Annotated in this window: 109 protein-coding genes, 1 tRNA gene and 2 pseudogenes (1 of these 112 running past the window's edge); 20 read left to right on the forward strand and 92 right to left on the reverse strand. The window is 63.2% G+C overall.

The window, feature by feature from the left end:
- Nucleotides 1–30: 30 nt before the first annotated feature.
- A complete protein-coding gene (locus Q0D31_RS02290) occupies nucleotides 31–2,046 on the reverse strand; it encodes an acetyl/propionyl/methylcrotonyl-CoA carboxylase subunit alpha (RefSeq protein WP_291844154.1) in 2,016 nt (671 codons plus the stop codon).
- 152 nt (nucleotides 2,047–2,198) lie between these two features.
- Nucleotides 2,199–2,408, reverse strand: a complete 210-nt coding sequence (locus Q0D31_RS02295) for a hypothetical protein (RefSeq protein ID WP_291844156.1) — start codon at nucleotides 2,406–2,408, stop codon at nucleotides 2,199–2,201.
- Nucleotides 2,409–2,626: 218 nt separating this feature from the next.
- Between Q0D31_RS02295 and Q0D31_RS02300 the strand changes: the two genes are divergently transcribed.
- Both Q0D31_RS02300 and Q0D31_RS02305 read left to right on the forward strand, forming a co-directional pair.
- Nucleotides 2,627–3,367: a thermonuclease family protein gene (locus Q0D31_RS02300; RefSeq protein ID WP_291846652.1), complete on the forward strand. Its 741-nt coding sequence runs from the start codon at nucleotides 2,627–2,629 to the stop codon at nucleotides 3,365–3,367.
- 55 nt (nucleotides 3,368–3,422) lie between these two features.
- The gene (locus tag Q0D31_RS02305) at nucleotides 3,423–5,870 is read left to right on the forward strand and encodes a PAS domain S-box protein (protein ID WP_291844158.1); all 2,448 of its coding nucleotides are present in this window, start codon (nucleotides 3,423–3,425) and stop codon (nucleotides 5,868–5,870) included.
- 59 nt (nucleotides 5,871–5,929) lie between these two features.
- Here the strand turns inward: Q0D31_RS02305 and Q0D31_RS02310 are convergent, their stop codons facing one another.
- From Q0D31_RS02310 to Q0D31_RS02325, 4 genes are all read right to left on the reverse strand, one after another.
- A complete protein-coding gene (locus Q0D31_RS02310; protein ID WP_291844160.1) occupies nucleotides 5,930–6,463 on the reverse strand; it encodes a hypothetical protein in 534 nt (177 codons plus the stop codon).
- Between the two features lie 161 nt (nucleotides 6,464–6,624).
- Nucleotides 6,625–6,882 (reverse strand): SemiSWEET family transporter, encoded by a 258-nt coding sequence (locus tag Q0D31_RS02315; RefSeq protein ID WP_291844162.1) that lies wholly within the window; start codon nucleotides 6,880–6,882, stop codon nucleotides 6,625–6,627.
- Between the two features lie 241 nt (nucleotides 6,883–7,123).
- Nucleotides 7,124–7,327, reverse strand: a complete 204-nt coding sequence (locus Q0D31_RS02320) for a hypothetical protein (RefSeq protein WP_291844164.1) — start codon at nucleotides 7,325–7,327, stop codon at nucleotides 7,124–7,126.
- Nucleotides 7,328–8,596: 1,269 nt separating this feature from the next.
- The gene (locus Q0D31_RS02325) at nucleotides 8,597–9,202 is read right to left on the reverse strand and encodes a hypothetical protein (protein ID WP_291844166.1); all 606 of its coding nucleotides are present in this window, start codon (nucleotides 9,200–9,202) and stop codon (nucleotides 8,597–8,599) included.
- Between the two features lie 375 nt (nucleotides 9,203–9,577).
- Between Q0D31_RS02325 and Q0D31_RS02330 the strand changes: the two genes are divergently transcribed.
- On the forward strand, nucleotides 9,578–10,237 hold the full coding sequence (locus tag Q0D31_RS02330; protein ID WP_291844168.1) for a peroxiredoxin: 660 nt from the start codon (nucleotides 9,578–9,580) through the stop codon (nucleotides 10,235–10,237).
- Nucleotides 10,238–10,392: 155 nt separating this feature from the next.
- On the opposite strand, the gene Q0D31_RS02335 is transcribed toward Q0D31_RS02330, so the two are convergent.
- Nucleotides 10,393–10,794, reverse strand: a complete 402-nt coding sequence (locus Q0D31_RS02335; RefSeq protein ID WP_291844170.1) for a DUF2177 family protein — start codon at nucleotides 10,792–10,794, stop codon at nucleotides 10,393–10,395.
- Between the two features lie 108 nt (nucleotides 10,795–10,902).
- On the reverse strand, nucleotides 10,903–12,639 hold the full coding sequence (locus Q0D31_RS02340) for a methyl-accepting chemotaxis protein (RefSeq protein ID WP_291844173.1): 1,737 nt from the start codon (nucleotides 12,637–12,639) through the stop codon (nucleotides 10,903–10,905).
- A 106-nt stretch (nucleotides 12,640–12,745) separates the two neighbouring features.
- Here Q0D31_RS02340 and Q0D31_RS02345 point away from each other — a divergent pair, with 106 nt between their 5' ends.
- A complete protein-coding gene (locus Q0D31_RS02345) occupies nucleotides 12,746–14,218 on the forward strand; it encodes a deoxyribodipyrimidine photo-lyase (protein WP_291844176.1) in 1,473 nt (490 codons plus the stop codon).
- A gap of 77 nt (nucleotides 14,219–14,295) precedes the next feature.
- Here the strand turns inward: Q0D31_RS02345 and Q0D31_RS02350 are convergent, their stop codons facing one another.
- Together Q0D31_RS02350 and Q0D31_RS02355 are read right to left on the reverse strand one after the other, a co-directional pair.
- Nucleotides 14,296–14,925 carry an N-acetyltransferase gene (locus Q0D31_RS02350; protein ID WP_291844179.1) on the reverse strand — a complete coding sequence of 210 codons (630 nt, stop codon included), beginning with the start codon at nucleotides 14,923–14,925 and terminating at the stop codon, nucleotides 14,296–14,298.
- Between the two features lie 12 nt (nucleotides 14,926–14,937).
- Entirely contained in the window at nucleotides 14,938–15,822 is an 885-nt protein-coding gene (locus tag Q0D31_RS02355) for a DMT family transporter (RefSeq protein WP_291844189.1), read from the reverse strand.
- Between the two features lie 141 nt (nucleotides 15,823–15,963).
- On the opposite strand from Q0D31_RS02355, the gene Q0D31_RS02360 reads away from it, so the two are divergent.
- The 3 genes from Q0D31_RS02360 to Q0D31_RS02370 all read left to right on the forward strand — a co-directional run bounded on the left by Q0D31_RS02360 (nucleotide 15,964) and on the right by Q0D31_RS02370 (nucleotide 17,693).
- Nucleotides 15,964–17,091, forward strand: a complete 1,128-nt coding sequence (locus Q0D31_RS02360; RefSeq protein ID WP_291844200.1) for an S-(hydroxymethyl)glutathione dehydrogenase/class III alcohol dehydrogenase — start codon at nucleotides 15,964–15,966, stop codon at nucleotides 17,089–17,091.
- Between the two features lie 115 nt (nucleotides 17,092–17,206).
- Nucleotides 17,207–17,464, forward strand: coding sequence for a hypothetical protein (locus tag Q0D31_RS02365; protein WP_291844212.1), 258 nt, complete (start codon nucleotides 17,207–17,209; stop codon nucleotides 17,462–17,464).
- A gap of 152 nt (nucleotides 17,465–17,616) precedes the next feature.
- Nucleotides 17,617–17,693: transfer RNA gene (locus Q0D31_RS02370), tRNA-Arg, on the forward strand.
- A gap of 16 nt (nucleotides 17,694–17,709) precedes the next feature.
- Here Q0D31_RS02370 and Q0D31_RS02375 read toward each other — a convergent pair.
- Both Q0D31_RS02375 and Q0D31_RS02380 read right to left on the reverse strand, forming a co-directional pair.
- Nucleotides 17,710–18,024 (reverse strand): c-type cytochrome, encoded by a 315-nt coding sequence (locus tag Q0D31_RS02375; RefSeq protein ID WP_291844227.1) that lies wholly within the window; start codon nucleotides 18,022–18,024, stop codon nucleotides 17,710–17,712.
- 161 nt (nucleotides 18,025–18,185) lie between these two features.
- Nucleotides 18,186–19,460, reverse strand: coding sequence for a PQQ-dependent sugar dehydrogenase (locus Q0D31_RS02380; RefSeq protein WP_291844230.1), 1,275 nt, complete (start codon nucleotides 19,458–19,460; stop codon nucleotides 18,186–18,188).
- A gap of 206 nt (nucleotides 19,461–19,666) precedes the next feature.
- Between Q0D31_RS02380 and Q0D31_RS02385 the strand changes: the two are divergent.
- Nucleotides 19,667–20,296: pseudogene (locus tag Q0D31_RS02385) on the forward strand (methyl-accepting chemotaxis protein); the annotation flags it as partial.
- 365 nt (nucleotides 20,297–20,661) lie between these two features.
- Nucleotides 20,662–21,045: a hypothetical protein gene (locus Q0D31_RS02390; protein ID WP_291844233.1), complete on the forward strand. Its 384-nt coding sequence runs from the start codon at nucleotides 20,662–20,664 to the stop codon at nucleotides 21,043–21,045.
- Nucleotides 21,046–21,056: 11 nt separating this feature from the next.
- Here the strand turns inward: Q0D31_RS02390 and Q0D31_RS02395 are convergent, their stop codons facing one another.
- Nucleotides 21,057–21,476, reverse strand: a complete 420-nt coding sequence (locus Q0D31_RS02395) for a hypothetical protein (protein WP_291844236.1) — start codon at nucleotides 21,474–21,476, stop codon at nucleotides 21,057–21,059.
- 222 nt (nucleotides 21,477–21,698) lie between these two features.
- On the opposite strand from Q0D31_RS02395, the gene Q0D31_RS02400 reads away from it, so the two are divergent.
- Both Q0D31_RS02400 and Q0D31_RS02405 read left to right on the forward strand, forming a co-directional pair.
- Complete coding sequence (locus Q0D31_RS02400) at nucleotides 21,699–22,082, forward strand: VOC family protein (RefSeq protein WP_291844239.1); 384 nt, start codon at nucleotides 21,699–21,701, stop codon at nucleotides 22,080–22,082.
- Between the two features lie 172 nt (nucleotides 22,083–22,254).
- A complete protein-coding gene (locus Q0D31_RS02405; RefSeq protein WP_291844242.1) occupies nucleotides 22,255–22,605 on the forward strand; it encodes a GrlR family regulatory protein in 351 nt (116 codons plus the stop codon).
- A gap of 23 nt (nucleotides 22,606–22,628) precedes the next feature.
- Here the strand turns inward: Q0D31_RS02405 and Q0D31_RS02410 are convergent, their stop codons facing one another.
- The 7 genes and pseudogenes from Q0D31_RS02410 to Q0D31_RS02440 form a co-directional block, all read right to left on the reverse strand.
- Nucleotides 22,629–22,982 carry a cupin domain-containing protein gene (locus Q0D31_RS02410; protein ID WP_291844245.1) on the reverse strand — a complete coding sequence of 118 codons (354 nt, stop codon included), beginning with the start codon at nucleotides 22,980–22,982 and terminating at the stop codon, nucleotides 22,629–22,631.
- A gap of 9 nt (nucleotides 22,983–22,991) precedes the next feature.
- Complete coding sequence (locus tag Q0D31_RS02415; RefSeq protein WP_291844247.1) at nucleotides 22,992–25,673, reverse strand: PAS domain S-box protein; 2,682 nt, start codon at nucleotides 25,671–25,673, stop codon at nucleotides 22,992–22,994.
- Between the two features lie 172 nt (nucleotides 25,674–25,845).
- A pseudogene (locus tag Q0D31_RS02420) lies at nucleotides 25,846–26,066 on the reverse strand (NUDIX hydrolase); the annotation flags it as partial.
- Nucleotides 26,067–26,134: 68 nt separating this feature from the next.
- Nucleotides 26,135–27,484, reverse strand: a complete 1,350-nt coding sequence (locus Q0D31_RS02425; RefSeq protein WP_291844249.1) for an HlyD family type I secretion periplasmic adaptor subunit — start codon at nucleotides 27,482–27,484, stop codon at nucleotides 26,135–26,137.
- 39 nt (nucleotides 27,485–27,523) lie between these two features.
- Complete coding sequence (locus Q0D31_RS02430) at nucleotides 27,524–29,851, reverse strand: type I secretion system permease/ATPase (protein WP_291844251.1); 2,328 nt, start codon at nucleotides 29,849–29,851, stop codon at nucleotides 27,524–27,526.
- A 26-nt stretch (nucleotides 29,852–29,877) separates the two neighbouring features.
- Nucleotides 29,878–31,806, reverse strand: coding sequence for a hypothetical protein (locus tag Q0D31_RS02435; protein ID WP_291844253.1), 1,929 nt, complete (start codon nucleotides 31,804–31,806; stop codon nucleotides 29,878–29,880).
- Nucleotides 31,807–32,035: 229 nt separating this feature from the next.
- Nucleotides 32,036–34,000, reverse strand: coding sequence for a hypothetical protein (locus Q0D31_RS02440; protein ID WP_291844255.1), 1,965 nt, complete (start codon nucleotides 33,998–34,000; stop codon nucleotides 32,036–32,038).
- A 738-nt stretch (nucleotides 34,001–34,738) separates the two neighbouring features.
- Here Q0D31_RS02440 and Q0D31_RS02445 point away from each other — a divergent pair.
- Nucleotides 34,739–35,302: a hypothetical protein gene (locus Q0D31_RS02445; RefSeq protein ID WP_291844257.1), complete on the forward strand. Its 564-nt coding sequence runs from the start codon at nucleotides 34,739–34,741 to the stop codon at nucleotides 35,300–35,302.
- A gap of 27 nt (nucleotides 35,303–35,329) precedes the next feature.
- Here Q0D31_RS02445 and Q0D31_RS02450 read toward each other — a convergent pair whose 3' ends face one another.
- From Q0D31_RS02450 to Q0D31_RS02495, 10 genes are all read right to left on the reverse strand, one after another.
- Nucleotides 35,330–36,088 (reverse strand): response regulator transcription factor, encoded by a 759-nt coding sequence (locus tag Q0D31_RS02450; RefSeq protein WP_291844259.1) that lies wholly within the window; start codon nucleotides 36,086–36,088, stop codon nucleotides 35,330–35,332.
- A gap of 372 nt (nucleotides 36,089–36,460) precedes the next feature.
- The gene (locus Q0D31_RS02455) at nucleotides 36,461–37,261 is read right to left on the reverse strand and encodes an NUDIX hydrolase (protein WP_291844261.1); all 801 of its coding nucleotides are present in this window, start codon (nucleotides 37,259–37,261) and stop codon (nucleotides 36,461–36,463) included.
- A 148-nt stretch (nucleotides 37,262–37,409) separates the two neighbouring features.
- Entirely contained in the window at nucleotides 37,410–38,366 is a 957-nt protein-coding gene (locus tag Q0D31_RS02460) for a dihydrodipicolinate synthase family protein (RefSeq protein ID WP_291844263.1), read from the reverse strand.
- A 126-nt stretch (nucleotides 38,367–38,492) separates the two neighbouring features.
- On the reverse strand, nucleotides 38,493–39,371 hold the full coding sequence (locus tag Q0D31_RS02465) for an SDR family oxidoreductase (protein WP_291844265.1): 879 nt from the start codon (nucleotides 39,369–39,371) through the stop codon (nucleotides 38,493–38,495).
- Between the two features lie 120 nt (nucleotides 39,372–39,491).
- Nucleotides 39,492–40,352, reverse strand: a complete 861-nt coding sequence (locus Q0D31_RS02470) for a MaoC/PaaZ C-terminal domain-containing protein (protein WP_291844267.1) — start codon at nucleotides 40,350–40,352, stop codon at nucleotides 39,492–39,494.
- A gap of 138 nt (nucleotides 40,353–40,490) precedes the next feature.
- The gene (locus tag Q0D31_RS02475) at nucleotides 40,491–40,880 is read right to left on the reverse strand and encodes an OB-fold domain-containing protein (RefSeq protein ID WP_291844269.1); all 390 of its coding nucleotides are present in this window, start codon (nucleotides 40,878–40,880) and stop codon (nucleotides 40,491–40,493) included.
- The gene (locus Q0D31_RS02480; protein WP_291844273.1) at nucleotides 40,880–42,028 is read right to left on the reverse strand and encodes a thiolase domain-containing protein; all 1,149 of its coding nucleotides are present in this window, start codon (nucleotides 42,026–42,028) and stop codon (nucleotides 40,880–40,882) included. Before Q0D31_RS02480 ends, Q0D31_RS02475 begins: the two co-directional genes overlap by 1 nt.
- A gap of 149 nt (nucleotides 42,029–42,177) precedes the next feature.
- The gene (locus tag Q0D31_RS02485; protein WP_291844276.1) at nucleotides 42,178–42,513 is read right to left on the reverse strand and encodes a GcrA family cell cycle regulator; all 336 of its coding nucleotides are present in this window, start codon (nucleotides 42,511–42,513) and stop codon (nucleotides 42,178–42,180) included.
- 146 nt (nucleotides 42,514–42,659) lie between these two features.
- Nucleotides 42,660–43,766 (reverse strand): alpha/beta fold hydrolase, encoded by a 1,107-nt coding sequence (locus tag Q0D31_RS02490; protein WP_291844278.1) that lies wholly within the window; start codon nucleotides 43,764–43,766, stop codon nucleotides 42,660–42,662.
- 184 nt (nucleotides 43,767–43,950) lie between these two features.
- A complete protein-coding gene (locus Q0D31_RS02495) occupies nucleotides 43,951–47,442 on the reverse strand; it encodes an indolepyruvate ferredoxin oxidoreductase family protein (RefSeq protein ID WP_291844280.1) in 3,492 nt (1,163 codons plus the stop codon).
- A gap of 324 nt (nucleotides 47,443–47,766) precedes the next feature.
- On the opposite strand from Q0D31_RS02495, the gene Q0D31_RS02500 reads away from it, so the two are divergent.
- Nucleotides 47,767–48,603 carry a cytochrome c gene (locus Q0D31_RS02500; protein WP_366518489.1) on the forward strand — a complete coding sequence of 279 codons (837 nt, stop codon included), beginning with the start codon at nucleotides 47,767–47,769 and terminating at the stop codon, nucleotides 48,601–48,603.
- Nucleotides 48,604–48,720: 117 nt separating this feature from the next.
- On the opposite strand, the gene Q0D31_RS02505 is transcribed toward Q0D31_RS02500, so the two are convergent.
- Complete coding sequence (locus Q0D31_RS02505) at nucleotides 48,721–49,362, reverse strand: trimeric intracellular cation channel family protein (RefSeq protein WP_291846673.1); 642 nt, start codon at nucleotides 49,360–49,362, stop codon at nucleotides 48,721–48,723.
- 130 nt (nucleotides 49,363–49,492) lie between these two features.
- On the opposite strand from Q0D31_RS02505, the gene Q0D31_RS02510 reads away from it, so the two are divergent.
- Entirely contained in the window at nucleotides 49,493–49,888 is a 396-nt protein-coding gene (locus tag Q0D31_RS02510) for a hypothetical protein (protein WP_291844283.1), read from the forward strand.
- Between the two features lie 74 nt (nucleotides 49,889–49,962).
- Here the strand turns inward: Q0D31_RS02510 and Q0D31_RS02515 are convergent, their stop codons facing one another.
- The gene (locus Q0D31_RS02515; protein WP_291844285.1) at nucleotides 49,963–50,778 is read right to left on the reverse strand and encodes an isocitrate lyase/phosphoenolpyruvate mutase family protein; all 816 of its coding nucleotides are present in this window, start codon (nucleotides 50,776–50,778) and stop codon (nucleotides 49,963–49,965) included.
- 68 nt (nucleotides 50,779–50,846) lie between these two features.
- On the reverse strand, nucleotides 50,847–51,155 hold the full coding sequence (locus Q0D31_RS02520; protein WP_291844287.1) for an NIPSNAP family protein: 309 nt from the start codon (nucleotides 51,153–51,155) through the stop codon (nucleotides 50,847–50,849).
- A 211-nt stretch (nucleotides 51,156–51,366) separates the two neighbouring features.
- On the opposite strand from Q0D31_RS02520, the gene Q0D31_RS02525 reads away from it, so the two are divergent.
- Nucleotides 51,367–52,080, forward strand: a complete 714-nt coding sequence (locus Q0D31_RS02525) for a winged helix-turn-helix domain-containing protein (RefSeq protein ID WP_291844289.1) — start codon at nucleotides 51,367–51,369, stop codon at nucleotides 52,078–52,080.
- Nucleotides 52,081–52,539: 459 nt separating this feature from the next.
- On the opposite strand, the gene Q0D31_RS02530 is transcribed toward Q0D31_RS02525, so the two are convergent.
- Entirely contained in the window at nucleotides 52,540–52,902 is a 363-nt protein-coding gene (locus Q0D31_RS02530; protein WP_291844291.1) for a twin-arginine translocation signal domain-containing protein, read from the reverse strand.
- A gap of 109 nt (nucleotides 52,903–53,011) precedes the next feature.
- Complete coding sequence (locus Q0D31_RS02535) at nucleotides 53,012–53,329, reverse strand: hypothetical protein (RefSeq protein WP_291844293.1); 318 nt, start codon at nucleotides 53,327–53,329, stop codon at nucleotides 53,012–53,014.
- 173 nt (nucleotides 53,330–53,502) lie between these two features.
- Between Q0D31_RS02535 and Q0D31_RS02540 the strand changes: the two genes are divergently transcribed.
- A complete protein-coding gene (locus Q0D31_RS02540; RefSeq protein WP_291846682.1) occupies nucleotides 53,503–54,696 on the forward strand; it encodes a glycerophosphodiester phosphodiesterase family protein in 1,194 nt (397 codons plus the stop codon).
- A gap of 24 nt (nucleotides 54,697–54,720) precedes the next feature.
- On the opposite strand, the gene ftsZ is transcribed toward Q0D31_RS02540, so the two are convergent.
- The 13 genes from ftsZ to Q0D31_RS02605 form a co-directional block, all read right to left on the reverse strand.
- A complete protein-coding gene (ftsZ, locus tag Q0D31_RS02545) occupies nucleotides 54,721–55,935 on the reverse strand; it encodes a cell division protein FtsZ (protein ID WP_291844295.1) in 1,215 nt (404 codons plus the stop codon).
- A gap of 48 nt (nucleotides 55,936–55,983) precedes the next feature.
- Nucleotides 55,984–56,472: a hypothetical protein gene (locus Q0D31_RS02550; protein ID WP_291844297.1), complete on the reverse strand. Its 489-nt coding sequence runs from the start codon at nucleotides 56,470–56,472 to the stop codon at nucleotides 55,984–55,986.
- A 198-nt stretch (nucleotides 56,473–56,670) separates the two neighbouring features.
- Nucleotides 56,671–57,018, reverse strand: a complete 348-nt coding sequence (locus tag Q0D31_RS02555) for a hypothetical protein (protein ID WP_291844299.1) — start codon at nucleotides 57,016–57,018, stop codon at nucleotides 56,671–56,673.
- Nucleotides 57,019–57,165: 147 nt separating this feature from the next.
- Complete coding sequence (locus Q0D31_RS02560) at nucleotides 57,166–58,128, reverse strand: dihydrodipicolinate synthase family protein (RefSeq protein ID WP_291844301.1); 963 nt, start codon at nucleotides 58,126–58,128, stop codon at nucleotides 57,166–57,168.
- 56 nt (nucleotides 58,129–58,184) lie between these two features.
- On the reverse strand, nucleotides 58,185–59,717 hold the full coding sequence (locus tag Q0D31_RS02565) for an acyl-CoA carboxylase subunit beta (protein WP_291844303.1): 1,533 nt from the start codon (nucleotides 59,715–59,717) through the stop codon (nucleotides 58,185–58,187).
- A gap of 155 nt (nucleotides 59,718–59,872) precedes the next feature.
- Nucleotides 59,873–60,691: a penicillin-binding transpeptidase domain-containing protein gene (locus tag Q0D31_RS02570; protein ID WP_291844305.1), complete on the reverse strand. Its 819-nt coding sequence runs from the start codon at nucleotides 60,689–60,691 to the stop codon at nucleotides 59,873–59,875.
- A gap of 83 nt (nucleotides 60,692–60,774) precedes the next feature.
- Nucleotides 60,775–61,041 (reverse strand): EscU/YscU/HrcU family type III secretion system export apparatus switch protein, encoded by a 267-nt coding sequence (locus tag Q0D31_RS02575; RefSeq protein WP_291844307.1) that lies wholly within the window; start codon nucleotides 61,039–61,041, stop codon nucleotides 60,775–60,777.
- Entirely contained in the window at nucleotides 61,038–62,603 is a 1,566-nt protein-coding gene (locus tag Q0D31_RS02580; RefSeq protein ID WP_291844310.1) for a flagellar hook-length control protein FliK, read from the reverse strand. Before Q0D31_RS02580 ends, Q0D31_RS02575 begins: the two co-directional genes overlap by 4 nt.
- Nucleotides 62,604–62,673: 70 nt before the next feature.
- Nucleotides 62,674–63,447, reverse strand: a complete 774-nt coding sequence (locus Q0D31_RS02585; protein ID WP_291844312.1) for an ATP12 family protein — start codon at nucleotides 63,445–63,447, stop codon at nucleotides 62,674–62,676.
- A gap of 30 nt (nucleotides 63,448–63,477) precedes the next feature.
- Nucleotides 63,478–64,674 carry an RluA family pseudouridine synthase gene (locus Q0D31_RS02590; protein ID WP_291844314.1) on the reverse strand — a complete coding sequence of 399 codons (1,197 nt, stop codon included), beginning with the start codon at nucleotides 64,672–64,674 and terminating at the stop codon, nucleotides 63,478–63,480.
- 149 nt (nucleotides 64,675–64,823) lie between these two features.
- A complete protein-coding gene (locus Q0D31_RS02595) occupies nucleotides 64,824–65,540 on the reverse strand; it encodes a tetratricopeptide repeat protein (RefSeq protein ID WP_291844316.1) in 717 nt (238 codons plus the stop codon).
- Complete coding sequence (locus Q0D31_RS02600) at nucleotides 65,537–66,880, reverse strand: replication-associated recombination protein A (protein WP_291844318.1); 1,344 nt, start codon at nucleotides 66,878–66,880, stop codon at nucleotides 65,537–65,539. Before Q0D31_RS02600 ends, Q0D31_RS02595 begins: the two co-directional genes overlap by 4 nt.
- Nucleotides 66,877–68,271, reverse strand: coding sequence for a DegQ family serine endoprotease (locus Q0D31_RS02605; protein ID WP_291844319.1), 1,395 nt, complete (start codon nucleotides 68,269–68,271; stop codon nucleotides 66,877–66,879). The genes Q0D31_RS02600 and Q0D31_RS02605 overlap by 4 nt, the downstream gene beginning before the upstream one ends.
- A 180-nt stretch (nucleotides 68,272–68,451) precedes the next feature.
- Between Q0D31_RS02605 and Q0D31_RS02610 the strand changes: the two genes are divergently transcribed.
- On the forward strand, nucleotides 68,452–69,465 hold the full coding sequence (locus Q0D31_RS02610) for a zinc-binding alcohol dehydrogenase family protein (protein ID WP_291844321.1): 1,014 nt from the start codon (nucleotides 68,452–68,454) through the stop codon (nucleotides 69,463–69,465).
- A 188-nt stretch (nucleotides 69,466–69,653) separates the two neighbouring features.
- Nucleotides 69,654–70,079: a hypothetical protein gene (locus Q0D31_RS02615; protein ID WP_291844323.1), complete on the forward strand. Its 426-nt coding sequence runs from the start codon at nucleotides 69,654–69,656 to the stop codon at nucleotides 70,077–70,079.
- A gap of 199 nt (nucleotides 70,080–70,278) precedes the next feature.
- Here Q0D31_RS02615 and rplQ read toward each other — a convergent pair whose 3' ends face one another.
- From rplQ to Q0D31_RS02775, 32 genes are all read right to left on the reverse strand, one after another.
- Nucleotides 70,279–70,695 carry a 50S ribosomal protein L17 gene (gene rplQ / locus Q0D31_RS02620; protein ID WP_291844326.1) on the reverse strand — a complete coding sequence of 139 codons (417 nt, stop codon included), beginning with the start codon at nucleotides 70,693–70,695 and terminating at the stop codon, nucleotides 70,279–70,281.
- Between the two features lie 188 nt (nucleotides 70,696–70,883).
- Complete coding sequence (locus Q0D31_RS02625; RefSeq protein WP_291846690.1) at nucleotides 70,884–71,936, reverse strand: DNA-directed RNA polymerase subunit alpha; 1,053 nt, start codon at nucleotides 71,934–71,936, stop codon at nucleotides 70,884–70,886.
- A gap of 101 nt (nucleotides 71,937–72,037) precedes the next feature.
- Complete coding sequence (rpsK, locus tag Q0D31_RS02630; protein WP_007603045.1) at nucleotides 72,038–72,427, reverse strand: 30S ribosomal protein S11; 390 nt, start codon at nucleotides 72,425–72,427, stop codon at nucleotides 72,038–72,040.
- A 124-nt stretch (nucleotides 72,428–72,551) separates the two neighbouring features.
- Nucleotides 72,552–72,920, reverse strand: a complete 369-nt coding sequence (rpsM, locus tag Q0D31_RS02635) for a 30S ribosomal protein S13 (protein WP_291844334.1) — start codon at nucleotides 72,918–72,920, stop codon at nucleotides 72,552–72,554.
- 183 nt (nucleotides 72,921–73,103) lie between these two features.
- Complete coding sequence (locus Q0D31_RS02640; protein ID WP_291844338.1) at nucleotides 73,104–73,961, reverse strand: adenylate kinase; 858 nt, start codon at nucleotides 73,959–73,961, stop codon at nucleotides 73,104–73,106.
- 73 nt (nucleotides 73,962–74,034) lie between these two features.
- Complete coding sequence (secY, locus tag Q0D31_RS02645) at nucleotides 74,035–75,366, reverse strand: preprotein translocase subunit SecY (RefSeq protein WP_291844341.1); 1,332 nt, start codon at nucleotides 75,364–75,366, stop codon at nucleotides 74,035–74,037.
- Between the two features lie 146 nt (nucleotides 75,367–75,512).
- Entirely contained in the window at nucleotides 75,513–76,001 is a 489-nt protein-coding gene (rplO, locus tag Q0D31_RS02650; protein ID WP_291844344.1) for a 50S ribosomal protein L15, read from the reverse strand.
- Nucleotides 76,002–76,076: 75 nt separating this feature from the next.
- The gene (gene rpmD / locus Q0D31_RS02655; RefSeq protein WP_291844346.1) at nucleotides 76,077–76,271 is read right to left on the reverse strand and encodes a 50S ribosomal protein L30; all 195 of its coding nucleotides are present in this window, start codon (nucleotides 76,269–76,271) and stop codon (nucleotides 76,077–76,079) included.
- Nucleotides 76,272–76,307: 36 nt separating this feature from the next.
- Nucleotides 76,308–76,883, reverse strand: a complete 576-nt coding sequence (gene rpsE, locus Q0D31_RS02660; protein ID WP_028349043.1) for a 30S ribosomal protein S5 — start codon at nucleotides 76,881–76,883, stop codon at nucleotides 76,308–76,310.
- A gap of 60 nt (nucleotides 76,884–76,943) precedes the next feature.
- A complete protein-coding gene (rplR, locus tag Q0D31_RS02665; protein ID WP_291844351.1) occupies nucleotides 76,944–77,303 on the reverse strand; it encodes a 50S ribosomal protein L18 in 360 nt (119 codons plus the stop codon).
- An 11-nt stretch (nucleotides 77,304–77,314) separates the two neighbouring features.
- Nucleotides 77,315–77,848 carry a 50S ribosomal protein L6 gene (gene rplF / locus Q0D31_RS02670; protein WP_291844353.1) on the reverse strand — a complete coding sequence of 178 codons (534 nt, stop codon included), beginning with the start codon at nucleotides 77,846–77,848 and terminating at the stop codon, nucleotides 77,315–77,317.
- Between the two features lie 16 nt (nucleotides 77,849–77,864).
- Nucleotides 77,865–78,263 (reverse strand): 30S ribosomal protein S8, encoded by a 399-nt coding sequence (rpsH, locus tag Q0D31_RS02675; protein ID WP_291844355.1) that lies wholly within the window; start codon nucleotides 78,261–78,263, stop codon nucleotides 77,865–77,867.
- 13 nt (nucleotides 78,264–78,276) lie between these two features.
- Nucleotides 78,277–78,582 (reverse strand): 30S ribosomal protein S14, encoded by a 306-nt coding sequence (gene rpsN, locus Q0D31_RS02680; protein WP_291844357.1) that lies wholly within the window; start codon nucleotides 78,580–78,582, stop codon nucleotides 78,277–78,279.
- 44 nt (nucleotides 78,583–78,626) lie between these two features.
- Nucleotides 78,627–79,184 (reverse strand): 50S ribosomal protein L5, encoded by a 558-nt coding sequence (gene rplE, locus Q0D31_RS02685; RefSeq protein WP_291844359.1) that lies wholly within the window; start codon nucleotides 79,182–79,184, stop codon nucleotides 78,627–78,629.
- Complete coding sequence (gene rplX, locus Q0D31_RS02690; RefSeq protein ID WP_291844362.1) at nucleotides 79,177–79,491, reverse strand: 50S ribosomal protein L24; 315 nt, start codon at nucleotides 79,489–79,491, stop codon at nucleotides 79,177–79,179. The genes rplE and rplX overlap by 8 nt, the downstream gene beginning before the upstream one ends.
- Nucleotides 79,491–79,859, reverse strand: a complete 369-nt coding sequence (gene rplN / locus Q0D31_RS02695) for a 50S ribosomal protein L14 (protein WP_291844364.1) — start codon at nucleotides 79,857–79,859, stop codon at nucleotides 79,491–79,493. The genes rplX and rplN overlap by 1 nt, the downstream gene beginning before the upstream one ends.
- 84 nt (nucleotides 79,860–79,943) lie before the next feature.
- Nucleotides 79,944–80,192 carry a 30S ribosomal protein S17 gene (gene rpsQ / locus Q0D31_RS02700; protein WP_291844366.1) on the reverse strand — a complete coding sequence of 83 codons (249 nt, stop codon included), beginning with the start codon at nucleotides 80,190–80,192 and terminating at the stop codon, nucleotides 79,944–79,946.
- A 10-nt stretch (nucleotides 80,193–80,202) separates the two neighbouring features.
- A complete protein-coding gene (gene rpmC, locus Q0D31_RS02705; RefSeq protein ID WP_074276044.1) occupies nucleotides 80,203–80,409 on the reverse strand; it encodes a 50S ribosomal protein L29 in 207 nt (68 codons plus the stop codon).
- Between the two features lie 5 nt (nucleotides 80,410–80,414).
- The gene (gene rplP, locus Q0D31_RS02710) at nucleotides 80,415–80,828 is read right to left on the reverse strand and encodes a 50S ribosomal protein L16 (protein WP_025588649.1); all 414 of its coding nucleotides are present in this window, start codon (nucleotides 80,826–80,828) and stop codon (nucleotides 80,415–80,417) included.
- A gap of 30 nt (nucleotides 80,829–80,858) precedes the next feature.
- A complete protein-coding gene (gene rpsC, locus Q0D31_RS02715) occupies nucleotides 80,859–81,557 on the reverse strand; it encodes a 30S ribosomal protein S3 (protein WP_291557319.1) in 699 nt (232 codons plus the stop codon).
- Nucleotides 81,558–81,573: 16 nt separating this feature from the next.
- Nucleotides 81,574–81,960: a 50S ribosomal protein L22 gene (gene rplV, locus Q0D31_RS02720; protein ID WP_291844373.1), complete on the reverse strand. Its 387-nt coding sequence runs from the start codon at nucleotides 81,958–81,960 to the stop codon at nucleotides 81,574–81,576.
- A 10-nt stretch (nucleotides 81,961–81,970) separates the two neighbouring features.
- On the reverse strand, nucleotides 81,971–82,249 hold the full coding sequence (rpsS, locus tag Q0D31_RS02725) for a 30S ribosomal protein S19 (RefSeq protein ID WP_212225211.1): 279 nt from the start codon (nucleotides 82,247–82,249) through the stop codon (nucleotides 81,971–81,973).
- A 12-nt stretch (nucleotides 82,250–82,261) separates the two neighbouring features.
- A complete protein-coding gene (gene rplB, locus Q0D31_RS02730; protein WP_291844380.1) occupies nucleotides 82,262–83,095 on the reverse strand; it encodes a 50S ribosomal protein L2 in 834 nt (277 codons plus the stop codon).
- Between the two features lie 12 nt (nucleotides 83,096–83,107).
- A complete protein-coding gene (locus Q0D31_RS02735; protein WP_291844383.1) occupies nucleotides 83,108–83,407 on the reverse strand; it encodes a 50S ribosomal protein L23 in 300 nt (99 codons plus the stop codon).
- Nucleotides 83,404–84,024, reverse strand: a complete 621-nt coding sequence (gene rplD / locus Q0D31_RS02740; protein WP_291844386.1) for a 50S ribosomal protein L4 — start codon at nucleotides 84,022–84,024, stop codon at nucleotides 83,404–83,406. The genes Q0D31_RS02735 and rplD overlap by 4 nt, the downstream gene beginning before the upstream one ends.
- Nucleotide 84,025: 1 nt before the next feature.
- A complete protein-coding gene (rplC, locus tag Q0D31_RS02745) occupies nucleotides 84,026–84,745 on the reverse strand; it encodes a 50S ribosomal protein L3 (RefSeq protein WP_291844388.1) in 720 nt (239 codons plus the stop codon).
- 51 nt (nucleotides 84,746–84,796) lie between these two features.
- A complete protein-coding gene (rpsJ, locus tag Q0D31_RS02750) occupies nucleotides 84,797–85,105 on the reverse strand; it encodes a 30S ribosomal protein S10 (protein ID WP_002712302.1) in 309 nt (102 codons plus the stop codon).
- 85 nt (nucleotides 85,106–85,190) lie between these two features.
- Nucleotides 85,191–86,381 carry an elongation factor Tu gene (gene tuf, locus Q0D31_RS02755; RefSeq protein WP_291844390.1) on the reverse strand — a complete coding sequence of 397 codons (1,191 nt, stop codon included), beginning with the start codon at nucleotides 86,379–86,381 and terminating at the stop codon, nucleotides 85,191–85,193.
- A gap of 39 nt (nucleotides 86,382–86,420) precedes the next feature.
- The gene (gene fusA, locus Q0D31_RS02760) at nucleotides 86,421–88,493 is read right to left on the reverse strand and encodes an elongation factor G (RefSeq protein ID WP_291844392.1); all 2,073 of its coding nucleotides are present in this window, start codon (nucleotides 88,491–88,493) and stop codon (nucleotides 86,421–86,423) included.
- A 29-nt stretch (nucleotides 88,494–88,522) separates the two neighbouring features.
- A complete protein-coding gene (rpsG, locus tag Q0D31_RS02765) occupies nucleotides 88,523–88,993 on the reverse strand; it encodes a 30S ribosomal protein S7 (RefSeq protein WP_108518073.1) in 471 nt (156 codons plus the stop codon).
- Nucleotides 88,994–89,008: 15 nt separating this feature from the next.
- Entirely contained in the window at nucleotides 89,009–89,380 is a 372-nt protein-coding gene (rpsL, locus tag Q0D31_RS02770; RefSeq protein ID WP_057849132.1) for a 30S ribosomal protein S12, read from the reverse strand.
- Nucleotides 89,381–90,055: 675 nt separating this feature from the next.
- Complete coding sequence (locus tag Q0D31_RS02775) at nucleotides 90,056–91,192, reverse strand: GNAT family N-acetyltransferase (RefSeq protein WP_291844398.1); 1,137 nt, start codon at nucleotides 91,190–91,192, stop codon at nucleotides 90,056–90,058.
- Nucleotides 91,193–91,355: 163 nt separating this feature from the next.
- Between Q0D31_RS02775 and Q0D31_RS02780 the strand changes: the two genes are divergently transcribed.
- Nucleotides 91,356–92,546: an NAD(P)/FAD-dependent oxidoreductase gene (locus Q0D31_RS02780; RefSeq protein ID WP_291844400.1), complete on the forward strand. Its 1,191-nt coding sequence runs from the start codon at nucleotides 91,356–91,358 to the stop codon at nucleotides 92,544–92,546.
- Between the two features lie 12 nt (nucleotides 92,547–92,558).
- Here the strand turns inward: Q0D31_RS02780 and Q0D31_RS02785 are convergent, their stop codons facing one another.
- From Q0D31_RS02785 to secE, 11 genes are all read right to left on the reverse strand, one after another.
- Complete coding sequence (locus Q0D31_RS02785; protein WP_291844403.1) at nucleotides 92,559–94,556, reverse strand: ABC transporter ATP-binding protein; 1,998 nt, start codon at nucleotides 94,554–94,556, stop codon at nucleotides 92,559–92,561.
- A gap of 133 nt (nucleotides 94,557–94,689) precedes the next feature.
- Nucleotides 94,690–96,744, reverse strand: coding sequence for an FAD-dependent oxidoreductase (locus tag Q0D31_RS02790; RefSeq protein ID WP_291844406.1), 2,055 nt, complete (start codon nucleotides 96,742–96,744; stop codon nucleotides 94,690–94,692).
- A gap of 181 nt (nucleotides 96,745–96,925) precedes the next feature.
- Nucleotides 96,926–101,128, reverse strand: coding sequence for a DNA-directed RNA polymerase subunit beta' (gene rpoC / locus Q0D31_RS02795; RefSeq protein ID WP_291844409.1), 4,203 nt, complete (start codon nucleotides 101,126–101,128; stop codon nucleotides 96,926–96,928).
- Nucleotides 101,129–101,281: 153 nt separating this feature from the next.
- On the reverse strand, nucleotides 101,282–105,400 hold the full coding sequence (rpoB, locus tag Q0D31_RS02800) for a DNA-directed RNA polymerase subunit beta (protein ID WP_291844412.1): 4,119 nt from the start codon (nucleotides 105,398–105,400) through the stop codon (nucleotides 101,282–101,284).
- Nucleotides 105,401–105,766: 366 nt separating this feature from the next.
- Nucleotides 105,767–106,144 (reverse strand): 50S ribosomal protein L7/L12, encoded by a 378-nt coding sequence (gene rplL / locus Q0D31_RS02805; RefSeq protein WP_291844417.1) that lies wholly within the window; start codon nucleotides 106,142–106,144, stop codon nucleotides 105,767–105,769.
- A 51-nt stretch (nucleotides 106,145–106,195) separates the two neighbouring features.
- Complete coding sequence (rplJ, locus tag Q0D31_RS02810) at nucleotides 106,196–106,714, reverse strand: 50S ribosomal protein L10 (RefSeq protein WP_291844421.1); 519 nt, start codon at nucleotides 106,712–106,714, stop codon at nucleotides 106,196–106,198.
- 717 nt (nucleotides 106,715–107,431) lie between these two features.
- A complete protein-coding gene (locus Q0D31_RS02815) occupies nucleotides 107,432–108,385 on the reverse strand; it encodes a 2-hydroxyacid dehydrogenase (RefSeq protein WP_291844423.1) in 954 nt (317 codons plus the stop codon).
- A gap of 112 nt (nucleotides 108,386–108,497) precedes the next feature.
- Nucleotides 108,498–109,190 (reverse strand): 50S ribosomal protein L1, encoded by a 693-nt coding sequence (gene rplA / locus Q0D31_RS02820; RefSeq protein WP_291844427.1) that lies wholly within the window; start codon nucleotides 109,188–109,190, stop codon nucleotides 108,498–108,500.
- 4 nt (nucleotides 109,191–109,194) lie between these two features.
- Complete coding sequence (gene rplK / locus Q0D31_RS02825) at nucleotides 109,195–109,623, reverse strand: 50S ribosomal protein L11 (protein ID WP_291844430.1); 429 nt, start codon at nucleotides 109,621–109,623, stop codon at nucleotides 109,195–109,197.
- Nucleotides 109,624–109,848: 225 nt separating this feature from the next.
- Nucleotides 109,849–110,379: a transcription termination/antitermination protein NusG gene (nusG, locus tag Q0D31_RS02830; RefSeq protein WP_291846713.1), complete on the reverse strand. Its 531-nt coding sequence runs from the start codon at nucleotides 110,377–110,379 to the stop codon at nucleotides 109,849–109,851.
- Between the two features lie 20 nt (nucleotides 110,380–110,399).
- The gene (gene secE / locus Q0D31_RS02835; RefSeq protein WP_291844433.1) at nucleotides 110,400–110,591 is read right to left on the reverse strand and encodes a preprotein translocase subunit SecE; all 192 of its coding nucleotides are present in this window, start codon (nucleotides 110,589–110,591) and stop codon (nucleotides 110,400–110,402) included.
- Between the two features lie 377 nt (nucleotides 110,592–110,968).
- On the opposite strand from secE, the gene Q0D31_RS02840 reads away from it, so the two are divergent.
- On the forward strand, nucleotides 110,969–111,154 hold the full coding sequence (locus Q0D31_RS02840) for a hypothetical protein (RefSeq protein ID WP_291844436.1): 186 nt from the start codon (nucleotides 110,969–110,971) through the stop codon (nucleotides 111,152–111,154).
- A gap of 57 nt (nucleotides 111,155–111,211) precedes the next feature.
- On the opposite strand, the gene Q0D31_RS02845 is transcribed toward Q0D31_RS02840, so the two are convergent.
- On the reverse strand, nucleotides 111,212–111,803 hold the 3' portion of the coding sequence (locus Q0D31_RS02845; RefSeq protein WP_291844439.1) for a hypothetical protein. Its footprint extends 146 nt past the window's final position; the window shows 592 of its 738 coding nt (coding positions 147–738); its start codon lies off the right edge, out of view; its stop codon occupies nucleotides 111,212–111,214.

Raw genomic sequence — 111,803 nt, forward strand, 5'->3', positions numbered from 1 at the left:
GATGCTACCCACCATCCCGGAATGACAGCGTTACGCAAACTCCAGGATCAGCGCGTCCACGGCGAGCGTCGCCCCGGCCGCGGCGTGGATCTTCTTCACGGTGCCGTCGCGCTCGGCGCGCAGCACGTTCTGCATCTTCATCGCCTCCACCACCGCCAGCGTCTCGCCGGATTTGACCTCCTGTCCCTCGCTCACGGCGATCGACACCACAAGGCCGGGCATCGGGCACAACAGCTTCTTGCCGGTGTCGGCCGCCGAGGTCACCGGCATCAGCCGCGCCGCCGCCGCCTCGCTTTCGGTGAAGACGTTGACCGGCACCTCATAACCCTGGTGCGCCAGGCGGATGCCGTTGGGGATCGCGCGCACCTGCATCGCCACCGGATGGCCGTCGATGGCGCCCTGCCAGACCGGCTCGCCCGGCTTCCAGTTCGAGACCAGATTGTGCGGATTGCCCGGCAGCCCATCGGCGCCGATGAAGCGCACGGCGATGCCGTCGGCCTCGCGCGCCACGTCGAGCGCGATCTCCGCGCGATCAAGCCACACCGCGCGGCGGCGCTCGCGCTGCACCAGCCGGCCGTTCATCTGTCCCGAGATCTGCCGCTTGCGCTCGCCCAGCACGTGGTCGATCGCGGCCGCCACCGCGGCCAGCCGCCGCGCGATCTCGCCTTCCGGCGGGCGCGCGAAAAACCCCTTCGGGAATTCCTCGGCGATGAAGCCGGTGGAAAGCCTGCCCTCGCGCCAGCGCGGATGGCTCATCAGCGCCGACAGGAACGGAATGTTGTGCCTGATACCGTCGATGTAAAACGCATCGAGGGCGGTTGATTGCGCCTCAATGGCGGCGGCCCGCGACGGCGCGTGGGTCACGAGCTTGGCGATCATCGGATCGTAGTGGATCGATATCTCGCCGCCCTCCTGCACGCCGGTGTCGTTGCGGACGGTGATGCCGTCATGGCTGGCCTCGGCGGGCGGGCGGTACTTCACCAGCCGGCCGATCGACGGCAGGAAGTTGCGGTAGGGATCCTCGGCATAGACGCGCGATTCCACCGCCCAGCCGGTCAGCGTCACGTCCTTCTGCGCCAGCTTGAGCTTCTCGCCGGCGGCGACCCGGATCATCTGCTCGACGAGGTCGATGCCGGTGACGAGTTCGGTAACGGGGTGTTCGACCTGCAGGCGGGTGTTCATTTCCAGGAAGAAGAAGCTCTTGTCCTGGCCGGCGACAAACTCGACGGTGCCGGCGGAATCGTAGTTGACGGCTTTCGCCAGCGCGACCGCCTGCTCGCCCATCTTGCGGCGGGTGGTCTCGTCAAGCAGCGGCGATGGCGCTTCCTCGATCACCTTCTGGTTTCGCCGCTGGATCGAGCATTCGCGCTCGCCGAGATAGATCACATTGCCATGCTTGTCGCCGAGCACCTGGATTTCGATGTGCCGGGGATCGACGATGAATTTCTCGATGAAGACGCGGTCGTCGCCGAACGAGGATTTGGCCTCGGCGGTGGCGAGGTTGAAGCCTTCGGCGACCTCGGCCTTCGAATGCGCGATCCGCATGCCCTTGCCGCCGCCGCCGGCGGAGGCCTTGATCATCACGGGGTAGCCGATCTGGTCGGCGATCGTGACCGCGTGCCTTTCGTCCTCGATGACGCCGAGATGTCCCGGCACCGTCGAGACCTTGGCTTTCGCGGCGGCCTTCTTGGATTCGATCTTGTCGCCCATCGCGGCGATGGCGCCGGGATTGGGGCCGATGAAGACGATGCCGACCTTCTCGAGCGCGCGCGGGAAAGCCTCGCGTTCCGACAGGAAGCCATAGCCGGGATGCACGGCTTCGGCCCCGCTCTCGCGGCAGGCCGCCACGATCTTGTCGATCGACAAATAGCTCTCGCTTGCCGCCGGCGGCCCGATCAGCACGGCGTCATCGGCCATTTCGACGTGCAGCGCGTCGCGGTCGGCCTCGGAATACACCGCTACCGTTTCAATTCCCATCCGGCGCGCAGTCTTGATGACCCGGCAGGCGATCTCGCCGCGATTTGCGATCAGAATTCTTTTGAACATGTTTTTTTTGCTTGCGCCTTGGGCTGTATCCTTGGGCAGGATCCTCACCCGCAATGTGACATGCGGGAACACCGGTAACAAACCCGTCGTACAGCAAAAATCGATGGAGGCAACCGGCTCGCATCGGCGGCCGCCGCCGGCCCCCCGGCCATTCAGCCGGAATAGGCGTTGAACCGGCCTCGCGCATAGGCGTGCGACACCGCCTTCATCAGTTCCCCGACCTCGGCTTCCAGATATTCGTTGGCCACCAGGAGGGCGCGGATTGTCGCCCGCGAATCGCCGCCACAGGCGGAAATGGCGTCGTCGATCGCGGCTTCCAGTTCGTCACTCGCGGCAGGCCTCGGGGTCGGAGCGCAGGTCATCACGTTTTCCAGATCGCATTGATGATTTATGTTCTCTTTTTGTTCGGGTGAAGTCAATGCATTGTTACGCCGAACGAAAAGTCACACAGGCAATTTCTCCGCTGCACCTTCCTCGCCGGTCAGCCGGCGGCGTCTTGGTTTGATCATGCGGAACTGCCATAGAAGTTGCGGCGGCGCGGAATGGATCTGACGTGAAACAATTTCAGTCTCGGTGCCTGCTGGTCGTGGCGCTGCTTTCGATCGTTGCGGCGAGCCAGGGCTGGGCCGCCGCGGGCACCGTCCGCAGCGGCGGCGCAATCCAGCTTGGCAGTGTCACCTACCGGCTCGACGGCGTCGACGTCCCGCCGATCGACCAGCTCTGCATCAACGAACACGCCGATGTCTGGACCTGCGGCATCGAGGCGCGCGATCAACTGGCGAAGATGATCGCCGGCAAGCAGGTGCGCTGCGACGATCTCGGCGCTGATCCCGCCTACCGTAAACGGCGCATCGGCGTGTGCCGGGTCGAGGGCGAAACCACGAGTCTCGGCCAGTTGCTCATCGGCATGGGATTCGCCCTGAATGCCGTGACGTCCGCCGCGCGCTTCAAGACGGACGAAGCCCGCGCCAGGGAAGCGCGCCAGGGAATGTGGAAAGGCTGCTTTGTCGCGCCGCGCGAGTTCCGCATCGGACGCACGGACGGCGTCCTGCTCGGCGCGGCCTGCAGCCCTGAACGCGACCGCGAAATTCGCAAGGCCTTGTTTCCCGAACATGCGGCGATGCCGCCAGGTTGCAACATCAAGGGCAAGTACGCCGTCCGCGCCCGCGTCACCGGGAACCGCGGCATTTATCATTTGCAAGCGTGCCGTTCTTACCCCGGCTTGACCGAGCCGGATCGATGGTTCTGCTCGGAGGAGGACGCTCAGGCGGACGGGTTCCGCCGCGCGTATAATTGCCGCGCGAATAGCAAGGGAAAATGAGACTGGCGAAGCTCGCGTGTCCTGTGAGAAACTTCGGCAAAGGTTGCCGGTACGCATGACTTCCAATAGTTCAAGCCTCGAGTCCGAAACCGCCGCCGAAGGATTGCGGGAACACCTGCAGGAAATTGCGCGCGAGCGCGATCGCGCCTATCGCGCCCTGGCCGAGCGCGAGGCCGAGTTGGCGCGGATCCAGCGCATCGGTCGGGTCGGCGGCGTCGAGGTCGACTTCCGCGAGGGCTTCAAGAACCGCCGCTCGCCGGAATATCTCATCATCCACGGCCTGCCGCCGGAAGCAGCCAACGAATCCCACGAAGCCTGGGTCAACCGGATCCACCCCGACGACCGCGAGCCCACGGTTAAACGGTTCCTGGACGCCCTTGCCGGGCGCGACGAAGATTATTCGGCGACCTATCGCATCGTGCGGCCGAACGACGGCCAGACGCGCTGGATTGACGTCGTCGCCAAGATCGAGCGCGACGCCGACGGACGGGCGCTTCGCCTGGTGGGCGCCCATATCGACGCCACCGACCGCATGCTGGCGCAGGAAAAACTGCGCGAAAGCGAGGAGCGCTTCCGCGCCATCGCCGACAGCGCGCCGATACCGATCTGGGTCACCCGTCTCGATCGCACCCGCTCGTTCGCCAACCGCGCCTATCTGGACTTCCTGGGGCTGCCGTTCGACCAGGCCGTCATGTTCGACTGGCGCAAGCGGGTACACCCGGACGACCTGCAGCGCATCCTGAAGGAGCAGGTCGCAGGCGAATCCTCCCTGAAGCCGTTCGTGCTGGAGGCCCGCTACGCGCGCGCTGACGGACAATGGCGATGGCTGCGTTCGGAATCCCAGCCGCGCTTTGATCCGACCGGCAAGCACATCGGCTTCATCGGCGTCGCGCTCGACGTCACCGCCGCCAAGCAGGCGGAAGTCGATCTGCGTCGGCTGAACGAGAGCCTCGAATTGCGGATCAGGGAACGAACGGCGCAACTGGAATCCAGCGAGGCGCAGATGCGCGCCATTTTCGAGACCAGCCATCAGTACCAGGCGCTGCTGGGCCGGGATGGCGACCTGCTGTACGCGAACAGGACCTCGCTGGCCGGAATCCGCAGCGAGGCCCATGAGGTGGTGGGCATGCGGTTCTGGCAAACGCCGTGGTTTTCCGGAACCGTAGGCATGCACGACGCGGTGCGCGACGCCTTCGCCGCCGTGATGCGGGGTGAGGAATTCCAGAGTGAGATGCTGCTGAATCTGCCGATCGGCGCCCGTCATTTCGACTTCACGATGCGCCCGCTGCGCGACCAGCACGGCGCCATCATCGGCGCGGTGCCCGAGGCGGTCGACATCACCGCGCGCCGCCACGGCGAGGAAGCGCTGCGTCAGTCGCAGAAGATGGAAGCGGTCGGACAATTGACCGGCGGGGTCGCCCACGACTTCAACAATCTGCTCACCATCATTCGTTCCGCGACCGATTTCCTGCGCCGCCGTGACTTGCCCGAAGAGCGACGCCGGCGCTACGTCGATGCGATCTCCGAGACCGTGGACCGTGCTTCCACCTTGACCGGTCAATTGCTGGCGTTTGCGCGCAGGCAGCCGCTGAAACCGCAGGTTTTCAATGTCGGCGCCCAGGTGGAAACCGTGGCGCAGTTGATGCGCCCGCTGGTCGGCGACCGGATCAGGATCGACGTCGAGATCGCCGACACCGACTGTTTTGCGATTGCCGATATCGCCCAATTCGAAACCGCCCTGATGAACCTCGCCGTCAACGGCCGCGATGCCATGGGCGGCCAGGGTAAGCTGGCCCTGCGCGTCAGGAAGGTGACGGCGATTCCCCCGCTTCGCGCCCAGCCCGCCCGCAGCGGCGACTTCGTCGCCGTCGACATGGCCGACACCGGCGTCGGCATCGCGCCGGAGTTGCGTGAAACCATCTTCGAGCCGTTCTTCACCACCAAGGAAGTCGGCAAGGGAACCGGCCTTGGCCTGAGCCAGGCCTTCGGCTTCGCCAAGCAGTCCGGGGGCGATATCGAGGTCGCCAGCGCGCCCGGACAGGGCGCGGCCTTCACGATCTACCTGCCACAGGCCACCAGGCCGCCGGAGGCAACTAGCGTGGCCGTGACCGGTCCCGAACCGGCCGCGCGGGGCCGCGGCTACCGCGTCCTGGTGGTCGAGGACAATGACGACGTCGGGCGGTTCTCCACCGAGCTGCTGGAAGACCTCGGATACACGGTCCGACGTGTGAGCAGCGCCGACGCCGCGCTCGCCATCCTTGCCGAGGACGGTTTTGCCGCCGACCTCGTGTTTACCGACGTCATCATGCCCGGCATGAACGGCGTCGAACTGGCCGGTATCCTCCGGCAGCGCTATCCCGGTCTGGCGGTGGTGCTGACCAGCGGCTACAGCGACGCGCTGGCGGAAAGCGCTGACCGCGGTTTTGAGCTGATCCAGAAGCCTTATTCGGTGGAATTGCTGTCGCGGGTTCTCAGGAAAGCGATTTCCAGGGCGCGCCCATAGGCCGATGGCGGCCCTCCGGGCCTCAGCGGAGCGGAATAGCAGGCGTAACAGCGACGAGATCAGGCGGTGGCGGCTTCCGCCATTTCATCTTCCTTCAGACTGCACTCGATCAACCCGCCGTCGACGGCGAAGGTCGAGAACGGCGATTGCTCCTTCGCAGTCTGTAGCGCGGCGAAAAACTGGGAATCGCCGGGGCTTTTCAGGAAGAAGCGGATGTGGCTCGCCAACATCGTGTCCCTGGACAGCCAGACAATACCGGAGAACAGCGCCACCATGGTCCGGGCATATTGGCCGACATCCGCAAGCCCCAGCTCGTAGATTGGCGATACCACGACAAACCGCGCGCGCAGGATCGGCGCGGGGTATTTGCTCATCATCAGCCGGCTGACCTGGCAGGCGGCGTGAACCCGCTCGCCGTCGGAGAGGCAGTACAGGCTGGGGTTATCGCCCTCCTTGGCGAGGCTGTCGTAAACCGAAAGGCATCCGGCCGAAAACGTGGAGAAGTCTTCGCCGACGCTTTCGGCGTCTTTCTTCCACTGGCCCTTGATGGTCCGCCACGACCGGTCCGGATCTTTCATTGGCAGGAGGCGCATGGCTGACCGGCGTCGATAAAGGAAGTGACCGCGGTCATTCTAGGCCGCGCGGCCTAACCATTTGTTTACGCCGATATCGGCGTGCCGGGTATTTGTACGGGCACCCCGCAAATTCTACCACTCCGTGCGAGATTCTGCGTTACTATCAATGGTTTGCAACACTAGCCGGCACGCAGTTTGCGGTAGAGCACGAAACCGGTGAGAGCGGCTCCGACCAGATTGGACGCCACGATGATCCAGTCCGCCTTGAAGACGCCATACGTAACCCACAGCGAAAGACCGATCGTCAGCGCCATCAGCGTGCGCAGTGAAAGGTCATCTGTCGGTTGACCGGCCCAGACCTTCTTGACCTGCGGAACGTAGGAAAGCGAACTCAGGAAGGCCGCGGTTGCGCCAATGAAGGTTTCGACGGGTGGCATGGCTTGGAGGGTCCGGCTAAGGCCCGGGTGACGTCCCCGGTGGTGGAATTCGAAGGGGAAGACGCTGCAAGAACTTTATCGTTCCTGAACGGGGAACCAGTTCGCAAAGCCGATGTTGATCAAGCCTCGGCGTTCCTCCCCGCGACGTCGAACTGAAGCCCCGCCGCGTATCCCGACCGGGATTGGCGGGGTTCTTTTTTGTTTGTGTGACTCAAAACCTTGTGGCTTCGCGAGCGCCGGTTCAACGCGCCTCGGGCTTCTGTCCGGGGGGATCGCCGCCCTGGTCCACTCGGCTGACCTGCTGGGCGCGCGCCTTGTCGCGCGGCTGCTCCTGACCCAGCGCGTCACGGACGATGCCCTGGTCATTGGCCGGCTTTGCTGCGTCGGGCTTTTCCGCCGGTGCGCCCTGCCCTTGTGCGGCGGATTTTTCGTCAGTCTGCTTCACCTGGAAACTCCTGTCACCAGACAACGGCGTCAGGCGAAAAGGTTTCCCTTTGCTGGGAAGCCGTGCCGGCCGTGAGCGCCTTGCGCATCAGTTGCATACCTCGCGCTGGCCGCTGCTGATTCCCCCTATCGTCCCGCCCATCACGATTCTGCACCCTTTTTGCACCGGTCTGCAGCCTCCCTGCCCGCAGATGATTTGTCCCGATGTCTGCGGCTGTTCAGGCGCAGTCGCTGCCTTTGCACGCTCTGACTTGTCACGCTTCGGCTCGTCCTGCCTCGCCGCCGCTGCCGCCGCTTGTCGGGCAAATCACTTCCACAGGCTGCTTCGCTGATCTGGCAACGGCGAAGCGAGGCAACAGGGTGCGACTCGTTGGCGCGACGGGCGACTCAGCAAACCCTGTCCAGCCCGTCGCGAAAAGATATTTGACTTTTCTGATAATCCGAAATACCCTATAAACCGCGGGTCTCTTCCCGACAAGAGGGGCGATCGCGCGTCGTCACGAACGTGGGAAGAGATGCGGTGGACGCAGGCAGCGCCGGCGCGCAAGGGGTTGCAGGGCGGATTTTCCGTGAGCGACTCGCGAGCGCGCGATACGAACGGCGATGGCTTGCGTACGGCAAAAGCGTGTGGTCCTGGCAACCCGTGGCTGGTGTCAAGCTGGCGGAGATTGCGAAAGCCCGACCGGGCTTTTCGCAATCGTCAATTCGCCGGCGATGGAGGCAAGACGAATTCGTCTCCAGGGAGAGCGCGCCATAAGCCGTCAACCCATTGCGCAGGGAATGCCGGCGTGCCCCGGCTGTACCTGTATGCTCGTGTGCGCCCTTTTTCGCATTATTGCACACGAGACCGCGGGTGCAGCAAGCACCCGGCATTCCCTGCTCCCTCTTTGGGGGGAGACGAAGTTCAACCACAGCAAACCTCGGGCGCAACACGCCGCGAGAACGCGAACGCATACTCAGTCGTCGTCACCCGCGAAGGCGGGTGATCCAGTATTCCAGAGGCAGTCGTGATTGAACCGATAAGCCGCGGCGTACTGGATACCCCGCCTGCGCGGGGTATGACGATCCGATATGCGGCGATTGCTTTGACGATCCGCGGAGTGGCGATTGCTCCGCGCCTGTCATCGGGCGCGCATTCGCGCGACCCGGTGGCTCAGCGCAAGCCTCGTAGGATGGGTGGAGCGCAGCGATACCCATCATGACCGCCACAAGCGATGATGGTATCGCTGCGCTCCACCCATCCTGCAAAAAGAACGATCGCCGGATGAACCTACATCATCCCCATATCAAGCACGCCCGGCAGCTGCGCCAGGGGCAAGGCGGCGACGCCGAGCAGCATGGCGACTAGCGTCGCCAGCCGATGGTTGCCGCGGCGCTTGCCGCGCATCTGGCCGGCGATCCATTCCAGGACCTGGGCATCGATGTGGGCAGCCCTGGCCGGGGCCCAGCTCTCGATGTCGGTGTCGGGCGACAGCGCCACCGTGCGCGGCGGCACCGGCAAACCGGACTCGGCGGCCGCATGATGGGCGACCGCCTTGGCCAAGAGGTCATCGAAGCGGCCATCGTCGCTGCGCTCGGCCGCAGCGTCGTTGATTTCGAACAGCGCCTCGATCTCGGCGCGGCTGACCGACTGATGCTCGACCGCGCTGGCGGTGAGGATGCGCGCGCACCAGGCGGCGTCATCGGCGTCGAGCGCGCGGGAAAAGTGGATGCGCCCGCGCGTGGTGGGGCCCTCGCCTGTGATCACGCCATCGCGGACAATGGTGAGCGCGTGAGCGGCTGTGTTGCGGCAGGATGGTTGGGGAATGTCAGGTGTTTCGACAGGCTTGATTTCAGCAGGCTTGACTTCAACAGGCTTGGCAGTGGCGGCAGACATCGTTGCACTTCTCAATTCTTCATTTCAGGGTCCAGCATTTCCATGCCGGGGATGAACGACCGGTTAACGAATCGACATTCGCCTTTCGGCACTCTCATATCGTTGCCGATCAGCCGCAGTCACTTCCATCCACGCAGCGGCGGCAAAACGGCCGCGGTTGATGCAGGCCATAAGCGGCCAAATCGGGGCAGGCTGCCGGCCTCTCGCCGATGCGATTTTTTCGTCACGAGGACGCAGATTGCAACAAGTGTCCTGAGTTCCATTCTTTCGGAGAATGATTTCACCTTTTTGTTGAACAGGTTTCCTCAATCCCGACCTGACCATATATTCGCTCTCACGAATTCCTCTGTATCCAGAACAAGATGAGAAAGTATCATGACGCTCCAGATTGGCGCCCTCGCCCCTGACTTCGAGGCCGAAACCACCGAGGGAAGAATCAAGTTCCACGACTGGATCGGCAACAGCTGGGCGATGTTGTTTTCGCATCCGAAGGATTTCACGCCGGTGTGCACCACCGAGCTCGGCGCTCTCGCAAAGTTGAAGCTGGAATTCGACAAGCGCGGCGTCAAGCTGATCGGGCTGAGCGTCGATCCCGTCGACAAGCACGCGAAATGGTCGGAGGACATCAGGGAGACGCAGGGCGCGGCGCCGAACTATCCGATGATCGGCGACACCGATTTCAACGTGTCGAAACTGTATGACATGCTGCCGGCGTCCACCTCAGGCGATCCGGCCGCGCGTACCGCCGCCGACAACATGACCGTGCGCAACGTCTTCATCATCGGGCCGGACAAGAAGATCAAGCTGGTGCTGGTCTATCCGATGACGACGGGACGCAACTTCCAGGAGATACTGCGCGTGATCGATTCGCTGCAGATGACGGCCAAGCACCGCGTCGCGACGCCGGCCGACTGGAAACAGGGCGAGGACGTCATCATCGCGGGTTCGGTCAGCGACGACGAGGCCAGGACGATCTATCCGGCCGGCTGGAAGGCGCCGAAGCCGTATCTGAGGATCGTGCCGCAGCCGAAGTGACGGCTGCGATTACGAAGCGATCGAAGCCGTCATCCCGGAATGGTCCGAAGGACCATATCGCAGATGCGCGATTGCGCATCGGGGGATCTCGAGATTCTCGGGTGCGCAATTGCGCACCATAGTTCGATGCTGCGCATCGCCCCGGAATGACAGCCTCAGCCCCTCGGCACCAGCCAGTTCGCCAGCAGCAATCCGGCGGTCGACGACACCGCAGTCACGAACGAGCCCCAGGCGATGTCGACGACGACCACCGCCCAGCTCCAGTTCTTCAGCATCGCCATCGAGGTGAGCTCGAAGGTCGAATAGCAGAAGAAGCCGAACAGCGCGCCATAGAGCAGCGTCGACTGCCAGCTGGCGCCTGCCCCGCCGCTGACGAAAACCAGGATACCGGAGACATAGATCAGATAGAACAGCACTGCCGGCAACAGCCTGATGTCGCCCAGCATGCTCCCGACCTGCGAGAAGAAGAAGTCCTTGGCAAGGACGCCGAGGAACAGAAAATCGATCGGAATCAGAACGAGCAGCGTCAGCACGTAGAGCACGGCGTATCGGTTCACAGTGTCCTCCAAGGCCGCATGCCAGGGGCGATCATGCGCAATACCGAGGAAGATACGAACCGACGGGCCCCCGGTTTCACCGGGAGCCTCGGTGCCGTCACCGCGCGATCAGGCCGCGCGGACGCGGTGGAGGAACTTGTCGACCTCGGCCTTCAGGTGCAGGCTCTCGCTCGACAGGTTCTGGGCGGATTCGAACATCCGGTTCGATGTCTTGCCGGTCTCCTCGGCGCCCTGCGCCGCGTCGCGGATGGTAACGGCGACGTCAGCCGTTCCGCTCGCAGCCGCCCGGACGCTCTCGGCGATGTTCTGGGTCGCGCCGCGCTGCTGCTCGACCGCCGCCGAAATCGAGGTTGCGATATCGCTGATCCGTTCGATGGTCTGGCCGATCGCCTTGATCGCGCTGACCGACTCCCGGGTCGCAGACTGCATGTTGCCGATCTGGCTGGAGATCTCCTCGGTCGCCTTCGCGGTCTGGCCGGCGAGGCTCTTGACCTCCTGCGCCACCACGGCAAAACCGCGGCCCGCTTCCCCGGCCCGCGCTGCCTCGATGGTGGCGTTCAGCGCCAGAAGATTGGTCTGCTCCGCGATCGAGGTGATGAGCTTCACCACGTCGCCGATCCGCGCGCCGGCTTCCGACAAGTCGTTGATGCGCTGGTCGGTGGCGGTGGCCTGCTTGACCGCGTCGGCCGCGATTCCGTTCGATTCCTGGACCCGGCGGGTGATTTCCACGATCGAGTTGGAAAGCTCGTCGCACGCGGTCGCCGCGGTGCGGACGTGTTCGGACGCGGTCTCCGAAGCGCCGGCCGACTTCCCCGACAGGCCGGCGGTGGCGCGTGCGGCTTCGGTCAGCTGTCGCGCCACGCGTTCGAATTCCCCGGATGCGTTCAGCACTTTTTCGATGATGCCGCCAACGCCGGTCTGGAACTCGTCGACGAACCCGCGCAGCTCCGATTTGCGCTGCTCGGCGGCGGCCGCAGCGGCGGCGGTCTGCTCGTCGCGCATCCGGCGGCGTTCGATCGAGTTGCTCTTGAACACAGCGATGGTCCGCGCGATCTCGCCGATCTCGTCCTTTCGGTCATGATAATCGATCGCCACGTCGGTGTTGCCGTCGGCGATTGCCGTAAGCGACGCCGTGACCGAGCCCAGCGGCTTGGTCACGCGGCGCACGATCAGCATGGTGAGAACCATGACCAGCAGCGCGGCGACGCCGGCCGCGATGGCCATATTCCAGATCGCCTGCGACAGCATCGCCTCGAACTGCGCGATCGGAATTCCGACATAGAGCAGGCCGATCACTTTTCCGGCCGGATTCAGGATGGGATAGTAAGCCGTCATGAACGACCTGCCGAACAGCGTCGCCGGCCCCTTGTAGGGCTCGCCGCGGCGCACGAAGGGCTGAGCGGGATGGTCGGCGGCGAGCTGGGTGCCGACCGCGCGGTCGCCGTTCTCCTTTTTGACGTTGGTGGTGCGGCGGATGTACTGGTTGCTGGCCTCGTCATGAACGAACAGGGTCGCGTTGCCGCCGGCATAACCGACCGCGCGATCGACGATCGCGTGGTCCTTGAACTCCGGCATGCGCGGGATTTCAGCGCGGACGACCTGGCCATCCTTCACGACGATCTTGGCATCGCCGTGGGTCTCGGCAAACGCCAGGCCCAGCGTGCGCAGATTGCCCTCGATGTCATGCAGCGCCCTGGCGCCGAACTCCGTGGTCAGCGACCAGTGTGCCGCTCCCACCACCAGCGCGGTATTTACTCCGATCAGGAATATGGCGCAGAAAACAGCCTTGGTCCCGAGCTTAAGCTGCAGCGCAGGTACAAACTTTCCGATGGACAACGTAGCCATAGCGGCGAATCCCCCCAAGAAGCGCGCTCAATCTGACATTCGTTGATTACAAACGGATTAATTTCACAACCCTAGGTTCGAACCGATCGATGGAGACCGTTTGCGCATGACCGCCAGCCGCCCCGCCATCGTCTGGTACCGCGATGACCTCCGCCTGTCCGACCACCCCGCCCTGCACGCGGCGTCCAAGGCCGGCGGGCCGGTTATCTGTCTCTACGTGCTCGACGAAGGTAGCCGGGCGACCTGGGCGGCGGGAGCCCGACCGCCTGGGGGCGCGGCCCGCTGGTGGCTGGCGCAGTCGCTGCGCGCCTTGCAGGCAAGCTTGCGCGCGCGCGGCGCGTCGCTGGTGTTACGAAACGGCGCTGCCACCGAAATCATCCCCACGCTGGCCCGCGAAACAGGCGCCGGCGCGGTGTTCTGGAACGAAATCGCCCAGGCGCCGCACCGGGCGATCGAGGATCAGATCGCTGCGTCGCTCGGCGAGATCGGCGTGATCGCACACGGGTTTCCTGGCGATCTCCTCGCGACCCCGAACCAGATCCGCAGCAAGGAGACCCGGGGCTTGCGGGTGTTCACGCCGTTCTGGCGGCGGGTGCAGGCGCTCGGCGATCCGCCGCAGCCGCTACCGGCGCCGAGGACGCTGACCGGCGCTGCGACCCTGGCAAGCGATCTGCTCGAAAGCTGGGGCCTTGAACCGGCGAGGCCGGACTGGGCCGGCGGCTTGCGCCAAACCTGGCGGCCGGGCGAGGCGTCGGCGCAGGCCCGCCTCAAGGCGTTCCTGGCTGAAGGCATCTTCGGCTATTCCGGCGATCGCGACCGGCCCGACCGCGACGGCACCTCGCGGCTTTCCCCGCACCTTCGCTTCGGCGAAATCAGCCCGCGACAGGTCTGGCACGCCGCGCGCTTTGCCGCGGCCGAGCGCCCTCGCCTGTCGGCCGACATCGACAAATTCCTCAGCGAACTCGGCTGGCGCGAGTTCTGCCGGCATCTGCTGTTCGACGTCCCTGACCTTGCCACGCGCAACCTGCAGCCGGCCTTTGACGATTTTCCCTGGAAGGACGATGCCAGGGCATTGCAGGCCTGGCAGCGCGGCCGGACCGGCTACCCGATCGTCGATGCCGGGATGCGGCAACTCTGGCACACCGGCGTGATGCACAACCGGGTGCGGATGGTGGTGGCCTCGTTCCTGGTCAAGCATCTGCTGATCGACTGGCGCTGCGGCGAGCAATGGTTCTGGGATACGCTGGTCGACGCCGATCCCGGCAGCAACCCCGCGAACTGGCAGTGGGTGGCCGGCTCGGGCGCAGACGCAGCACCCTACTTCCGCGTCTTCAATCCGATCCTGCAGGGCAAGAAGTTCGATCCCGACGGCGCCTATGTCAGGCTCTGGGTGCCGGAGTTGCAGCGACTGCCCGATCAACTGATCCACCAGCCATGGACGGCATCCCCACTCGAGCTCGCAAGCGCGGGCGTTCGACTCGGCGCGACCTATCCACACCCGATCGTCGATCACAAGGCGGGACGCGAACGCGCGCTCGCGGCCTACGCGACCATCCGCGGCAAGGGATCGGACGCATGAGCGCAACCGCCAATCCCCGGATTTGCAATGCCCGGCCGGCAGGTTCGAAACGGACAGGAACGCGAGCGCATCGCAGGTCAGTCAACCGGACGCCGGAGATCTATTTCCATGACAAAGTTTTCGTAGGCCTGGTCGGCGATCACGAACGGCGTCGTACCGATCTTGCGGAAGCCATGACGCAGATAGAAATCGATCGCCCGGCTGTTTGCGGCTTCGACCGTCAGCCACGCGCTCCCGGCTCCCGTGCCCGTTCGGCAATGATCCAGGGCGCGCCGCAGCAGCGCCGCGCCCCGACCGCTCGACTGGTGCCTGGGCTGAACGTACAGAGTCGTGATTTCGAGCGGCGAGCAGCCCGCCAGCTTGGGCGTGGAGGTCGAACACACCGTCACGAAACCATCAATTCCCACCCGGTTTTGCGATACAAAGATCGCCCAATCGGGATCGCCGATGGCGCTTCGAAACTTCTGCGCCGTGAACTCGGACAGGACGTAGTCCGCGAACACAGGACTAACGCCCTCGCGGACATAGGTGTTGAGCCAGACTTCGATGCTCACCGCAACCAGGCCCGCCGCGTCACCTTCTTCAGCCTTCCTGATCATGCCCACTCGCATCGTTTTGAAACAGGCCTCGCCATCGGCGCGGAGAGCTACGATGGCAGGCCAGGTCCGGCAACCGCGCAAAGGGTCGCAATCGACCCGGCGGTCCATCAGCGCGTCGGGCTAGCCCCTCGCCGACGAGCCACGGTTGACCAGCAGCACGGCCGCGGCGCAGGCGACCATGCCTGTTATCGCGATCGCGTCGAGTCGCTCGTCGAACAGGACGTAGGCCATCAGTGCGGTCACCGCCGGCACCAGATAGAACAGGCTTGCCACGGAAGTGGCGGCCGAGCGGCGGATCAGCCAATACAGCAGCCCGATCGACCCGATCGACAGCACCACCGCAAGCCAGGCCAGCGCCAGCACGAATTCGGCGGTCCAGCGCACCACATTGGTTTCGAACAACCAGGCGCCGAGGGCAAACAAGATCGCAACGGCAATGAATTGCACGAGATTGCCGGCGCGCCAGTCGATCGCGTTGCAGTATCGCCGCTGATAAAGCGTGCCGAGCGTGATGCTCACCAGCGATACGCCCGATGCCATCCATCCCCACCCCGCCTCGCCGCTCATCGGCCGGTCGTGCAGGATCAGCACCACGCCGGCGAGCCCGATCGACAATCCGGTCCACTGGATCGGCGTCACGCGCTCGCCGAGCCAGCGGCTCGCGATCGTCGAGGTCAGGATCGGCTGCAGGCCCGGAATCAGGGCGGAGAGTCCCGCCGGAATCGAATGCGCAATCGCAATCGCGGTGCCACCGAGATAGAACCCATGCACCAGAATGCCGGCAACCGCGCTGTGCATGACGCCCACGCGATCCGGCCAGCGTGGCCGCACCGCCAGGACGATAATCGCCATCAGCGCCACCACGCACACCATGCGGATCGCGAGGTAGGTAAGCGGCTCGGCGCCGCTGAGCACGTATTTGGTGCCGATGAAACCGGTGCTCCAGAGCACCACGAAAATCGCCGGGGCCGCGCGCGCGGCAATTTTTTCGAGGTCGCTGGTCATTGCCGCCCCTGTTGCCCGATCATATGCTATGCGGCAACAACCGATCGCGCGGGGTGACCTGCGCGATTTGACATATCGAAGACCCGACCGACGACCCCTTGGGTTGGAACTGCAGCCCTGGATTTGCAATGAGGAAATACCATGGACGTTCGCGCCGCCGTCGCCGTCGCTGCCGGCAAGCCGCTGGAAGTCACCACCGTTCAGCTCGAGGGGCCGCGTGAGGGCGAAGTGCTGGTCGAGATCAAGGCGACCGGCGTTTGCCACACCGACGAGTTCACCTTGTCGGGCGCTGATCCAGAGGGTTTGTTTCCGGCCATCCTGGGCCACGAAGGTGCAGGCATCGTGGTCGATGTCGGCAAGGGCGTCACCAGCGTCAGCAAGGGCGATCACGTCATTCCGCTGTACACGCCGGAATGCCGGCAGTGCCCGTCCTGCCTGTCGCGCAAGACCAATCTCTGCACCGCGATCCGCGCCACGCAGGGCCAGGGCCTGATGCCGGACGGCACCTCGCGTTTCTCGATCGGCGGCAAGCCGGTTCACCACTATATGGGGACCTCGACGTTTGCGAATTACACGGTGCTGCCGGAGATCGCGGTCGCGAAGATCCGGAACGACGCGCCGTTCGACAAGGTCTGCTACATCGGTTGCGGGGTGACGACGGGGATCGGCGCGGTCATCAACACCGCGAAGGTCGAGCAAGGCGCAAAGGCGATCGTGTTCGGCCTCGGCGGCATCGGCCTCAACGTGTTGCAGGGCCTGCGGCTGGCCGGCGCCGACATGATCGTCGGCGTCGACATCAACAACGACCGCAAGGCGTGGGGCGAGCGCTTCGGCATGACGCATTTTGTCAATCCGAAGGAACTCGGCAAGGATCTGGTTCCCCACCTCGTCGACATGACGAAGTCGGGCGCGGACCAGATCGGCGGCGCCGACTACACGTTCGACTGCACCGGCAACGTCACGGTGATGCGGCAGGCGCTGGAAGCCTGTCATCGCGGCTGGGGCCAGTCGATCGTCATCGGCGTGGCGCCGGCGGGCGCTGAAATCTCGACGCGGCCGTTCCAACTGGTGACCGGCCGGGTCTGGAAGGGCACCGCCTTTGGCGGCGCCAGGGGCCGCACCGACGTGCCGAAAATCGTCGACTGGTACATGCAGGGCAAGATCCAGATCGACCCGATGATCACGCATGTGATGCCGCTGGCCGAGATCAACAACGCCTTCGAACTGATGAAGCGCGGTGAGTCGATCCGGGGCGTGGTGACGTTCTAGCTTGCATGGATGCCGCTGATCGGCTTTCCGCAACTTTTCTGCCGTGTGCTCTGGAATGAGACCCCAATCCGGCCAGAAAAGCGTTTAGTATGGTGGAAATCATCGGAGAATCGACATGACCAAATCCAGGTTTCTCGCCGCCTTCGCCCTGCTGTCCGCCGCGGTTCTCGCCCCGACCCTCGCGGACGCCCGCCATGATCGGCATCACCGCCAGAACTGGGGGCTGCCCTACCATATCAGCTTCCTGCACAATTACGGCCCCGGCCCACAACCCGGCACCTTCGCCTATTATGATGGCCCGTCCACCAACCACTGCCGCCAGAGCGCCGCCGCCTACATCGGCCAGGACCGTCGCCGGCACCCCTGTTACTAGAGCATGATCCGGAAAAGTGTGCAGCGGTTTTCCGAAAAGATCATGCTCAAACAAATAGCTAAAGCGGGATGACGATTCGAAGAAAAGTCACCCCGCTTTAAGCCGCCGCGGCTGGCCCTCTCAGGCCAAGTCTGATAATCGAGCCCTTGCACGCGCTCGTAGCTCAGCTGGATAGAGCATCGGATTTCGATTCCGAGGGCCGGGAGTTCGAATCTCTCCGAGCGCGCCAGATTTCCAACCACCCGCTATTGGTGGGACAATATCCACTTCACGAGTACTTCGGCCTCCTCTGGCGCAACGCCCGCTTGAGGAGGCATGGGCATCTGGCCCCAGCTGCCGCTGCCGCCCTTCACGATCTTTTCGCTCAAGACCTTGATCGCCGACTCATCCTTGCCATAGCGCTCCGCCATGGCCGTGTAGGACGGACCAATCATCTTCCGTTCGACAGAGTGGCAGGCGACGCAGTTCTTGCTCTTGGCCAGTTCGGCGCTTGCGAAAGCGGCCGACGAGGTCAGAAGCGCGGCGAACAAGCCTAGGGCGAAATGGCGAAAGTCAAGCATGGAGCAGGATTCCTATCGTGCGCGGGCCGACGCTTATCGGCTCGCTATGACCGACTTCGAAAGCCGTAGCGAATGCCGATCGCGTATCTCGACGGGCGCGGTCGGGTCGCGCCCGCAGACGGGAAGGTCAGCCGCGGCTGTGACGCGGCGGCTGATCCGGCTCACATCGGCTTGAGCTGGTAGATGTCGCCCTGGTCGGTGGCGACGTACATGCTGCCGTCCGGCGCCTGCACGACGGAGCGGAAGCGCCCGGCCGGCATCGGCAGCGAAACGGTGGTGCGCGTGGCCGACGAGCCGTCAGGCGTGATGTTGAGCACGTCGAGACGGTTGCCGACCGGCGTTCCGTGGATGCCGATACCCATGAATGTCACGACCATCCGGCCGTTCCAGTCCTTCCACTGCGGGCCGCTCAGGAACGCGCAAGAAGACATGCCCTGCGAAAGCATATCGTTGTTCCAGGCCGGCTTCATGGCGTTGGGATAGGTCTTGGTGTCCGTCATCGGCATGAAGGCCGACCGCTCCTTCGGATCCATCGCGCCCATCTGGTTCGGCGAATATCCACAATACCCGTCGGGGCAGTCGCCTCGCCCGCCAACGTTCGGGCGCGGATCCCACCCGGCGTTGCCGCCGGCCGTGAGCGCCGTCACCTCGTCGCTATGCCAGGGACCATTCTCCGCCGTGTAGGGCTGGTTGGTGCCGGGGCGGAAGCAGATGCCTTGCGGGTTGCGGTGTCCGTAGGTGAAGACGCGCGCATCGAAACCCTGCGGCGGATTGTTACCGGGCGCGGCCTTGCCGTCCCGATCGATGCGCAGCACCTTGCCGCCCATGCGGGTCGGGCTCTGCGGCACCTCGCCGTTATGGGTGTCGCCTGTCGTCACATACAGGAAGCCGTCCGCGGGACCGAAGCGGAGGCGCCCGCCATTATGCGCGCCGGGATCGCCGAACGGATGGTTACTGGCCGCCGGCTTGTAGGCGATGTCGGTGACGATATCCTGCCGGTTCGAGACCTTGGTCAGATCTGGACTGACCGCCAGCCGCAGCACCCGATTGGTTCCTGGCGCGGTCATGTTCGACGCCGAAAACACGTAGATATAGCGGTTGGTGGCGAAGTCTGGGTCGATCGCCACACCACTCATCCCGGCCTGGCCGCTGCAGAAGAGGTCGGATGCGGTGTCGGGATAACCCTTGGAATCCTTTATCCCGAGCAGGGCGTTGACCTTCCCGGACGGTAGCCGGACCGACAGTCCGCGGCACTTCTCGGTGAAGAACATCGTGCCGTCAGGGAGGAAGGCCATGTCCCACGTCAGGTCTCGTCCGGACATCACGGCGGTGCTGGCGAGTCCGGGAGTGCCGCTTGGGCTCTGGGCCGCCGCGGGCCCGGACAGAACGATGGAGGCCAGTAACGTGCAAGGCAATACGAAGCAGCTACGAGTCATCGATGTCTCCTCCGATTTGGTAAGTTTCACTCCCCGATAGGACCCGGGCTCCGCCGGGCTTGAGCCGAAAGCGTTGTTCGGCGGTTCCATTTTTATCCGACCGCCAAAGCGGGTGCAACATCGCTTGCCGTGATGGCAGGCCTCAATTGCTTGAACAGAGACCTGCACGTCTGGATCAGCGGCGATCTTGCTCGTCTACTTTTCCGTCCTCGGTCAACGAGATCAGCCGCCAGGTGCGGGAATCCGCGCGCATCGCCGGCGAGGCCGTCGAACAGGCGCAGAAGACCAATGAGCGTGTCGGCGAATTGTCGAAGGCGGCCTCTCGAATCGGCGACGTGGTCGAGCTGATCAATACCATCGCCGGCCAGACCAACCTTCTGGCGCTGAACGCCACCATCGAGGCGGCGCGCGCCGGCGAGGCCGGCCGCGGCTTCGCGGTGGTCGCCTCCGAGGTCAAGGCGCTGGCCGAGCAGACCGCCAAGGCGACCGGCGAGATCAGCCAGCAGATCAAGGGCATCCAGGACGCCACCGACGAATCAGTCGTGGCCATCAAGGAGATCGGCGGCACGATCGGCCGCATGTCCGAGATTGCCTCGACCATCGCCTCGACGGTCGAGCAGCAGGGCACGGCGACCCAGGAAATCTCCCGCAACGTGCAGCAGGCGGCGCAGGGCACCCAGGAAGTTTCCTCCAACATCACCGACGTGCAGCGCGGTGCTACCGAGACCGGCACCGCCTCCTCCCAGGTACTCTCCGCCGCACAGTCGCTGTCGAGCGAAAGCAATCGCCTGAAGAAGGAGGTCGGCAAGTTCCTCAACACCGTGCGCGCCGCCTGAGTCCTGGCCAACCGCTTGCGCCATCGCGGCGCCGGAGCTTCGGATCTGATCCCATCAGAACCGAAGCTCCTTGCTTTCCTGGCGCGTTGCTTCAAGCAACCCGGCATCGAGCCTCGGGATCACGCCCGCCCAGCTTCCATTCACCCCATCAAGCCGGCGCCGCGCCGGGCGACCAGCGATCAAGCTGCACCATCGGCGTTTCTCTGGACCGTGGTCGGCTTGGTTGAACAGCCATGGGATCAACGGGTTAGACAGACGCTCCGGGTTGGTGCTAGAGAACGCTGGCGCGCGGCTGGATTTCGATCCCGTCTGAAGTTGTGGTCGATGCAAGCGCGCTGCTCGCTCACTTCTATCGGACATACCCCATGAGAAAGATCATCCTGGCGCTGGCGATCCTGTATCCAGCCGCAGCGTTCGCCCAGGGAACGGGCGCCCCACCCGCTACCGCCAAGCCGCCGACCGTGGGCGGCAAACCGCTGGTCGTGATCGGGTCGGAGAAGCCGAAGGCGAGCAAGAAGGAAGCGTCGGCCAAGCCGCTGTCGGTCGCCCAGAAGTTGCAGGCCTGCCAGGATATCGACGACGGGACCAAAGAGCGCCTGAACTGCTATGACGCCGTCTATGCGCCGCAGCCCAAGCCCAAGGCGCCGGCGGCCAAGAGCGCCAGCGAGTGCCGCTTCCAGAAAGAAGAGGACGATCGGCTGAACTGCTTCAACAAGTTCGTGGACAAGATTCCACAGCTGCCGCGGTAGTCCGCAACACCCTAATTCCAGCCGGAACCGAACAGGCCAAAGCGCGACTGCTGCGCGATCCGCATCGGCGGTGTTGAGCGGCTGATAGCGATCTTGCGTTTGCGCTGGACAGGCTTCGTTTCGAGTTTCCGGGTTTCTGACGGCACGAACTGGGCAAAGGTGTCGCGAACCCGGGCCTGGGCGGCAGGCTCGACGGCGGCAGGCGGTGCGGCGGCCTGAAGCATTGCGGGCGGTGGAACGATCGTGGGAAGGCTGGTGTCGTAGACCACCCGTTCCGGGAGCTTCTGATCGGATTGGATGCGGACGACGGCCTTGCCGGCGGCGGGCGCGGCATGGCTCGCCACAACCTGCCGAGGCATCAACGCGTCGATGACGAACAGCAGCGCCAGGAGAACTCCGCCGACAACCAGAAAATAACGCGCTACAGGCATTGGTATCGCTTCCCCCGCGCGTTGGCGCGGTTCAACCGCCGACCGGGGCGATATAACGATTAGTTGGCCAGGCCCCCCGCAAGGTTCAAAGGCGGGCCCACGTTCCGGGTTAAACCGCGGCTGCGCCTTGCTTCTGCCGGCAGCACCGCGTCGCTCGGCTGAGGATGGCATTGGGAATGCGCGGGCGCTACAGTAGCAGCAACAACCATCGGGAGAGACGCCATGCCGACCGTCACATGGGACCACATCCATTTGCGCAGTCCCGATCCCGAAGCGACCGCGGCGTGGCTGCATGACATTCTCGGCGGCGAGATCATCCGGGGGCCGGGACGGATCGACGTCAGGCTTGGCGGCGCCAACGTGTTCATTGCACCGGTCGAAGCTGGCGACGGTGTCAACGCGCCACCGGCGACTCCCTATCAGGGCCTCGACCACTTTGGACTGGCGGTAAAGGACATCGACGCCGTCGCGGCCGAGATCAGGGCCAAGGGCGTCACATTCACGCGCGAGCCGACCACGATCCGGCCGGGGGTGCGGATCTGCTTCATCCGCGGGCCTCAGGGCATTTCGATCGAGCTGCTTGAGCGGGACAGCAAGTACACCTGACGCCTTTGCGTGCCCTCCATCTTCTTTCGCGCCAGGCCACCTTGTAGTGGCATCATCCCAACTTGCTTCCCATACGGGAAACTGCCGGCGACCGGGTGCGTTGACGCTATAGCCCGCGCCTTGCCATACTTGATACTGGCTGCCGTGGGCGCGGCGCCGGCGTCGGGGCGCTATGAAGAACGGGCTGTATTCGATCCACGTCACCCTGCTGGATGGGCGCGCCGGCAAGGGCAGCGGCGTGATTCTGTTCCGGGACGGCCAGATTCTCGGCGGCGACGCCTATCTGTTCTACACCGGCAGCTATACCGTTAAGGGCGACACCTTCAAGGGCGAGGTGCTGGTGCAGCGTCACACGACCCCTCGCAACGATGCCAATCCGCTGTTCGGCGGCCCCAATCCCGTGGGCGTCGGCGTATCCGGTACCTTCACCGATACCCGAGCCACGATGACCGGGACGGCGCTTGTCGGCAAAGCAAGCCAGATCTTCGCCGCGACGCTGCACAGGCTGGCGGATACGAATTAGCCAGTCCGTCGATTGTTCGACGATCATACCGTCCTGCGCGGCGCGGCTGTCGCAGCATCACCGGTGTTTGGCGTCCCGGTCGGCTCGATCAACAGCAGATGCACCTCTTCTCGCGCGACGGGTCGATGCTCGACGCCCTTGGGCACCACATACATTTGCCCAGGCCGCAGCGTGACAACTCGGTCGCGCAACTGAATATCCAGCACGCCGCTCAGGACGAGAAAGAAATCGTCCGTATCGTCGTGCTTGTGCCAGATGAACTCGCCCTTCACCTTCACGACCATGACGTCGCAGTCGTTGAATTGCGCTACCGTGCGCGGCGACCAGTGCTCGGAAAACGTAGCCAGCTTTGCCGATAGATCGATTTCGTCAGACATAAGAGCCCCCTATTCCGCCGCCTGCTCGAGCGGCGCCGTCCGCGGCAGGATCATCTGGATGCGGGTTCCGCCGCCCGGCGCGGAGTCGAGGTCAAGCCGCCCGCCGAGGCGGTTAGTCACGATGCTGTAGACGATGTGCAGCCCAAGCCCGGTGCCGCCCTGATCGCGCCGCGTGGTGAAGAACGGATCGAAGGCGCGGCGGCGGACGTCAAGGCTCATGCCGCAGCCATCGTCGGAAAAGATGACCTCGACATTGTCCGTGCCGGACTCGCGCACCTGAATATCGACCGTGCCGGGCCTGCCGTCGGGGAAGGCGTGAGCGACCGAGTTGAGGAAAAGGTTCGTCAGCACCTGCCCGTAGGGACCGGGGTAGCTGTTCATCATCAAATTGGGCTGGCATTCGACGTTGAGCGTCAGATTATGTTTGCGCAGGCCCGGTCGCAGACTCAGCACCACCTGCTCGGTGAGATCGCCAAGATCGAAACTGCGCTGGTCTGAATAGTTGCGGTCGGCGGCGACCTGCTTGAACGACTGGATCAGTTCGGCAGCGCGGTTGAGATTGGCGACGAGTTGCGACGACGCATCGCGACTGGTCTCCAGAAAATCGTTGAGGCTCGAGCGGCGCAGTTCGCCACGCGCGACCTCTTCGGCGAAATTCGACGTCTTGCGCTCCAGCGCCGAGGCGACCGTCAGGCTGATGCCGACGGGATTGTTGACTTCATGCGCCACGCCCGCGACCAGGCGTCCCAACGCGGCGAGTTTTTCCGCCTCGATCAGCGAATTCTGCGTTTCCCGCAGATTGCGCAACGCCGCCTCGGCGGCGTCCTTGGCCTTTCGCATTTCGGCCTCGACGCGCTTGCGCTCGCCGATGTCGAGCGCAACGGTGACGATGTTCTCGATCTCGCCGGCGGTATCCAGGATCGGCAGCTTGTTGACCAGCCATTGCCGCATGTTTCCAGCGGAATCCCTGTATTCCTCCTCGTAGAAGCCGAGCTCCCTGCCGACCGCCAGCACCCGCTTGTCGTTCTCGTCGGTCTTTGCCGCGCCATAGCGCGACATCAGCTCGGAGGTGGTGCGGCCGATCGCCTCCGAGGGCTCGACGCTGAAAATGCGGGCCATATAGCGGTTCATCAGCACGTAGCGGAGGTGCCGATCCTTGACGTTGATCACCGCGGGCACGGTGTCGATGACCATCTGCAGCAGCCGACGGCCTTCGCTGATCGCGTCCTCGGCCCGTTTCTGATCGGTGATGTCGCGCACCGTTCCCTCGTAGCGCACGATCTCGCCGGCGTCGCTGCGCACGGCGCTGGCGCTGTCGGAAAGCCAGAGCACGGTGCCATCGCGGGAACGGACCTGGTACTCGAATTCGCGAACCATGCCGTCGCGCTGCATCAGCCGCTGGTACTCCGCCCGCGCCGCGGGGTGAACGTAGATGGTTTCAGCGATGTCGCCGATGCCGGCGATCAAATCCCCCGGCGTGGCGTAGCCCATCATCCGCGCCAATGCCGGGTTGGCATTAAGAAGCGCGCCGCCTGGCGTCGTGACGTAAATTCCATCGACCGAGGCTTCGAACAGCTTGCGATAGCTTTCCTCGGCCAGGCGCTGTTCCGCGAGCGCGCGTACCGCGGCCTCGCGCGCCGTATCGGCGTCGACCAGCGTCTGCCGGAAGATTTCGGCCGCGCGCGCGATGTCGCCGATCTCGTTGTCGACGTCAATCGCCGGGATCGAGGCGCTCTTCTCGCCACCGGCGACCGCGCGGATCGAGGTGGCAATGGCGGCAAGCGGACGAACGGTGCGGCGGACCACCAGCATCGCCGCGAATATCCCGATCAGCACGCCCGCCGTGCCGAGCACGATGCTCTGCCACTTGGCTTCCGCCAGTGTCCTTGCGAAATCGCGGGCTAGAACGTGGCCGCGCTGTACGCTGACCTCATGCAGCAACTCCGTGACACGCTGGATCAGGCGACCCTCCGTACCCAGCACCTCCTTGTCGATGTCGGATATCTGCCGTTCGCTGATCGATATGGCCATGATCGCTTCGGCATAGGCATCGACCGCGGCGCGCAACCTCGGCTCCGCAATCGTCATGGCGCGCATGCTTTGCGCCGCCTGCTCCGCGGCCGACGGGTTGCGCGCCAGCAACGCCGAGGCGATCCGGCTCTGGGTCTGGAACAAGGTCGATGCGATGTTGGGATCCGGCGTCCCGGCGATCGCGGCATCAAAACTCTCGCGTAAGGGTGGCAGCGCCACGATCATCTCGGCACGCCGGTTGATCAGCGCTGAAATGCGCTCGATCCCATTGCGGTAGGTCGTCAGGCGCTCGGTCACTCCGTCGATCATGGCCTGCTGCTCTGGGGCAAGCTCCAGTCGCGTCTTCTTCAGGACCTCGCCGAGCGCGGTGGCGGCCTCCCCGACCTGGACCGATTGGGTGCCGGGATCGGTGACGAAATCCCGCGCGGCGAGCCGCAATTCGTTCATGCGCCGGTCGATGTCCTCGGCAAGGTCGCCAACACTCCGCAACCGCTGCAGTTCGGCGAAGGTCGCATCGATATGGCGGATGGCGATGACGCTCGCGGTGGAGGTGATGATGATCACCGCCAGCACCAGCATGAAACTGCCGAATGTCAGCTGGCCGATCGAAAGCGAGAACGATCGCTGCGGCGGCGAATTCGGCGGCAATTCAGCGGTCATGTTGGCGAGGCCGGGCTCCAGTCGGGGCCAATATACGACGTATTTCGGGCCGGGGGGAACATGGTGGAACAAGCCGGATCTGCCCGGGCGGCCTGCTTCGGCCCGGCCCGGAGGGCCGGCTTTCAGCCTCCATCGGCCCGCTCGCCCGCCCCCCTGCGAGCGAGGGGACATTTCAGCCGCCGGCGCCGAATTCGAACACCTCGCCGTCGTAACCCGCCTCGCGCGGGATGCGGAGTTGGCGGCCGCTGCCGGTCCTGGTCATGACCGGCGTCACGGTGACGACGGATTTGCCTCTGGAGCCGTCCAGCGCCGCCTTCACGCTGTCCCGAGCTTGATCAGGTTGCGGATGGTCGGGAACGGCAGCTTGAAGCGCCCGCTCTCGCCACCGCGCACTCGGATTTTGCCGCTGCGGCACGGCTGCGGCCGCGCGTCGCCCCCGGCCCGCGCGTGGTCGCAAAGAATTACAGCTCGCGAAAAGCACGCGACATCGTGTCCTTGAGCGGCCGGAGCAGATAGTCCAGGAAGGTCCTCTCGGCGGTCATGATGTACACTTCGACCGGCATTCCCGGCGTCGGAACAAAGTTCGGTATTGTCGCGATCTCACCCGCGTTGAGGCCGACGCGGGCGACATAGACATCGCCCGTCCCTTGCTGTCCGGGCTGTCCGGCCTTTTCGTTCGGAAGCGCGTCAGCCGATACATAGACCACTGTTCCGGCGAGCGTCGGCGTGACGCGGCTGTTCAAAGCGATCAACCGCACGCTGGCCCGCTGCCCACGCTTGACACCTTCGATATCCTGCGGCCGCACTCGCACTTCTATGATGAGATCGTCCTGAATTGGCACTATCTCCATGATGTTCTTGCCAGCTTCGACGACCCCGCCAGCCGTGTGATAACGCAATTTGACGACGACGCCGCGCACCGGAGCGGTGATCCTTACCCGGTCTAAAATCCTCCGCGACGCATGCATTCGCTCGCGCAGGTCGTTGAGTTCCGCTCTGGTCTCATGAAGTTGTTCGACGGCTGTTTTGACGGCGGTATTGCGAACCATCGCGATTTGCTCACGCGTGCGCGACATCTGTTCCTGGGCATTGCCCATCTCACCCGTCAGACGCCCAATCTCGCCTTCAAGGTTGGCGCGAGCCCGTTCCAGCGCCAAGACTTCGGGTTGGCGAACCAGCCCACTTTGTAGCAGCTGCTTCTTGGTGACCAAGTCCTGCTCGACGAATCCGATTTGCCGGCCAATGCCAGCCAGTTGAACCTTGTTTCCCGCTACGCGCTGTTCGAATGCGCCTATGCCCTCTTGCAGAGCTGCAATCTCGCTCTGCATGCTCTTTTGCTTGGCGAAAAACGTGAGCTGCTGGCTGTCCAGAATCGTGACGACGTCCTGGTCGTCCTTATTGGCAGTCAGCTCCTCGGGGAAAGTGACTTCATCCTGAGACTTGATTTCCGCTGTCAACCTGGCCTCGATTGCCGTGAGCCGAGCATGACGCAAGGTCAGCCGGCGCAATTCGGCGCGCGGGCCGGTCTCGTCCAGCTCGATCAACAATTGATCGCGCTCGACCGTATCTCCTTCTCGAACCAGGATCTCCCGGATAACGCCGCCTTCCAAATGCTGAACGATTTTGTTCTGACCGGTCGTGACAAAGACGCCCGACGCGACGACAGCACCGGCGATCGGCGCCGTTTGCGCCCAAAAACCAAAACCGACGACTGCCAGGCCAAGAAGTGAATAGCCGAACAAGGTTTGGGTGCGCGCGCTTCGCGGCACGCTGCCATACCAGTCCGCTCTAGGGATTTCGTGGCTTGTCATGAACTCGATCGCCTTTCATCTCGTCTTGGTATCGCGCCGTCAGCCTTCCGAGAGGATTGACCCATCGCCCAGCGAACGGGCCTGATTGTCGCCAGGCTTGCGGCCGGTAAGTATCGGCATCACGTCGTCGCGCTTGCCGAGGATCTGCACTGCGCCGTCCTTCATCACCATGATCTTGTCGACGCTCTTGAGAAGCGACGGACGCTGGGTGATGGCAACAACGGTCACGCCCTTTTCCTTGGCCCGCGCCAACGCCTTCGCCAGTGCTCGCTCGCCCGCGGCGTCGAGATTCGAATTCGGCTCATCAAGAACCACCAGGCACGGGTTTCCGAAAAACGCGCGCGCAAGCGCGATGCGTTGTTTCTGCCCTCCAGAAAGCGGACTGCCATCAACGGTGATCGTCGTCTCGTAACCCTGCGGGAACTCGGAGATCATGGCGTGCACGTCGGCGAGATCAGCGGCCTCGAATATGGCTTCGTCGGTCGCATCCTCGCGCATGCGGGCGATGTTTGCCTTGATCGTTGCAGGAAAGAGCTGGACCTCTTGCGGGAGATAGCCAACGGCTTCGCCAAGCTGGCGCGGGTCCCAGTTGCGCAATTCCATCATGTCGAGCCGCACGCTTCCCGCGGTAGGCGTGATGGAGCCGACCAGCATGCGTGCCAGCGTGCTTTTGCCCATGCCCGAAGAACCCACGACGGCGAGCGATTCGCCGGGTTCGAGTTGAAAGTTCACTCCGTTGAGGATCACTTTCTTGGTCGGCGGCGGCACAAACAAAATCCGTTCCACCGTTAGGCGGCCCTCGGGGCGTGGCAGGCGCAAACGATCGAAATTGAGAGGCGAATTCTGAATCAGCGTTTTGATTCTCGCATAAGCGGCCTTGGCTTGGATGAAATTGCGCCATCCTTCGATCGTGCCTTCCAGCGGCGCCAGCGCTCGGCTGCCGACGATCGAGGCGGCGATTAACATGCCTCCCGTGAGCTCGCCTTTCAGCGCCAGCCACGCGCCCCAGCCAAGAATAGCGACTTGCGTACATAAGCGCAGAAACTTTGAAATCGTCGACATCAGGATGTTTCGGTCCTGGGCGATGATTTGTGCCTTCAGCGACTCGGCCGTTTCACGGCCCCAGATGACGACCGCCTCGGGGATCATGCCCATGGCATTGATCACCTGCGAATTGCGCGCCATTGCATCGGCCTGCAAATTGGCGCGCACCGCGAAGGCGTTGGCTTGTCCGAAGGAAACCGCCGTGAGTTTCTGGTTGACCAGCGCAACAACGAGCAGCGCCAGGCCGGTGGTGGCGACGATCCACCCGAGATGCGGGTGAACGAGAAAAACCGCCAGTAGGTAGATCGGCGCGACCGGGGCGTCGAGCATCGTGATCAAAACCGGCCCGGTGATGAAACTTCGCAGATGCTGCAGATCGCCAAGTGTCTGGTATTCGCGGCTCGAGCCGTTCTGCGACGCTTTCGCAGCGGCGCTCAGCACCGGCGCGCCGAGCTTGCTCTCGGCCTCGGCGGCGATGCGCACGAGGATAAAGCGACGTATCATGTCGAGGAGCACGTGCACGCCGAGCGCGCCGACGATGACGATCGTCAGCATGACGAGCGTGTCGGTGCTGCGGCTTGTCAGAACGCGATCGGAAACGTTGAACAGGTAGATCGGAACCGCGAGGACCAGCAGGTTCACCACGAACGAAAAGACTGCCACTGTCACCAAGTTACGCCGGCATGTGGCCAGCCCTTTGGTGAGCACTTCGCGAAACTCGCGCTCGCTCGACCGCTGCTCCATCGGGCGGCCACCATTGCCGCGGCCGCCGCCGCCGGAACCGGCGCCACCACCATCGCCGCGGCCTCCCGAAGGGCGCGGTTCCGGCGACTTTTTGTCGATCGCTGGAAGAACGGGCGCAATGGCCGGGGCGCGTTCTTGCGTCTCCAGGCGCATCGTCTCATCTGGTGAACGCGGCTGTTCGCCGAGGTCCGCGAACACTTCTGGCGCGGTCGCCGGTGCCTGCTGGGACGGCAAACGTTCCGGCCTTTTTGCCTCGAAAAGAGAAGGTACTGTCGCTGGAGCCGCCTGAAGCGGTATTTGCCCTAACCTTGCCTCGGCCACGGCTATCTCGGAAGCCGCCAACACAGTCATAGGAGTTTTCGGGGAGAGTTTGGATTCAGTTTCTGAGCTCGCCGCCCCAATATGGCGCGGTCCCGACGCGGTGCGGGATTCCTCCATCATGCTTAAAGCCGACGACAGCGAGCCGGATGTTTGCTCCGGCCCGTTCGATGACGGAGCAGCCGAAACACTTTCCGAACTGGTGGAATCGCGAGTCGTCTCTTTGGCGCCGGGACGACGCCAGGAAAATTGTTGATTCACAGATCCGCTCCACCAAAAGAATTGGGTCAGGTCAGCACGTTACCTAAAAGATCACCGTCCTGAGAAATAATTGCTTGTGCGACCGGCTGATGCTCCGGTTCCTCAGAATCGTCAGTGAACGCAATCAGCTCGTTCATCAAAGTAGTGGTGTCCTGGATAGTGACCGGACTATCGTCGTCGACGATGAAATTGCCTTGGAACAAGATGCTGTCTTCGTAATAGTCACCACCGAGATACTGAACTCCGGTCACGGTATTGACATCGACGATCGCTGCCGAATTGGTCAATTCGTTTTGACCGGTTGAGATCGACTGCGACACACCATCGACGCGGATGGTTCCGTCGGACGGCATGAGTTGCTCCGCCATATCGCGGTCGGAAAGAATGTTGATCTGAGAAATCATATTGATGTCGTAATAATTTCCGGAAACGTAGAGCACATCAATGGTGCCCGAGCCACCCAGGATCTCCCAGGCGAGCGTCGGATCCAGCAACGCAGCGTGGCCGTCGAGCCCGGCAATCAATGCGTAGATGTTCGGCGTGGCGTCCTGGAAATCCGGGCCGCCGATGTTGCGGATCAGCGCTTCGTTGAGCATCGTGTTCTCGCCGGCGCGCGCCTGCTGCAGCACCGCCGAACCGAAGCCGTCGCGATCCTCGGCGGTGAGCCGGAGGAGATCGTTGTCGAACAGAATGTTGGTCTGGTAAATCAGATTGGCGGCGTGATAATCGCCGCCGACGATGATCACGTCGTAGCTTTTGCTGAAATCCAGGAACCGCGCGAGGTTGGTCTGCTCGTTGTCGCCGGTGCTGACCATCGAGTAGATGTCCAGCGAGGTTTGCGACGAGAAGTCATTGTCGTGGAGATAATTGATCTGGTGCAGCGACTTGACGTCATAGAAGTTGCCCATCACGAAATCGACGTTCCACTGCACCGGGCCGACCCCCCGGTTGGCAATCGTCAGGGACACCGTGTCAACTTCGAAAGTCGCGTCATTGGTCAGCTTGTTGCCATCGGCCACGACGACGGCGGCGGCGTCATCCCGCAGTCCAGTTCCGTTGGCCATCGCAACATCGTCGACATCGCGCAGGACATTGATCTGGATAATGGCGTTGGTCTTGGAATAATCGCCCATTACCACCATGCCGGCCGAAGCCTCGTTGGTGTCGATGATTACAGCCGCATTCGATTGCTTATTGCCGCCAAGCTCGGCCTCCTGTCCGACCGGCCAGTCGCCGTCGATCGTGGCGGTGGCAGATTTCGGCGTTCCGTCGGGCAATGTTTCTTCCGGCGGATTTCCGGCATCGGCGGTGTCGGCGCCGTCCTGCCGTTTGCCGTTGACGAACCGGCCGGGTTCGGTTTGACCCGGATGCGCTTCGCCGGACTCGAGGCGATCGGCGTCGCGCGCGGCGAGAAAACGGACAACAGAGGTCGCATCGGCATCGGGCAGCCGCAGGTCCTCGGGCGTCGCATCCCTGGCCTGCTCGAGCATGTCGGCTAGCTCGGGCCGGAAATCTCCGGGCTCCCACACCGAGTTGGCGCCGAGCACGCCGTCGTTGTCGCTGAACCGATTGATCTGACTGACTTCGATAATCTTGTCGTCGCCGCCTGGGACGTATTTGGCGGGCGGATGCTCGAAATCTCCGCCACCGCCACCGCCGCCCACGCCGGGCGCGCCGGGCGCCGGAAGCGTCGGCACGAAGGCCTTGGCGTCCTTGATCGGCGATAGATCGCCAAGCCTGGCGTCGGGCGGCAGGCGGAAACGGCCGACGTCATCCAGCTCCGCCACATCGTCGGGAACCGATACCGCAAGCCTGACCGCCACTTCGGGGTCCTCGGCGTCGGGTGCGCGGGCGCGCTCGCGCACGAGTTCGCCGCGGAAATCAACGGCATTGCTCGTCAGCGTGCCGTGCTCGTAGGTGATGCGCCACTGTGCCTGTTCTTCCGCCAGATACATGTAGCCGACAAAATGCCAGATCTGCTCCGTAACGCCACCAGGCTGCATGGGACACTCCTTACGCTGGATTACCTCTAGATCTTGGCCTCAAGCTCGACTTCGTCCCCTTGCAACTTCGTCTCTATGTTTCTCCATTTCGTTCCTTGATAATCCCGCGCGGCGAACCGCGCGGGACTTTCGCCTTTGGAGTGGACCCGCGCGGCGAACCGCGCGGGACGGTGCGTTTGCGTTATAGTGAGAGGTCGTCGCCGCCGACGATGTTCATATCTACCGAGTTGAACTGGACGTTGGCGCCCATCACGATGGTCTGGCTGAATGCTTCGGCGCTCGCCGATGCGATCGAGTTGGCGTTGCCGGCATTGGAGATGCTGCCATCGCCAACGCTGCTATCGCTGTATTGAGTCTGGGCCGAACCGGAGGCGGCCGAAGCGTAGAGCGTGAAGTCGCCGCCGTCGGCATAAGAGCCGTAACCGCCGTCGCCGCCACAATAGCTGACGGTCGGGCACTCGATGAGATCGTTATCGACCAGGTTGTTGATCTGGTCGAGGTTGAACGCGTTGTCGTTGCCCGAGCCGCTGACATCCTGGTTGACGACATCGGCGTTGAGGAACTGCAGGCCATCGAGATCTTGGACATCCAAGTGGGAAACGTCGATCAAGTTGTCGCCGCAGTCGATTTCGATAGCAGGCTTGTCGTAGTTCGTATGCGCGTCATCGCAGACGTCGTCTCTGTCGCATTCCTTGCAATCTTCTTCGCCTTCATTAACCGAACCCCCTGCAACATCGATCTTGATGGCGTTGAGCTGGATGTTGCCACCGGTCGCGATCTCCTGGGTGAACGCCTCGGCCGAAGCCGACGCGCTGGAGGTGGCGTTGGCGGCGTTCGAGATCGAGCCGTCCTCTTCCACCGTGGCGTCGTTATCGTAGACCGACGCCGTCGCGGCCACGGCCACAGCCGTGACGGTGAAGTCACCACCGGTGCTGTTATGGCCGTTACCGCCATTGCCGCCGCGATAGCTGACGTTCGGGTCGATAACCTTGTCGCGGTCGACCATGTTGTTGACTTGGTCGAGGTTGATGGCGTTGTCGTTGCCGGAGCCGGTTGCGTTCTGGTTAACGACGTCGGCATTCAGCACCAGGGCGCCATCAAGATGATCGATGTCCAGATCGCGCGCATCGATGAGATCGTCGTCGATCGACACATGGTCCCGATACGCCCCGGCCGGGCCTTCTCGCCCTTCCGATGTACCGCCGTCGATGGCGATATCGGCGCTGTTCGACTGGACATTGCCGCCGGTGGCGATGTCTTGGGTGAACGAATCGGCCGAAGCCGAGGCACGCGACGTGGCGTTCCCCGCATTGGAGATCGACCCGTCTTCGTCGATGTTCGCTCTGTTGCTGGAGGAGCTGGCTGCGCCGGAACGCGCGTCGGCGTATAGCGTGTGGTTTCCGCCGTCAGCATAGCCATACGGGTAATGACCGCCGTAGCCACCGTCGCCGCCGTCATACGTGACGTCGGCGTTCTCGACCTTGTCGTTGTCGACCAGGTTGTTGTTCTGGTCTAGATTGATCGCGTTGTCGTTGCCGGGGCCGCTGACATTCTGATTGACCACATCGGCGTTGAAGTACTGCAGACCGTCGAGATCGTAGACTTGCAGGTTATTGACATCAATGAGGTCTTGATTGACATCGATGGCCTTGTAGTAGCTCGCCGGCGTGTGGTCGGCGCCGCCAGTATAGGACGAGTCGCCGCTGTCGATGCCGATCTTGGCATTGTTCACCTGCGTGTTGCCGCCGGTGGCGATCGTCTGGGCAAATTCGCGATCCGCCGCCGCCGCGCTGGAGGTGGCGTTGTTGGCGTTCGAGATCGAGCCGTCGTCTCCGACCGTCGCGGTATTGTTGTTCGATGTCGCGGCGCCCGAATTCGCATACGCCTTCAAATCGAAATCGCCGCCGTCGGCGTCATAGCCGTCGCCACCGTTGCCGCCGTTGTAGCTAACGTCGGGATTGGTGACCTTGTCATTGTCGACCATGTTGTTGATCTGGTCGCCATTGACGGCATTATCGTTGCCGGTGCCGCTCGCGTTTTGATTGACCACGTCGGCATTCAAAATCTGCGCGCCGTCAAGCTCGTAGACGTACAGATCGTCGGCATTGATCAGTTCGGCATTAAGTTTGATGTCATAAACACCCATGGCTAGCTCCTGATGACACCTTCCAGGGCATCGCCGATCCTCTCAAAAGCCAATCATTTGCGTCGGCAATCTGTTGAGGCTTGCGCGATTCCGTGTCAGGCGTGTTGGGTTGATTGGAAATAATGCTTACCGTTCCGCCGCCCGAGTGCCCGCATCGACGCAAGGAACCCGTGTGCTTGGAATCGGCTGGTCGTCGCGTTGGGAGATATGTCTGGTGCGGCGCCTCCTATACTCACCGCTACGGCCAAAAAGCCGTCGCGCGCGCAACCGATCTTTTGGTCAGCGCAAAGAAATGGTGTCGTGAAACAAATTACTGGAACGAAATGTCATGCCGTTATCAATTTTATAACGATTACTATTTACTTTGAACCACTGTCAGAACACCAGAGAGTCTGATGGATGCCATGCTTTAGCCGTATGAAGTCGTATGCGGTGCTCATGTAATACTTTCGAGTCTATTCTGTGCATCATCAAGCGCCCCCGCGAACAAAAATTACGCAGGTCTAATACCAAAATAATCCGTTCGAGCTACGCGGAGGATGGCCACAAAGCGGCTGGATTGGCGCCGGCGTGTACTGTCCGTCATATTCCGGGTTTTTACATTATCAGCTGGTAGCGCGGAGCGGCCGCGTCGCGTCCCTTGAATCGACTGCGCGCCGTGAGAAGGATTTGAACATATTGAGTTTACCCGCTCCATAGGCTTTGTTGTTCGTTATCTGGAAGGGGCAAGGTCGACCCGTGACGAAACTGCCACCACGACCCGACTTCGAGGCGATAGAGGCTGTCTCACACAAGACAGCCGACAGGCGCACCGAAATTCTGGCGCTCATCGGCAACCTGGTCTACAGTTGGTCGAACAACGAGAGCATGTTCATCTACGTAATGATGCTGCTCCTCAACACCGACCAGACCTCTGCGACGGTCGTGTTCGCGACCCTCAACACCACACGCGCCCGACTCGATCTCGTTCAACGGCTTACATCCGCAAAGGTAGCGGATAAGCTGATTGCGAAACAACTCGAAGGTCTCGTCGAGCGTTTTAACGAGACCACGAAGTTTCGAAATGAATTCAATCATTGCATCTACTCACTCAACGAACGCGGTGAGATCACCTCCACGCATGCCTTGCGAATTCAAGAACGGCGCGGACGGCTACAGCTTGGTCAGGTTCGGAAGATGGATAACAATCGTATCAAATCAATCGTAAACGCGATTGGCGAACTGCGTAAACTCAATAAGGATCTATGGGAGTTTTTGCCAAAGCTTGAACAGAGCCTGAAGTACGCTACCGCGAAATCATAGCCCGCTGTGACGTGAGCCGCTTTCGATCTACTGAAACCGTTGTGAAGCCAGAACAACTTCTGTCCGATTGCGCGCATTCAGCTTTTGCATGAGGCGGCGGACATGAACCTTCACGGTGTTTTCCGACAAGCTCAGTTGATTTGCGATCGATTTATTGGGCAGCCCGTGTTGCAAAAAGGCGAGCACCTGAGCTTCCCGCTTCGTGATGCCATGCGTAAGAGCCGAAATCTGATTCGTGTCGATCACGCTCGCGGTCGCGTCTAAGTCGATCGCCGAAGCGGAGAAGGACGTAATCTCACCCCGTGACGTCTCGTGCAGCTGCTGGTTCAGCGCCATCTCGGTCACATGAGAGAAGTAATTTCCTCCGGCGAGTATCAGCCGGAGCGCGGCGATACCGATGCCCAAATTGTCGGAGCTCGAAAGAAAACCCCGAATACCCAGCGACATCGCTTTGAGAACAGCGGAATCACGATCCGAAAGGACGATGATCGGAACGCCGGGGCAAGTAAGCTTCACTTTCTCCAGTCTTTCGACGACAGCCGGATCGGCAAGCGAGGTCCCGCTTGTTTCGATCAGAATGAGCGCTATTTGGGTCGCACAATTGCGAGGAAGTTCGTCTACCGATCCCACCCCCTGTACGCGCAGAGGCGCCAATTCAGCAGAAATCGTCTTTACGATACAGTCGCGAGCGAACCCATTCCCGTGGACGACGATAGCGGTGGGCTCATCTTGACGGCCGTCTAATCCATCGGCAGGCGGCTGCGAAGCAAACATATCACCCTCCATCGCCGCGTCCTCCCCCAAGGACGTTCTCGCGATCTTGGTTACACGATTGTGACGACCCGTTACCCGTATTCTGGCTCAAATTAAGCCACAAACTTCACTATATTAAATCGTCAATTTATTGCAATCTCAATTTGTAGTTGTTGGAGGCTGGGCGACCCATATCAGGCCTCACGCAAACACATCCATCCTAGACCTTCAACCGCCGCCGGGGTCGGCGACGGCGTCGCCGCGCTCAAACAGCTTTCGGCCTCCGCGCCGGTGTGGTCATCGTGACGTATGCGCATCGGAGCCTAGGCCCTCATTGCGACAAGGCGTCCTTTCGACCCGATGGCGCCGCGCAAAGACGAAAACTGCAAGCTTTGGGATTGCGGACTAGCCCGCCGCGCCGACCTCGAACACGTCGCCGTCATAGCCGGCTTCAAGCGGAATCCGAAGCTGCCGGCCGCCGTTGAGTTTCGTCATGACCGGCGTCACGGTGACGACGGATTTGCCTCTGGAGTCGTCCAGCGCCGCCTTCACGCTCGCCTGCTTGCCGAGCTTGATCAGGTTGCGGGTGGTCGGGAACGGCAGCTTGAAGCGCCCGCTCTCGCCGCCTTCCAGCGCCTCGCGCGGCGATACCCAGATCGAGTCGGTCGACTCCTTGCCGTCGTGGGCGCCGACCTGTTCGTGGGGAGCGGCGGCAAGGAAGAACCAGGTGTCGAACCGCTTGGGCATGCCCTCCGGCGTGATCCAGTGCGCATAGGGCACGAGTTCATCGAGCGCCAGCACCATGCCGTTGTCGGAGAGCACCTTCAGGAAGGCGATCTTGCTGTCACAGAGGTCGGCGCGATGCGCCGCCTCGATTTCGCTGGCGCGTTTGGCATCGACCAGCGCCTGCGATCCTCTCGGACGCGCCAGCAGGATGCCGCTTTCTTCGAAGGTTTCACGGATCGCGGCGATGCGGAAACTCAAGGTCGCCTCGTCGAGCCCCTCGCCGCCCGAATACAGCGCCGGTGTCGCAATGATTTCCTTGTCGCCCTTGTCGACGCTGCCGCCGGGGAACACCAGCGCGCCGGAATTGAAGTCGATCTCATAATGACGAACCATCATGAAGACCTCGATCTCCTTGCGTGCGGCGCTGTCGCGCAGCAGCAGGATGGTGGAGGCGGGACGCGGGGCGACGATTTCGGCCATACTGCTCTACTCCTCGGACCTCATCCCTGCGTAACGGCTTGTCCGTTATCGCTGGAGGAGCGGCCGACAAGCCGCATCTCCAAGGATGATTGGTAAGCGGCCTCATGGTTCGAGACACCGCTTCGCGGCTCCTCACCATGAGGGACAATCAACCAGCCGCGCTGGATTGCGGTTGCAGGTTGGCGCGGCGATCGACCCGCGCCACCCGCGACAACAGATAATCGACTTCAGCCCTGGCGGTTGCGGTGATGGTCGCGCCAGGCTTCCGTTGGGCGCTGGAGGCGATCACGCCGCGCCGCTGCAGCACGTATTTGCGCACCGCCAGACCCGCACCGGGCTGCTGCTCGTAGCGTATCAGCGGCAGATGCGCGTCGAACAAATCATGCGCAGCGTCGCGCTTGCCGGCCTTCGAGAGTTTGACGACGTCGATCAGCAGTTCGGGGAAAGCGTAGCCGGTCATGGCGCCGTCGGCGCCGCGCTCCATTTCGAAATCAAGAAATAGTCCGCCATTGCCGACCAGGATGGACATCGGCTTCAGCGAGCCGTCCTTCTGGAAGCCGCGGAGCGTGGAAATCTTTTCCAGGCCCGGCCAGTCCTCGTGCTTGAGCATCACGCAGGACGGGCTATCCATCACGATCTTGCGGATCACGGCCGGCGTGAACACCACCGTCAAGGTCAGCGGGTAGTCCTGCAGTACCCAGGGAATGTCGTCGCCGATGGCCTCCTGCGCCTGCTTGAAGTAGCCGACGATCTGGTCGTCGGTGCGCAGATGAGGCGGCGGCGCAATCATCACCCCGGCTGCTCCCGCATCCATCGAGGCCTTCGCCAGCGACCGCATGGTGGCAAATCCGGGCGCCGAGACGCCGACGATGATCTGCATATTCCTGGCGCGCTTGACGAAGCGAACCGCCACCTGCTCGGCCTCATCAGCATCGAGCTTCGGCGCCTCGCCCAGGATACCGAGCACGGTGACGCCGTCGCAGCCGACTTCAGCATAGAAGTCGGTCAGCCGGTCGATCGATTTCTCGTCAATGCGGCCGTCGTCAAGGAACGGCGTCGGCGCAATCGCGAAAGTGCCTGCGGCCTGGGCGGTGAGCTTTGTCATTCGTGCCTCTATCCTCTTTCGTCATTCTGGGGCATGCGAAGCATGAACTACGGTGCGCAATTGCGCACCTGGGAATCTCGAGGTTCCGGGTTCGATGCTTCGCATCGCCCCGGAACGACGTCAAAACTAAAACCTGCGCGCGCCCATCTTGATCTGCTCGTCCGAGAAGAAGATGTCCTTGGCGTGATCGACGATATCCTGCGCCTTCCAGCCCATGAACGGCGGCTTCCAGCCTTCCATTTCCATCATCCGCATCTCGCGCACCCCGCGCGGGCCGGAAACGCCGAGCACCTTGCCGGTCTGGTCGCCCGACAGGTCGCTAACCATGTATAGCACGGCCGGCGCGATCCCATCAGGCCCAAGCGCTGCCTTGGGGTTCTCGATATAGCGCGGCAGGTCTGCGGTCATGCGGGTCAGCGCGCCAGGGGCCAGCGTCCAGACCCGGATGTTGTATTTGCGGCCCTCGATCGCCAGCACGTTCGACAGGCCCCAAATGCCGCCCTTGGCGGCCCCGTAATTGGTCTGGCCGAAATTGCCGATCAGGCCCGAAGTCGAGGACGTGTTGACGATGACGCCGCCGCCGTTTTCGCGCATCCATTTGAACACCGGCTGGGTGCAGCAGAAGGTGCCCTTGAGATGCACCTTGATCACCCGGTCCCAGTTCGCCTCCTTGGCCTTGGCGAAAGTTTCGTCGAGCAGGATGCCGGCATTGTTGACGAGAATGTCGGCCCGGCCGAAATTCTTGATGGCGTCCTCGAACACCGACTGTCCGCCGGCCATGGTCGAGATGTCGGAACCGTTGGCGACCGCCCGGCCGCCCTCCTCCTTGATGGCGTTGACCACTTTCTGCGCCATCGAAACGTCGGAACCGGAGCCGTCACGCGGCCCGCCGAGGTCATTGACCACGACCGCCGCTCCCTCGCGGGCGAACAATTTGGCGTAGGCTTCACCGAGCCCGCCGCCCGCGCCGGTGATGATCGCAACCTTGCCGTCGAGCAGTCCCATGGTTTGTTCTCTCCCGCCTTCTTTGTTTGCACCGTCATTCCGGGATGGTCCGAAGGACCAGACCCGGAATCTCGAGATTCCGGGTTCGATGCTACGCATCGCCCCGGAATGACGGGAATGTTAACCCAGCACCGTCCTGCCGCTCTTGATGACGGTCACGTTGCGCGACTTCACTTTGGCTTCGAACGAAACCACGTTGCCGTCCTTCCACAATTCCATCGTCACGGTCTCGCCGGGATAAACCGGCGCGGAAAACCGCGCCGCGTGCTGCCGGAAGGCGGCAGGATCATAATCGGCGTAGGTCTGCAGCACGCCGCGGCAGGTGATGCCGTAGGTGCACATGCCGTGCAGGATCGGCGCGGGGAAGCCGGCCTTCTTCGCAAATCCGGGATCGGAATGCAGCGGATTGCGGTCGCCGCAAAGCCGATAGACCAGCGCCTGGTCCGGCCGCGTCGTGATGTCGACGGTCTTGTCCGGAGCGCGGCTCGGCACCTTGTGCGGCTCGGGCTGACCTTCGGACGGCCCGCCAAATCCGCCGTCGCCGCGCGCAAAACGCGAGGCAACCAGCGTTGCCAGCTTCTCGCCCTTCTCGTCCCTGAGCACGGTCTGGTGCCGGATCACCGCGCCCTTGTCCTTGCCCTTGTCGAAGGCGTCGAGCACGGTCGAGTCGGCCGTGATGTGGGCGGCGGTCGCAAACGGCTTGTGGAAGCTGATGTCGCGCTCGCCGTCCACCACCATCACGCGGTTTAGATTCATCTCGCCGGGGCCGGCGCCCCAGGCGGCCACGGAGGCAAAGGTCGGCACCACCTTCAACGGGCGTGGGATGGCCGTGGCCTCGTTGACAAAGGCGAGCTCTTTTTCGTCCATCGGGTCGGCGCCCATCCCGATCCCGTAGGCGTAGAGCATCACGTCGCGGTCGGTATAGGCGTATTTCTGCCCCAGACTCTTCAGGGCCATCAGCTCATCATAGTTGATCGGCATGTCCAGACTTCCTCCCGAATTCTTTTCTCGCATGTCATGCCCGCGCAGGCGGGCATCCAGTATTCACCGGTGTTTACTGGATCCCCGCGTTCGCGGGATTGACGACTTGTCGTTGGGCGGCCAGCGCGCCCGGTCGCGCTAGGCCGGCGTAAAGAACGGCAGCGGCGCGCCGTCGGTCGGCTTGAACACCACCTTGACCTTCTGCCCGATCCTGAGCTTGTCCATGTCGCAGTCGACGATATTGGTCTGCAATGACGGGCCTTCCTTCAGGGTCACGAAGGCGATCGCATACGGCCCGGTGGCGGATTTGCGCATCAGGCTGAAAGTGTAGATCGTGGCCTCGCCCGAGCTTTCCTCCCACACCGTCTTGTCCGAGAAACAGAACGGGCAGATCGAGCGCGGAAAATAATGCGGCTCGCCGCAGGCGGTGCAGCGCTTGATTAGGAACTTGCCCTGCTTGGCGGCTTCCCAGAACGGCGCGGTTTCGGGGTTGGTCACAGGCGCCGGGTATTTCTTTGCTTCAGCCATCACACGCGCTCCAGAATGCAGGTCGAGGCGGCGTGGCGCACGCCGAGCAGTCCGCCGGTGCCGTGGGCGACCGCGAGATCGCAATTCGGCACCTGCACCTTCGGATGCGCTTGCCCGCGCAACTGGCGCACCGCTTCGATGACTTTCGTCATGCCGCCACGGTTAACCGGATGGTTGCTGCAGAGGCCGCCGCCATCGGTGTTGAACGGCAGCTTGCCGACGCCGGAGATCAGGTTGCCGTCGGAAACGAACTTGCCGCCCTCGCCCTTCTTGCAGAAGCCGAGGTCTTCGAGCTGCATCAGCACGGTGATGGTGAAGCTGTCGTAGATCGAGGCGTATTTGATGTCCTGTGGCGTGACGCCGGCCTCCTCGAACGCGCGCGGCCCCGACCAGACGCCGGCGGAGTAAGTCAGGTCGAGGTCCTTGCCGCCGCGAGGGCCCTTCATCGCCTCGCCATGGCCGATCAGCCGCACCAACGGCTTCTTCAGACTTTTGGCGATTTCCGGCGTAGTCACGATCATCGCGCCACCGCCATCGGTGACGACGCAGCAATCCATGCGGCGCAGCGGGTCCGAGATCATCGGCGAGTTGAGAACGTCCTCGACGGTAACGACGTCCCTCAGCATGGCATGCGGATTGTACTGGGCGTGGTGGGAGGCCGCGACCTTGATCCAGGCGAGCTGCTCGCTGGTGGTGCCATAGTCGTGCATATGGCGCATGGCACACATGCCATAGGCATTATGCGTCGTCGCGCCATAGGCCGCTTCGAAGTCCACCTCCGCGCCCGTGGCGCGCGCCGGCAGCGGCCCGGTGCGCGGCTTGCCCGCCAGCGTGAGCAGTGCGATCGAGCACTTGCCGGCCGCGATCGCCTCGGCGGCGTGACCGAGATGGATCAGATAGGAGCAGCCGCCGGTTTCAGTGGAATCGATGTGGCGCACCTTCAAGCCGAGGTAATCGACCATCGGCCAGGCCCCGCCGGGGGCGTCGCCGGCGCAGAAATAGCCGTCGATATCGGCCTTGGTCAGGCCGGCATCCTCGATCGCACCCTTGGCGACCTCGGCGTGGAGCTGTGCGGTGGATTTGTCGGGTGCGTGCCGGGTGGGATGCTCGTAAATCCCGGCAATGTAGGCTTTGCCCTTGATGGTCAAGTCGTTCTCCGCTGGCGTTTCTTCTTCCAGCGGTTTTTCTGGCCTTTCGGAGCAGCCTTGGCAAGCGCGTAAATATTCCGCCGGGCGAGAGGTTGGCGGCTGGGGCTTTGCCTTCTGCTGGAATCGAACGCGGTTCTCTGAACAACGCGCTAGCGCGAACCGGTATTCCTGACCGCATCAGCCAGCATGGCGTAAAGCTGGTGCTTGGTGAATTCCTTTGGCGGCCGGGATGCCGGCTTGCGCGCCGAAACAACCCTGTCCACCGGGCGGGCGCAGGCCGCCAACGACGGCGCGCTTCGTTTCGGTAGTGACACGATCTTCGGGTTCGCCGTTGGCGGCTTATGACCGCGCTTACGGCCCATCCGCTTCAACTTGGCACTGACGGCGTTACGGCTGTAGCCTAGCCGAGTTGCGATCTGGCCGGCACTTTGGCCATCGGCCCAAAGCTTCTTGAGCAGCGCTACGTCTTTCGCATCCCAACTCATGAGCGACACTATACACCGACGACGAGCTGCAGGCTAGTCGTCGCCGGGGTCATCGGACAAACGGTCGCGCTTGTCCTACCTGCGGTGTTGATCGCTGCCGCCAACGCTTCGTGAAGCGCTGGCGACGAAGCTCCCGCCCGGATCGTTCACAGACCTGCGGCCTCGTCGAGGAAGGCTTGTACCGTCTTGAACAACTGCAGCCGATTTTTCTCCATGATGATGCTGTGCGTGCCCTCCGCCAGTTCGACGTAGCGCTTGCCGGGCGAGTTTATCAGCAAGGGAAACAGCGTCTGCGCCATGTACGGAGGCGTGTCCTTGTCCCATTCGGCGTTAACCAGAAGCGTCGGCACCGTGATCTTGGCCGGATCGTAGTACGCCTTGCCCGCACCGAAGAATTCGGCGCCGTCGATTACCACGCCGTTCGGTGCGCGAAGCACCGGAGGGTTCATTTTGCCGCCTTCGGCGTCGGTGGCCCAGGTCGCGTCAGCCCAGGCGTCAAACCAGCCGGCCGGAATGAGAGCCTCCTTCTTGTCATCGGCCACGCCCGTCAGCCATCGCCCCAGCGCTTGATCCCTCCGCACCATCCGATAGGCCGGGATCGGGCCCGGGCCGGACTGCACGAGTGAAGGCGTGTTGCGAATCCACGCCGGCGCATAGAGCACCAGCCGTTCGACCTTGGCTGCGTTCTGCGTGGTGTACGTCGCCATCAGCGTGGTGCCCCACGACCAGCCGAGCAGGTTTACCCGCGCGATGTTGCGGCGCTTCAGAATGAAATCGACCACGGATGAGATGTCCTTAACAGCCGTCTCGCCGCGCACCAGCGGTGGGTTTGCCTCCGGCTTGTCGCTCATTTCCTTTGGCCGCGTCGACTTGCCATACCCGCGCAGGTCAAGGAGATAAACATCGTAGCCCCGAGCCGCGATGTAATCCATCCACGACATGCCATCCAGTTGCAGGTCGAAAGCCGTCGACGCCGGATAAGTCGCGCCGTGAACATACAGCACGGTCCGCTCCGGCCGGAACGAAACCATGTCCGCCGGCCGCTTGTTGCGGACATAGATTTCAATGCCCGCATCCGGCGACGGGACCATCATCTCCTCAACGACAAGTTTTGGAGTCTGGGCAAACGCGGCGGAAGCGAAAACGGATGAGATCGCGACAAGAAGTAGCGAGGCGCGCATGGACGTCCCCCTTTTTTTGTTTGTTGAGCGTTCGGCTTTGACAGCCGCTCTTGATCGACGGGAACAAATCACACTTCCGCCTGCTGCGAAAGCCGAGACCGAGACAAGCGGATCTGACGCCGATCTTTCGCTGGCCACCTTCGACGGGACTACAAGGCGCCTGGTCGTTTCGCCTTGGCGACTGGACCATGGACGGCCGGCCCCGGTAGCCGCGCTGCGCCTTGGCTCCGGCCCGCTGGCCCACTGGGTCTGACGCCTACTCCGCCGCGATCTGACGCGACGCGGGAGGTGGACTGACGAGATCGGCAGCCAGTTGGGCGTGGCGCGCCCTGGCGTCCCGCACCGCCTTTTCCTTCACCGGGCCGTAGCCGCGGATGCGATCGGGCAGCGACAGGATCTCGACGGCGGCGTCATGCGTGACCGGCGACAGCAGGCCGAGCACGGTGGCGGCGTCTTTCTCGTACCCGGCGATCAGGTCACGCTCGAGCTTGCGGTCGGTGCTGTAGCCGAAAACGTCGAACGGCGTGCCGCGCAGGAAGCGCAGCCTCGCCAGCGTCCGGAATACCGGCATCATCCACGCACCGAATGCGCGCTTGCCTGGCCGGCCCAGTGCATCCGGCTTTCCCGCCAGCATTGGCGGCGCCAGGTTGAAGTTGAACTTGAAGTCGCCCTCGAACTGGTCGCGGAGCTGCTTCTCGAACCGGCCGTCGGTAAAGAGCCGGGCGACCTCGTACTCGTCCTTGTAGGCCAGCAGCTTGGCATAGTTGATCGCCACCGCCCGCGGCAGCGCCTCGCCGTAGCCGCCATCGGTGGCGGCGTCGCGTACCTGGTCCACGAGCTTGCGGTAGCGCCTGGCGAGCCTGCCGCCCTGGTAGTCGGTCAGATGCGCGCTGCGGTGGGCGATGATCTCCTCAAGCGACATCGCCTCCAGCGTCTTTGGCGGCACGGTGTCATCCTGGTCCTTCATCATCGCGGCCAACCGCGCCGGGTCGGCCGCGGCGAGACGCCCGAGCTGGAAGGCCTGCGTGTTCATCTTGATCGCGACGCCGTTGACCTCGATTGCCTGCTCAATGGCTTTCGCCGACAGCGGCAGCAGGCCCCTCTGGTAGGCATAGCCCATCATCATGATGTTGGTGGCGATGGAATCTCCCAACAACGCTTCGGCGGGCTTGGTGAAATCGTAGAAAGAGGAATCCTTGCGCAGCTCGGTTTCCAGCACATGATTGACCTTGCGGCTCTGGAAATTGAAGTCGCGGTTGAGGATGAAGTCGGCGGTCGGAATGACGTGGGTATTGATGACGCCGACGGTGCGGCTCGACTCGCAAAGGGTGATGGTGTCCTTGGCGGCGGCCACCACCTCGTCCGCCGCCAACACCAGATCGGCGGTGCCGGTGACGATGCGCGAGCAGGTGACGTCGGCGGTATGCTCGGAAAGCCGGACGTGGCTGAGTACCGCGCCGCCCTTTTGCGCGAGGCCGGACATGTCGAGGATCATGCTGGCCTTGCCCTCGATATGCGCGGCCATGCCGAGCAGCGCGCCGATCGTCAGCACGCCGGTGCCGCCGACGCCGCCGACGGCGATGTTGTACGGCCGGTCCAGCGACGGGCGCGAGGCCGGCTCCGGCAGATCACCGACTTCGCCCAGGCTCGCCGGCGCGCGGCGGCGCGGTTTGCCGCCGTCAACGGTGACAAAGGACGGGCAGAACCCCTTAAGACAGGAGTAGTCCTTGTTGCAGGTCGACTGGTTGATGGTGCGCTTGCGGCCCATCTCAGTTTCCAGCGGCTCGACCGAGATGCAGTTCGACTGCACCGAGCAATCGCCGCAACCTTCGCACACGGCCGGATTGATCACGACGCGGCGCGCCGGGTCTTCCATCAGGCCGCGCTTGCGGCGGCGGCGTTTCTCGGCCGCGCAGGTTTGCACGAACACGATGGCCGAAGCGCCCTTCACCGCGCGGCAGGCCTTCTGGACGGCGTCAAGGTCATCGCGGTGAGCGACCTTGACGCCGGGCGCGATGTCGGAAGCCGGATAGAGTTGCGGGTTCTCCGAGACCAGGTAGATTTCCCGGATGCCTTCGGAATGAAGCTGGAAGGTGATCTGCTGCGGCGATAACTCGCCGTCGACATGCTGGCCGCCGGTCATAGCGGTCGCGTCGTTGTAAAGGATCTTGTAGGTGATGTTGGCGCCTGACGCGACCGCCTGGCGAATCGCCAGGCTGCCGGAATGGAAGTAGGTGCCGTCGCCGAGATTGGCGAACACGTGCTCTTCCCTGGTGAACGGCGCCACCCCGACCCACGGCACACCCTCGCCGCCCATGTGGGTGTAGGTCTCGGTCGAGCGGTCCATCCACAGCGCCATGAAGTGGCAGCCGATCCCGGCAAAGGCGCGGCTGCCCTCCGGCACCCTGGTCGAGGTGTTGTGCGGACAGCCCGAGCAGAAATAAGGGGTACGCGTGACCGGTGCGACCGCCTGCATCTGGGTCGCCTGCCGGCCGTTGAACCAATCGGCCTTGGCGCGCAGCATCGCGGCGATTTCAGGGTTGAGGTTAAGTCGGAGCAACCGCTCGGTCAGCGAACTCGCGAGCGAGGCAACGCTGAGTTCTGCAGCGAAAGTCAGAAAACGCTTGTCGTGGTCGTCCATCTTGCCGACGATGCGCGGGCGGACATCGTCGCGCCAGTTGAACAGCTCCTGCTTGACCTGGTTCTCGACGATCTCGCGGCGCTCTTCGATGATGAAGATTTCCTCAAGGCCAACGGCGAACTGCCGCACGCCTTCCGGCTCCAGCGGCCAGGGCATGCCGATCTTGTAAAGGCGAAGCCCGATCCTGGCGGCGACTTCCTCGGTGATCCCAAGTTCGCGCAGCGCCTGGCGGATGTCCTCGTAGCTCTTGCCGGATGCCATGATGCCGTAGCGGGCATTCGGCGAATCCATCGTGATGCGGTTGATCTTGTTGGCGCGCGCGAAGGCGATCGCCGCATAGCCCTTGTAGTCCTGCAGGCGCAGATCCTGCTCATAGCGATCGTCGGGCCAGCGCAGGTTGAGGCCGCCCGGCGGCATCTCGAAATCGGTCGGAATCACGAAAGGCGTCATCTCGTCGGTGAGGTCGATCTCGGCGGTGGTTTCCACCGTCTCGGTGATGACCTTCATGCCGACCCAGCAGCCGGAGTAGCGCGACATGGCGATACCCAAAAGGCCCATCTCGATCATTTCATGGATGCTGGAGGGATACAGATATGGCATCAGTGCGGAGATGAAGGCGTGGTCCGACTGGTGCGGCACGGTGGAGGATTTTGCGCCGTGGTCATCGCCGGCCAGGCAGAGCACGCCGCCGTTTTTCGCAGAGCCCGCCGTATTGGCGTGACGGAACACGTCGCCGCAGCGGTCGACGCCGGGGCCCTTGCCGTACCAGATGCCGACCACGCCATCGTACTTGGCGCCGGGCGAAAGGCTGAGCTGCTGCGAGCCCCAGACTGCGGTCGCAGCAAGGTCTTCGTTGACGCCCGGCTGAAACTTGATGTTGTACTGGTCGAGATGCTTGCGGGCGGCGACCAGCTGCTGGTCATAGCCGCCGAGCGGCGAACCGCGATATCCGGATACGAAGCCCGCGGTGTTCAGTCCCGCAGCGCGGTCGCGGCGGATTTGCGCCATTGGCAGGCGGACCAGCGCCTGGATGCCGGTGAGGAAGATGTGGCCGGAGCCTTGGGTGTATTTCTGATCGAGACTGATCGGACCCTGGTTGATTCCCATTTAAGCCCCTCTTTTTCACCCGTTGAAGACTGGATGCGCCGACGTTCTCTTGACGGATCAGTATGTCGAATTCTGAGGGCCGCGCACTACAAAATCCAGACATCCGGGCCGTGCCGCCAAAGATCGCAATTTCATACCGGAAACGACCAGGAAGCTTTTCGATTTGTGTCGTAGGGAAGCATCGGCACGAAACAGCATGATGTTGCCCGCTCGACCCTGTTTTGGCTAGAGTGTCCTAGCAGTGCGCCCATAACGCCATTTGGCTCAGGGACAGTATCGGACCCCATGCGGACGGTTCTCGCCAGCTTGCTATTGTGCGCTGCCTTGGCTGCAAGCGAAAGCCATGCCCAGCCCGGTGCCACATCGGCAGGCGAAACGTCCGCCGAGGACGTCGCACGCGGCAAGTCGCTCACCGAGGCCGGGGGCTGCGCCGGCTGCCACACCGTCGATGCCGCCAAACCGTTCGCCGGCGGAAAGCGAATCGACACGCGGTTTGGCGGGATCTATTCGGCCAATCTGACGCCAGATCGCGACACCGGCCTTGGCGGGTGGAGCGACGACGAATTCTACCGCGCCTTGCGGTTCGGCGTCGCCCGCGACGGTTCGCGCTACTACCCGGCGTTCCCCTACCCGAACTTCACCAAGCTGACCCGACAGGACATCTTGGCGATCAGAGTCTATCTGGCGACGCTGACGCCGGTGCGAAACCAGCCTCGCCCTCCGGAGCTGAGCTGGCCGCTGAACTATCGCGTCGTCATGCGCGGCTGGAACTGGTGGTTCTTCAAGCCCGGAATCCTGATGCCCGACCAGCACAAAAGCGCGGAATGGAACCGCGGCCGCTATCTGGCTGAAGGCGTCGGCCGCTGCGGTGCCTGCCATACGCCGAAGAATATGTTCGGCGCCGAAAAACGTGACCAGGCTTACGGCGGCGGGCGTATCGCCGGGGTGTTCGCGCCGCGGCTCGACGGCGCCGAAAATGGCGGCCTGAAATCCTGGAGCGTGGAGGACATCGCCGAATACCTGCAGAGCGGCCGCAACGGCCGGAGCCACGCTGGCCAGCTAGTGTCGGAGGTCGTCGTCAACTCGACATCAAAGATGAGCGAGGCGGATATCCGCGCCATTGCGGTTTACCTGAAGGATTTGCCGGCGGGCGCGCCGTAGCCGACGATTACCGCGAATCTATCCTCCGCTGCCAGGCAATGCCAATCTGCAATCGGCCGATCCATACAGCCGGTCAGGTCGCACAGGCGCGCAAGCCACGATAGGAGCGTCCTCCTTTCAACGCTGATCTCCACTGAAGACGAATTTCGGCATTTCCCATTTGTAGCGTATGGCCAACAGGCGCAGCGTCAGGCCGAGCACGAAAGTCAGCGCGGTCCATACATGATCATTGAGGTTAAGCGCGAAGGCGGAGGCGTAGAACAATCCGGTCACGACGGACACGCTGGCGTAGAGTTCCGCGCGAAACAACAGCGGCACGTCGTTGCAAAGGATATCCCGTAGCACGCCCCCGGCGCAGCCCGTGATCATGCCCGCCACGATCACGATCGGCAGTGACGCGTTCATCTGCCAGGCCACATCGCAGCCGGCCATGGTGAACACAACGAGCCCGATCGCATCCAGCACCAGGAACGCCGTACTGAGCCGATGGACATGCCGCGCGATCAAAATAGTGGCCAACGCCGCCACCGCGGTCAGCGCCAGATAGGACGGGTTTTGCACCCAGACCAGCGGATAGTGCCCGAGCAGCACGTCGCGAATGGTGCCGCCGCCGAGCGCGGTGATGCAGCCCAGCATGCACACGCCGGCCCAATCCATGCTACGCCGTCCCGCCGCAAGCGCGGCGGTCATCGCCTGCGCCGTCAAGGCCAAATAAGACAGCAGGTGCAGGACGGTATCGCTGGGCGGCAGGCTCCACATGGCAACCTCGTTTAGGGAACCGGGAACCACCGGCTCCGTCATGACCGGTTGCAGATTGCCGCGGAACATCCATGCGCGCCAGCCATTGTCTCCCAGTTACGTCTGGGGCGCCAACGGAGGAACAATTCTTATGGCAAATCAACTCAATCAGAACGACCCTTACCGCCCGAACCCGAATGACGACATCCGCCGTCAGCCTCGCCTGGAAAGCGAGCTGCAGGCCGATCCCGCACTCACCGAACGCCCGGCCAGTGGAATGAGGGTCGCCATGATCGCTCTCGCCGTCGCGGTTGTTCTGGGTGCCGTGTTTTACGGCCTTAACAACACCAGCGTAAACCAGGCGGGTACCACCCCGGCCAGCCAGACCGTGCAGCAAACGCCGCCGGCCGCTCCTCCCGGTATGCGTGACGTGACCCCGCGGACCAATGCCCAGCCGGGCATGACCACGGGTGCTGCACCATCAACGTCATCTCCATCTCCGAGCACAACCACTCCGCCAGCCGGTACGGCCCCGGCCGCCAGGTAGCAACGCAATCATCTGAAACCAGGCTGAATCATCTGAAACCAGGCAGCGGGCTCATTTGCCCGCTGCTTCTCTTGCTAGCTGAACATCTTGTTGAGTTCGCCACCGGGATAGCCGTTGGCAAGTTCAGTGAACGTCCCCTTCTCCGCCATCTCGCGGGCGGCTTTCATAAATCCGCCCCAGGCCGATCGCGCCAACGAACCACCGACACTGATACGTCGAACGCCGAGGTCTGCGGCTTGCGCAAGCGACAGACCGGACGCGCCGATCAGCAGATTGACGGGCTTTGGGTGCACGGCCTTCACGATGGCGGCGATATCTTCCCGGCTCTTGATGCCCGGTGCGTACAGGCAATCCGCGCCGGCCGCGGCGTAGGCGGTCAGGCGTTCGATCACCATCGCGAGGTTTGGTTGCCCGACCAGAAAGGCTTCGCACCGCCCGGTGAGAAGGACACCGCTGTCATCGGCGTCGATTGCCGCGCGCGCCGCCCTGATGCGCTCCACCGCGAGCGCGAAATCGTACAGCGGCCTGGCCGCGTCGCCGGTCGAATCCTCGATCGACAGGCCCGCCACGCCGGATTGAACGCCACGCGCGACATTGACGCCAACTTTCACGGGATCGTGGGCGAAGCCGCCCTCGAAATCCGCGTTGACCGGCAGGTCGACCGCCTTGCACAGCGCGGTGAGATGATCGCAAACCTCGTCGACGGTGACGCCGTTATCGGGCTTTGCCAACGTCCAGGCAAAACCGGCGCTGGTCGAGGCGAGCGCCTTGAAGCCCAGATGCTGCAGCGCCCGGGCGCTTCCGACGTCAAAGGGGTTCGGTATGATGAAACATCCGGCCTCGTGCAGCTTGCGAAAAGCGGCGCGTTTGTCGGCGGTCATGACCGGCATGGCTTTCTCCCATATATGTGTCGGCCAAGAAGATAGCGGCGCGGCGCATCCTGCGCCAGCGCTGCTTGTCACTTAACCACCTGCCGCAGGAATGTCCGCTCTTCCGCAAGACTGAGCTTGTTCTGCTCCGCGAAGTCGAAGTTGGCTGCGCCCTCCTCGTCCGCGCGAAGCCGCGCCCGGTAGCTTTCATAGGCCCCGAGACTGTCGAACGAGATCAGCGCGAAGGCGATGTTGCTGGTGCCCTCGTGCGGCATCCAGTACCCGATCAGGTCGCCGCCGCATTTCGGGATGATGGTCAGCCAGTTGCTTGCATATCGCTCGAACATCGCCCGCTTGAACGGATCGATCTGGTAACGGATGAATACGGTAATGGTCATCGAGGGCGCTCCAATGTTGATTTCGCCGTCTTGCGAGGAGCGGCGCGACGAAGCAATCCCTTCCTCCGCTGGTGGTGGCATGGGTTGCTTCACGAAGCCTGTCATCGGGCGCGCATTCGCGCGACCCGTTGGCTCGCAATCACGGAGCCCGTTATGGTGTGTCCCAGAATATCCGCTTGCTCGTCGCCGATGCTTCGTCTACCATCGAATTATGAAAGCAGGCCCCGATATCGCCATGGTCGCCGCGCTGGTTGGCGATCCCGCGCGCGCCAACATGCTGACCGCGCTGATGACCGGCCGCGCGCTGACCGCGACCGAGCTGGCGCATCAGGCCGGCGTCACGCCGCAGACCGCGAGTTCGCATCTGGCCAAGCTCGAGGCCGGCGGCCTGATCGAACCGGAAAAGCAGGGGCGCCACCGCTACTACCGGCTGACCGGCCCCGATGTCGCGGGCGTACTCGAAGGGCTGGCCGGCCTTGCGGAGCGCGCCGGGCATACGCGGGTTCGGACCGGGCCGAAAGAACCGGCGCTGCGCCGCGCCCGGATCTGCTATGACCACCTCGCGGGCGACCTCGGCGTGCAAATGCTTGACAGCATGAAACGGCAGCGGCTGATCCGGCAGGCCAAGCAGGCGATCGAACTCACCGGAGAAGGCAGGCGCTTCATGGCGAGCGCGCTGCAGATCGACGCCGAGGCATTGGCCCACCCGCGCCGGCCGCTATGCAAGGCCTGCCTCGACTGGAGCGAACGCCGTCATCACCTCGCGGGCACGCTGGGCGCCGCCATCATGAATCGGTTGACCGAGTTGAACTGGGCGGCGCGCGACCCCGCGCCCGGCAGCCGCGTCGTCAACTTCACCCGCAACGGTGAGAAACGATTCGCCGCGCTGTTTGGCAACACCCCTGGACTCGCCGCAGCGATCTGAGCTTCAGGCAAGCGATCGCCTGGCGCCGAGCCTTCGCTCACGGCTTCGGCGACCCATTCATTGGCTATTCAGGTTCCACCGCTACTTTCAAGACGTCGCCGCGGTCGCGGCCAAGACGGGAGGAAGCATGAGATATCTCTTCGCGGCAGTGATGATCGCGGCCTCGTTCGCCAGCCTTGGCGCGGCGAACGCCGCCGGCGGATGCGGCCCGGGCTGGCATCGCGGTCCCTATGGCGGGTGCCAACCCAATCGAAGGGCCGTTATCGTTCAGCCGGCCCCGTTCGTTGTCGTACGTCCGGCCCCGGTCGTTGTGGTGCGGCCCGCTCGTCGCGTGTGCCCATACGGAACCGTGTGGCGCCACGGGCGCTGTCGCGCTTATTGAGATCGAGCCTGACGCACCAGGCCCCGCTTCCGCGGGGCTTTTTTCCTGAGTTTGCGGCAGTCCCTGGTGGCTGCGCCTTACCAGTAACGACGCCGCCAGTAGCGGCGGCGACGCCGACCCCAATACCTGCGACGCCAGCCATAGTGCCGGCGGCGCCAACCATAGTGTCGACGTCCCCAGCCGCGATGCCGGCCACGACCCCAACCGCGCCCACGCCCACCGCCACGGCCGCGACCGCGGCCGCCGCGCACTTCTTCCGGCGTGAGGCTCTCGACCTCATCGCCTGTGGTCACGGCAGGCTGGGCATCCGGATTGGGGAGCCGGTCGGCGTCGTCGGCAAGAGGCACGGGCATCAGCGGCGCAGCTTGCGCGCTGGCGGCGAGCGCGACGCCGCCCGCGGCGAATCCAAAGACGAGTTTCAGAAAGTGCCGGCGTTCCATGAGTCCCCTCCACCGCGTTGCTGTGACGAGGAGAGTTTCAGCGTCGCAAGCTGAACGCCCGGTGAACTATCCGTTCAGCTTTGTGGCGCGGCAATGTCTTCACTGTGCCTCAGCGCGCCACGAGTTCCTCGGCCAGCAGCAGCACCTCGCGCGTGCGCGTCACCGCAGGCCAGTCGCGGTTGAAGTCGGAGATCAGGCGGTCAAGTTCCTTGCCGGTGATGGCGCGATCGAGGGCGGCCTGATCGGTGAACTGATACATCGCGTGATGCATCGACGGATCGGTCACGCTCCAGTAGCGCCACGCCTTCACGGCGCCGAAGGATTTCAGTGCATCCGGCAGGTGCTCGCGGGAATACCAGGCGTCGAACGCCTGGCGTTTGTCCGGATCGGACACGGTGGCGCGGACGACAAAGAAAGCTGCGGGCATCTGAATTCTCCAGGCAATGATTTTCGTTTTCGGCGTATGCGGCCGCTGACCGGCCCACACGCAACTGTCACATGCTCCGTGATATCCTGGCGGCGCGCAACGCGTTATCCGAGGACCCTCCCATGCCCACCAGCCATCGCTTCCTGCTGGCCGCTCTCTTTTCAGTCACTGCAATGCTTCCCGCTGCGGCGCAAGATGCTCCGCTGCCGCGCGAAGCGCAGATCGGGCCGCGGCCGTTCTATCTGGTCGACCGGATGAAGGACGGCCCGCTCAAGCGACAGCTCAGCCAGTGCACCGGACCGTTCCACAAGACCGATTTTTCGATCGGCCACCGTGGCGCGGCGCTGCAGTTTCCCGAGCACAGCCGGGAATCCTATGTCGCGGCCGCCCGGATGGGCGCCGGGATCATCGAATGCGATGTGACCTTCACAAAAGACCGGGAACTGGTCTGCCGGCATTCGCAGTGCGACCTGCATACGACGACCAATATCCTGACGGTCCCGGCGCTCGCCGCAAAATGCGCGCAGTCATTCACGCCGGCCAACCCGGCGACCGGCCGAAAGGCGTCCGCCAGGTGCTGCACCTCCGACATCACGCTCGCCGAATTCCGGACCCTGACCGCGAAGATGGATGGCTTCAATCCCGATGCAAAGACGCCGGAAGAATATCAGAACGGCACCCCGCGCTGGCGCACCGATCTATACGCCCATTCCGGCACGCTGATGACGCATGACGAGAGCATCGCGCTGATCAGGAGCCTCGGTGCCAAGTTCACACCCGAACTGAAGGCACCCGAGGTGCCGATGCCGTTCGAGGGCGACTACACCCAGGAGAAGTACGCCTCGCAAATGCTCGACGCCTACAAGAAGGCCGGCATCCCACCCGGCGACGTGTTCGCCCAGAGTTTCAATCTCGCCGATGTGCTTCATTGGCTGAAGACCGAGCCTGCCTTTGGCGCGCAGGCGGTGTATCTCGAAGACCGTTACGACAAACAGGGTCTCGACCCTGGCAAGCCCGAGACGTGGAAGCCCTCGATGGCTGAACTGAGAGCGCAGGGGGTGAGGATTCTGGCGCCGCCGATCTGGGCGATGCTGGCGCTGAGCGACAACAAGGAAATCGTGCCGTCGGAATACGCCAGGGCCGCGAAGGCGGCCGGCCTCGACCTGATCGGATGGTCGCTGGAGCGCGACGGCCCGCTGCACAAGGGCGGCGGATTTTATCACCGCTCGGTCAAACCGGCGATCGATCGCGACGGCGACACGATGACGGTGCTGGACGTGCTCGCCAGGCAAGTCGGCATCCGCGGCATGTTCTCGGACTGGCCGGCAACGACCACGTTCTACGCGAGTTGCATGGGCATGAAGTGAGGCCCGTTCCCGCTGCGCGGCGCCTCAGTTGGCCTTGCGGCTCAGGAAGTTCGGAATATCGAGAATTCTCTCCTCGACCAGGTTGCGCACCGCGGAGGAGCGGCCGTAGGGATCAGGGCTCTGCGCGATCGGATGTCGGGCCGCCGGGCGGAGCGGCGGACTCTCGAATTGCGGTGGCGTACCCCGCTCGATCCGGTCGGGGATGCGGCGCCTGTCGTTGCTCAGCCTGCCTGCGAGGTCTGTGAGCGAGCTTTCCCCTGACTGCGTCTGGCGCGCCGCGCCGAGATTGTCGATCCCGGTCGCCACGACCGAGACGCGGACGATGCCATCGAGGCTGGCATCGAAAGTCGCGCCGACAATGATGTTGGCGTCCGGGTCGGCTTCGTCGCGTATGCGGGTGGCAGCTTCGTCGACCTCGAACAGCGTCAGGTCCCTGCCGCCGGTGATCGAAACAATCAGGCCACTGGCCCGCTTGATCGAGGGATCCTCGATCAAAGGATTGGAAATCGCCGCCACGGCGGCGTTGAGTACGCGCTTTTCGCCGGAAGCCTCGCCCCTGCCCATCATGGCCTTGCCCTTCTCGCGCATGACCGAGAGAACGTCGGCGAAATCGAGATTGATCAGCCCTTCCTTGACGATGAGGTCGCTGATACAGGCCACGCCCGAATACAGCACCTGATCGGCCATGGCGAAGGCATCAGCGAACGTGGTCTTCTCGCTGGCCACCCTGAACAGGTTCTGGTTCGGGATGATCAGCAGGGTATCCACCTCCTTCAGCAGTTCCGCGATGCCGGCTTCGGCATAACGCATGCGGCGCTGGCCTTCGAAATGGAACGGCTTGGTGACGACACCGATGGTGAGGACGCCAAGCTCCCGCGCGATCCTGGCGATGACGGGCGCCGCCCCGGTACCGGTACCGCCACCCATGCCGGCGGTAATGAACACCATATGCACGCCGGCGAGGTGATCACGGATAGCATCGATGGTCTCTTCCGCCGCGGCGCGCCCGACCTCGGGCTGCGCGCCCGCGCCAAGACCTCCGGTCACCTTCGCGCCCAACTGGATGACGTGCGGGGCTTTCGAACTGGCGAGCGCCTGGGCGTCGGTATTGACGACGACGAACTCGACGCCCTGCAGTCCGGCCCTGATCATGTTATTGACGGCATTGCCGCCGGCACCGCCAACGCCACATACGATGATGCGCGCCTTCAACTCGCGAATATCCGTAGTACCAGTCATTAGTGCCTCACACAGCGCCGTCGGGTCGCGGAATAAAGGGAGAGATTGCTACCCACGCGCAGCGGCCTTGCGGTCTGCTTCCACCAGGGTTGCGGCCAGGTGCCCCACCCGGCGTCCAGCCGGTCCGTCGCCAACCGTTCGACCAGCGGTCCGCAACGCTGTCACCTCGCGCTCCAGCCATGCCATAGCCTCCGTGGCAGCCCTGGTTGCCGCAGACGCCTCCCGCAGTTCGTTCATGAGGCGGTCGGCGCGTTCGCGCTCGCGCTCGAAATCTGCGCGGTGCGCGGCTGCGTTGGCTTCCAGCCGCGCCTCCAAGGCTTCCACCTGTGCCGCCAACACGGCGATCTTGTCCACTCGGCGACTGCCCGGTGGCTGGGGCGCATGCCTGATTTCGGCGAGATCAACGCTCACCAGGGCCTTGCCGTCAGCGGAACGCGAGCGCGGCAACCGGCGCCGCCTGGCAAGCGACCGCGCGGCCTCCGGCGAGACGCTCAGGCGATCGCCGAGCGCGCGATAGGTCAGTAATTCGATGGTCATCGGCGGCTCTCCTTGAACGAACCGGGCTGCAATGGGCTGATGATGACCGCGCCGTGATCGCAGGCTAAGCCGGCATGGTTAACAGAGGGTTAACCGGCGGGCTGCTGGCGCCAATCCGCCTTGCGGTCTTCGCCCCGGGGGTGACGGGCTTTCCTCATCGGCTTACCTCGCGCATGCGCGCCTTTCCGATCAGCCGCATCACACCAGTTTCATCGGGGCGTCGTCCACCAGCCGGAGGTCGATGCGGCCGATCAAGTCCGAACGGAGCACTTCGGCCGCAGCAAGGGCGGCCTCGGTCTGCTGCAGCGTACTGACATTCGATCCGAGCGACACGATTCCGCCCAGCACCAGCGCGATCGACCCGAGGGCTGCGACGGGACTGGACCCGAGCAGGCCGAGCATCATCAGCAGCAGCAAGGCGATCCCGCCGCCGATGGCTGCCTTCGAAACCAGGACAATCTTCCGGCATCGCTCGGCGACCTCGGCAAGGTGCCTGATCCGCGCTTCGATTTGCGAAATCTCGTCGGTCGGATCGTCTTCGGCCATCGGATTCAGGATCGGGAAAGCTTGTGTCACAGGAGGATGCAGGTCGCTAGAGCATGATCCGGAAAAGTGTGTAGCGGTTTTCCGAAAAGATCATGCTCAAACAGAGAGCTAGACAGGGATGACGATTCGAAGAAAAGTCATCCCGGTCTAGGCGGCGTCGCGTCCCAGTGCGGCTCCCGCGTCGAGCAAACCCGCCTCGATCAACGCATCCCGGATCCGGGCGATCTCCGCCTCCGATATCTTGACCAGCGGCGGACGCACCACCGCCCGAGGCAGTTTGCCAAGCAGCACCAGCGCCTCTTTCATGCGGTTGTGCATGTCGACGAAGGGATCGGCGTAGAATACCCGCGCCGTCGGATAGATCCGGTCGTTGAGCCGGCGGGCCTCGGCGAGATCGTTGGCCCGCACGGCGCGATAAAGCCTCGCCTGAAGATCGGCGATGACGCTGCCGCTGCCGGAAAGCAGACCGTTGCAGCCGAGCACCAGCGAGCTCAGGAGCCATGCGCTATTGGTGGACAGCACGTTGATGGGGCGCTTGCGTCCCTGCAACGCCCGAATCTGGCTCTCATGTTGCGGCACCAGCGGGGTCCAGTCCTTGATGGCGCGGATGGTCGGCACTTCGTCGAGCAGCCGCTCCAGCGTCGCCGCCGGATAGCCCTGCCCGGTGGCGAGCGGATATTGAAACGCGATCAGCGGCAGATCGGTTGCGTCAGCGATGGTCTTGAAATGGGCCAAAGCCATCGCGGCCGACTGACCAATCGTGAACGGCGCCGGCGGAAACACCAGAAGCGCCGATGCGCCGCCGGCCTCGGCCTCGCGCGCGATCCGCGCCGCCTCCAGGCTGCCATCCGCCCAGATGCCGTGAACCACAGGCAATTTGCCGCCGACTTCCTCGCCCGCGATTTCCATGACGCGCCGCTGTTCGTCGCGCGTGCACGAGGCCACCTCGGTGGAGTGCGCGTTGACCGTGATCGCCGACAGCCCCTGCACCGCCCCGACATCGCGCAAATGGGCCCGGAAGCTCGGCTCGTCGATCGAGAAGTCCTCGTGGAACGGCAGCAGCACCGCCGGAATGACGCCGTGGGGCACGAAATCAGGATGGCGGGTCATTGGCTCGTCTCCTTCCGTTAAGGTATTGCCTCACAGCGAGCGGGGAGTGTTTCTCTCTACAACGGCAAATTGTCGTGCTTCTTCGCGGGCATCTCGACCTTCTTGTCCCTAAGCATCGCCAGCGCGCGGGCGATCCGCCTCCGCGTCGAATGCGGCATGATGACGTCGTCGATGTAGCCACGCTCGGCGGCGATGAAGGGGGACAGGAAGCGGTCTTCGTATTCCTTCGTGCGCGCGGCGATTTTCTCGGCGTCGCCGATGTCGGCGCGGAAAATGATCTCGACCGCGCCCTTGGCGCCCATCACCGCGATCTGCGCCGTCGGCCATGCGTAATTCATGTCGGCGCCGATTTCCTTGGAGGCCATCACGTCGAACGCACCGCCATAGGCCTTACGGGTGATGACCGTGACCAGCGGCACCGTGCACTGCGAATAGGCGAACAGGAGCTTCGCGCCGTGCTTGATCAGGCCGCCATATTCCTGCGCGGTGCCGGGCAGGAATCCCGGCACGTCGACGAAGGTGACGATCGGGATGTTGAAGGCGTCGCAGAAGCGGACGAAGCGCGCGGCCTTGCGCGAGGCGTCGGAGTCCAGCACGCCCGCCAGCACCATCGGCTGGTTGGCGACGAAGCCGACGGTGCGGCCGGCGATGCGGCCGAAACCGGTGACGATGTTCTTCGCGAAGGCTTCCGAAATCTCGAAAAAGTCGCCCTCGTCCACAACCTTGCCGATCAGCTCCTTCATGTCGTAGGGCTTGTTCGGATGGTCGGGGATCAGCGTATCCAGCGACATGTCGACGCGCTCGATGTCGTCGAAGCTCGGCCATTCCGGCACGCCGTCGGTGTTGTTGGAGGGCAGGAAATCGATCAGCCGGCGCATCTGCAGCAGCGTCTCGACGTCGTTCTCGAACGCGCCGTCGGCGATCGAGGAGCGGGTCGCATGCACCGAGGCGCCGCCGAGTTCTTCCGCCGTCACCACCTCGTTGGTGACGGTCTTCACCACGTCGGGACCCGTGACGAACATGTAGCTGGTGTTCTTCACCATGAAGATGAAGTCGGTCATGGCAGGCGAATAGACGTCGCCGCCGGCGCACGGGCCCATGATGACGGAGATCTGCGGGATCACGCCTGAGGCAATGACGTTGCGGCGGAACACGTAGGAATAGCCCGCCAGCGCCGCCACGCCTTCCTGGATGCGCGCGCCGCCGGCGTCATAGAGGCCGATGATCGGCGCCCTCGCCTTCATCGCCATGTCCTGCAGTTTTGTGATCTTCAGCGCATGGGTCTCGGACAGCGAGCCGCCGAAAACGGTGAAGTCCTTGGCGAAGACAAAGGTCTTGCGGCCGTTGACGGTGCCCCAGCCGGTGACGACGCCGTCGCCCGGAATCTTGTTCTTCTCCATGCCGAACTCGGTCGAACGGTGCTCGACGAACATGTCGAACTCCTCGAACGAGCCCTTGTCGAGCAGAAGCTCGATGCGCTCCCGCGCGGTCAGCTTGCCGCGGGCGTGCTGCGCCTCGATGCGCTTCTCGCCGCCGCCAAATTTGGCGCCGGCGCGCCGCTCCTCGAGGCTATCCAGGATGTCCTTCATCTGCTTCCGCCCGTTTCTAGGTCGATTTAGGGCCTTCTAACACGCCCTTTTCTGAACCGGAAACACCCCCGGAAGCTGGCAAGCGGGTCTGGCGCGCTGGTTCTCGGCACCCTGACCAAAGTGGCCGGGCATGGCCGATACATCACCCAAAACCGTCAGATCGCCACGATATCAGTGAGGCATTGCTGCGTCACCGTCATCCGCGCGGCGATGTGGCTTTGCTCCTTGCAGTCCATGTTCATGGCGAACACGGTTTGCCGGCTGCCCTTCTCGGCCCAGCCGACCATCCAGCCCAGTGACGGCCTGCCCTGCTCCGCGCCCAAAAGCCCGCTCTTGGTGCGGATCGTGGCGTCGCCGACCTTGGTCACGGTCAGGATGTCGCGCGCCAGTTCCTGGCTGCGCGCGGAGACCGGCAGCACGCCGCGGCGCAGCCGGTCGAGGAAGTCGATCTGCTGGATCGGATCGATCCGCAGGTTACCGGTCAGCCAGAACTGGTCGATGCCGCCGCCGATGTCGCGATTGCCGTAGTCCATCAGGTCGACGTACTTCTGCATGCGCTCGGATCCGATGCGCCGCGCGATCTCCTGATAGATCGGTACAGCGGAGGCCGCGATCGCCGAGCGCAGGGTGTGATCCTTGTTCCAGGGCTCGATACTGCGCGTCACCCCGTCCCACTTGAAGACGTCCTTGTCGGGATCCACCACCACGCCAGTCTCGAGCGCGATGATGGAATGCGGGATCTTGAAGGTCGAGGCCGGCAGCCTGCCCTCGCCCGAACGCACCTTGTCGCTGGCGATGATCAGGTAGTCGTCCACCTTGTAGGCGACGAAGGTACCTGTGGTGCCCAGTGCCAGAAAACGCCGGGCCAGGTCGTCGCGAAACTCGCTGCGCTGGTACGAGACGTTGGCGAGGCCGGTTGGGGGGAACAGGCTGGTCGCGGCGACGAGGCCCAGCGCATGGCGGCGGTTGATCAAGGGATATCCGAGCCGGTTCAGAAACCTCGGAAAACGATGCCGATGGCATCGTGGAAAAACTATGACAATGGCAGCAGGATCAGCTAGCGAACCCGCCCTGACAGCCGCAGCACGAAGATCAGGACCTCGGCAACCGCCTTGTACAGTTCCGCCGGAATCTCGTCGCCGATCTCGACGTGCGACAGGGCGCCCGCCAGCACTTCGTTCTCCTCGATAGGAATGTCGTTAGCCCGGGCGAGTTCGATGATCCTGGCGCCGATTACGCCCTTGCCCTTGGCGACGACGAGCGGCGCGCCGGTTTTGTCGTAGTGCAGCGCGACCGCGAGCCGATTCCTGGTCTCGACGCTCATAGCGCGCGATCCAGAAAATGGCCGGCGCGCGCGGGCGCGGCCGGCGGCGGTGGCGTGCCGTCGCGGATCACGATATCGCCGGGCGTCAGTTCGGCCCGGCTGAGCGCCTGGCTCAGTTCTGAGGCGCCAGCGCGCAGCTGCGCCGCCGTGTTGGGCCGTTCCGCCCACATCCGGACCGAGGTCTTTTCGCCCGTGAGCGATACCAGCGCATGAACCGGGCCGGCCGGCTCGACGTCGAGCGAAAACCGCGCCCGCCACACCCGCTTGGCAGCCTCGACTTCCTCGGCCGCACCATCGCGGGAAATCTCGAACTGGGCCATCGCCGTGCCCTGCGGCGTCACGAAGGGAATCTCGAAATGCCAGCGCGGACCCGGCGCATCCACCCTTGGCGCCGAGGCCTCGACGCGATCCGGCAACGAGGCCACCTGCAGCAAGGTTTGCCGCGCGATCGCGGCATCGGTGTCATCGAGCAGATGATGCGCGGTCGTCGCCAGCGGCGCATCGGGCGCGAGCGTCGGCGCCGCGACCGGCTGCGCGGCCGGAAGCGCGCCGCGGATCGGCGGAGGCGGCGTATTGGTATGGAAGGTCAGGTCACCTCGAGCATCCGTTGCCGCACTCGCTATTCGCCCGGGGATGCCGAGCTGCTGCAGCGCCTCCTGCAGCAGGTTCAAGGTCGCCCCGGCCGAAGGCAAGGCGTTCAGCCCGGCGGTCGGCGCGCCGCGGGCGGCGCCGCCGGACACCGCGATATCGGTGGCGGCAGGCAGCCGCGCCTGTGACCGCAAGATTTCCTGAACGTCGGATTCCAGTGAAGGCGCGAGGCTGGCTGCCTCGGCGTTGAGGGTCACGGGCGCCGCCGGAGCTGCGGCCGCGGCCTTGGCGCCAAGCGCCGACTGCAGCGTCTGCCGCAGCACGATCAGTGCGGCCTTGAGATCGGGAACGCCGGTCGAAGGCGCCGAACCCGACGCCAGCGAAGCCTCAAGAAAAATACCGGATTTCTGGAACGCGGTCTTGATGTCGCCGCCAGCGAGGTTTTGGTCGAGGCTGGTCTGTTGTGCCAGCACCTGCGCCATCGCCTCGCGCAATTTGGACGGCAGGCTGATGGACGAGACGGCCGTGCCGAGATTGGCGAACAGTGGCGCCAGGCTTTCCTGCTCGACGGCCGCGGCCTGCGCAGCGACCGAGACCGCCGCCCGCTCGATCGGGCTCAACGGGTCCTTTGAAGCCAGGGTCATCGGACGGGCGGTCGCAGCATCGTCCAGCGCATCGGGCGAAAGCGTAACGGCGTCAGCCGCGGCGCCGCCGCCCTGCCCGACCACCGCAAGGCGGATGCCGTCCTTGGTCTGCGATACCGCGAGCTGCAGGGTCTGGCCTTGCTGCAGCGGGACTTCCGAGGCCACGTCGATCGAGAGGCTGGCGATGGCGATCCGCACCAGATCGGCGGAGAGAATCTTGAGCACCTGCGCGTCGACCACGCTGCCCGGCTGAAACACGAGTTCGGGCGCAAGGCCGCCAACCCCTTGGGCGGCAAGCACGGGAGCGGTGGGATTAATTGCGTTCGCCATATCTGAGGTCTCGGCCAGGCCAGACCCTAACCCGGCGGCGTAAACCTCTCGTTAACCCGAGGGCCGAAGGTCAGACCTTCAGCGCCGCCAAAATGGCCACCGCAGCCTGGAAATCGACCAGACGAGAGGCTCGACGCGCGGCTACCTCCTCGTCCATGCCCCATTTCTCGATGTTCCAGTCCTCGTCGACATGGGCCGCCGCCCAGACCTGATCGGCGTCGCTGACGCCGTGCAGCAGCGCCAGCGCCAGCAGAGCCGACCCGGTCAGCGTCGTCACCACATGCAGCGCCGCCACCGACCAGGCGTCAGCCGGAAACGCGCCGCGCGCCGCCGCGATCGCCTGCGCCGGCTGGGTCACATGCACGATCCCCTCGGACAGGATGAAATGCGCCCCCAATTCCCTGGCGGCCCAGGCCAGCACGGGATCCCAATATGCGGCCTCCCTGGCGACCAGCGCCGCGGGATGGCCCGCGCGATAGAAAAGCAGATCGGTGCCGAGATATTTGGCGACGTCCTCAGCTACCGCATCGACGCGATCGCCGATCTCGGCGACACTGTTGGCAAAGCGGGTCAGCGGCATGGCCAAGGGATTGATGGTCTCGCCTTGCGCATTCCATTCCGCCGCGATGGCTTCCGCAATGCCGGCTTTCGGCGCCAGCACCTGGCGGCCGGACGGCGTGCGGATCGGCCTGCCATCGAGCGTGACCGCAAACCCGCCATCGGCCTCTGCGAATCCGGCAACCTTGTAGAAGCGCTTGCGCTGGGGCGTGCGCGAGCCGCGGCGCACCGCCTCCTCGGGATCGAACGGTGATTGCCCGGCGACTTCGTCGAATAGCTCACGCATGCGGTTCTCGGCTTCCGGCGGTGACGAGGCCTATTCCTCCGGCGCGTTCTCGATCGGATCGAAACGGTCGGCCTCGAGCCCGAGCAAATTCCAGGATTGCAGCATGTGCGGCGGCAGCGGCGCGCTGACATCGATCACGCCGCCGCGCGGGTGCGGAATCGAAATCCGCCGCGCCAGCAGATGCAGGCGGTTCTGAAGCCCGCCCGGCAGCTCCCAGTTCTCCTTGTTGAAATATTTGGGATCGCCGACGATCGCGTGATCGATATGCGCCATGTGCGCGCGCAGTTGATGGGTGCGCCCGGTGACCGGCTTCAGCGAGATCCAGGCGAGCTTCTGCGCCGAGGTCTCGACGACGGCGTAATGGGTCACGGCGTGGCTTGCGCCCTCGTCGCCATGCCTGGCGATCCGCATGATGGTGTCGTCCTCGCTCTCCTCCTTGGCAAGATAAGTCGAGATGCGGCCCTGCTTCGGCTTCGGCACGCCCGCCACCAGCGCCCAGTAGATCTTTCGCGCGGAACGGTGGCGGAACGAGCCGGTCAGCGCGGTCGCGGCAAAGCGCGTTTTCGCAATCAGCAGGCAGCCCGAGGTTTCCTTGTCGAGCCGATGCACCAGCCGCGGCTTCTGGCCCTTGGCGTCGCGCATCACCTCCAGCATGTCATCGACATTGCGGGTGATGCCCGAGCCGCCCTGGACCGCGAGCCCGGCCGGCTTGTTCAGCACCATGACGTCGGCGTCCTCGAACAGGATCATGTCCTTGAGTGCCTGCAGCGTTTTGTTGGCGGCTTCCGAGAGCGGGCCGGCAGCCTTGGGCGTGTCCAGCCGCAGCGGCGGGATGCGCACGCTCTGGCCTTCCTCCAGCCGGTCCTTGCTGTCGGCGCGCTTGCCGTTGACCCGCAACTCGCCTTTGCGGACGACCCGCTGGATGTGGGAGAACGACAGGCCGGGGAAGCGCGCCTCGAGAAAGCGGTCAACCCGCATGTTGTTCTCGTCCGCGGTCACCACGACGGTCTGAACCTTGGTCGGCAGCGGCAGCAGCTCGGGCGCGGCCTTTTCCGGCTCCGGCACAAAAGGCATTGCGGCGCGCGGCGGCGAGGCCGGGAACCGCGGCGGCGGCTTTCCGCCCGGACGACGGGCCTGCGGCCGCTCGGCCGGCGAGCCCCGATAAGGACGTGCGCCCTTCGGACGATCGCCCGCCGGGCGGAGAGGTTTCTTGACGCGACGGCTCATGATTGCTGCGGCTCCGGAGACAAGCGGTTGCGTAGCGCAAATGTCGGTTATCGTCACGGTTAATTCGGCGCAATTCCGACCATCCCATCGCCCTGTTCAGCCGGAACGGAGTTCCGCGCGCCCGCCAAGGACGGGCGCGACGGCGCGCCCTACTTGCACTGGGCGACGCTTCTCACTGCGGTCAGATCGCTGGCGGACGTGGGAGACGGACGCTGCCTGGCGGCCTGCTCCGCCGCCGCACAGGCCGACGCCGGGTCGCCATTCTGGAAGCGCGCCCAGGCGAGATTGGTCCAGGCATCGGCCAGATCGGGCGCATCCCGGGTCGCCTGTTCCAGCACCGGCTCAGCCTCGCGTGGCCGCTTGGCGATCAGCAGCAGGCGGCCGTAGTCGGCATTGAGCGCCTTCAACGGCTGCGGCTGCCTGAGCGCGATCCTGAACAGCTCTTCTGCGGCGTCGAAGTCCTTGAAACGGATTTGAGCAACCGCAGCGAAGCCATGGTAGACGCCGCTTTGCTCGGGTGAAATCAGAAACGCCTGGTTGAACCGCTGCGCGGCCTCTCCCATCTTGCCGGCGTTGATCGCCCGCCAGCCGCGCTTGGTGGTTTCCTCAAACGCCTTCTCCCGCGTGCCGGCCGCCTGAATGATGGCGGTAACGAAGTTCGCATCGGCAGCCTTCTGCGCTGAGTCCTTGATCGAAAATCCGAAGAACGGCTGCTCATTGATCGGCGCCGGATAGGTTCGCCTGGTCACCTGCACGCCCGGTGCGACATCGACGGTGTCGGCGGTTGCAGAAAATGCAGACGCCAGCGTTGCCACAAGCGCGGCGATCCAGATTGCCTGCTTTCGATGATTTCCAGAACCGCTCATTCGCCCTCCCCTCGCGCGCGCTCCTTGCGCAGCCTGGCCCAGTACTCCAGCCGCTTGCGGATTTCCCGCTCGTAACCGCGATCGGGTGGATCGTAGAATGTCTGTCGCCCCAGCGCTTCCGGGAAGTAGTCCTGGCCGGAGAACGCTTCCGGCGCGTCGTGGTCGTAGGCGTAGCCCGAGCCATAGCCTTCCGACTTCATCAGCTTGGTCGGCGAGTTCAGGATGTGCTTGGGCGGCAGCAGCGATCCACCCTCCTTTGCCGTGCGCATCGCAGCGCCAAACGCCTTGTAGGCCGCGTTCGATTTCGGCGCGGTGGCGAGATAGATCACGGCCTGCGCGATCGCCAGTTCGCCCTCCGGCGACCCCAGAAAATCGAAGGCATCCTTGGCGGCGTTGCAGATCACCAGCGCCTGCGGATCGGCAAGCCCGATGTCCTCGACCGCCATGCGCACCACGCGCCGCGCCAGGAACAGCGGATCCTCGCCCGCATCCAGCATGCGCGCGAGGTAATACAGCGCGGCATCAGGGTCGGAGCCGCGCACCGATTTATGCAGCGCCGAGATCAAATTGTAATGACCGTCGGCCGACTTGTCGTAGATCGGCGCCCGGCGCTGCAGGATCTCCTGCAGCTGCACGGCGTTGAAGACTTCATCCTTACGCGCGGCGCGCCAGACTTCTTCGGCGAGCGTCAGCGCGGCGCGGCCGTCGCCATCGGCCATCCGTACCAGCACCGCGCGCGCTTCCGCATCCAGCGGCAACTTCCTGCCTTCGATCGCTTCGGCATGGGCATAGAGCTTCTCGATCGCGCCCGGATCGAGCGAATGAAACACCAGAACCCGCGCCCGCGACAACAGCGCGGCGTTCAGCTCAAACGACGGATTTTCGGTGGTGGCGCCGACCAGCACGACGGTGCCGTCCTCCATCACGGGCAGAAACGAATCCTGCTGCGCGCGGTTGAAGCGATGCACTTCGTCGACGAACAACAGCGTGCCCTTGCCCATCTCGCGCCGGGCGCGCGCCGAGTCGAACACCTTTTTCAGGTCGGCGACGCCGGAGAACACCGCCGAAATCTGCTCGAAATGCAGGTCGGTGGCGTCCGCCAGCAACCGCGCCACCGTGGTCTTGCCGGTACCCGGCGGCCCCCAGAACACCAGCGAACCAAGCGTCCGGGTCGCCAGCATCCGCGTCAGCGCGCCGTCGGGACCGAGGATATGATCCTGTCCAACGACATCGACGAGCGCCCGCGGACGCAGCCGGTCGGGCAGCGGATGCGGCGCATCCTGCTCCAGCCCTGCCGCCGCAAACAGATTGGCGGCCTCGCGTGGTTGCTTCGGGCTCATCCGCCCAGCGTCACGTTGATCTGCTGCCCGCCGCGCACCACGACGATGCGCCAGAGTCGGGATGTCGCTTTCGAAACCCGGTCAAGATCGCTGGTCTTGCCGATCTTCTGGTTGTTGACCGCAAGAATGACGTCGCCCTTCTGAAAGCCGACGCTGGCCGCCGTGCCGCCCTCCGCGAGATCGACCACCACGACGCCCTCGATCTGTGAGTCGAGATTCAGTTCGTCGGCAACCGCCGGCGATATGTTGGCGACCTTCGCGCCCTGGAACGGCGAGCGCGCGGTGAGGACAATCTCGTCGCGGTTGGTATCGGGCGCGGTCTCCAGCGGCACCGTCAGCCTGACGATCCGGCCGGCGCGCTGCACGTCGATCTGCGCGGTGCCGCCCAGCTGACGGGTGGCGAAGCGGTAGTCGAACGCGTTGGGATCCTCGATCGTCTGCCCCTCGACCGCGACGATCAGGTCGGACAGTCTCAACCCCGCGCGCGCGGCCGGGCTGTTTGGCGCGACATTGGCGACCAAGGCGCCGTTCGGCAGTTTCAGGCCCAGCGTCTCGGCGATTTCGGGCGTCACCGCCTGCAACTTTGCCCCGAGCCAGGGCCGTTTGACCGCCTTGCCGCCGCTCTTGGCGGACGCGACCACGACCCGCACCATGTTGGCTGGAATCGCAAAGCCGATGCCCTGCGAGCCGCCGGAGCGCGAGAAGATCGCGGTGTTGATGCCGACGAGCCTGCCGGCCATGTCGACCAGCGCACCACCGGAATTGCCGGGGTTGATCGCCGCGTCGGTCTGGATGAAGAACTGGTAGTCGGTGATGCCGACCTTGGTGCGGGCCAACGCGGAAACGATCCCGTGGGTGACGGTCTGGCCGACGCCGAAGGGATTGCCCATCGCCAGCACCACGTCGCCGACCTGAAGTTCATCGGAATTGGCGAAGTCCAGCGTTATGAATTTCTCCCTGGCGTCCTTGATCCGTAGCACCGCCAGGTCGGTGCGGCTGTCCTTGAGCACGATCTCGGCCTCGAATTCACGCTTGTCGGCAAGCGATATCTTCACCTGGTCCGCGCCCTCGATCACATGGTTGTTCGTAACCACCAGTCCGGACGGATCGACCATGACGCCTGACCCGAGCGAACGCTGCATTTGTTCCGGCTGCTGCCCCGGCACCCCGAAGAAGCGGCGAAAGATAGGATCGTCCAGCAGCGGATTCCGGTTCTGTACCGTCTTGCCGGCGTAAACGTTCACCACCGCCGGCTGCGCGCGCTGCACGATCGGGGCATAGGAAAGCCTGAGTTCTGCGGGCGACGTCGGCAAGCGGCGGTCTTGCGCGGCCGATGGACCTGCGGCCACCACCGTCATGAGGAATGCCGACACAATTCGGAGTACGATCATCAAGGTTTCCCGAGGGGCTGGTCGGTCAATATAGACTTCCTGGCCCCTGAATAGAAGGGAATCGCACGATCGAGTGGTTGTTTTCGGTGACTTCAGGAAGCCATCGCTTCCACACTTGCATTTTCGCTTCAGAACGGCACCGTAGCAAGGAATTACCGGACCAACAGGGAGAACCGTCGCATGAAGGCCGTCGGATACAAGAAGTCGCTGCCGATCGAAGCGGCAGACTCGCTGATCGATTTCGAGGTTGCGAAACCCGAGCCCAAAGGGCGCGATGTCCGCGTCGCCGTGAAAGCGATCTCCGCCAACCCGGTTGACTACAAGGTCCGCAAGCGCGCCGCCCCGCCCGAAGGCGAGACCAAGATACTCGGCTATGACGCCGCAGGAATCGTCGACGCCGTCGGCGCCGATGTCACCTTGCTCAAGCCGGGCGATGAGGTATTCTATGCCGGCTCGATCCTGCGCCAGGGCACCAACGCGGAATTTCACTTGGTCGACGAGCGCATCGTCGGACGCAAGCCGAAATCGCTGTCGTTCGCACAGGCCGCGGCGCTGCCGCTGACCTCGATCACCGCATGGGAATTGCTGTTTGACCGGCTTGGCGTCAGGCCCGGCAAGAGCGTCGATCCACGCACGCTGCTGATCACCGGCGGCGCCGGTGGCGTCGGCTCAATCCTGATCCAGCTCGCGCGCCGACTCACCGGGCTGACGGTGGTCGCGACCGCCACGCGCCCGGAGTCGCAGAAATGGTGCCTCGACCTTGGCGCGCATGCCGTGATCGATCATTCCAGGCCGATGAAGGAACAGGTCGAAAAACTGAAACTGCCGCCGGTGGCGTTGGTCGCAAGCCTGACCTTCACCGACCAGCATTACAAGGCGATCGCGGATTTCATGGCGCCGCAGGGCAAGTTCGGCCTGATCGACGATCCCCCGGAATTCAGCGTCAGCGCCTTCAAGGGCAAAGCCATCTCGATCCATTGGGAATCGATGTTCACCCGCTCCTCTTTCCAGACGCCGGACATGATCGCCCAGCATCACCTGCTCAACGACGTCGGCGACCTCACCGACAAGGGCGTGCTGCGCACCACGCTCGACCAGACCTTCGGAACCATCAACGCCGCCAACCTCAAGCGGGCGCACGCGCTTCTGGAATCCGGCAAATCCCGCGGCAAGATCGTGATGGAGGGGTGGTAGCTGGCGGCCAAAGGTCCACCGAACGCTCCCTGAACATTCGTTCATGAAGATTAAATTCGCCGCCAATACCCTTGAAGGCCGCGCTTTGGGCAACAAATCCCGATTGAAAGCGTTTAGCGAGCGTCCATCTTGCTGAAACGAACACCGCCCCGAATGTGTTCTGGGCTTGTTACTGAAAGGAGCAGTCTATGAGGAAGGCAACCTTGGGATTGGCCGTTGCGGGGGTCCTTGGCTTGACCGCGGTAACCTCTCCGTCGCCCGCAGAAGCCCGGCGCGGCTTTCTTCCGGGATTGGCCGGCGGGCTGATCGCGGGAGCAGTGATCGGCGGAATAGCCTCCAATGCATATGCGTATGGTCCGGGATACGGCTACCATGGCGGATATGCCCCGGCCTATTATGGAGGCCACTACGGCCCGACCTACCATCGGAGCTACTATCGCCCGGCGTATTACGTCGGCTATGCGCCAGCGTATTATGGTGGTTATTCAAGCTACTACCACGAACCATATGTTCCCGTGGTGCGATATCATCGCGTGGTTCGCCCGGCGTTTGCCTACCATCCGCACCGGCATTACCACCACCGTCACCATCGCCACCACTGGCATCACTGGTGATCGACAAAGAGACTCTTGAAAGCAAAAAGCGGCGCCACGGCGCCGTTGGCGCTGGCGCCAAGGCCGATCCCCGCACCGGGATGACCGGCGCTCCCGATGACGCCACCACCAAAAACAAAACCCCGCCGAAATCGACGGGGTTTGTCAGCAGTCTGAGCGGCGCCAAGGCGCCGCTTTTTTTCAGTCCGTCGAGACAGGCTCAGGCGGCTTCAGCGGCCTTTTCCCGCACCGGGCCGGAGTCCTGGCCCTTGGCGTCGACGTCGCGGTCGACGAACTCGATCACCGCCATCGGCGCGTTGTCGCCGTAACGGAAGCCAGCCTTGATGATGCGGGTGTATCCGCCCTGACGGTCCTTGTAACGGGGCGCCAGCGTGTCAAATAGTTTCCTGACCTGATCCTTGTCGCGCATCTCGGAGATCGCCTGACGACGCATGGCCAGTCCGCCCTTCTTGCCGAGTGTCACCAGCTTCTCCACGATCGGGCGCAATTCCTTCGCCTTCGGCAGCGTGGTGACGATCTGCTCGTGCTTGATCAGCGCCGCGCACATGTTGGCGAACATCGCTTTGCGATGCTCGGCGGTACGGTTGAGCTTGCGATGAACCTTGCCGTGACGCATTTTTGTATTCCTTGAATTCCATTCGTCGCGACGGTTCGTCGGACTTGTTGCTCAGGTGGGCTGCCTGCGTTCGCCCTGTCATGTCATTCCGGACGTCGCGAAGCGGCGATCCGGAATCTCGAGATTCTCGGGTGCGCAATTGCGCACCATAGTTCGATGCTGACGCATCGCCCCGGAATGACGAATTCTCAGTAGTGATCCTCGAAGCGCTTGGCCAGTTCGTCGATATTCTCGGGCGGCCAGCCCGGCACTTCCATGCCGAGATGCAGACCCATCTGGGCCAGAACTTCCTTGATCTCGTTCAGCGACTTGCGGCCGAAATTCGGGGTCCGGAGCATTTCGGCTTCCGACTTCTGCACGAGGTCGCCGATGTATACGATATTATCGTTCTTCAGGCAGTTGGCCGAACGCACCGAAAGTTCGAGTTCGTCCACCTTCTTGAGGAAGGCCGGGTTGAATGCGAGATCCGGGATGATCTCCTGCGCCACTTCCTTGCGAGGCTCTTCGAAGTTCACGAACACATTGAGCTGATCCTGCAGGATGCGGGCGGCATAGGCCACCGCGTCTTCCGGCGTGATCGCACCGTTGGTCTCGATCGTCATGGTCAGCTTGTCATAGTCGAGGATCTGGCCCTCACGGGTGTTCTCGACCTTGTAGGAGACCTTTCGCACCGGCGAAAACAGACTGTCGACCGGAATGAGCCCGATCGGCGCATCCTCGGGGCGGTTGCGCTCGGCGGCGACATAGCCCTTGCCGGCGGCGACGGTGAACTCCATGCGGATTTCTGCGCCCTCGTCCAGCGTGCAAATCTGCAGGTCGGGGTTCAGCACCACGACGTCGCCGACGGTCTGGATGTCGCCGGCGGTAACGGCGCCAGGGCCCGACTTCTTGACGACCATGCGCTTGGGGCCGTCGCCCTGCATCTTGATCGAGATGTCCTTGATGTTGAGGACGATGTCGGTAACGTCCTCGCGAACGCCCGCGATCGAAGAGAATTCGTGCAGCACGCCGTCGATATGCACCGACTGCACCGCCGCGCCTTGCAACGACGACAGCAGGATGCGGCGCAGCGCGTTGCCGAGGGTCTGGCCGAAACCGCGTTCGAGCGGTTCGGCGACGACGGTTGCAAACCTGGTTGCATCATTGCCCGGCGTGATCTGCAGCTTGTTCGGTCGAATAAGTTCTTGCCAATTCTTCTGGATCGTCACTTTGTCACCCCTTCGGGTCCATAGACCGGCCAGTCGATCTGCGTTTGGATCACTGGCGTTGGAGATCGCGGGTCAGTCCGCGGCAGTCAAATTTCAAAACATCGCGGAGCGGCCAAGCCGTCCGCGACCAAACGTCAAACCCGCCGGCGCTTGCGCGGACGGCAACCATTGTGCGGGATCGTCGTCACGTCGCGGATCGAGGTGACAGTGAAGCCCGCCGCCTGCAGCGCGCGCAGCGCCGATTCACGGCCTGAGCCGGGACCTGCGACTTCCACTTCCAGCGTGCGCATGCCGTGTTCCTGCGCCTTCTTGGAAACGTCTTCGGCCGCGACCTGCGCGGCATACGGGGTCGATTTGCGCGAGCCCTTGAAGCCCATCGTGCCGGCCGACGACCAGGCAATGGTGTTGCCTTGCGCGTCGGTGATGGTGATGGTCGTATTGTTGAAAGACGAATTCACGTGCGCGACGCCGGACGCGATGTTCTTGCGTTCGCGGCGGCGTACGCGGGTGGCTTCCTTGCCCATTCCAGTACCTTTCCTGTGATCTCAAACGCCGCCGTAGTTCCAGCGGCTACACCTAAGAAGCGAATGGTGAGTGGCGATTAGCGAATAGAATCATTCGCTACTCCCCATTCGCTATTCGCTGAACTTACTTCTTCTTGCCGGCGATCGACTTGGCCGGCCCCTTGCGCGTACGCGCATTGGTATGGGTGCGCTGGCCGCGGACCGGCAGGCCGCGGCGATGACGCAGCCCACGATAGCAGCCGAGGTCCATCAGGCGCTTGATGTTGATGCCGGTCTCGCGGCGCAGATCGCCCTCGACCAGATAGTCGCGGTCGATCACTTCGCGGATCTGCAGCACTTCCTGGTCGCTGAGCTGGCTGACGCGGCGATCCACGGGGATCTTGACCTTCTCGATGATCTCGGCGGCGTTCTTCTGGCCGATGCCATGGATGTACTGGAGCGCGATCAGCACGCGCTTGTTGGTGGGGATATTCACGCCGGCAATACGGGCCACGGAGCTCTCTCCTGTCACCGACCCCTCAGGGAACGGCTTTAAGTTCTTGATAACGCTGGCTGATGTCCGCAAACGCGAACACGACGCCCTTCCCCTCATTTGCTTTGGGGCCCGGCATCGTCAAAAATTATCCAACGAGGATGCCGGCTTATTAAGGAGTCAACTCGGTTTCGTCAACCGCCCCTATCGTTTAGCTCGCTTTTTCACGGCTTTTTTTGAGGCCTTCCGGACCGTTCGTTTTGCCGCCTTTTTGCCCATCCCGGTTCCCCGGCCCTTGGCGTCCGCAACGGCCCTCTTGCGCGCCTTGGCGACGGCCCTAGAGGCCTGCTCGGCGGCCCTGGGCGCGGTTTTGGCGGGCTTCTTGGCTGCTTTGGCGGCCTTTCTGCCCCCGGGCTTGGCGGTCTTGCTGGAGGCCGCCGTGGCCTTCCTGGCTGGCGCCGCCCTTGGTGCCACGGCGCCTAGCGCGGACAGGATCCGGTCAATTTCCCGGGTGACCTGCTCGATGGTCATCATCCCGTCCACCGTCACCAGCTTGCGCCGCTCGGAATAGTAATGGATCAGGGGCTCGGTCAGCGTGCGGTAGCTCGCCAGCCGCTTCGACAGAACTTCCGGGGTATCATCGTTTCGCACTTCCTCGCCGCGGGCCCGCATTTCGGTTATTCGCGTTTCCACCCGATGCAAGAGCGCGCTCTCGTTGACGCGCAATTCGATCACGGCGTCGAGCTTGAGGCGCTTCCTCTTCAGGAGATCGTCCAGCGCGGCTGCCTGCGGCACCGTGCGCGGAAATCCGTCAAGAATGAATCCGTTCTTGACGTCGGGCTGGTCGAGCCGGTCGGAGATGATCCCGATCACGATCTCATCCGGCACCAGCGCGCCGCTCGCCATGATGTCCCTGGCCTGCAGTCCGACCGGAGTCTGCGCGGCGACCGCGGCCCGCAGCATCTCGCCGGTCGAAAGCTGTACGATGCCATACTTCTGCAACAGCCGTTGTGCCTGAGTCCCCTTGCCCGCGCCCGGCGGACCCAACAGGATCAATCTCATTCCTACCCGCCCCCCGGCTGGGTGAGCGAACCTCGCACACCCCTGTATTGCAGTCGATCCGTGCCGTCTCCGATCAACGACGGCGTCCCCTGAGCTTCGACTTCCTGATCAACCCTTCATATTGATGGGCAAGCAGATATCCCTGCACCTGCGCCACGGTGTCCATTGTCACGCTGACAACGATCAGTAGCGACGTCCCGCCAAAATAGAACGGCACCGCGGCATAGGAAATCAGAATTTCGGGAATCAGGCACACGATCGCCAGATAGGCAGCACCCAGAACGGTGACGCGCGATAGCACGTAGTCGATGTATTCGGCGGTGCGTTCACCTGGGCGAATCCCCGGAATGAAACCGCCATGCTTCTTGAGATTGTCGGCGGTCTCGGTCGGGTTGAACACGATCGCGGTGTAGAAGAACGCGAAGAACACGATCAGCGAGAGATACAGGATCAGGAACAGCGGACGACCATGGCTGAGCTGGGTGTTGAGCCACTGGAACCATTCCGGCCCCTGGCCGGCGTTGAAGTTCGCGACGGTGGCCGGCAGCAGCAGCAGCGACGAGGCGAAGATCGGCGGGATCACGCCTGAGGTGTTGAGCTTCAGAGGCAGATGCGAGGACTGGCCCTCGAACATCTTGTTGCCGACCTGGCGCTTCGGATACTGGATCAGAAGCCGGCGCTGTGCCCGTTCCATGAACACGATGAAGGCGATCACGACCACCGCCATCACGATCACGATCAGGATCAGCGCGGTCGAAAGCGCGCCCTGGCGACCCAGTTCCAGCATGTTGGCAAGCGCCGAGGGCAGTTCGGCGACGATGCCGGCCAGAATGATCAGCGAAATGCCGTTACCGATGCCGCGCGAGGTGATCTGTTCGCCCAGCCACATCAGGAACATGGTGCCGCCAGTCAACGTCACCGATGTGGAGATCAGGAAGAACATGCCGGGCTCGCTGACGACATTGCCAGCGCCCTGCAGACCGACCGCGATCCCCCAGGACTGGAATGCGGCGAGGATCACCGTGAGATAGCGGGTATACTGGTTCAGCGTCTTGCGACCGGCCTCACCTTCCTTCTTCAGCGCCTCCAGCTTCGGCGATACGGTCGTCAGCAACTGGATGATGATCGATGCCGAGATATAGGGCATGATGTTCAGCGCGAAGATCGCCATGCGGTTGATTCCGCCGCCGGCGAACATGTTGAACATGCCGAGGATGCCGCCGGCCTGCGACTTGAACACCTGCTCCCAGACCGCGGGATCGATGCCGGGCAGCGGGATGTAGGTGCCGAGCCGGTAGACCAGCAGCGCGCCAAGCGTGAACCAGATGCGCTTCTTTAGTTCGTCAGCCTTGCCGAGCGCCGAGAAATTGAGGTTTGCCGCAAGTTGTTCTGCTGCTGAGACCATGTTCAGGCTTTCTCCCGCCGCCCCACCGGCCGTCGCCCCGGGCGGAGCGATCGGCGGACGCCGGACATTATTTGGTGCTCGGCTTCGATAAGTCCATCGTTCTGTCGTGCGGATAGCCTGCGGTCAGGCGCGCGATGACGCATAAGTTACGCCGCCTCGCCCTCGTCCTTCTTGGCCGGAGCCAGGATCTTCACCGTGCCGCCGGCCTTCTCGACCGCTGCGACCGCGGATTTCGAGGCGCCGTGGGCCTCGATCGCAAGCTTGGCCTTGATTTCGCCGCGGCCGAGCAGCCGCAGGCCGTCCTTGGGACGCCGCACCACGCCGGCCTTCACCAGCGACTCCACGGTGATCGTTTCCTTGACGTCGACCAGCTTGGCGTCGATCGCCTGCTGCAGCCGGTCCAGATTGATCTCGGCGAAATCGAGCTTGAAGATGTTGTTGAAGCCGCGCTTCGGCAGGCGCCGATGCAGCGGCATCTGGCCGCCCTCGAAGCCCTTGATGCGAACGCCCGAACGCGCGGTCTGGCCCTTGCCGCCGCGGCCCGCGGTCTTGCCCTTGCCTGAACCGATGCCACGGCCGACGCGCATCCGCTTCTTGCGCGAGCCGGCGTTGTCTGCGATTTCGCTGAGCTTCATCGTGAGCTTCCCTTATTCCTGAAGCATGGTCCCTGGCGAAAACCGGTGGCCGGTCTTCGGGATCATGCTCCGATCTTATTTCTCGTCGACGACGCGAACGAGATGTTGAACCTTGGCGATCATGCCGCGAATGGCAGGCGTGTCCTGCAATTCGCTCACGCGACCTATCTTGTTGAGCTTGAGGCCGATCAGCGTCGCACGCTGCGAGTGATGGCGGCGGATTGCGCTGCCGGTCTGCTCGACCTTGATCATCTTTGCGGCCTTGGCCATCGTCTTGACTCCAAAAAGCGCTGGGATCGCGCCAGTTTATTCGGCCACCACTTCGGCGTCTCCGCCGACACGGCGCGACTGCAGCGTGGACACCTTGATATTGCGGCGAGCCGCAACCGAACGCGGCGAGTCCTGGTGCTTCAGCGCGTCGAAGGTCGCCCGAACCATGTTGTAGGGATTTGACGAGCCGATCGACTTCGCCACCACGTCCTGGATCCCGAGTGTCTCGAACACCGCGCGCATCGGGCCGCCGGCGATGATGCCGGTGCCGGCCGGAGCCGCACGCAGGTAGACCCGGCCCGCCCCGTGGCGCCCGGCGATGTCGTGATGCAAGGTGCGGCCCTCGCGCAACGCAACCCGCGTCAGGTTGCGTTTGGCCGACTCGGTCGCCTTGCGGATCGCCTCGGGAACTTCGCGCGCCTTGCCATGGCCGAAACCGACCCGGCCCTTCTGGTCGCCGATCACGACCAGCGCCGCAAAGCCGAAGCGCTTGCCGCCCTTGACGACCTTCGCCACCCGATTGATGTGGACGAGCTTGTCGACGAACTCGCTGTCGCGTTCCTCGCGATCCCTGCTCCGTTCGCGTCCGCCGCGTTCGCGTTCACCTGCCATGGTGTTTTCCAATCTCTAGGGGAGTAAAGCCCCTGTCCTCGTAATTGCCCAAGATGTTCGTTAGAAGCTCAATCCGCTCTCGCGGGCCGCGTCCGCCAGCGCCTTGACGCGCCCGTGATAGAGATAGCCGCCGCGGTCGAACACCACTTCCTTGACGCCGTTCTTCACGGCGCGTTCGGCCAGCAGCTTGCCAACGGCCTTGGCCGCATCGATATTGGCGCCCGTGCTGCCGCTCTCGCGCATGGTCTTTTCCAGCGACGAGGCCGAAGCCAGCGTTTCCCCCTTCAGGTCGTCGATGACCTGGGCGTAAATGTGCTTTGACGAGCGGAACACCGACAGACGCGGACGTCCATTGGCGGACCGGCGCAGCGAGTTGCGCACGCGCTGCTTGCGCCGGGCATTGGTGACCTTGAGTGACATGACCGGCTCCGTTACTTCTTCTTGCCTTCCTTGCGGAAGATGAATTCGTTGGCGTACTTCACGCCCTTGCCCTTGTAGGGCTCCGGCGGACGGTAGGCGCGGATCTCGGCGGCGACCTGGCCGACGCGCTGGGAATCAGTCCCGGTGATCGTGATCTCGGTCGGCTTCGGCACCGTGATGGTGATACCCTCCGGGATCGCATAAACGACGTCGTGGCTGTAGCCGAGCGCGAGCTGCAGCTTCTTGCCCTGCAGCGCGGCGCGGTAACCGACGCCGGTGATCTCGAGCTTCTTCTCGAAACCCTTGGTGACGCCCTCGACCAAATTGGCGACCTGGGCGCGCGCGGTGCCATACATCGCCTGGGCGCGGTTGGTCTCCAGCCTCGGCGCGACCTTGACCGCGCCTTCCTCGAACTTCACTTCAACATCGTCATGCACGACGAACTGAAGCTGGCCTTTCGGCCCCTTCACCTTGACGGTCTGCCCTTCAACGCTCGCCGTCACACCGGACGGGATCGTCACAGGCCGCTTGCCAACACGTGACATTGCTCCAGATCCTTCCTCAGAACACCGTGAAGAGAACTTCGCCGCCGACATTCGCGTCGCGCGCGTCGTGGTCGGCCATGATTCCCTTTGGCGTCGACAAAACCGAAATACCCAGACCGTTCTTCACGCGCGGCAGGTTCTTCACCGACGCGTAGACCCGACGGCCCGGCTTGGAGACCCGTTCGATCTCGCGAATGACGGGCTCGCCGTCGAAATACTTCAGCTCGATCTCGAGCTCGCTGCGGCCGGACGAATGTTCGACGCTGGCGTAGCCGCGGATGTAGCCCTCGGACTTCAGCACTTCTAGCACGCTGGCGCGCATTTTCGAGCCGGGGGTTGACACCTTGGACTTCGAGCGCATCTGCGCGTTGCGGATGCGGGTGATGAGATCGCTGATCGGATCGTGCGTTGACATCTGACGACCCTCCCTACCAGCTCGATTTCACGAGCCCGGGAACCAGGCCCTTGGAGCCGAGTTCACGCAGCGCGATGCGGCTGAGCTTGTTCTTGCGGTAGATCGAGCGCGGGCGGCCGGACAGTTCGCAGCGGTTGCGGATCCGGGTCGCCGACGAATTGCGCGGCATCTGCGCAAGCTTCAGCGTCGCTGCGAAGCGCTCCTCCATCGGCCGGGTCTTGTCGGCGATGATCGCCTTCAGCTTGGCGCGCTGTGGGGCGGCGTTCTTGGTCATCCGCTTGCGCCGGTTGTTCTTCTCGATCGAACTCTTCTTTGCCATGCTTGGCTCCTGGGTTTCCGCGTTTGAGAGGCTTTGACTGCGTCTCACTGCCGGAACGGGAAATTGAATGCGGTCAACAAGGCGCGCGCCTCGTCGTCGGTACGCGCCGTGGTGCAAACCGTGACGTCCATGCCCCATGTTTCCCCGGCCTTGTCGAAATCGATCTCGGGGAAAATGATGTGCTCCTTGATGCCGAGCGAGTAGTTGCCGCGGCCGTCGAAGCTCTTGGGGCTGAGGCCGCGGAAGTCTCTCACGCGCGGCAGCGCCACGTTCACCAGGCGATCGATGAACTCGTACATCTTGGTCTTGCGCAGGGTGACCTTGCAGCCGATCGGCTGGTTTTCACGCAGCTTGAAGGTCGCAATCGCAACCCGCGAATAGGTCACGATCGCCTTCTGACCGGCAATGAGCGCGAGATCGGCCGCAGCGTTCTCGGCCTTCTTGCGATCGTTGACAGCCTCGCCGACGCCCATGTTGAGGACAACCTTGTCGAGCCGCGGCACCTGCATGAGGTTGGCGTAGCCGAATTGTTCGGTCAGCTTGCCGCGAATGCTCTTGTCATACTCCGCGCGCAGGCGCGGCACGTAAGCCGTATCAGCCATCGATCTCTGCTCCCGAGCTCTTGGCAATGCGAACCTTCTTGCCATCAGCCTGAATCTTGAAACCCACGCGGGTCGGTTTGCCGTCCTTGCCGACATAAGCGATGTTGGAGAGGTGAATCGGCGACTCCTTGGAGATGATTCCGCCTTCCTGGCCCTGGGTCTGCTTCTGGTGACGCTTCACCAGGTTGACGCCGCGCACCAGCGCCTTGTTCTCGGCGGGGCGGACCTCGAATACCTCGCCGGTACGGCCCTTGTCGCGGCCGCTCAGCACGATGACCTTGTCACCCTTCCGGATCTTGGCAGCCATTACAGCACCTCCGGCGCGAGCGAGATGATCTTCATGTGGTTCTTGGCGCGCAGCTCGCGCGGCACCGGCCCGAAGATGCGGGTGCCGACCGGCTCCGCCTGGTTGTTGATCAGCACCGCGGCGTTGCGGTCGAAGCGGATGACCGAGCCGTCGGCGCGGCGGATGTCCTTGCGGACCCTCACCACGACGGCTTTCATCACGTCGCCCTTCTTCACCTTCCCGCGCGGGATGGCTTCCTTGATCGACACGACGATAACGTCGCCCACGGTGGCATAGCGGCGCTTGGAGCCCCCCAGCACCTTGATGCACATGACACGGCGTGCGCCTGAATTGTCGGCCACGTCGAGGTTGGTCTGCATCTGAATCATTGATGCACCTCGTCCTCTTTTGATGCGCTCGAATTAGCGCCTTAAATTTCCCTGATAACTCGTCCCGGCGAGGCCGGCCGAATCTCAGGCCGTTTTCTTCTGTTCGCCCCGGACCACGGTCCAGCGCTTCAGCTTCGAGATCGGCTTGCTTTCCTCGATCCAGACCATGTCGCCCGGCTTGAACTGGTTGTTCTCGTCATGCGCATGGTAGTTCTTCGACCGACGGATCGTCTTCTTGTAGATCGGATGGGTGAACCGGCGATCGACGCGCACCACGATCGTCTTGGCTTGCTTGTCGCTCACGACCACGCCCTGAAGGGTTCGTTTCGGCATATGCGGCCTCTTACTTCTTCTTCGCGCGGGCTTGCGCGGCGATGGTCTTGATGCGGGCGATATCGCGGCGCGCTTCGCGCAGCCGCGAGGTGTTCTCCAGCTGCCCGGTGGCGCGCTGGAAACGCAGGTTGAAACGCTCCTTCTTGAGGTTGAGGACGGCATCCTCCCTCTGGTCTTCGCTCATCGCCCGGATGTCGGCGGTCTTCATCTCGGCCATGATTCTCACTCCGCGATGCGCGCGACGAAGCGCGTCTTGATCGGCAGCTTGGCGGCGGCGAGCGAGAGCGCTTCCTTGGCGGTCTGCACCGTGACGCCGTCGATCTCGAAGATCACGCGGCCGGGCTTGACCCGGGCCACCCACAATTCCGGCGTGCCCTTGCCGGAGCCCATGCGGACCTCGGCCGGCTTCTTCGAGACCGGCAGGTCCGGAAACACGCGGATCCAGACCCGGCCGGCGCGCTTCATGTGACGGGTCAAGGCGCGGCGCGCGGCTTCGATCTGTCGGGCGGTGATGCGCTCGGGCGCCATCGCCTTCAGGCCGAACTGACCGAACGACAACGTCGCACCCGAAGTCGCAACGCCGTGGATACGGCCCTTGTGCGCCTTCCGGAACTTCGTTTTCTTTGGTTGCATCATGGCTTCAAGCCCTCAAACCTTCTCTATTTCTCACGCCGCGTCGCGACGCGGCCGCGTATTGTCGCCTTCGGCCATCTTCTTGTCCTGGGCCATCGGATCGTGCTCGAGGATCTCGCCCTTGAAGATCCAGACCTTGACGCCGCAGGTGCCGAAGGTCGTGAACGCGGTCGCCACGCCATAGTCGATGTCGGCGCGTAGCGTGTGCAGCGGCACCCGCCCCTCGCGATACCATTCCATGCGCGCGATTTCGGCGCCGCCGAGACGGCCCGAACAGTTGATGCGGATGCCCTCGGCGCCCAGACGCATCGCCGACTGCACCGCGCGCTTCATGGCGCGGCGGAACGCAACGCGGCGCTCGAGCTGCTGGGCGATCGATTCGGCCACCAGGGTGGCGTCGAGTTCGGGCTTGCGGATTTCGACGATGTTGATGACGACGTCGGAATCCGTGATGTCGGCGACGCGCTTGCGCAGCTTGTCGATGTCGGCGCCCTTCTTGCCGATGACGACGCCGGGACGCGCCGAATGGATCGTCACGCGGCACTTCTTGTGCGGACGCTCGATCACGATGCGGGCGACGGCCGCCTGCTTGAGCTCCTTGTGCAGGATCTCGCGGATCTTGACGTCCTCATGCAGCAGCTTGCCGTATTCGTTCTTGCCGGCGAACCAACGGGAATCCCACGTCCGGTTGATGCCCAGCCGCAGTCCGATTGGATTGATCTTTTGACCCATCGTTCTCTCCCGCGCCTTAGGCGCCAGCCTCGGCCTCGACCTGACGAACCACGATCGTCAGGTGCGAGAACGGTTTATAGATACGTCCCGAACGGCCGCGGCCGCGCGGTGAAAAACGCTTCATCACAATGCCATTGCCGACATGCGCCTCGGCGACGACGAGGTCGTCGACTTCGAGGTCATGGTTGTTCTCGGCGTTGGCGATCGCCGATTCCAGGCACTTCTTGACGTCGACCGCGATCCGCTTGCGCGAGAACTGCAGGTCGGCGAGCGCAGCCGATGCCTTCCGGCCGCGGATCAGCTGCGCGACCAGATTGAGCTTCTGCGGGCTGACGCGCAGCATCCGGGCCACTGCCTTGGCCTCGTTTTCGGCGAGGCTACGTTCGCGCTTTGGTTTGCTCATCGTCGATTCCTCAAGCCTTCTTGGCTTTCTTGTCGCCAGAATGGCCATGGAAGGTACGGGTCGGCGAGAACTCGCCGAACTTGTGACCCACCATTTCCTCGTTGACCGATACCGGCACGTGCTTCTGGCCGTTGTAGACGCCGAACGTCAGGCCGACGAATTGCGGCAGGATGGTCGAGCGGCGGCTCCAGATCTTGATGACGTCGTGACGGCCGGACGCGCGCGCGGCATCTGCCTTCTTGAGCAGGGAGCCTTCGACGAACGGGCCTTTCCAGACTGAACGAACCATGTCCGGCGTTCCTTACTTCTTCCGCTTGTGGCGGCTTAGGAGGATGAATCTGTTGGTCGACTTGTTCGAACGGGTCTTCTTGCCCTTGGTCGGCTTGCCCCACGGGGTGACCGGGTGGCGCCCGCCCGAGGTGCGGCCTTCGCCGCCGCCGTGCGGATGGTCGATCGGGTTCATGACGACGCCGCGGTTGTGCGGGCGCCAGCCCAGCCAGCGGGTACGGCCGGCCTTGCCGATCGAGATGTTCATGTGGTCGGGATTCGACACCGCGCCGATGGTGCCGCGGCAACGGCCATGCACCAGCCGCTGCTCGCCGGAATTCAGGCGCAGGATGACGTAGTCCTGGTCGCGACCGACGATCTGGGCGTAGGTACCGGCCGAACGCGCGATCTGGCCGCCCTTGCCGATCTTCATCTCGATGTTGTGGACGATGGTGCCGACCGGCATGTTGCCGAGCGGCATGACGTTGCCGGGCTTGACGTCGACATAGTTGCCGGCGACCACGCTGTCGCCCACCGCCAGCCGCTGCGGCGCCAGGATGTAGGCCTGCTCGCCGTCCTGATACTTGACCAGCGCGATAAAGGCGGTGCGGTTCGGATCATATTCCAGGCGCTCGACGACGGCGGGAACGTCGACCTTGTTGCGCTTGAAGTCCACCAGGCGGTAGGCCTTCTTGTGGCCGCCGCCGCGGAAGCGCACCGTGATGCGTCCGGTGTTGTTGCGGCCGCCATTGCCGCGCTTGCCCTCGGTCAACGCCTTGACGGGCTTGCCCTTGTAGAGCGCCGAACGATCGACCATCACCAGCTGGCGCTGGCCCGGCGTCGTCGGATTGTATGTTTTCAATGCCATCGCTGTCTTGCCTTATAGTCCGGTCGTGACGTCGATGCGGTGGCCCTCTTCGAGGGTCACGATCGCCCGCTTCACGTCCGACTGCGAACCGAAATTGCCGCGGAACACCTTGGTCTTGCCTTTGCGAACCAGCGTGTTCACGCTCTTGACCTTGACGTCGAACAGTTTCTCGACCGCTTCCTTGATCTGCGGCTTGGTCGCCTTGCTCGCGACCCTGAACACGACCTTGTTGTGCTCGGATGCCACCGTCGCCTTTTCAGTGACGACGGGCGCTACGATCACGTCGTAATGGCGCGGATCTATGTTCTTCATTTGAAGCGCGCCTCCAGCGCATCCACCGCCGACTTGGTAAGCACCAGCTTGTGACGGCGCAGAATGTCATAGACGTTGATGCCCTGGATCGGCAGCACGTCGATATTCGGAATGTTGCGCGCGGCGGTCGCGAACCCGGCATGCACCTCGGCGCCGTCGATGATCAGCGCGTTGGTCAGGCCGAGGATCGAGAAATGGCCGACCAACGACTTGGTCTTGGCGTCCTTGATCTGGGCATTGTCGATCACGATCAGGCCGCCGTCCTTGGCCTTGGCCGACAGCGCATGCTTGAGCGCCAGTGAGCGCACCTTCTTCGGCAGGTCGGTCGCGTGCGAGCGGACCACCGGGCCGAATGCACGGCCGCCGCCGCGAAACTGCGGTACGCGGGCCGAGCCGTGACGGGCGCCACCGGTGCCCTTCTGCTTGTACATCTTCTTGCCGGTGCGCCAGACATCGGCGCGGCCCTGGGTCTTGTGGGTTCCGGCCTGGCGCTTGTTGAGCTGCCATTGCACGCAGCGCTGGAGGATGTCGGCGCGGGGCTCGAGACCGAAGATCGCGTCCGAGAGCTGGACCGATCCTGCCGCCTTGCCTTCAAGGGTCGTGACTTTCAGTTCCATCTCACGCGCCCTCCTGCTCGGCCGGCGCCTGGGCCTGCTCACCGTCCACAACCCTGAATTTGCCGGGCTTCGGAGCATCCTTTGGCAACGGCTTCTTCACGGCGTCACGCACCGAAATCCAGCCGCCCTTGGAGCCGGGAACGGCGCCCTCGACCAGGATCAGGCCGCGCTCGACATCGGTCTGGACCACGCGCAGGTTGAGCGTGGTGATGCGATCGACGCCCATGTGACCGGGCATCTTCTTGTTCTTGAAGGTCTTGCCGGGATCCTGCCGGCCACCGGTAGAACCGATCGAACGATGCGAAACCGACACGCCATGGGTGGCGCGCAGCCCGCCGAAATTCCAGCGCTTCATGCCGCCGGCAAACCCCTTGCCGACCGAAGTACCTGTCACGTCGACGAACTGGCCCACCACGAAATGGTCCGCTTGAATCTCGGCGCCAACCGGGATCAGCGCGTCTTCGGACACGCGGAACTCGGCGACCTTCCGCTTGGGCTCGACCTTGGAGACGGCGAACTGGCCGCGCTCCGCCTTCGGCAGGTAGACGGTCTTGCGGGTGCCCGAGCCGAGCTGCAACGCCACGTAACCGTTCTTCTCGGTCGTGCGGTGGCCCAGCACCTGGCAATTGCCCAGCTTCAGCACGGTCACAGGAATATGTTCACCGGTCTCCGTAAAGACCCGCGTCATCCCGACCTTTTGTGCGATCACTCCGGAGCGCATCGGCGTGCTTCCTGTTCTTTCTGTCCGCTAAACGTCGGACGATCCAAAAATCTAGAGCTTGATCTCGACATCGACGCCGGCGGCCAGGTCGAGCTTCATCAGGGCATCGACGGTCTGCGGGGTCGGGTCGACGATGTCGAGAAGACGCTTGTGGGTGCGCATCTCGAACTGCTCACGGCTCTTCTTGTCGACGTGCGGCGAACGGTTGACGGTGAACTTCTCGATGCGGGTGGGCAGCGGAATCGGTCCGCGAACCTGGGCACCGGTGCGTTTCGCCGTATTCACGATCTCGCGGGTCGACGTATCGAGGATACGATGGTCGAACGCCTTGAGCCGTATGCGGATATTCTGGCCGTTCATTACCGTTATCTTTCTTGGTGAGTGGCGAGTAGCGAATAGCGAATGGATTCAGTCCACTCGCTACTCACCATTCCCTATTCGCTTCTTACTCGATGATGCTGGAGACGACACCCGAACCGACGGTACGGCCGCCCTCGCGGATCGCGAACCGCAGCTTCTCTTCCATCGCGATCGGCACGATCAGATGCACCTCCATCGCGATGTTGTCGCCGGGCATCACCATCTCGGTGCCCTCAGGCAGATGCACGACGCCGGTCACGTCGGTGGTGCGGAAGTAGAATTGCGGCCGATAGTTGGTGAAGAACGGGGTATGGCGACCGCCCTCTTCCTTGGTCAGGATGTAGGCCTCGGCCTTGAACTTGGTGTGCGGCTTGACCGAACCCGGCTTGCATAGCACCTGACCGCGCTCGACTTCCTCGCGCTTGGTGCCGCGCAGCAACGCGCCGATGTTGTCGCCGGCCTGGCCCTGATCGAGCAGCTTGCGGAACATTTCCACGCCGGTGACGATGGTCTTCTGGGTGTCGCGCAGACCGACGATTTCGATTTCCTCGCCGACCTTGACGATACCGCGTTCGACACGGCCGGTCACCACGGTGCCGCGGCCCGAGATCGAGAACACGTCTTCCACCGGCATCAGGAACGGCTGGTCGATCGGACGCGCCGGCTGCGGGATGTGCTCGTCGACGGCCTTCATCAGCTCGACGATGGCGTCGTGACCGAGCTTCGGATCCTTGTTCTCGAGCGCGGCGAGCGCCGAGCCGCGAACGATCGGAATGGTGTCGCCAGGGAAATCGTACTTCGTGAGCAGTTCGCGGACTTCCATCTCCACGAGTTCGAGCAGCTCCGGGTCGTCGACCATGTCGCACTTGTTCAGGAACACGACGAGCGCGGGAACGCCGACCTGACGGGCGAGCAGGATATGCTCGCGGGTCTGCGGCATCGGGCCGTCGGCGGCCGACACCACCAGGATCGCGCCATCCATCTGGGCGGCGCCGGTGATCATGTTCTTCACATAGTCGGCGTGGCCGGGGCAATCGACGTGGGCATAGTGCCGATTGGCGGTTTCATACTCGACGTGAGCGGTCGAGATCGTGATGCCGCGCGCTTTTTCTTCCGGCGCCTTGTCGATCTGGTCGTACGCCGTGAACGTCGCACCGCCGGTTTCAGCCAGTACCTTGGTAATCGCTGCGGTCAGCGAGGTCTTGCCATGGTCGACGTGACCGATGGTTCCGATATTGCAGTGCGGCTTATTACGTTCAAACTTTGCTTTGGCCATTTGACTCTCCGTTCAATCGTTGACTGCCGTCAACGACAATCAGGCAAACTTCTTCTGGACTTCTGCCGACACGTTCGCCGGCGCTTCTGCGTAGTGATCGAATTGCATCGTAAAGGTCGCGCGCCCCTGGCTCATCGAGCGCAGGTTATTCACGTAACCGAACATGTTCATGAGCGGCACCATCGCGTTGATGACGTTGGCGTTGCCGCGCATGTCCTGGCCCTGAATCTGGCCGCGCCTCGAATTCAGATCGCCGATGACGGAACCGGTGTAATCCTCCGGCGTCACTACCTCGACCTTCATGATGGGCTCGAGCAGGACCGACTTGCCCTTCTGCAGTGCTTCGCGGAATGCCGCGCGCGACGCGATCTCGAAGGCCAGCGCCGACGAGTCGACGTCGTGATACTTGCCGTCGACCAGTTGCACCTTGACGTCCACCACCGGGAAGCCGGCGACGACGCCGGAGCCCATCACGCTGTTGAGGCCCTTTTCGACGCCGGGAATGTATTCCTTGGGCACCGCGCCACCGACGATCTTGGACTCGAACTCGTAACCCTTGCCGGGCTCGTTCGGCTCGACGATGATCGTGACTTCGGCGAACTGACCGGTGCCGCCGGTCTGCTTCTTGTGCGTGTACTTGACTTCAGCGCGCTTGGTGACCCGCTCGCGGAACGCCACCTGCGGCGCGCCGATATTGGCGTCGACCTTGTAAGTGCGGCGCAGGATGTCGACCTTGATGTCGAGATGGAGTTCGCCCATGCCTTTCAGAATGGTCTGGCCGGACTCCTGGTCGGTCGATACCCGGAACGAGGGATCTTCGGCTGCGAGCTTCGCCAGCGCAACGCCAAGCTTTTCCTGGTCGGCCTTCGACTTCGGCTCGATCGCGATTTCGATCACCGGCTCGGGGAATTCCATCTTCTCCAGAATGACCTGCTTGTCGGGATCGCACAGCGTGTCGCCGGTGCGCGCTTCCTTCAGGCCGGCCAGCGCGACGATATCGCCGGCATAGGCTTCCTTGATGTCTTCGCGGTTGTTCGCATGCATCAGCAGCATGCGGCCGATCCGCTCTTTCTTCTCGCGGGTCGAATTGATGACGCCGGTACCGCTCATCAGCACGCCCGAATAGATGCGGCAGAAGGTGATGGTTCCGACGAACGGATCGTCCATGATCTTGAACGCCAGCAGAGCCAGCGGTTCCTTGTCGTCGGCCTTGCGGGTTACCTCGTTGCCTCTGTCGTCAATGCCCTTGATCGAGGGCACGTCGACCGGCGACGGCAGATAGTCGACCACCGCGTCGAGCAGCGGCTGCACGCCCTTGTTCTTGAAGGCCGAGCCGCACAGCACCGGATAGAACGCGCCGGTCAGCACCGCCTTGCGGATCAGCCGCTTCAGCGTCGCTTCGTCGGGCTCCTTGCCGTCGAGGTAGGCGGCGAGCGCGTCGTCATCGAGTTCGACGGCGGCTTCCAGCATCTTCTCGCGGTATTCCTTGGCCTTGTCGACGAGGTCGGCCGGAATATCGATGTCCTTGAAGTTGGCGCCGAGCGCCTCGTCTTCCCAGACCACGCCCTTCATCCGGACGAGATCGACCAGACCCTTGAAGTTGTTCTCGGAGCCGATCGGAAGCTGGATCGCGATCGGCTTGGCGCCGAGCCGGTCGACGATATCGTCGAGGCATTTGTAGAAATCGGCGCCGGTCTTGTCCATCTTGTTGGCGAAGACGATGCGCGGAACCCGGTACTTGTCGCCCTGGCGCCAGACGGTTTCGGTCTGCGGCTCGACGCCCTGGTTGGAATCGAGGACGCACACGGCGCCGTCAAGCACGCGCAAGGAACGCTCGACCTCGATGGTGAAGTCGACGTGGCCGGGGGTGTCGATGATGTTGAGGCGCTTGCCGTTCCAGAACGCAGTGGTCGCGGCCGACGTGATCGTGATGCCGCGCTCCTGCTCCTGCTCCATCCAGTCCATCGTCGCGGCACCTTCGTGCACTTCGCCGATCTTGTGGCTCTTGCCGGTGTAATACAGGATGCGCTCGGTGGTCGTGGTCTTGCCGGCATCGATATGCGCCATGATACCGAAATTGCGGTAATTCTCTATGGCATGAACGCGGGGCATAGGCTGTTCCTTAAATCCGTGTTTCGCCGTTACCAGCGATAGTGCGAGAAGGCGCGGTTGGCTTCGGCCATCCGATGCACGTCTTCACGCTTCTTGACGGCGTTTCCCCGGTTGTTCGATGCGTCGAGAAGTTCGGCCGAAAGCCGCTCGGTCATCGTCTTTTCGTTGCGGTCACGCGCCGCGGTGATGATCCAGCGAATGCCGAGCGCCTGGCGGCGGACCGAGCGCACTTCGACCGGCACCTGATAGGTGGCGCCACCGACGCGACGCGAACGCACTTCGATGGTGGGCATGACGTTTTCGAGCGCTTGTTCGAAAACCGGCAGCGGTCCCTGCTTGGTCTTGGTTTCGATCATGGCGAGCGCGCCGTAGACGATGCTTTCGGCGGCAGACTTCTTGCCGTCATACATGATCGAGTTCATGAACTTCGTGATGATGACGTTCCCGAACTTCGGGTCCGGGTTCACTTCACGCTTTTCAGCAGAATGGCGACGAGACATCGATTCTGTTCCTGATTACTTCGGACGCTTTGCGCCGTATTTCGAACGACGCTGCTTTCGGTTCTTGACGCCCTGGGTATCGAGGACGCCGCGGAGGATGTGATAGCGCACGCCGGGCAAATCCTTGACGCGACCGCCGCGGATCATGACCACCGAATGTTCCTGAAGGTTATGGCCTTCACCCGGAATGTAGCCGATCACTTCGAAGCCGTTGGTCAGGCGCACCTTGGCGACCTTGCGAAGCGCCGAGTTCGGCTTCTTCGGTGTCGTTGTATAGACGCGCGTGCAAACGCCGCGCTTCTGCGGCGATTGCTGCAGCGCCGGCACCTTCTTGCGCGACTTCTGCACCGTCCGCGGCTTTGCGATCAGCTGGTTGATCGTCGGCATGTCAGCCTTCACCCTTTAGTTCACGCGGGAACCGCTATCGGCTCCGCAAACTCTTCTCGGAACTAGCCGTTCCGTTCGGCCCGCCCTGCGTGAGACCCCACGCAAAACGAAATCGCGCCAACCGCCCATTGCTGGGTGGAAAGCGCTCGACGCCACAGAGGACCGCGCGTGAAGGCCGATCAGCGTTCGCTGTTCGGCCTGCTACCGAGGTCATGCATTCGAGTTCGCTCTCAAGAGAACTTGCTCAAGAGAACTAGTATCGCCCTGGCATTGCCTAGCTATATGTCGACAGCGTTTGAGCTGCATTCGTCGAGGTTGGTGCCCGCCCAAGCCTTTGGGAAGAGTGCCCGAAGGAGATGAAAGGGTGTTCCGTTCCGACGCTGGCGTAGCTCACCGCCTGTCGTGAAGTAGCGGCCTTTTATAAGCGGCGGGTAACCAAGTCAAGGCGAAACGACAATGACAGAAAGGCCTCTGCCGCAGGCGAATTCAGCCCCAGGAGAAATACGATCGCCGGTGCTTCCATGCTTTCTTCGCCAATACGCGAATCTACGGACCATGAACTTCATGGCTCGGCACCGGAAGGCCCCCGCGGAAACGGAACAGCCAGGCTGGCGATCGGCTCCGCCGGTCGAGACTTACCGGGCCATCGACCATATTACCCGGATAAAATTACGGTTAATGTCCAGCCACTTCCAGCTGCCTGGCGGGCCTGGCGGCCCGATACGGCCTGCGCAACCGATCCCGCAGGTCCCGCAAGCGCTCATATCCAAGCTGCCGACCTGCCTCCATCCGGTAATGCATCGATTTGGCCGGCCCGATGTCGATCAGCAGATCCACCATGCGCCGCCGCCCGGCCCACAGCTGGGCCATGAAGCTTGTCTCCACGGCGCAGGAGTTGATCGCTGAAATCTCGGACCCCGCGAACAGGTCGTCGGTCACCCGGTCGATCAGCAGCGTGCCGGGCGAAAACCTGGCATAGTCGGCATCGAACGCCGTTTTCCACGTATAGGCCGTGGCGCCGCAATACATCAGCACCTGGGCGGCGATCGCCTCGCCATTGACCCGCAACAGCGCTACCGATGCGCTCTGACCGGCGGCCAGGTTCTCCAGCAGTCGTTTGACAAAGGCGGCATCACCGGAATCCGACAACAGGGCGGTCCCCTGCTCGCCTTTCCAGCTGGCCTTTTCGAGCGCGAGAAAGGTATCGAAGGCCTGCGCCGCCCCCTCTGGCGTTCGCTCGTTGAGGACTTCGACGGCGCCAAGCGAGGTCAGGCGGTTCCAGTCCTGCCTCAGCTTCTTGCGCGTCGAGCCGGAGCGCTTGACGCCGAACTCCCGCGTCACAAAGGGCCGCGAATGCTCGGCCAGCACCAGCGGCGCGGCGCCGCGCTCACCGAGCAGCTTGAGGATCGCGGGGTAACTCGGGCACTCCGCATCGAAGGATCGCATGCATAGTACGTTCGGCAGCGACGAATCCCGTTCGATCGCCGCGAAGAAGGCCGGGATTACCTCGTCAACAAAGGCCGGATCGATCACCGGACTGGACAGGAAGGCGTAATTATAGGGCAGCGCCTCGAGCAGCGCGGGCCATAGCGGCGCGACCTTGCGCAGTTGCAGCGCCCAGACGCCGACCAGTCTGCGCGGCTCAGTGCCCTGCTCCCAGGCCTGCAGCATCCGGACGTCGGCGAAACCGGTTTCGGCTGCGGCGCCCAACGCGGCGGGATGCATGAACACGTTCGAGGATGCCCGCCGGACCAGATCATCCCAGCAGGGGATGATGGCGAGATTTGGTGAACTGATCGTTACCAGAATCATGGAGGTGGATGCCTTGCAATCCGGAGCTCGCGCCGGATCGTGTTCTTCCCATATTTCATTTCGGTTAAGTAACGCGGCGCCGGGCTTCTTTCCGGGCCGGCTTTCAAGCTTTATTCGCTTCTTGCGGCGCAGAGATTGGGTGAAGCCTTGAAGGGTCCGACCTATGCAGTACACGGATGTCGCAATCGTCGGCGGCGGGCTCGCCGGCTCAACGGTTGCGGCGATGCTGGGGCGCGCCGGCATCCCGGCCGTGGTGATCGACCCGCACCCGGTCTATCCGCCCGAACTGCGTTGCGAGAAGATCGGCGGCGAGCAGCTCGACCTCTTGCGCAAGACCGGCCTTGCGGAGCCGACCTTGCGCGCAACCAGTCTCGATGGCGAAGTATGGGAGGCGCGTTTCGGCTACGTGGTGGCGAAAAGGCCCAGCGACCAGCACGGCATCATGTACGACACGCTTGTCAATACGGTCCGGGCGCAAATCCCGCCCGGGGTGAAGATCGTTGTCGCCAAGGCTGTCGCCGTCCGCAGCAGCGACGAACGGCAGAAGATTGAGCTCTCGAACGGCGAGGAAATCTCGGCGCGACTGGTGGTGCTGGCCAATGGCCTCAATATCGGCCTGCGCCACACGCTCGGTATCCAGCGCCGGATCGTCAGCCGCTGCCACTCGATCACGCTCGGCTTCGATGTCGCGCCGACCGGCGCCGCTTTTGCGTTCCCGGCGCTCACCTACTGGCCGAAACGTGCAAGCGCGCGGATGGCCTATCTGACCCTGTTTCCGATTGGCGACAAGATGCGCGCCAACCTCATGGTCTACCGCGAAATGACCGATCCTTGGTTCCAGCAATTCAAACGGGCGCCGGAAGAAACCATGTGCGCGATGATGCCAGGTCTTGCGCGCATGACCGGTGGGTTCAGGGTGGTCGGACCGGTCAAGATCAGGCCCGCCGACCTCTGCGTCACCGACGGTCATCTTCAGCCTGGCATCGTACTGATTGGAGATGCCTTCGCCACCTCCTGTCCCGCGGCGGGAACCGGCGCGACCAAAGTGTTCACCGACGCCGGGCGCCTGTGCAACGTCTACATCCCGGCCTGGCTCTCGACCAATGGCATGGACACGGCAAAGATTTCGCAATTCTACGACGACCCCGAAAAGGTCGATTGCGAGGCGCGGTGCCTCGCCAAGGCCTATCACCTGCGCGCGCTCTCCACCGAATTCGGCCTGTCGTGGCGCGCGCGGCGATGGGGGCGATTCATCATTCGCGCGATACAGGGAATGCGACACCTGATCTGGCGCCCCGCCCCGCAACGGGTCGCCAACCCTACGGGACAACCGCAGCACGGCAATCTGGCCTGACCGGCGTCTCGCTCACTCGTCGTCGTCGTCCTCGCCATCCTCGTTGTCATCGTCCGCCTGGCCGACGGCGCCATACGCCCTGTGGCCCTGGTCGTCCCAGAGCTTCCGATAGGCCCCGTTGGCGGCGAGCAATTGCGCGTGCGACCCTCGCTCGATCGCCCTGCCCCCGGAAATGACGATGATCTCGTCCATCTCGACCACCGACGTCAGGCGGTGGGTCGACCAGATCATCGTGCGTCCCTCGGCCACGTTCAAAAGCGTGCGGTTGATCGCGGCTTCCGTCGTCTGGTCCAGTGCCGATGTCGCTTCATCGAGCAACAGCAGCGACGGGTTGCGGATGATGGCGCGCGCGATCGCGATGCGCTGCCGCTGGCCGCCCGACAGCGTATCGCCGCGCTCGCCGACCGGCGTGTCGTATTTCTGCGGCAGGCTCATGATGTAGCTGTGGATCTCGGCCTTGCGCGCCGCTTCCTCGACCTCCTGGTCGCTGGCACCTTCCTTGCCAAGCCGGATATTTTCCCGGATCGACATGTTGAACAGCATGTTCTCCTGGAACACGATTGCCATGCCCTTGCGTAGCGATTCGCGGTTGACGCGTCGGATATCGACCCCGTCGATGGTCACGCGCCCCTCGTCGGGCGTGTAGAGGCGCAGGATCAGATTCAGCAGCGTGCTCTTGCCTGAGCCGCTCGGACCGACGATCGCGATCCGCTTGCCGACATCGAGCTTGAGGCTGAAATTGTCGAGCACCGGCACCTCGCTGCCCTCGTACTTGAAGCTGACGCGATCAAAGGTGACGTCGTTGGTGATGCGCGGCAGATCCGGCGCGCCCGGGCGGTCGGCGCCGCGCGTGGGTTCGTCCAGCAATTCCTGCATGTGCCGAACCGCCGCCGCGGACTGGATCGAAACCGGGATGAAATGCATCAAATGGGCGATGTTGTACGACACCTCCCAGAACGCGCTTTCGAAGGTAACGAAGGTGCCGATCGTGATCTGGCCCTTGGTGGCCAGATAGGCGCCGATCGCCAGCACCACGAGGTGCAGCAGCAATACCGAGATCGTGACGGTACGCTCCACCATGGTCGAGAGGAACACGGCGGACGCGGTCTTGATGCGCACATCCTGGTTGCGCATCGTGAACCAGCCAAGCGTGCGGCGCTGCAGGCTGAACGCCTTGACCACGGCCTGGGCCGCCACGTTTTCCTGGACGGTGCCAAGCAGCACCGATTCATTTATCTTTTGCTCGTAATTGGCCTGCACCGCCTTCGGCGTCAGGATCCGCGGTCCTATCAGCGTGATCGGGAATATCAGCAAGGCGATCGCCGCCAGCTGCCAGTTCAGGAACAGCATCAGGATGATGCCGGCGATCAGCTCCAGAAACGGCAAGGCCGCGCTGTTGGCGAACGTCTTGATCGAGGTTTCGAAAGCCGCAAGGTCGATCGAAAATCGCGAAAGAATCTCGCCGCGCTTGGTCCGCGCGAAATAGGAGGCCGGCAGGTTCTGGACATGCTCGAAAAGCCGCGTTCGCACATCGGCGATGAGGCCCGCCGCCAGCCGCGCGTCCCACCGCTCGTACCAGATCGCGACGATCGAAGTGATGATGCCGGCGGCCGCGAGCACGCCGAGGATCATGTAGAGCGCCTGAAAATCCTCCTCGCCGAGCGCGTCATCGATCAGGAATTTCAGGCTCAACGGCATGATCACATTAAACAGCGTCTCGACCAGCACGCCGAAAGTGACAAAAGCCAGGGGTTTCTTGTAGCCGCCCAAATGCGGCCTGACGAAGCCATAGATCGTCGCCATCGCGCCGGCGGCTTCCCTGGCGGTAAAGACCACCAGGTCTTCGTCGTCGTCATCCGCGTCGAAAGCTGGCGCGTCGTCCTTGCCGCCATCGCCGGCCGCAGTGCCGGGAGGCAGGGTGCCGGCGCCCGGTGCCGGCTTGTTCTGGAGCTCTGGATCATCCGCCGACGCGGTACCTCGATCGTCCGGAGAGGGAGGCTTGGGCGCCATGAAACCAACCGATGCTGCACGGCCGGCATGACCGCAACGCGAACGCGGTAGCGGCAGATGCTACCGCGGCGATCCTAAGCGATCGCGGCGAATTCGGCAATTGGAACAGCCGGTCGTCAGAACCGTCCGGACCTCAATCTTCCTCTTCGATCTTGTCGAAGAACGAATAGCGCAGGCTGTCGGCGTCGGCATACCAATGCCCCGGCCCCTTGTTGGCGGCCAGTGTCGCCTCCCAGAGTGCGGCGGTGCAATCCCGACGGTGCATCGAAAGGTCGAATCCATTGCCAAAAAACAACTCCGACCATTCCCACCAGGTGCCGAGCTTCCTGACCCCGCGCAACAGGTCGTATCGGTCGATCAAGGCCGGCGCCATGTCCGACGTCACCGATCCGAACACCAGCCCCGTCTTGATGACCCGGTTGAGTTCGCGCACCGTGCGGGGGACCTGTTTTTCGGCGACATGGCACAGGCTGGTCTCGAACACGAAATCGAATTCGCCGTCCCTGAACGGCATATCAACGATGGTACCGAGCTTGTTGTACTTCTTCAGCGCCTTCGGCGTCCTCGCATGGATCGCCCGGTTGTTCTCGATCCCCCAGGCGTCGATGCCGCGCTCACGCAACGCGCCGACCAGTTCGCCGCTGGCGGAACCTGCTACCAGCAATTTATAACCACGCGCCCTGTTCCAGACGATCTTGATCAAGTCCGTCAGATAATCGGGAGCGGTAAACTGGTTCCAGACATCGCTGTAGGGCCCGACCCCGCGATAATTGTCGAAATAGCTGCGGTCGATCCTGTCGGAGACGCCCCCGTCCAGTTGAGCGCGGGCGCGCCGAAGCCGCATCATTTCCGTCACAATGATATCGGTGGCGGCATCGGAGGAATCGAGCAACCCGTTAAGGGTCGAATCGAACAGGTAGTCGCCGACCACCACAATTCCGGGATGCTGCTTCGGCTCGGGGCGGTGGTTGGTCATCACGTCGCGCACCGGCATGCCGCCCGGCAGCGCGTTGACCGACGACAGCCAGCGGTGAATCTTGCCTTCCAAGAAATGGTCGCGGGCATTGCCGAGGGAAGCCGGCAGCGACTTCAGCGCGGCGTCGATCAGTTCCTGGTCGTCAAGATTGGCAAACGCCAGCGCATCGGAACCGGCAATCAGCCAGTTCAGCACGCCGTGCTTGCCGACGTCATGGCGCGCGCCTTCATTGTAGACGCAACAGCCGCCGAACGCCTCCGACATGAACCAGGCGCCTGGTATCTTCTCGCCCCAGAACGGCTCATCGAACAGGATCGAGACCCGCAGATAATGCGCCGGCCGGTCGAAATAGGCGACGTGCTTGACCATGGACTTGCGCAGTTCCTCGCCGTCCCAGCGCATGGTCGCGAGCCAGGAATGCGGCAGGCACATCAGCACGAGATCGAAATCCCGCTTTTCGGGACCCTTTCCGTTCATCATGTTGAGCTGATAGCGGCCGGCGTCGGTCTTGCCGACCTTGAGCACCCGATGGTTGAGCTGGATGTCGGCATTGACTTCGGAGCGAAGGCACTCGACCAGTTGCTCGTTGCCGTTCTGGATCGAGTACAGGCCGATATAGCCATCGACATCCATCACGAAGTTCTTCAGCGCATTGAGCCCGTTGGTGTTGTGGCTCTCGGTGGCGATATCCGATCGCGCCATCACCTTGAGGAAGCGTTTGGCGGTGGGATCGTCGACTTCCCTGTCGAGCAGCTCCTCGCAGGTGATGTAGGCCCAGGGATGCTCGTTGTCGCGGGCGCCGACGCCTTCGTAATACTCGATCGGCGACACCAGGCCGGCGCAGCGCTTGCGGAATGCCTCGATCGCGGCGGCGGTCTTTGCCCCATACTTGCGGCGCATGCCCGACACGTCGTCGAGCAACTCGCCGTCGAGCTGGACCTGCTCGGCGTCCATCGGAATCGTCTGCAGGCCGAAATGCTGAATCAGCTCGCGCAGCGGATCCGGGCCTGTCATCGAGTAATCGTAGATCTCGGCGACACCCGCCTCGTAGATCGCGGGCGCGGAGTCGAACTTGCGAGTCAGTATCTTGCCGCCAACCCGGTCCGAAGCTTCGTAAATGGTGATGCGGCAGAGGTCGCCGAGCTTCTTCTTCAGGTACCAGGCGCTCATCAGCCCGCCCGGCCCGCCGCCAACGATTGCAAGATCCAGCATGATAGGTTCCGTCGCCCCCCATCCGTCGCTTCCTGTACCGGAAAGCGCCGGGTCCAAAACCAATCCTAGCAAATGCGCTTTTCACCCTGAAGGAAAGATGAACAAAGCCGGTTCTCGCAGCGCAACAGCAAAAAAGGCCAGCTTGCGCCGGCCTTTTTTCCTAACCTTAATGGTGTAAACGCTATTCCGCCGGCGGCAGGGCCAGCGGCTCGGCTTCCGGCGCCGTCGGCACGATCGCCGCCGCCTGCTTCTCGCGCTCGTCCAGGATCATCTTGTCGCGCTTGACCGCGACTTCGCGGATCTTGGCCATCGAGGCGCCGGTGCCCGCCGGGATCAGCCGGCCGACAATGACGTTCTCCTTCAGGCCTTCGAGCGGGTCCACCTTGCCGTTGACGGCGGCTTCGGTGAGCACGCGGGTCGTCTCCTGGAACGACGCTGCCGAGAAGAACGAGCGGGTCTGCAGGCTCGCCTTGGTGATGCCGAGCAATACCGGCGTTCCCGTGGCGGGCTTCTTGCCCTCCTCCTTGGCCTTGACGTTGATCGCGTCGAACTCGATCTTGTCGATCTGTTCGCCCGAGATCATGTCGGTTTCGCCCTGGTCGGTGATCTCGACCTTCTGCAGCATCTGACGAACGATCACCTCGATGTGCTTGTCGTTGATGAGCACGCCCTGCAGCCGGTAAACCTCCTGGATTTCGTTGACCAGATAGGCCGCGAGTTCCTCGATGCCCTTGATCGCCAGGATGTCGTGCGGTGCCGGATTTCCCTCGACGATGAAATCGCCCTTTTCGACGATATCGCCGTCCTGCAGATGGATGTGCTTGCCCTTCGGGATCAGGTACTCCCTGGTCTCCTCGGTCTTGTCCATCGGCTCGATCGAGATGCGGCGCTTGTTCTTGTAGTCGCGTCCGAACCGGATCGTGCCGGCGATTTCCGCGATGATCGCCGCGTCCTTTGGCTTGCGGGCCTCGAACAGCTCGGCCACCCGCGGCAGACCGCCGGTGATGTCGCGGGTCTTGGCGCTTTCGGTGGAGATACGCGCCAGGATGTCGCCCGCCTTGACCTTGGCGCCGACGTCGACCGACAGGATGCCGTCGACCGACAGCATGTAGCGGGCATCGCCGCCACGCGCCAGCTTCAGCACCTTGCCGTCCTTGCCCTTGACGACGATCGCCGGTCGGAGGTCCGCTCCGCCCCGCGACGCCCGCCAGTCGGTCACGACGCGCTTGGCGATACCGGTGGATTCGTCCAGCGTTTCCGAGATCGACTGGCCTTCGACCAGATCCTCGAACCCGATCGTGCCTTCCACTTCGGTAAGAACCGGACGGCTATAGGGATCCCATTCGGCGATGCGCTGGCCGCGCTTGACCGTATCGCCTTCGTCGACATGCATCCGCGCGCCGTACTGGATGCGGTGGGTCGCACGCTCGGCGCCATCGGAATCGGTGATGGCGACCACCATGTTGCGGACCATCGCGATCAGATGACCCTCGCTGTTCTTGGAGATGGCCTTGTTCTTGATCGTCACCTTGCCGTCGAAATTCGACTCGATGAACGATTGCTCGTTGATCTGCGCCGCGCCGCCGATGTGGAACGTCCGCATCGTCAGCTGCGTGCCGGGTTCACCGATCGACTGGGCGGCGATGACGCCGACCGCCTCGCCATGGTTGACCGGCGTACCGCGGGCGAGATCGCGACCGTAGCACTTGCCGCAGATCCCATTGACGAGTTCGCAGGTCAGGGCCGAGCGAATCTTCACTTCCTGGATGCCGGCCTGCTGGATGGCGTCGACATGCGTCTCCTCCATCAGCGTGCCGCGCTTGACCACGACCTTGCTGGTCGCGGGATCGCGCAGATCCTCGCCCGCGGTGCGGCCGAGAATGCGCGATGCCAGCGAGGCCACGACCGTGCCGGCGTCGATGATGGCGCGCATCTTGATGCCAAGCTTGGTGCCGCAATCGTCCTGCGTGATGATGCAGTCCTGCGCCACGTCGACCAGACGGCGGGTCAGGTAGCCGGAGTTCGCGGTCTTCAACGCGGTATCCGCCAGGCCCTTGCGGGCGCCGTGGGTCGAGTTGAAGTACTCGAGCACCGAAAGGCCTTCCTTGAAGTTGGAAATAATCGGCGTTTCGATGATCTCGCCCGACGGCTTTGCCATCAGGCCGCGCATGCCGGCGAGCTGGCGCATCTGCGCCGGCGAACCGCGCGCGCCCGAATGCGCCATCATGTAGATCGAGTTGATGTCGGCGTCGGCGCCCTTGGCGTTCTTCTTGGTCGAGGAGATTTCCTTCATCATCTCCTTGGCGATTTCTTCGGTCGCCTTCGACCAGGCGTCGACCACCTTGTTGTACTTCTCGCCATGGGTGATCAGGCCGTCATTGTACTGCTGCTCGAAATCCTTCGCCAGCGCACGGGTCGAGTCGACGATCTTCCACTTGCTGTGCGGAACCACCATGTCGTCCTTGCCGAAGGAAATGCCGGCCTTGAACGCGTTGTAGAAGCCGAGCGCCATGATGCGGTCGCAGAAGATCACCGTCTCCTTCTGGCCGCAGTGACGGTAGACCTGGTCGATCACGCTGGAGATTTCGCGCTTGGTCATCAGCTTGTTGATGATGTCGAACGGAATCTTCGCCGAGCTTGGCAGCACGTTGCCGAGCATGACGCGACCGGCGGTGGTTTCGATCCAGCGCCTGGCCCGCTTGCCGGTCTCGTCGATGCCGTCCCACCGGTACTTGATCTTGGTGTGGAGGTGGATGACCTTGGAATGCAGGGCGTGCTCGAGCTCGGCTGTCTCGCCGAAGATCTTGCCCTCGCCGGGCAGGCCTTCACGCATGATCGAAAGATAATACAGGCCGAGCACGATGTCCTGCGACGGCACGATGATCGGCTGGCCGTTGGCCGGATGCAGGATGTTGTTGGTCGACATCATCAGCACGCGCGCTTCGAGCTGGGCCTCCAGCGACAGGGGCACGTGCACCGCCATCTGGTCGCCGTCGAAGTCGGCGTTGAATGCCGCGCAAACCAGCGGATGCAGCTGGATCGCCTTGCCTTCGATCAGCACCGGCTCGAACGCCTGGATGCCGAGACGATGCAGCGTCGGCGCCCGGTTCAGCAGCACCGGATGCTCGCGGATCACCTCGTCGAGGATGTCCCAGACCTCGGGACGTTCCTTTTCGACCAGCTTCTTCGCCTGCTTTACGGTGGTGGAGAGCCCCTTGGCGTCGAGCCGCGAATAGATGAACGGCTTGAACAGCTCCAGCGCCATCTTCTTGGGCAGGCCGCACTGGTGCAGGCGCAGTTCGGGGCCGACCACAATCACCGACCGGCCGGAATAGTCGACGCGCTTGCCGAGCAGATTCTGCCGGAAGCGGCCCTGCTTGCCCTTGAGCATGTCGGCCAGCGACTTCAGCGGACGCTTGTTGGCGCCGGTGATGACGCGGCCGCGGCGGCCGTTGTCGAACAATGCGTCGACGGCCTCCTGCAGCATGCGCTTTTCGTTGCGGATGATGATGTCAGGCGCGCGCAATTCCATCAGCCGCTTCAGGCGATTGTTGCGGTTGATGACGCGACGGTAGAGGTCGTTGAGATCCGACGTCGCGAAGCGACCGCCGTCGAGCGGCACCAGCGGCCGCAGGTCCGGCGGAATCACCGGCACCACGGTCAGGATCATCCATTCCGGCTTGTTGCCGGAATAGCGGAAGGCCTCGACGATCTTCAGGCGCTTGGCGAGCTTCTTGTGCTTGATGTCGGACTCGGTCTCGTGCATCTCGGCGCGCAGCGAAATCTCGAGTTTCTCAAGCTCAAGACCCTTCAACAGCTCGCGGATCGCTTCGGCGCCGATCATGGCGGTAAAGCTGTCCTGGCCGTATTCGTCCTGCGCCTTCAGGTACTCGTCCTCCGACAGCAGCTGACGGTCCTTCAGCGCGGTCAGTCCGGGCTCCAGCACCACGTAGTATTCAAAGTAGAGGATCCGCTCGAGATCCTTCAGCGTCATATCGAGCAGAAGGCCGATGCGGGACGGCAGCGACTTCAGGAACCAGATGTGGGCAACCGGCGCGGCCAGTTCGATGTGACCCATGCGCTCGCGCCGGACGCGCGAAAGCGTCACTTCGACCGAACACTTTTCGCAGATAATGCCCTTGTACTTCATCCGCTTGTACTTGCCGCACAAGCATTCGTAATCCTTGATCGGCCCGAAGATGCGGGCGCAGAACAAGCCGTCGCGCTCCGGCTTGAAGGTCCGGTAGTTGATGGTCTCCGGCTTCTTGATCTCGCCGTAGGACCAGGACAGAATCTTCTCCGGGGACGCAATTGAAATCCGGATCTGGTCGAAGACCTGGGCCGGGGTCGTCGGATTGAAGAGATTCATAATTTCTTGGTTCATCGTCTTCTCCTCGCGTGCCGATCGTCACCGGCAGCAAATTCGAAACTCTCGATCTAGCGCGCGTCCCTGCTCAACGTCCGAGAGGGGCGCGAATGCCCGGCCAGTCTGCGCGAAGACAGGCTTCGCGCTCCGGCCGGACATGGAATGTCTGCGTTACTCAGCCGCCTCTGACGCCGTCCCCGGACCGATCTTGGAATTGTGCAGGTCGACGTTGAGGCCGAGCGAGCGCATTTCCTTGACCAGCACGTTGAACGATTCAGGGATACCCGCCTCGAACGTGTCGTCGCCGCGCACGATCGCCTCGTACACCTTGGTACGGCCTGCGACGTCGTCCGACTTCACGGTCAGCATTTCCTGCAGCGTGTAGGCCGCGCCATAGGCCTCCAGCGCCCACACCTCCATTTCGCCGAAGCGCTGGCCGCCGAACTGCGCCTTGCCGCCCAGCGGCTGCTGGGTGACGAGCGAGTACGGCCCGATCGAACGCGCGTGGATCTTGTCGTCGACCAGATGGTGCAGCTTGAGCATGTAGATGTAGCCGACCGTGACCTTGCGATCGAACGAGTCGCCGGTACGGCCGTCATAGACGGTCGACTGCCCGGAGGCGTCGAGGCCCGCGAGCTTCAGCATTTCCTCGATGTCGGCTTCCTTGGCGCCGTCGAACACCGGTGTGGCGATCGGAACGCCGTGGCTCAGGTTCTTGCCGAGCTCAACCAGCTCGGATTCGTTCAGCGTCTTGATGGTTTCATCGTCGCCATAGATCTTCTTCAGGGTCTCGCGCAGCGGCTTGAGGTCCTGCCTGTGATAATATGCGTCGATGGTCTGGCCGATGCGCTTGCCGAGGCCGGCGCAAGCCCAGCCGAGATGCGTCTCCAGAATCTGGCCGACGTTCATACGCGAGGGAACACCGAGCGGATTGAGCACGATATCGGCATGGGTGCCGTCCTCGAGGAACGGCATGTCCTCGATCGGAACGATCTTGGACACCACGCCTTTGTTGCCGTGCCGGCCGGCCATCTTGTCGCCGGGTTGGATCTTGCGCTTCACCGCGACGAAGACCTTGACCATCTTCATCACGCCGGGCGGCAGTTCGTCGCCGCGCTGCAGCTTCTCGACCTTGTCGAGGAAGCGCTGTTCAAGGCCCTTCTTCGATTCGTCGTACTGCTTCCGCATCGCCTCGATTTCGCTCATCAGCTTGTCGTTGGGCGAAGCGAACAGCCACCACTGCGACTTCGGATGCTCCTCGAGCACGGCGCGCGTGATCTTGGTGTCCTTCTTGAAGCCCTTCGGGCCGGCGATGCCCTGGCGATTCTCCAGCAGCTCCGAGAGACGGCCATAGACGTTGCGGTCGAGGATCGCCTGTTCGTCGTCGCGGTCCTTGGCCAGGCGCTCGATCTCTTCCCGCTCGATCGCCAGCGCGCGCTCGTCCTTGTCGACGCCGTGGCGGTTGAAGACCCGAACTTCCACGATCGTGCCCTGCACGCCCGGAGGCACGCGCAGCGACGTATCGCGGACGTCGGAGGCCTTTTCACCGAAGATGGCGCGCAGCAGCTTTTCTTCCGGCGTCATCGGGCTTTCGCCCTTTGGCGTGATCTTTCCGACCAGGATGTCGCCGGCGCGGACTTCGGCGCCGATATAGACAATGCCGGCTTCGTCGAGGTTCTTGAGCGCTTCCTCGGAGACGTTCGGAATGTCGCGGGTGATTTCCTCGGGTCCGAGCTTGGTGTCGCGCGCCATCACCTCGAACTCCTCGATGTGAATCGAGGTGAAGACGTCGTCCTTCACGATCCGCTCCGAGAGCAGGATCGAATCTTCGAAGTTGTAGCCGTTCCAGGGCATGAACGCGACCAGCACGTTGCGGCCGAGCGCGAGCTCGCCGAGATCGGTCGAGGGGCCGTCGGCGATGATGTCGCCCTTGCGGACGATATCGCCGACCTTGACCAGCGGGCGCTGGTTGATGCAGGTCGACTGGTTGGAGCGCTGGTACTTCATCAGCCGGTAGATATCGACGCCCGACTTGGTCGGATCGAGATCCTCGGTGGCGCGGATCACGATACGGGTGGCGTCGATCTGGTCGATCACGCCGGAGCGACGGGCGGCGATCGCCGCACCGGAGTCGCGGGCCACCACGCCTTCCATGCCGGTGCCGACGAACGGCGCCTCGGCACGAACCAGCGGCACCGCCTGGCGCTGCATGTTCGAGCCCATCAGCGCCCGGTTGGCGTCGTCGTTCTCCAGGAACGGGATCAGGGCGGCGGCGACCGAAACCAGCTGCTTCGGCGACACGTCCATGTAATCGACCTTGTCGGGCGTGATCGGCAGCACCTCGCCGGCGTGGCGGCAGACGATCAGGTCTTCGGTGAAGCGGCCCTTGGCGTCGAGCGGCACGTTGGCCTGCGCGACGCGATAGCGCCCCTCCTCCATTGCGGAAAGGTATACGACCTCGTCGGTAACGCGGCCGTCCTTGACCTTGCGATAGGGCGTCTCGACGAAGCCATACTTGTTGACGCGCGCAAACGTCGCCAGCGAGTTGATCAGACCGATGTTCGGGCCTTCCGGCGTTTCGATCGGGCAGATGCGGCCGTAATGCGTCGGATGCACGTCGCGCACCTCGAAGCCGGCGCGTTCGCGGGTCAGGCCGCCCGGTCCAAGCGCCGAGAGACGGCGCTTGTGGGTGATTTCCGACAGCGGATTGGTCTGGTCCATGAACTGCGACAGCTGCGATGAGCCGAAGAACTCGCGCACGGCGGCGGCCGCCGGCTTGGCGTTGATCAGGTCCTGCGGCATCACGGTGTCGATATCGACGCTGGACATCCGCTCCTTGATCGCGCGTTCCATGCGCAAGAGGCCGATGCGGTACTGGTTCTCCATCAATTCGCCGACCGAACGCACACGGCGGTTGCCGAGATGGTCGATGTCGTCGATCTCGCCCTTGCCGTCGCGCAGATCGACCAGGGTCTTGATGACGGCCAGGATGTCTTCCTTGCGCAGCGTGCGGTGGGTATCGGGAGCGTCGAGCTCAAGGCGCATGTTCATCTTGACGCGGCCGACCGCGGACAGGTCGTAGCGCTCGGAGTCGAAGAACAGCGACTGGAACATGGTCTGGGCGGAGTCGATGGTCGGCGGCTCGCCCGGACGCATCACGCGATAGATGTCGAACAGCGCGTCCTCGCGGGTCAGGTTCTTGTCGGCATGCAGGGTGTTGCGGATGTAGGCGCCGACATTGACGTGGTCGATATCGAGCAACGGCAGTTCCTTGTAACCTTGCTCGTTGAGCGCCTTCAGCGACTTCTCGGTCAGTTCCTCGCCGGCTTCGGCGTAGATTTCACCGGTCTTCGGATTGACGAGATCCTCGGCGAGATAGTTGCCGATCAGTTCTTCATCCGACAGGCGCAGTGCCTTCAGTCCCTTTTCCTGCAGCTGGCGCGCGCTGCGCACGGTCAGTTTCTTGCCCGCCTCGAGTACGACCTTGCCGGAATCGGCGTCGATCAGATCGTTGATGGTGCTGTAGCCGCGGAAACGCATCGCGTCGAACGGCACGCGCCAGCCGTCCTTGGCCCGCTTGTAGCTGATCTTCTTGTAGAAGGTGGACAGGATGGTCTCGCCGTCGAGGCCAAGGGCGTACATCAGCGAGGTCACGGGGATCTTGCGGCGGCGGTCGATGCGCGCGAACACGATGTCCTTGGCGTCGAACTCGATGTCGAGCCAGGAGCCGCGATACGGAATCACGCGGGCGGCAAACAACAGCTTGCCGGACGAATGGGTCTTGCCCTTGTCGTGGTCGAAGAACACGCCGGGCGAACGGTGCATCTGCGAAACGATCACGCGCTCGGTGCCGTTGACGACGAAGGTGCCGTTCATGGTCATGAGCGGGATATCGCCCATGTAGACGTCCTGCTCCTTGATGTCCTTCACCGACTTGGCGCCGGTTTCCTCGTCGATATCGAACACGATCAGGCGCAGCGTCACCTTCAGCGGGGCAGCGTAGGTCATGCCGCGCTGGCGGCACTCGTCGACGTCGTATTTCGGCGGCTCGAATTCGTAGCGGACGAACTCCAGCATCGAGGTGCCCGAGAAGTCAGAGATCGGGAATACCGAACGGAACACCGCCTGCAGGCCCTCATCCAGCCGGCCGCCTTGCGGTTCGTCGACCATCAGGAACTGGTCATAGGACGCCTTCTGAACCTCGATCAGGTTCGGCATCTCCGCGACTTCCTTGATGTGTCCGAAGAACTTGCGAACGCGTTTGCGACCGGTGAATGTCTGCTGCGCCATCGTGGCCTCTCATTTTCGTCGCCCTGACAGGCGAAGCTTCCGAAGCGCGACTTCCGTCGCCCCCGGGTTGAATTTCGGATCGCTCGAAAGGAACAAAGCCCAGCTTCAGGAATTATTTCCCAAACCCGTTCTCCGCCCTCAGAAACGCAAAACGACGCGCGCGGCGCTTGACTGCACCCCGCCCGTCACAACCTTCGCTTCACGGACTGAAAAAGCCCGAAATTTGACTGTCTCCCAACGGCTTACGTCAGGAACCTGCTGTCCCCGTCGCCTACCGCGTTTTCCTGCTGCCATCCCGATATGAGAAGGCGATCGTGGAGATTCGAGGGGCCAACCCCGCGAATCCCCACACGTTCCTGTGTAGCCTTACTTCAACTCGACCTTGGCGCCGGCCTTTTCGAGCTGCGCCTTGATCTTGTCGGCCTCGTCCTTGTTCACGCCTTCCTTGACTGCCTTGGGGGCGCCTTCGACGAGATCCTTGGCTTCCTTGAGGCCCAGCCCGGTGATGGCGCGGACTTCCTTGATGACTTCGATCTTCTTTTCGCCGGCGGCGGTGAGCATGACCGTGAACTCGGTCTTCTCTTCGGCCGGTGCAGCAGCGGCGCCCCCACCCGCGGGACCCGCGACCGCAACCGCGGCAGCGGCCGAGACGCCCCACTTTTCTTCGAGCAGCTTGGCAAGCTCGGCAGCTTCGAGCACCGTCAGGCTCGAGAGGTCGTCGACGATTTTCTGTAGGTCAGCCATTGATCAGTTCCCTTAAACGTTTGATTCGAACCAGGTTTGATTTGCGAAGGGTCAGGCCGCTTCGCTCTTTGAGGCATAGGCCTGGATGACGCGCGCGAGCTTGGCTGCGGGCGCAGTGGAGAGCTGGGCGATCTTGGTCGCCGGTGCCACCAGCAGGCCGACGATCTTGCCGCGCAGTTCGTCCAGCGACGGCAATGAGGCAAGCGCCTTCACGCCGTTCACATCCAGGACGGTCTTACCCATCGACCCGCCGAGAATCACGAACTGCTCGTTCGTCTTGGCGAATTCGATGGCAACCTTCGGCGCCGCTACCGGATCGTTTGAAGTCGCGATCACGGTCGGTCCCTTCAACAGGGAGCCGATGGCAACGACATCCGTGCCTTCAAGAGCAATCTTGGCGAGACGGTTCTTCGAGACCTTTACCGAGGCGCCCGCCTGCTTCATCTGCATGCGCAGCTTCTGCATCTGGGCCACGGTGAGGCCGGAATAGTGGGCGACGACCGCGACGCTGGTGGTCTTGAAGACCTCGTTCAGCGCCTCAACCGCGTCCTTTTTTGCCGCTCTTTCCACAGCAAGCTCTCTCCGGTTGGCGGCCTTCGCTGGAAGCGAGACCGCCGGGTTGCACCCATCGTCTCGCCCAAAACCTGACCTCTAGACACCAGTCTCAAGGACACGCCGGGCAGGACGACATCTGAAAAGCCTGCCCTCCCGAACCAGATGGCGCGGGGTGTCGAGGTTCGAACCAAATCAGCCATCGCGCCGCGAAGCGCGGCGTCCAGGCGAAATCCGGTCTTCACCCGTCTATGCAGGCAGTGAATTAAGCCCTTGAAGAAACGAAAACTTCTTCGCAGGCGCCTGCAGTCTCGGACAGGATCGAGGCCATCCGGCAAGCCGAAAGACCCCTGCCGCATTCCACCGGGCGATAGGCTTTCCTTCCTTTCGAGCAATCCAAAGCGGATGTCCTGAAAGGAATGATCTCCTACCGTATCGGATTTTCGGAATGCGAGCACGGACGCGCCAGCAACCGCCAGCACGCCCGGAAACCGCTCTTTAACGAGTCTCATCCGGCTTGCCAAGGGCAAAATTCAGACCAGTTGCCAACCCTTCCCCGGATTTAGGTCCAGATTGGTACCGAACTTTCTTTGGCCGGCGACGTCGCGCGGATTTCCGCGATTTAGCGATTTCCGATGGCACGCCCTGGTCTAGGATCGGCTCTCCTTTGCATGGGGTTGTTTTCGCGATTTTGAGCCCGGGCGCTGCGGGGTACCGCTGACGCTGGGGGCTCGATCAGCCGAGTTTCACCTCGTAAGGCAGCGGCTTTCCGGCGAAGAACGCCTCCAGATTGGCGATCACGCAGTCCTGCATTGCCACATGCGATTCCAGCGTATGGCCGCCGATGTGCGGGGACAGCACGACATTGGGCAGCGCGGTCAGCGCATCCGGCGCGTGCGGTTCCTTCTCGTACACGTCGAGGCCGGCGCCGGCGATGGTCTGGTCGGCCAGCGCCGCGACCAGGGCCTTCTGGTCGATCACGGAGCCGCGCGAGATGTTGACGACGTGACCGTCCTTGCCGAGTTTGCGCAGGATGTCGGCGTCCACGGCGTGGTTGGTATCCGCCCCCGCCCGCACCGCGACCATCAGGACGCTGCACCACTCAGTCAGCGCCTCCAGCGTCGGAAAATATCGATAGGGCACGTCGTGCCGGCTGCGGCTGAAATAGCCGACCTCGGTCTCGAAGGCGGCGACACGCGCCGCGATTTTGCGGCCGATCTCGCCCATGCCATAGACGCCAATCCTGCGCCCGAGCATGCCCGGCTGCGGGCGCATCATCGGCGACGGTTTCGCCGCCGCCCAATTGCCGCTTCGCACATAGTCGTCCGCCACCAGGAGCCGCCGCGTCGTTGCCAGCATCAAGGTGACTGCGATATCCGCGACCGAGGCTGCGTTCGCGCCCGGACTGTGGCCGACCGCAATCCCGCGCTTGGACGCCGCGGCGAGATCGACGCCGTCATATCCGGTGCCGTAGCAGACGATGACGCCGAGATCAGGCATCAGGTCCATCGCTTCGCCCCCGAGCGGCGTCGCACCTGCGGTGACCATGGCGCGAACGCCGGCAAGCTGTTGCGACGAAAACACCGCGTCGGGCGCCTGGCCGGCGGCGTTGAGGAGTTCGAAGCGTTCGCCAAAGCGCACCATCTGGGCTTTTGGAAACCGGGAATAGATCAGTACCTTCTCGGGCATATTTGCTCCTTTGCCGTCCGGCGGGGCGACGATTCAGCCAAGCCCCCGGGAACGCGAAAGGCGGAACCGGTCACCCGATTCCGCCCTTCTCTATTCACGCAGGCACTATCACCTAGCCGAGCAGCGTGCCGGGCTCGACCTTGACGCCGGGGCCCATGGTGGAGGAGACCGCCACGCGCTGGATGTAGGTGCCCTTGGAGCCGGCCGGCTTGGCCTTGGCGACGGCATCGGCCAGCGCCTTGACGTTCTGCACCAGCTTCTCTTCGGAGAACGACGCCTTGCCGATGCCGGCCTGCACGATGCCGGCCTTCTCGACGCGGAACTCGACCGAGCCGCCCTTGGCGCCCTTCACGGCGGTCGTGACATCCATTGTCACGGTGCCGATCTTGGGGTTGGGCATCATGCCGCGCGGACCGAGCACCTTACCGAGGCGGCCGACCAGCGGCATCATGTCGGGGGTGGCGATACAGCGATCGAAGTCGATCGTACCGCCCTGCACTTTCTCGACCAGGTCTTCGGCGCCGACGACATCGGCACCGGCGGCCTTGGCTTCTTCCGCCTTGGCTCCGCGGGCGAACACGCCGACCCGCAGCGTGCGGCCGGTGCCGTTCGGCAGGTTGACGACGCCGCGAACCATCTGGTCGGCGTGACGCGGATCGACGCCGAGGTTGATCGCGATCTCGATCGTCTCGTCGAACTTCGACTTGGCGCGTTCCTTGACCATCTTGATGGCGTCCGCGAGCGGATAGAGTTTCTCGCGGTCGACGCCCTCGCGGGCCTTCTTCAAACGTTTTCCGATTGCCATGATGTTACCCCGCCACCTCGACGCCCATCGATCGGGCGGAGCCCTCGACCATCTTCATGGCCGCTTCGATGCTGTCGCAATTCAGATCCTTCATCTTTGCTTCGGCGATCTCGCGCACCTGCGCCTTGGTGACCGCACCGGCCTTGTCACGGCCCGGCAACTTCGAGCCCGACGTCAGCTTGGCCGCCTTCTTGATGAAAAAGGACATCGGGGGGGTCTTCATCTCGAAGGTGAACGAACGATCGGCGTAGATCGTGATCACCACCGGAATCGGGGTGTTCTTTTCTTCCTTCTGCGTCTGCGCGTTGAACGCCTTGCAGAATTCCATGATGTTGAGACCGCGCTGACCAAGCGCGGGACCGATCGGGGGCGAAGGGTTCGCCGCACCGGCCGGCACCTGCAATTTCAGGTATCCGGTCACTTTCTTTGCCATCTATCGCTCCTCATGTTGCTCCGGACGATCCGGAAGCTTCACAGGACCGTGGTGCGGTTCGCATGACGGTTGGCGACCGTCAGTCCCCTTCCACGGCATTGCGGAAGCGTCGCCGCTTCCTCTACTCGTCATGCCCGGGCTTGACCCGGGTATCCATCGCCGTTCGCAAAAGCATTTCACGAGGCAGATGGATTGCCGGGTCAAGCCCGGCAATGACGGTATCGATCAGACTTTCTCGACCTGACCGAATTCCAGTTCGACGGGCGTGGCACGGCCGAAGATCGACACCGCGACCTTCACGCGCGAACGCGCTTCGTCGATTTCTTCAACGACGCCGGAGAACGACGCGAACGGACCATCGGCCACGCGGACGTTCTCGCCGATTTCGAACGACACCGAAGCCTTCGGGCGCTCGACGCCTTCCTGCACCTGGTGCAGGATTCGCATCGCCTCGGATTCCGAGATCGGCATCGGCTTGTTTTCAGCGCCAAGGAATCCGGTCACCTTGGGCGTGTTCTTGATGAGGTGAAACGCCTCGTCGGTCAGCTTCATCTTCACCAGAACGTAGCCCGGGAAAAACTTGCGCTCGGCGTCGATCTTGCGGCCGCGGCGAATCTCGGTGACCTTTTCGGTCGGCACCAGCACCTGCTCGAACAATTCCTCCAGGCCGCGCTGCTTGGCCTGCTCGCGGATCGATTCCGCGACCTTCTTCTCGAAGTTGGAATAGGCGTGAACGATGTACCAGCGCTTGTCCATCGCTTGGATCCCGGTGCTCATCAGCGAACGCCCAGCAGAAACGTGACGAGGTAGCGGATGACCATATCCGCGGCGAAGAAGAATACCGATGCCAGCGCGACCATCACGAACACCATGATCGTGGTGATCATCGTCTCGCGGCGCGTCGGCCAGGTGACCTTTGCGGTCTCCGAGCGGACTTCCTGCAGGAATTTGAACGGGCTGAAAGCCATCGTCTTGTATCCGCGTCCTTTTTTGAGGCCAGCAATCGATTTACGGCGAATCCGAACAGCTTTCCAGCGCCCAGCCCTCTCTCGAAGGATGAGCCGCACAGCAGGCTCGATTGTTCGGGGGATTTTGAAGCCGCGCCGGATATCCGCATTAACGGGCCGGCAGCAGGTGGCGGGTATCTACTGCCAGTGCGGCCAAAGGTCAAGGTATGGGCGCGGGAGGCCCCGGGCCGGTCTTTTTGACAGTTCTTCGCAGCGGCGCGGAAAGGCGATGGTTAACAAACCGATAGCGCCCCGCCTCAAATCCTCCCCGAAGTGCGATCTGGATTTTAAAGGCTCGCGGATAGGCTGTGCGGGTCCAATCTTCGAGCGAGACCGCCATGGCACTGACAAGCCAAGATCAGGAAAGACTAGCCGGCGAGACGGCCTGGACCGTTCTCGACGCGGCAAACGACCTCGGCGACACCATCACTGTTGATGCATGTCGGCGGGTCATCGATGCGGACCTGCGCGGGGAGCCGCCGGCCAGATCGGACATGGCCCTACTGACCGCTTTCTTCAGCTAAGCGGCAAGCAACAGGGACAACCGTTTGATATAATAGTGTATTTCTGACTGCGATGGCTCAGGAACTTACCTTAGCCTGGGCGGCGTTCACCGCGTTGCGACCGGCTTGCTGAAGTCGATCAACGTAGTCTCCCCCGGCTCCGCCGAGATCGGCTTTAAGGCCATCGACCGCTTCCCCCACCCGTTCTGATACCGCCGAGGCACGGGCGCCGAGGTCTGCTTTCACACTATCGCTTAACCCTCCCACCCACTCGTCTTCAAGATCAGACTTGGCAACGGCGCCGGCCACGGAAGCGCCGATCGCCAGGCCCACGGCGCCAAGGACCAAAGGCTGCCTCTCGAACAGGTCCGCAAGCGATGACTGAGCCTGCATGAACGTATCTTTACTGGGCAAAGCCCGCCCTATCCGGTCAAATACCTGTCTCGCGCCCGTAACTCCGTCGTCAAAATGCTCGTTGATTGTCCCCATGGCGCCCGCCAGCGCATCGGAGGTCGTGCTTCTGGCGCCCTTGATGGTGTCACCCATGCGCCGAGAAGCTTCCTCCTGCATCCGCAAGGTTCGGTCACGCACGGACTCGTAACCGTCTTCCATGGCTGCGGCGACGGCCCGCCCACCGCGAGCACCCATCTCGCCGACTGGTGCGGCAGCG

It is taken from the genome of Bradyrhizobium sp. (genome assembly GCF_022844465.1).
Taxonomy (GTDB): domain Bacteria; phylum Pseudomonadota; class Alphaproteobacteria; order Rhizobiales; family Xanthobacteraceae; genus Bradyrhizobium.

Bases quoted from the DNA above. Each gene is read 5' to 3' on its own strand.
- Q0D31_RS02540 (WP_291846682.1), top strand. From the start codon at position 53,503: ATGCTTCCCGCTGCGGCGCAAGATGCTCCGCTGCCGCGCGAAGCGCAG.
- Q0D31_RS02400 (WP_291844239.1), top strand. From the start codon at position 21,699: ATGCCGACCGTCACATGGGACCACATCCATTTGCGCAGTCCCGATCCC.
- rplA (WP_291844427.1), bottom strand. From the start codon at position 109,190: ATGGCAATCGGAAAACGTTTGAAGAAGGCCCGCGAGGGCGTCGACCGC.
- Q0D31_RS02405 (WP_291844242.1), top strand. From the start codon at position 22,255: ATGAAGAACGGGCTGTATTCGATCCACGTCACCCTGCTGGATGGGCGC.
- rpmD (WP_291844346.1), bottom strand. From the start codon at position 76,271: ATGGCCAAGGCCGCAAAGATGATCAAGGTCGAGCAGACCGGCAGCGCA.
- Q0D31_RS02435 (WP_291844253.1), bottom strand. From the start codon at position 31,806: ATGTATCTGGCGGAAGAACAGGCACAGTGGCGCATCACCTACGAGCAC.
- nusG (WP_291846713.1), bottom strand. From the start codon at position 110,379: ATGGACAAGCGCTGGTACATCGTTCACGCCTATTCCAACTTCGAGAAG.
- rplE (WP_291844359.1), bottom strand. From the start codon at position 79,184: ATGGCTGATACGGCTTACGTGCCGCGCCTGCGCGCGGAGTATGACAAG.
- Q0D31_RS02790 (WP_291844406.1), bottom strand. From the start codon at position 96,744: ATGCTGGATCTTGCAATCGTTGGCGGCGGGCCGGGCGGGCTGATGAGC.
- Q0D31_RS02290 (WP_291844154.1), bottom strand. From the start codon at position 2,046: ATGTTCAAAAGAATTCTGATCGCAAATCGCGGCGAGATCGCCTGCCGG.
- rplL (WP_291844417.1), bottom strand. From the start codon at position 106,144: ATGGCTGACCTACAGAAAATCGTCGACGACCTCTCGAGCCTGACGGTG.
- rpsL (WP_057849132.1), bottom strand. From the start codon at position 89,380: ATGCCGACGATCAACCAGCTGATCGCAAAGCCGCGGACGGTGCAGAAG.
- rpsS (WP_212225211.1), bottom strand. From the start codon at position 82,249: ATGGTTCGTTCAGTCTGGAAAGGCCCGTTCGTCGAAGGCTCCCTGCTC.
- rplX (WP_291844362.1), bottom strand. From the start codon at position 79,491: ATGGCTGCCAAGATCCGGAAGGGTGACAAGGTCATCGTGCTGAGCGGC.
- Q0D31_RS02605 (WP_291844319.1), bottom strand. From the start codon at position 68,271: ATGATCGTACTCCGAATTGTGTCGGCATTCCTCATGACGGTGGTGGCC.
- Q0D31_RS02450 (WP_291844259.1), bottom strand. From the start codon at position 36,088: ATGGAGGGTGATATGTTTGCTTCGCAGCCGCCTGCCGATGGATTAGAC.
- Q0D31_RS02815 (WP_291844423.1), bottom strand. From the start codon at position 108,385: ATGCCCGAGAAGGTACTGATCTATTCCCGGTTTCCAAAAGCCCAGATG.
- Q0D31_RS02595 (WP_291844316.1), bottom strand. From the start codon at position 65,540: ATGAGCGGTTCTGGAAATCATCGAAAGCAGGCAATCTGGATCGCCGCG.
- Q0D31_RS02470 (WP_291844267.1), bottom strand. From the start codon at position 40,352: ATGCCGATCAACTATGATGAGCTGATGGCCCTGAAGAGTCTGGGGCAG.
- Q0D31_RS02590 (WP_291844314.1), bottom strand. From the start codon at position 64,674: ATGAGCCGTCGCGTCAAGAAACCTCTCCGCCCGGCGGGCGATCGTCCG.
- Q0D31_RS02785 (WP_291844403.1), bottom strand. From the start codon at position 94,556: ATGGCGCCCAAGCCTCCCTCTCCGGACGATCGAGGTACCGCGTCGGCG.
- Q0D31_RS02575 (WP_291844307.1), bottom strand. From the start codon at position 61,041: ATGAGCGTCGAGACCAGGAATCGGCTCGCGGTCGCGCTGCACTACGAC.
- Q0D31_RS02390 (WP_291844233.1), top strand. From the start codon at position 20,662: ATGAGAAAGATCATCCTGGCGCTGGCGATCCTGTATCCAGCCGCAGCG.
- Q0D31_RS02560 (WP_291844301.1), bottom strand. From the start codon at position 58,128: ATGACCCGCCATCCTGATTTCGTGCCCCACGGCGTCATTCCGGCGGTG.
- Q0D31_RS02465 (WP_291844265.1), bottom strand. From the start codon at position 39,371: ATGGGACTGCTCGACGGCAAGGTTGCGATCATCACCGGCGCGGGCGGC.
- rpsN (WP_291844357.1), bottom strand. From the start codon at position 78,582: ATGGCAAAGAAGAGTTCGATCGAGAAGAACAACCGGCGCAAGCGGATG.
- Q0D31_RS02310 (WP_291844160.1), bottom strand. From the start codon at position 6,463: ATGCGCCTCCTGCCAATGAAAGATCCGGACCGGTCGTGGCGGACCATC.
- Q0D31_RS02460 (WP_291844263.1), bottom strand. From the start codon at position 38,366: ATGACAAAGCTCACCGCCCAGGCCGCAGGCACTTTCGCGATTGCGCCG.
- rpsQ (WP_291844366.1), bottom strand. From the start codon at position 80,192: ATGCCGAAACGAACCCTTCAGGGCGTGGTCGTGAGCGACAAGCAAGCC.
- rpsJ (WP_002712302.1), bottom strand. From the start codon at position 85,105: ATGAACGGCCAGAATATCCGCATACGGCTCAAGGCGTTCGACCATCGT.
- Q0D31_RS02345 (WP_291844176.1), top strand. From the start codon at position 12,746: ATGACCGCCAGCCGCCCCGCCATCGTCTGGTACCGCGATGACCTCCGC.
- rplP (WP_025588649.1), bottom strand. From the start codon at position 80,828: ATGATGCAACCAAAGAAAACGAAGTTCCGGAAGGCGCACAAGGGCCGT.
- secE (WP_291844433.1), bottom strand. From the start codon at position 110,591: ATGGCTTTCAGCCCGTTCAAATTCCTGCAGGAAGTCCGCTCGGAGACC.
- Q0D31_RS02305 (WP_291844158.1), top strand. From the start codon at position 3,423: ATGACTTCCAATAGTTCAAGCCTCGAGTCCGAAACCGCCGCCGAAGGA.
- ftsZ (WP_291844295.1), bottom strand. From the start codon at position 55,935: ATGACTGGTACTACGGATATTCGCGAGTTGAAGGCGCGCATCATCGTA.
- rplR (WP_291844351.1), bottom strand. From the start codon at position 77,303: ATGTCACTCAAGGTCACCAATGCCCGGCGCAAGCAGCGCGTGCGCAAC.
- Q0D31_RS02340 (WP_291844173.1), bottom strand. From the start codon at position 12,639: ATGGCTACGTTGTCCATCGGAAAGTTTGTACCTGCGCTGCAGCTTAAG.
- rpoB (WP_291844412.1), bottom strand. From the start codon at position 105,400: ATGGCGCAGCAGACATTCACCGGTCGCAAACGCGTTCGCAAGTTCTTC.
- Q0D31_RS02615 (WP_291844323.1), top strand. From the start codon at position 69,654: ATGAGGAAGGCAACCTTGGGATTGGCCGTTGCGGGGGTCCTTGGCTTG.
- Q0D31_RS02325 (WP_291844166.1), bottom strand. From the start codon at position 9,202: ATGTCTGCCGCCACTGCCAAGCCTGTTGAAGTCAAGCCTGCTGAAATC.
- Q0D31_RS02580 (WP_291844310.1), bottom strand. From the start codon at position 62,603: ATGGCGAACGCAATTAATCCCACCGCTCCCGTGCTTGCCGCCCAAGGG.
- Q0D31_RS02455 (WP_291844261.1), bottom strand. From the start codon at position 37,261: ATGGCCGAAATCGTCGCCCCGCGTCCCGCCTCCACCATCCTGCTGCTG.
- Q0D31_RS02610 (WP_291844321.1), top strand. From the start codon at position 68,452: ATGAAGGCCGTCGGATACAAGAAGTCGCTGCCGATCGAAGCGGCAGAC.
- Q0D31_RS02355 (WP_291844189.1), bottom strand. From the start codon at position 15,822: ATGACCAGCGACCTCGAAAAAATTGCCGCGCGCGCGGCCCCGGCGATT.
- Q0D31_RS02380 (WP_291844230.1), bottom strand. From the start codon at position 19,460: ATGACTCGTAGCTGCTTCGTATTGCCTTGCACGTTACTGGCCTCCATC.
- rplK (WP_291844430.1), bottom strand. From the start codon at position 109,623: ATGGCAAAGAAAGTGACCGGATACCTGAAATTGCAGGTGCCGGCCGGT.
- rpsE (WP_028349043.1), bottom strand. From the start codon at position 76,883: ATGGCAGGTGAACGCGAACGCGGCGGACGCGAACGGAGCAGGGATCGC.
- rplF (WP_291844353.1), bottom strand. From the start codon at position 77,848: ATGTCACGTGTTGGCAAGCGGCCTGTGACGATCCCGTCCGGTGTGACG.
- Q0D31_RS02360 (WP_291844200.1), top strand. From the start codon at position 15,964: ATGGACGTTCGCGCCGCCGTCGCCGTCGCTGCCGGCAAGCCGCTGGAA.
- Q0D31_RS02535 (WP_291844293.1), bottom strand. From the start codon at position 53,329: ATGCCCGCAGCTTTCTTTGTCGTCCGCGCCACCGTGTCCGATCCGGAC.
- Q0D31_RS02365 (WP_291844212.1), top strand. From the start codon at position 17,207: ATGACCAAATCCAGGTTTCTCGCCGCCTTCGCCCTGCTGTCCGCCGCG.
- Q0D31_RS02550 (WP_291844297.1), bottom strand. From the start codon at position 56,472: ATGACCATCGAATTACTGACCTATCGCGCGCTCGGCGATCGCCTGAGC.
- rpsK (WP_007603045.1), bottom strand. From the start codon at position 72,427: ATGGGCAAGGAAGCCACCCGCGTACGCCGCCGCGAACGCAAGAACATC.
- Q0D31_RS02440 (WP_291844255.1), bottom strand. From the start codon at position 34,000: ATGGGTGTTTATGACATCAAACTTAATGCCGAACTGATCAATGCCGAC.
- Q0D31_RS02375 (WP_291844227.1), bottom strand. From the start codon at position 18,024: ATGCTTGACTTTCGCCATTTCGCCCTAGGCTTGTTCGCCGCGCTTCTG.
- rpoC (WP_291844409.1), bottom strand. From the start codon at position 101,128: ATGAACCAAGAAATTATGAATCTCTTCAATCCGACGACCCCGGCCCAG.
- rpmC (WP_074276044.1), bottom strand. From the start codon at position 80,409: ATGGCCGAGATGAAGACCGCCGACATCCGGGCGATGAGCGAAGACCAG.
- Q0D31_RS02425 (WP_291844249.1), bottom strand. From the start codon at position 27,484: ATGACAAGCCACGAAATCCCTAGAGCGGACTGGTATGGCAGCGTGCCG.
- Q0D31_RS02640 (WP_291844338.1), bottom strand. From the start codon at position 73,961: ATGAGATTGATCCTGTTGGGTCCGCCGGGCGCGGGCAAGGGGACTCAG.
- Q0D31_RS02515 (WP_291844285.1), bottom strand. From the start codon at position 50,778: ATGCCGGTCATGACCGCCGACAAACGCGCCGCTTTTCGCAAGCTGCAC.
- Q0D31_RS02525 (WP_291844289.1), top strand. From the start codon at position 51,367: ATGAAAGCAGGCCCCGATATCGCCATGGTCGCCGCGCTGGTTGGCGAT.
- rplN (WP_291844364.1), bottom strand. From the start codon at position 79,859: ATGATTCAGATGCAGACCAACCTCGACGTGGCCGACAATTCAGGCGCA.
- Q0D31_RS02780 (WP_291844400.1), top strand. From the start codon at position 91,356: ATGCAGTACACGGATGTCGCAATCGTCGGCGGCGGGCTCGCCGGCTCA.
- Q0D31_RS02520 (WP_291844287.1), bottom strand. From the start codon at position 51,155: ATGACCATTACCGTATTCATCCGTTACCAGATCGATCCGTTCAAGCGG.
- Q0D31_RS02600 (WP_291844318.1), bottom strand. From the start codon at position 66,880: ATGAGCCCGAAGCAACCACGCGAGGCCGCCAATCTGTTTGCGGCGGCA.
- rplC (WP_291844388.1), bottom strand. From the start codon at position 84,745: ATGCGCTCCGGAGTGATCGCACAAAAGGTCGGGATGACGCGGGTCTTT.
- rpsG (WP_108518073.1), bottom strand. From the start codon at position 88,993: ATGTCTCGTCGCCATTCTGCTGAAAAGCGTGAAGTGAACCCGGACCCG.
- Q0D31_RS02505 (WP_291846673.1), bottom strand. From the start codon at position 49,362: ATGTGGAGCCTGCCGCCCAGCGATACCGTCCTGCACCTGCTGTCTTAT.
- rplD (WP_291844386.1), bottom strand. From the start codon at position 84,024: ATGGAACTGAAAGTCACGACCCTTGAAGGCAAGGCGGCAGGATCGGTC.
- Q0D31_RS02565 (WP_291844303.1), bottom strand. From the start codon at position 59,717: ATGAAGGACATCCTGGATAGCCTCGAGGAGCGGCGCGCCGGCGCCAAA.
- secY (WP_291844341.1), bottom strand. From the start codon at position 75,366: ATGGTCTCAGCAGCAGAACAACTTGCGGCAAACCTCAATTTCTCGGCG.
- Q0D31_RS02775 (WP_291844398.1), bottom strand. From the start codon at position 91,192: ATGATTCTGGTAACGATCAGTTCACCAAATCTCGCCATCATCCCCTGC.
- Q0D31_RS02735 (WP_291844383.1), bottom strand. From the start codon at position 83,407: ATGAAGAACATAGATCCGCGCCATTACGACGTGATCGTAGCGCCCGTC.
- Q0D31_RS02840 (WP_291844436.1), top strand. From the start codon at position 110,969: ATGGCACTGACAAGCCAAGATCAGGAAAGACTAGCCGGCGAGACGGCC.
- rplQ (WP_291844326.1), bottom strand. From the start codon at position 70,695: ATGCGTCACGGCAAGGTTCATCGCAAGCTCAACCGTACCGCCGAGCAT.
- rplO (WP_291844344.1), bottom strand. From the start codon at position 76,001: ATGAAGCTCAGCGAAATCGCAGACAACGCCGGCTCGCGCAAGAAGCGG.
- rplV (WP_291844373.1), bottom strand. From the start codon at position 81,960: ATGAGCAAACCAAAGCGCGAACGTAGCCTCGCCGAAAACGAGGCCAAG.
- Q0D31_RS02585 (WP_291844312.1), bottom strand. From the start codon at position 63,447: ATGCGTGAGCTATTCGACGAAGTCGCCGGGCAATCACCGTTCGATCCC.
- Q0D31_RS02485 (WP_291844276.1), bottom strand. From the start codon at position 42,513: ATGAGTTGGGATGCGAAAGACGTAGCGCTGCTCAAGAAGCTTTGGGCC.
- Q0D31_RS02395 (WP_291844236.1), bottom strand. From the start codon at position 21,476: ATGCCTGTAGCGCGTTATTTTCTGGTTGTCGGCGGAGTTCTCCTGGCG.
- fusA (WP_291844392.1), bottom strand. From the start codon at position 88,493: ATGCCCCGCGTTCATGCCATAGAGAATTACCGCAATTTCGGTATCATG.
- Q0D31_RS02555 (WP_291844299.1), bottom strand. From the start codon at position 57,018: ATGGCCGAAGACGATCCGACCGACGAGATTTCGCAAATCGAAGCGCGG.
- Q0D31_RS02295 (WP_291844156.1), bottom strand. From the start codon at position 2,408: ATGACCTGCGCTCCGACCCCGAGGCCTGCCGCGAGTGACGAACTGGAA.
- Q0D31_RS02495 (WP_291844280.1), bottom strand. From the start codon at position 47,442: ATGGGAATCAACCAGGGTCCGATCAGTCTCGATCAGAAATACACCCAA.
- rplB (WP_291844380.1), bottom strand. From the start codon at position 83,095: ATGGCATTGAAAACATACAATCCGACGACGCCGGGCCAGCGCCAGCTG.
- Q0D31_RS02475 (WP_291844269.1), bottom strand. From the start codon at position 40,880: ATGGCTGAAGCAAAGAAATACCCGGCGCCTGTGACCAACCCCGAAACC.
- Q0D31_RS02315 (WP_291844162.1), bottom strand. From the start codon at position 6,882: ATGCCACCCGTCGAAACCTTCATTGGCGCAACCGCGGCCTTCCTGAGT.
- Q0D31_RS02350 (WP_291844179.1), bottom strand. From the start codon at position 14,925: ATGGACCGCCGGGTCGATTGCGACCCTTTGCGCGGTTGCCGGACCTGG.
- Q0D31_RS02415 (WP_291844247.1), bottom strand. From the start codon at position 25,673: ATGACCGCTGAATTGCCGCCGAATTCGCCGCCGCAGCGATCGTTCTCG.
- Q0D31_RS02510 (WP_291844283.1), top strand. From the start codon at position 49,493: ATGGCAAATCAACTCAATCAGAACGACCCTTACCGCCCGAACCCGAAT.
- Q0D31_RS02530 (WP_291844291.1), bottom strand. From the start codon at position 52,902: ATGGAACGCCGGCACTTTCTGAAACTCGTCTTTGGATTCGCCGCGGGC.
- rpsC (WP_291557319.1), bottom strand. From the start codon at position 81,557: ATGGGTCAAAAGATCAATCCAATCGGACTGCGGCTGGGCATCAACCGG.
- rpsH (WP_291844355.1), bottom strand. From the start codon at position 78,263: ATGTCAACGCACGATCCGATCAGCGATCTCATCACCCGCATCCGCAAC.
- tuf (WP_291844390.1), bottom strand. From the start codon at position 86,381: ATGGCCAAAGCAAAGTTTGAACGTAATAAGCCGCACTGCAATATCGGA.
- Q0D31_RS02410 (WP_291844245.1), bottom strand. From the start codon at position 22,982: ATGTCTGACGAAATCGATCTATCGGCAAAGCTGGCTACGTTTTCCGAG.
- Q0D31_RS02330 (WP_291844168.1), top strand. From the start codon at position 9,578: ATGACGCTCCAGATTGGCGCCCTCGCCCCTGACTTCGAGGCCGAAACC.